Genomic DNA, 115,343 nt, shown 5'->3' with positions numbered 1-115,343 from the left:
AAAGTGGGGGGCAGTTTCAGGTAGTCATTGGTAATGAAGTGCGTGATGTTTATCAGGCAATTCAACAAGTGCTAACTCCTCCTGATAAGATAGAAGCCACAACAGACTCAGCTAATAAGAAAGACAGCCTTTTTAACCATTTCATTGATATAGTTTCCAGTGTTTTCAGCCCATTTTTGGGTATTATGGCGGCAGCGGGTATTTTAAAAGGATTGCTTGCAGTTACTGTTACTCTGAAATGGATGTCTCCCGACAGTGGGACATATCATGTTTGGTATGCTGCCAGTGATTCTCTGTTCTACTTTTTTCCATTGGTGCTCGGTTATACAGCAGGTAAGAAATTCGGTGGTAATCCCTTTATTTCGATGGGTATTGGTGGTGCATTAGTTCATCCCATGATCATCTCTGCCTTTCAAACATCGACGGTAGCTGGTGGTACAACTGAGTATTTCATGGGTATTCCACTCTCCTTCCTGAACTACAGTTCTTCAGTGATCCCGATTATTCTGGCCTCTTGGGCAAGCTGTAAGGTTGAAAAGGTATTAGATGCTCATCTTCCTGCTGCAATCAAGAACTTCATTACCCCCCTTGTTTGCCTTATGTTAATTGTCCCTCTTACATTTCTTGTCATTGGACCAACGGCGACTTGGTTAAGCCAGTTGCTGGCGCAAGGTTACCAAAGTGCTTATGGATTCGCTCCGGTATTGGCAGGGATGATTACGGGAGGAGTATGGCAAATTTGTGTTATTTTTGGTCTGCACTGGGGATTTATTCCTATTTTAATCAATAATTTATCTACTGTTGGCTACGATACGTTAATGCCTTTGATACTCCCCGCAGTGATAGGACAAACAGGAGCGGCCTTTGGTGTGTTTCTGCGTACCCGCGATGCTAAATTGAAAATGTTATCTGGCTCGGCTGTAACCACCGGGATATTTGGTATTACTGAGCCTGCGGTTTATGGTGTGACCCTGCCTTATCGACGCCCATTTATTTTTGGCTGTATTGCTGGAGCGATGGGCAGTTCAGTGGTTGGTTATTACCAAAGTGCTGCCTATTCATTGGGGTTGGTTAATATTCTTACCCTTACTCAGCTTATTCCACCAACGGGTATCAATAATACGGTATGGGGTGCGCTTATTGGTACTGTGCTGGCTTTTGTCATTTCAACTTTATTGACATGGTTGTTCGGGCTTCCTGCCTCAACCAAACTCTCCACAAAAGAAAATAAGGATGAAAGATGCCACTAACATCGTTATTCATCACATGTCCAAAGAGGAGATCCGCATGAAACCGTTTCCAACACATTTTCTATGGGGTGGTGCAGTTGCTGCCAATCAGATTGAAGGGGCTTACTTAACCGATGGAAAAGGACTTTCAACATCCGATGTTCAACCGCAGGGTATTATGGGACCTGTCACTGAGCGAGAGAGTGATAACACACAGTATCTGAAAGATATTGCTATCGATTTTTATCATCGTTATCCCGAAGATATTGCACTGTTTGCTGAAATGGGTTTTACCTGTTTGCGGACGTCCATTGCATGGAGCCGGATTTTTCCTCAAGGTGACGAAACGCAGCCTAACGAAGCAGGGCTGGCATTCTATGACAAGTTATTCGATGAAATGGCGAAATATGGGATTAAGCCATTGATCACGTTGTCCCACTATGAAATGCCGTGGGCACTGGTCAAAAAATACGGTGGGTGGGGCAATCGCAAGCTGATCGATTTTTTTGAGCACTATGCCCGTACCGTTTTCACCCGTTATCGGAAAAAAGTGAAGTTGTGGCTGACGTTCAATGAAATCAATATGTCACTATATGAACCACTAACAGGAGTCGGATTACCTAAAAACAGCACACAATCAGAGATCTATCAGGCCATCCACCACCAATTAGTAGCCAGTGCCCGTGCGGTGAAACTGTGCCATCAGATAATCCCTGATGCCAAAGTTGGCAATATGTTATTGGGTGACCTGATGTATCCATTGACGTGTAAACCGGATGATGTACTGACAACTCTTCGGCAAAATCAGAAATGGCTGTTTTTTGGTGACGTACAGTGTCGTGGTGCTTATCCCGGCTATATGCTGCGCTATTTCCGCGAAAATGGCATTGAGGTAACGATAACTGAACAAGATAAACAGGAAATGCAAGCTACGGTTGATTTCATCTCATTCAGTTATTACATGAGTAGCTGTGCATCAGGGGATGAATCTGAATATCAGAAAAAACAGGGTAATATCCTGAGCACGATCCCGAACCCACATCTATCCAGTTCAGAGTGGGGGTGGCAGATAGATCCGGTCGGTTTGCGTATCTTACTCAATTTATTGTGGGATCGTTATCAGAAGCCACTGTTTATTGTTGAGAATGGTCTGGGAGCCAAAGATACCGTGGAAGCTGATGGCAGTATTCAGGATAATTATCGCATTGATTATCTTAATGACCACCTTGTGCAGGTCAGGGAAGCAATTGAAGATGGGGTGGAAGTTATGGGATATACAAGCTGGGGAGCGATTGATCTGGTCAGTGCCTCAAAGGGCGAAATTTCCAAGCGGTACGGGTACATCTATGTTGATCAGAATGAACAGGGAACAGGAACACTGGAACGACGCCGTAAGAAAAGCTTCTATTGGTACAAGCAGGTTATTGAAACTCGTGGTGGCAGTCTGACCTGAGCTACTGGAACAAACTTTTTTCTCAAAGGTTCTGATTTTATCCAGAACCTTTTTAATGTGTGCTTTCTGACAACGGTGCATTAATCACCGAATGCTGATGGACGGAAATCAGCCACTGAACACAGGAAACCAGGGGTTAACGGCGGGCACTTTTGGGTCTGAAAGCGGCCACAACGGTTTCATCAGTTTCGATGTAAGGGCCATCCAACAGTTGAATACAATAGGGCACACTGGCAAAAATGCCCGGCACTAAGACTTTGCCGTTGTTATCTTTCAACCCTTCCAGCGTTTCTGCAATTGCTTTTGGTTGTCCGGGCAGATTAAGGATTAATGCCTGGTTGCGGATCACACCGACCTGACGAGATAAAATCGCGGTTGGCACAAATTGCAAACTGATTTGACGCATCTGCTCGCCAAATCCGGGCATTTCACGATCAGCAATTGCCAATGTTGCATCTGGTGTCACATCACGACGGGCAGGGCCTGTTCCCCCGGTAGTCAGCACCAGATGGCAGCCTAATTCATCGACTAATTCACACAGGGTCTGCTCAATCAGGATTTGCTCATCGGGGATCAGTCGGGCTTCGATACTGAAAGGAGTGGTTACTGCTTTCCCTAGCCATTCTTCCAATGCAGGCAGACCCTTGTCCTGATAAATACCGCTTGAAGCACGATCAGAAACAGATACGAGGCCAATGCGTAATACATTCATACGAACCTCAATTAACAGTAAAAAAATAAAAACAACAAAAAATAGTGAAAAAGGCGACATTATTATGTCGCCTTTATAGAATAAAAAATAGTGGGTTGTTCAGAATTACAGCAAATCAGCGATCATGCTCTCAAGTTTGCCCTGATCAATAGCGAATTTACGAATACCTTCTGCCAGTTTCTCGGTTGCCATCGCATCCTGATGGTGTTCCCAGTAGAACTCAGCTTCAGTCATTGGGGCTGGACGAGGCTTAATTTCTCCCTCATAGCCCAGTTTGCATTCAACTTCGCCTTTTGTTTCAGAGAGCTCTTTCAGCAATGCAGGAGAAATAGTCAGGCGGTCACAGCCAGCCAGTTCCAGAATTTCGCCGGAATTACGGAAGCTTGCTCCCATAACAACCGTGTTGTAACCATGTTCTTTGTAGTACTGGTAAATTTCAGAAACAGAAATGACGCCCGGATCTTCGTGTGGCGCGAACTCTTTTTTATCGCCATTCGCTTTGTACCAGTCAAGGATACGGCCAACAAATGGAGAGATCAGGTAAACGCCCGCTTCTGCACAGGCCCGCGCTTGTGCAAAAGAGAACAGCAGAGTCAGGTTACAGTTGATACCTTCTTTTTCCAGTTGCTCAGCAGCACGGATACCTTGCCAGGTGGAAGCCAGTTTGATCAGGATGCGGTCATTGCTGATACCCGCTTCGTTGTACAGTTTGATCAGACGTTTTGCTTTCGCAACACTGGCTTCGGTGTCATAAGAGAGGCGGGCATCAACTTCAGTGGAAATGCGGCCAGGTATCAGTTTCAAAATTTCCAGACCGATGTTAACTGCCAATTTATCGCCGGCATCAATAATTTGTTGCTCACGGGAATTGCTCTGACGACGAGCCCATTCAATGGCTTCATCAATCAGTTGACGGTATTCAGGGATCTGTGCAGCATTCAAAATCAGGGAAGGATTAGTTGTTGCATCTTGCGGCTGATACAATTTCATTGCAGCGATATCCCCGGTATCTGCTACTACTGTTGTCAGTTTACGCAGGGAAGTCAGTTTATCGGTCATGGTTAATATCTCATCGTTATACGTAAAATCTTTGGCACAGTTGCCTCGCCATCTTGTGATAATAACATGGTCAAGCACAGCGCGTCAGGTCGGAAAATTCTATCGCTGTTATTCCCCTTTTTCAGGTTAATTTTGCTAAATTGAAGTGGAAAAGCCTCGATTATTGAGAAAACCATTCAGAAACTCGGAACAGAATCATGCTTATTACTATTTCACCAGCCAAAACGCTCGATTATGAAAACCCGCTTGCAACAGAAAAGTATAGTCAACCAGCTTTGCTGGAGGAGTCTAAACAGTTAATTGATGTTTGCTGCACATTAACACCCGCAGAAATCAGTAGTCTGATGGGTATCAGCGATAAACTGGCGGGATTGAATGCAGCCCGTTTTGGTGAGTGGAAACCCGAATTCACACCGGAAAATGCTCGTCAGGCGATCCTTGCTTTCAAAGGGGATGTCTATACCGGTATGCAGGCAGAAACATTCTCAGATGCTGATTTTGATTTTGCTCAAACTCATTTGAGAATTTTATCTGGGTTATATGGGGTCTTGCGTCCTCTCGATCTGATGCAGCCTTATCGTTTGGAAATGGGTATCAAACTGGAGAACCCTCGTGGTAAAGATTTGTATAAATTCTGGGGAGATCGTATTACGGAAAATTTGAATGTTGCACTGGAGCAACAAGGTGATGATGTTTTGATTAATTTGGCTTCTGATGAGTATTTCAAATCGGTAAATACCCAAAAGCTGTCAGCCAACATTATCAAGCCGGTTTTTCTGGATGAAAAAAATGGCAAATATAAAGTTATTAGTTTCTACGCCAAGAAAGCCCGTGGATTAATGAGCCGCTTTATTATTCAAAACCAATTGACCGATCCAGCACGGTTGGTGGAGTTTAACCTGGAAGGATACGCTTTTGATGAATCTCTTTCTAAAAGCAATGAATTGGTGTTTAAACGCCCTGAACAACCATGATAAAGGCCACTCCACAAGTCATTGTGGAGTGACAAATCTATTTATTTCGGGGCTCTTTCCATCAGGAATTCGCGTAAGGTGGCGAAATCAGCAGGCAGGACGTGGGATAATAATGCCATATCGGCACGTTCGGCCAGCTCTTGTGGTAACGGCAATGGCTGGCCGAGGATTGCTTCCACGCTTTCTTTGAATTTGGCGGGATGAGCCGTTCCCAAAAACAGTCCATATTCGCCTTCCTGCAATTGATCCCGTAATACCCGGTAAGCAATGGCTGCGTGAGGTTCGGAAATATAGCCTTTGGCAGCTAATTCCTGGATTGTGCTTTGAATGATATTGTCATCTACAACACCATTGCCCAGTTCACTGAGTGACCAACCCTTACGACGGAAAAGTTCTTCAATACGCGGCCAGTTATTTGGCTGACTGACGTCCATCGCATTGGCGAGAGTGGCAACGGTCTGGTTCGGTTGCCATGTGCCTTCTGCCAGATAACGGGGAACGGTATCGTTAACATTGGTTGCCGCGATAAAACGTTTTACCGGCAATCCCATTGATTTTGCCAGTAAGCCCGCAGTCAGATTGCCAAAGTTGCCGCTAGGCACGGAAATTACCAACTGTTCGCGTTTTTCTGCTGGTATCTGTGCAACGGCTTCAAAGTAATAGCAAATTTGTGCCAGTAGTCGACTGATATTAATTGAGTTCGCAGAGTTGAGGTACAAAGCTTTTTTCAGTTCTTCATCATCAAAAGATTGTTTAACCAGCGCCTGACAAGCATCAAAATCGCCTTGAACAGCGACAGTGTGAATATTGCGACCCAATGTGCAGAACAGTTTTTCCTGTAATGGGCTGATTTTTCCTTCTGGATAGAGGATCACCACCTGTACATTCTCTAAACCATAAAAGGCATGAGCAACAGCCGCTCCGGTATCACCGGAAGTCGCAGTCAAAATAGTGACTGGTTGTTCTCCTGCAATTTGTGCAAGGATCTGAGCCATAAAACGGCCGCCAAAGTCTTTGAAAGCCAGTGTCGGGCCGTGATAAAGCTCCAGTGAAGCGATGTCATCTTCGACAATTGATATGGGAGCAGGAAAAGCGAAAGCATTTTTAACGCGTTTAGCCAGTTGTTCAGCAGGAATTTCATCGCCAATAAATGCAGAGAGAATACGCTGGCTGCGGCTGACAAAATCCAGTTTTAATAATTCATCAACTTCGGCACGACTGAATTCAGGTAAATCCTGCGGGAAGAACAATCCTTGCTGTTTCCCCAATCCTTGTTTAACTGCCTGTGAAAAACTGACCTGCTCGTGATTGTCTTTTAAGTTATATAGTTTCATTGTTACCCTACCTGTCGTGCGCCTGCGAGATCCAGACGGCAAATATGAACAAAACCTTCGTCATTCTGTACGTAATGTTGTTGCAGCCACTGGGCGACCTCTTTCGCTATCGCCATCTCATTGCAAATCGCAAATAATGTCGGGCCAGAGCCAGAGATGCTACATGCCAAAGCACCCAGTTTTTTTACTCCATCACGTGCGTTGGTAAAACCAGGTAAAAGCTGTGTGCGATAAGGTTCGGCAATAACATCTTTCATCAGTTTGGCCGCTAAATCAGATTGTTGGGTATAGCAGGCGTGAATAAATCCTGCAAAATAACGGCCATGGTTAATAATATCGCTGCGGGAATAGCGAGCAGGTAAAATGGCGCGTGCTTCTGATGTCGAAACCTTGATGCCGGGGTAGGCCATCACCCATAACCAATCATCAAATGCGGGGATTGACTGACAAACGCTATCTTCCTGAGCCAGAATTAATTGCAGCCCACCTAAATAACACGGTGCAACATTGTCATAATGTACACCACCGGAAATTCGCCCTTCTAATTCCCCCATCATGTCCAATAATTGGCTACGCTCAAAAGGACGGCCTGCATACTCATTTAATGCCACTAATGCGGCAACTACTGAGCAGGCACTGGAACCTAATCCTGAGCCAATCGGCATGTTTTTTTCCAGTATCATGGCAACAGGCAGTTCTTTACCCAGTCGCTGGCGAAAGAGCTGCCAACATTGGTAGACAATATTATGTTTCGGATTTTCAGGTAGTTTACCGATAAATTTCCCTTCATTACTTAAAGTAAAACTTTCTGCTGCACTGACAGAGACACAATCCCCAAGCAGTGAACCATCAACAGGAGAAACTGCTGCGCCAAGCACATCAAACCCAACCCCAACGTTACCGATAGAGGCAGGTGCATAAACCCTGACCACCATTAAACCCCCAATTTCCATGACAGAGTGCGTAATATATCAGCAAAAACGCCTGCTGCCGTCACATCATTCCCTGCACCGTAGCCACGTAGCACCAGTGGGATTGGTTGATAATAACGGGTATAGAAAGCCAGCGCGTTTTCGCCATTTTTGACTTTATAAAGCGGATCATTGCCATCGACTGCGGCAATTTTCACCATACAACGACCTTGTTCAATGATGCCGACATAGCGCAACACTTTTTCTTGCTTTGCGGCATCTGCAACCCGGCGATTAAATTCCAGATCCAGTTGTGGTAAACGTTGCAGAAAATCGCTGACATCACCACTGGCATTAAATGATGCCGGTAAAACGGGCTCGACATGAATATCTTCCAATTCCAGCTCATAGCCAGATTCACGCGCCAGAATTAATAGTTTACGTGCAACATCCATACCTGATAGATCGTCTCGTGGGTCGGGTTCCGTAAAGCCTTTTTCTTTTGCCAGCAACGTTGCTTGCGAAAGTGTCATACCTTCATCCAGCATACCGAAAATGTAAGACAGAGAACCTGACAGGATACCGTTGAACTGAACTAACTCATCCCCGGCGTTCAGCAAATTCTGTAAGTTTTCGATGACAGGTAATCCTGCGCCTACGTTGGTGTCATACAGGAACTTACGCTTCGACTTTCCAGCAGCCTGACGGATTTTTCGGTAATAGACCATTGAAAGTGTATTGGCTTTTTTATTCGGTGTGACAACGTTGAAGCCATCGCTCAGGAAGCTGACATATTGTTCGGCAATGGATTGATTTGATGTACAGTCCACAATCACCGGGTTCAGGAGATGATACTCTTTTTCAAGCCGGATCAACCGGCTCAGGCTGAAAGGCTCACTGGCTTCTGACAGAGCCTGTTGCCAGTTATCTAAACTGATGCCCTGCATATCTGTTAGCATAGCCCGCGAGTTGGCAATACCACAGACGCGTAGATCAATATGTTTTTGTTTCAGCCATGATTGTTGGCGGCGGATTTGTTCAATCAATGCGCTGCCAACACCGCCCACACCGACAACAAACACTTCAACCACTTGAGCGGTATTAAACAGCATTTGGTGACAGAGACGAACCGCTGTTGTAGCAGCATCATTGTCAATGACTGCGGAAATGGAGCGTTCCGATGAACCTTGAGCAAGAGCGATGATGTTAATATTGGCACGGGTCAATGCCGAGAAGAAACGGGCAGAGATGCCACGTTGTGTGCGCATTCCATCACCAACCACAGAAATGATGGCGAGGTTATCTATCACATCAATGGGATCAAGCACACCGTCTTTCAATTCCAGATAAAATTCTTCTGTCAGTGCTTTTTGTGCTCTGTTCAACTCTTTTTGTGGTACGCAGAAACTGATGCTGTATTCCGATGAAGACTGTGTAATCAGCACAACAGAAATGCCTGAGCGGGACATAACGGCAAATACTCTTGCTGCCATGCCGACCATACCTTTCATGCCGGGGCCTGAAACGTTGATCATTGCCATATGATTCAGGTTAGTGATGCCCTTAATAAGCATACTTTCGTCTTTTTGTCCTTCACCAATGAACGTTCCTGGTGCATCAGGATTAGCGGTATTTTTAATCAGGCAAGGGATCTGGAATTGAGCGATAGGCGCAATAGTGCGGGGATGAAGGACTTTAGCACCAAAATAGGAAAGTTCCATGGCTTCCTGATAGGACAGGCTTTTCAATAGACGGGCATCAGAAACGGACCGTGGGTCACAGGTATAAACACCATCTACGTCAGTCCAGATTTCACAGCAATCCGCACGTAAGCATGCTGCCAGCACTGCGGCCGAATAATCGGAACCATTACGCCCAAGAACAACCCGTTCACCATTATCATTACCCGCAGTGAAGCCTGCCATCAGGATAATATGGTCAGCAGGAATATTCAGGGCTGCAATACGTTTGGTGGATTCGTGGATATCAACAGTGGATTCGAGATAGTGTCCGTGAGCAAGAAGGTTTTTAACCGGATCGATAACAAATACTTTATGTCCGCGAGCTTGTAGTACGGTGGACATAATCGCAATGGATAATTTTTCACCACAGCAAATCAGGGCTGCATTAATGCTGTCCGGGCACTGTTTTAACAGAGAAATACCATGCAGGGATTGCTTTAGATTAGCCAGTTCACGCGCTATAACACCTTTCAGAAGTTCATAATCGAAATTTGGCTGATGCTCTTTTAATCCCGACAACAAATCAGTAAAGATTTGGGTGGTATCGCTCATATTGGAAACAATGTCTTGTCCTGCAACCGTTTTGGTTATCATCGCTACTAAATGGTTTGTAATTTTTGCGGGTGCAGAAAGAACCAGGGCGACTTGCCCAAGGGATAGTTCACTTTCAGCGATATCAGCCACACACAGTACGCGTTGGTAGTTTGCGACTGATGTGCCCCCAAATTTTAGTACTCGCATTGGTATTTCTCTCCTGACTTTCTGTTAAAAAAAGCGTCAAAAAAAAGCCCGTATCTTGTGGGATACGGGCTTTTTACTATTTTATTTGTACGCGTCAGCCCGCACCGTAACTCGTGGTTCCGGTGGTAATCGTAGTGATTGTTTTAGCAGTAACTGTGTTTGCAGTAATTGTATTTTTCGGGCTAACGTTGCGCATGGTTTCCTGTCTGTCTTTTTATTCTGTTCGACCCCTATTGGTTAAAGGAAACTGTGGTGGAAGTCAAATAATTTTTAAAATCATCGTGGAAAAAAGCATCATTTTCTGTGTTGTAATCGTTCAAAATATGATTCGATAATTGAGCCATTATCTGGTTTGAAATATTTTTATCAGCATTTAATTTTATAAAAAACATATTTTGTAATTATTTCGTCTTTATGATAAAACACGCTAATTTTAACATTTAAGTGTTGGGTTGATCTCTCTAAGCATTAGAGGCAACATGGCAAATTATTAACATTAATTTTCCAAATTAATAACAAGATGGTTAATTTTAAATTAACAATTACAAATAATGTTATCGTGCTACAATTGATTTTGATATGTATCAACAAAAGTTGGTTTTTTTAGAGGGCAAATGCATTACTAGCTGTTATATTGCTGTTAATAGACTAATATAGCCCTTGCTGAGATGGGTTTACGGGTATGTACCTTCAGAGAGAAGCAACAAATGCTTTTAGCGTAAAACATATCAACAACATTTTTCAGACATGAGCTGCGTTTTCTGTAATCCAGAGCGAGAGTGGGATTTTTTACTTTTAATAATAACAGCTTATGTTATACAGGTTCTGTTTTTTTAGCGATTTTTAGGTAGCAACCATGCAAACCCCGCACATTTTGATTGTTGAAGACGAAATTGTCACACGCAATACCTTAAAGAGTATTTTTGAAGCTGAAGGGTATGTTGTTTATGAAGCCAATGATGGCTTAGAAATGCACAATATTTTGTCAGATAACGATATCAACTTAGTGATTATGGATATCAATCTGCCAGGCAAAAATGGGCTGCTTCTTGCCCGTGAGTTACGTGAGCAGGCAAATGTTGCCCTGATGTTCTTAACTGGGCGTGATAATGAGGTGGATAAAATACTTGGCCTTGAAATTGGTGCTGATGATTACATCACCAAGCCTTTCAACCCGCGGGAGTTAACTATTCGTGCGCGGAACCTGCTTTCCCGTACTATGAATCTGAGCCATTCAGGTGAAGAACGCCGTCAAGTTGAAAGTTATAAGTTCAATGGTTGGGAATTGGATATCAATAGCCGTTCACTGGTAAACCCAATGGGAGATCACTATAAGCTGCCACGCAGTGAGTTTCGTGCGATGCTCCACTTCTGTGAGAATCCGGGAAAAATTCAGACTCGTGCAGAGCTGTTGAAAAAAATGACCGGGCGTGAACTAAAGCCACATGATCGTACTGTGGACGTCACTATTCGTCGAATTCGTAAACACTTTGAATCGACACCGGATACCCCAGAAATTATTGCCACTATTCATGGTGAAGGCTATCGTTTCTGTGGTGATCTGGAAGACTAATATTTATTCCCGTCATTTATTGTGTTTTTAATTTATTGCATTCATAAAAATCTTTATTTTAAAAATACAATATCAACAAAAAAAGCCCTGAATACTTAAGGGAGTTCAGGGCTTTTTAATCACTATTTTTTTAGGCTGCGGTTTCGTTGGTTGTTCTACTCTTTCCACGGCATAATGGGTACGGCGCTGATGGCATTTTTAGGTGAACCATCAATGACTTTGTCGGAATAGGTTAAGTAGATCAGTGTATTACGTTTTGGATCGTAAAAACGGACAACCTGGAGTTTTTTAAACACCAACGATGTTCTTTTCTGGAAAACGACTTGCCCTTTTTTCGGTGAATTAAGGATCTTATCTGCCGGTTCAATTGGCCCAACCTGCTGACAGGAGATCGCGGCATCAGAAGTATCTTCTGCTAATCCTAAACCGCCTTTAATTCCACCTGTTTTAGCTCTGCTTAAATAGCAAGTTACATTTTTAACATCGGGATCATCAAAAGCTTCTATCACTATTTTGTTATCTGGCCCAAAAAGTTTGAACACGGTATCAACAGATCCGATCTCTTCGGCGTGCAGGATCACCGGAGAACAGAGTAGGGCAACAGCAATCACTATTTTCTTAATTGTTACCATATTTAGTCCACTTTAATTAAATAAACACGGTGAAAATATCTATCATTGACATATAATGCGAATCAATGGCTTTTGCAAAGGCATTTTCAAAGTTAATGTATCTATGAAGAAAAACATGGCATTATAGCTGAATATACATTCAAAACGAGTAAAGAGTGTGTTTTAAATCTGCTTTTACGGATGCTCATACTTTCTCAAAGATATACAAAATATGTTTTCTTCATAGAAAATTTCATGGGGTGTCACTGTTGTTTATCGCCCATCAATATAAAATAGAGGCAAATTATTTTAATAAATTTTCCAACCATTATTGGTAATGGAGCCTAAAGGTAAGCTTGACAAATGATCATATTTGCCATTAGCTTATTCCAAGATTTGTCTTGTTTAATTTCGTATCAGGTTTTATCTGTTGTGATTGTGCCACAATATTCTGCTTTATTATGTCAGGAAGAATGCTTGTCAATTTAGGAATTGCAATGAAAATAGCGGCTATGGGTAGTTACAATAGGTGTTGCTGTCATAACAGGGAAAAGGACTATGTTGTGAAAACGACAGTATGCTTGGTGAATTAAAAAAAATCAGGTAGTTAAAGCCATCTTAGAGTTTGGAAATGATAGGTGCTGATTATCAATCTATATAACATTTTCATTCTGAAAATTTTTTAAACATTTAGTTATCTTAAAATTGTATGGTTTTCTTTTTGTCTTGATGAATTAGGGAGATGTATGGATCAAACCAACATCATTCGAGATCTGCTACATTGGTTGGATAATAATCTGGATCGTCCACTATCCCTTGATAATGTTGCAGCAAAAGCAGGTTATTCCAAGTGGCACTTACAGCGCATGTTTAAAGATGTTACGGGACAGGCTATTGGCTCTTACATTCGTGCCAGACGGTTGTCCAAGGCTGCCGTTGCATTGCGTGTAACCGGTCGCCCCATTTTGGACATTGCTCTGCAATATCGTTTTGATTCTCAACAAACTTTTACCAGAGCTTTCAAAAAACAGTTCAACCGAACACCGGCCTCTTATCGCCGAAGTGAGGAGTGGTGTGCTACCGGGATTTGTCCTCCGATTATGTTGGATAACAAACCGTTACCTGAACATAAGTTTGTGACGTTGGAAGATAAATTACTTGTCGGTACTGAGCATACCTGCTCCTATACATTGGAACAATGGTCGAAAGCCTGTACGGAGATGCGCAATAACTTTTGGGTTTTCTATCTGCAACATGCTGAAATCTTACCTCCTAAATTGTATGGATTGCACCATTCCACTATCAGTACAGATCATGATGATGAGCAGACGGTTTTTTATACCACTGCAATAGAGCCGGAATATGCGACTTTTGACACTAAAGATAGTCAGCCGGTTGTTTTGCCCGGAGGGGAATACATTTCATTCAGTTATTTTGGTAAAGAAGAGCGCCTCGATGAATTTCTCTTTAATATCTATACTGTTTGTTTACCCCAACTGAATATCACTCGCAGGAAGGGATACGATGTCGAGCGATACTATCTTACTAATCTTGAAAGGAAGAAGTTGGAGGATGAGTCTCAAAGCCATGTTGTGGAGTTTGAGTACCTCATCCCAATTCAGCGTTAGCCTTGTAGTTCATCTAATGCGGGCATATTCAGATGTGTGATATCGCCCGCTGTTTCAACGATCCAACCAGAAGCCAGCCATGGGCTATCCTGATAATCCACCCTTGAGATAGAGCAGTTCCTCAACCGCAGGCGACGTTCAGAGTTGGCTGGTAATCCCAAAATAGAGAAAATCAGACTGACTAACGCCATGCCATGACTCACCAGCAAAGGACGACTTCCTGCTGGTAGGTCAAGACAGCTTTCCAGTGCTGCACGCATACGACTGCATACCTCGTTCATTGATTCACCTTTTGGTATCCGTCCGTTTGGTGTTCCATCAACAAGACTTTTGCGCCAGGACTCTTCTTCTTGTGTCAGGGAACTCAGTTCACGGTTTTCCAGAATGCCCATGTTTATTTCCCGCAAGCGTGGCTCTAATATCACCTCACAGTCACAGGCTTTTGCAATAATTTCTGCGGTTTCGCGTGTTCGACCAAGGTCACTAGTGATAACATGTGTAATGTTCTCTGACTGCACTCTTTGTGCTACCAAGAGTGCCTGACGCCGCCCAATTTCAGTCAATGGGCTGTCAGATTGCCCTTGAATACGACGAGCCACGTTCCATTCTGTTTCGCCATGACGAACAAGATATACCTGTAACATAGTTATTTTCCGTTATACTGCATCATGAAATAGTTCAAAGGATTACTTATTTATTATGTATCATGTTATTGCTGCAACAACTAACCCTGCGAAAATAAAAGCGATTAGCCTTGCATTTGATGATGTTTTTGGCCCAGGAACATACCGTATAGAAGATGTCAATGTAGACAGTAGCGTCCCTCAACAGCCAATTGGTAATACCGAAACTCGTACTGGTGCTCGTCATCGGGTTATGGCAGCTCGTCAGGTTCGGCCGGAAGCCGATTTCTGGGTCGGTGTTGAAGCCGGAATCGAAGATGACATGACTTTTGCCTGGATGGTTATCGAGTATAAGCAAATCCGGGGTGAATCGCGTTCTGCCAGTCTGATGCTGCCTGAAAAGGTACTGGAAGGCATTCGTGAGGGACGTGAGCTTGGTCACGAAATGGCTTATCTGACCGGTGTTGATAACATCAAACAAAAAGGTGGGGCCATTGGCTTTTTCACCAATGGCATCCTGACTCGTACTAGTGTTTACCATCAGGCACTGATACTGGCTCTCGTTCCTATCCATCATGAAATTTATAAAGAATTGAACAATCAACCTTAATGGCATAATGACAATAGCATAACTACCGGAGGCCATAATGATATGGCCTCTGTTAGTGATTATTTAACCACCATTACCAAAACAGATATCGTCAGAACAGCTATTATTATAACCGATTTACTTCAATAACTGCGCCTCCAGCCACTCTTTGACGTGGGCTGACGCTGATTTCAAACTATTCGAGCCACGAGTGATTGTTGCAATCCCAACACTAAGTTCGTTTTTGAGTTCGCGTTGACTCATTTGCCCACGCATCAACTCTTGAATAATTCGAACTCTGGTTGATAACGCTGTACGTTCATCGGGTGTCAATAATAACTGTAAAATTTGATGTTGCAAATTTTGTTCAAATGCCGTTTGTAATAACTCGACAAAAGCAAGCCAGTCATCGCCATCTTCCGGGGAAAGTGCCGGATCAATCAAATGATTTTGTGTCATAATCTATAGCCATACTATTTAACTAGTACAAAATCATATCACAATTAGATCTGAAATCAGTAACGTCTTTGCCATTCAGCTTCAGTCAACACATTAGATAATTTCCCCATGAAATTATGATAGAACACATCATAAGCCAGCACATTTTTGACGTAAGAGCGTGTTTCAGAAAAAGGAATACTTTCAATAAAAGCGATAGCATCAATGTTTCCCGCACTATTGGTTAACCAACGTTCGACATTTCTGGGGCCTGCGTTATAGGCAGCACTGGCGAGAATACGGTTATTACCAAAATTCTGATAAATCGATTCCAGATATGCAGTGCCAATTTTGATATTTATGGCCGGGTTCATTAATTGGCTGCGGCTGACATAGCCATCAATTTTTTTGCTCTTTACCGTATGTTCTGCTGTTTTGGGCATCAGTTGCATTAATCCGCTCGCTCCTTTTGAAGACTGGGCTTGTGGGTCCCAGGCGCTTTCCTGTCGCGCAATAGCCATTGCATAACTTTGTGAAATACTTTTATCTGAAGTAAAGTGAGCAAATTCATTTTGCCACGCTAAAGGAAAACGTTCTTCGAGATGATCCCACATCTTGCCGGTGATCGTCGCCTGAACACTCAGCGCAGGCCAATTTTGCTCAAACGCATAACGAGCCAGTTGTTCTTGTTTAGTGCTGTTCTGCGAAGAAACTAAGTTGATCCATTCTGAGCGGGCCAGATCATCCATATTCCAATACATTAATTCACGGACCCGCTTAATCTGCGGTAACTTCGTGATGGAAGCATCAGGTCTTTCTGACTTATTGATCACCAGAGGATAGGGCATATGTAATTTCTGTGCTGCTACCATAGGGTAGAAACCACGATGCTCCATCAATTTACGTAATATGGCGTCTCCTTCCTTTTTCTTACCGGTATTCAGCAGGACAATCGCACGCCAATATTGCCATTCATCTTTTTGCAGGACATTTTTAGGTAACAAGTTTAACCATTCCGCCAGTCCTTTTTCATCGGCATCCCGTAGCGCCAAACGAGTACGACGTTCAATCAGGGCGCTGGAGTGTGAGTCTTGTATTGCATTATCCCGCCATTTTGCTTGCTCTGGTGTAATATCTCCCATTAATTGCCATGCCACGATGTCCTTTAATCTCTGTCTTTCCAGGTTATTCATTTTTTGTGCTCGTGCAATGGCGGTGAGACTGAGTCTGGCCTGCTCAGCATCTTTACGGGCAAAATGAGAAAAGGCATTGATGACCATGGAACGGGTGAAGTCAGTTGGTCTTATTGTTCTGGCAAAGTATTCAACAGATGCGGGGTTACTTTGCAATTTCAGTAAATGAGTTCTTAAGTTGCGATAATTCAAGGGCAAGCGCTTGATAAGATAACTCGCCAGGGTTGCATTATTCTCCTCTACTGCTAATTCGATACGCTGCAATATTAAACTTACGGATAAGTGTCCGGAGCGTTCCCAGACATTCAACAAATTATCGCAATCATCGGGCAATGAGTTGCCACGTAACCAAATTTCCTTAGCGCCTTTCCAGGCAGCTTTCTGGTTTCCTATTGCCCACTTAGCAAAGTAATAATTACAACGTGCTGCTACGGTATTGGGTGCATTGGGACTGAATGCCAGAATGCCATACCAATCTCCGTCATTTGCCAGAGAATTGATGTATCGGGATGACAGAGAATGAGCGGGTGGCAGGGTCGGGTAAGTGGTCATGAAGTGACGAATCTGCTGAGGAGAAACAATTTTCAGGTTATGAACTAATTGACGATACTCCAGATAAGGATACAAAGGGTAATCCTTTAATGTTGGCATCAACCGATCAACTTCTGCCATATTTTTCGCATCCCACGCGAGTTTTATTGCCTGATAGCGCTCCCGCTGAGCATCCAGAGAGTCTGCATGAGCCATGCCAATAACAGAAGCCAGACTAACAGTCATTATAAAATGCTGCCATTTACTTATAGTCACATACTCCTCCAGAAGATTGACCGGTAGTGAACGAGATATAAATTGTTTTAATTATAATAATATTGATGTGATTTATCACAACGATGAGCGTAATTGAACATAATGCTAAACAGGCAGCAACACGATCGGCAAAATTTAAGGTAAAATACCCTATCCAAGCCCCACAAGCGTAAACTAATATTAAATATTTCCTTAATTATCAAAAAGGTACATTACTTTGGCTCAATATGTTTATAGTATGCACCGGGTTGGAAAAATTGTTCCCCCGAAAAGGCATATTCTGAAAAATATTTCCTTAAGTTTTTTCCCTGGAGCAAAAATCGGTGTTCTTGGTCTGAATGGTGCTGGTAAATCGACCTTACTGCGTATCATGGCAGGTATTGATAAAGATATTGAGGGGGAAGCACGTCCACAACCGGGCATCAAAATTGGTTATTTGCCGCAGGAGCCTAAACTCAATCCTGAACATACCGTTCGTGAAGCGGTGGAAGAAGCTGTCAGCGAAGTTAAAAATGCACTGACACGCCTTGATGAAGTTTATGCTGCTTATGCTGATCCAGATGCAGATTTTGACAAACTGGCTAAAGAACAAGGCGAACTGGAAGCGATTATCCAGTCTCATGACGGTCATAATCTGGATAACCAACTTGAACGAGCGGCTAACGCTCTGCGTTTGCCAGCATGGGATGCTAAAATTGAGCACCTGTCCGGGGGAGAACGTCGCCGTGTTGCGATTTGTCGCCTGTTGCTGGAAAAACCAGACATGCTATTGCTTGACGAACCGACCAACCACCTTGATGCTGAATCTGTAGCGTGGCTGGAGCGCTTCCTGCACGATTATGAAGGTACTGTCGTTGCTATTACTCACGACCGTTACTTCCTCGATAATGTTGCGGGCTGGATCTTGGAACTTGACCGTGGCGAAGGTATTCCATGGGAAGGTAACTATTCTTCGTGGCTGGAACAGAAAGATGCTCGTCTGGCACAAGAAGCTTCAACAGAAGCTGCTCGTCGTAAATCTATTGAGAAAGAACTGGAATGGGTTCGTCAGAATCCGAAAGGACGTCAGGCCAAAGGTAAGGCTCGTCTGGCTCGATTTGAAGAACTCAATAACGTTGAATACCAGAAACGTAACGAAACCAGTGAATTGTTTATTCCGCCTGGGCCAAGGATGGGGGACAAGGTACTGGAAGTGAGTAATCTGACTAAATCTTATGGTGATCGAGTTCTGATTGATAACCTGAGTTTCTCTCTGCCAAAAGGGGCGATTGTTGGGATTATCGGCCCGAACGGTGCGGGTAAATCAACTCTGTTCCGTATGTTGTCTGGTCAGGAACAACCGGATTCCGGCTCAATCACTTTGGGTGAGACGGTGAAACTGGCTTCCGTTGATCAGTTCCGCGATAACATGGATGACAAAAAGACAGTATGGGAAGAAGTGTCCGGCGGGCAGGATATTATGCGCATCGGTAGCTTTGAGATCCCAAGCCGTGCTTATGTAGGCCGCTTTAACTTTAAAGGTGTGGATCAAGGCAAGCGCGTTGGCGAATTGTCCGGTGGTGAGCGTGGTCGTCTGCATCTGGCGAAACTTCTGCAAGTAGGCGGTAACATGTTGTTGCTGGACGAACCAACCAATGATCTGGATATCGAAACTCTGCGCGCACTGGAAAATGCGCTGTTGGAATTCCCAGGTTGTGCAATGGTTATTTCCCATGACCGTTGGTTCCTTGACCGTATTGCAACACATATCATTGATTATCAAGATGAAGGTAAGGTAAGTTTCTTTGAAGGAAACTTCAGCGAATACGAGGATTACAAGAAGCGGACACTGGGCGCTGAAGCACTGGAGCCTCATCGTATTAAGTATAAGAAAATCAGTAAATAAGATTTATACTCTAGGATTTCAAGATGCAGCGCGACGGCAAGGGAGTGACAAATTCGTCAGGAACTAAAACTTGAAAGACGACGGGTATATTCAGTGAAGATAAGAAACGGCCTGATATCAGGCCGTTTTCGCTCTTTTAAGGAAACATACAGTTATGACACCATAACTCTTTGCTCTTGGAAGGATTCATAAGTTTTAATGACTTTACCTCTTTCTAGAGTAATCATACTATCAGCGTATTGAATCAGGCGCTTATCTTGAGAGGCGATCACGACTGTGCCTTTCTGCTCATGTGCGATAAATTTAAAGATATCAACAAACATCTTTAATTCTTGATGGTTTAAGTGACGAGTCGGTTCATCTGCAAATAGATACTCAGGTCTTCTTACGAGTGCTTTTGCCATAGCAGCTCGTTGTCTTTCGTTTTCAGAAAGCTCTCCTGGATAGTAACGGCTCTTGTCACTTAATTTCACAATATCTAACGATTTCTGTGCAATTCTTACCGCTTGTTCTTGAGAAAGAGATAACCCGTAAGAGTTGGATAATAACAAGTTATCTAATAGCGTAAGCTCACTGGATAAATTAAAATCCTGAAAAATAAACCCACTATTTTTCGAATGAAATTGACCTAACTCGGAATCACTCATTAGTTTTAGCTTGTTATTATTGATTAATACATCTCCTTGATCTGGTTGTAACATACCCGAAGCAATCGATAGCAATATGCTGTTGGTTGATGTCTTCGGCCCTGTTATCAAAGTAATTTCACCTGGTATAATAGAAAATGTGATGTCTGAAATCATTTCATAATTAACTGTATTATCAGTTAGACCATATGAAATATTGATAACTTCAATCGATTTAAATTGATTTAAGTTCATATTCTCAACACAATTAGGTTAAAAAGTTAAAGCTTTTTCCTTAAATATGTTATCTAAATTTATTGGCGGCTTATTAATATCAATAAGACATTGTACAAGTTTAAATAGTTCACGCATGAAATATCTCGACAATACAAAACTTATGTCAATTATTATTTACAATTATTATATAATAAATGAGATATTTCTTAGTCTTAGAGTTAAATGTTAACGATATCCGCTATGACTGAGAAGAAGATAACATAAATAAAAAGGTATAAATTATTCTGTTTTTATTCCAATTTTATAATAAGGAAAAAAGTCATTTTACTCATGTCAAAAGGCTAATATTTTTTACATCACCTCCATCCTTAATAAAAATCACACGGAAATTATGTGGTTTTTGTTGATAATAAATGAATTTTATATAGATAAATCAATAGGTCCGTTAATTAAATGACTTATTTCTCGACAATTCAAGCCTAAACAGTAAAACCTAAGCATCAAAAAATATTATTATCACAATTTATTTTATTACTGATGAAAAAATAACACAATGAAATATTTAATTATAGAGTGTTTTAGAATAAAACATGAAATAACAAAAATTACTATAGAAAATAAATCATCTTAATTAATCATTATATAGTAACCATTCAGGTTATTAGTATATATGTCCTAATTTTTCAAGTTGCCGCCTGGTTATCTGCGCTTATTTATCTGCTTTATCTGTCATTGCGGCTACTTGAAATCTATTGATATAAAAATGAGTTATGCCATTAACATTTCCTGAACAAGTTCAACACAGCGAAGAAAACGTTGATCATAATCAGGTGAGTTAACACAGACATAATCAATGTTATTTTTTTCCAACAAGCTTTTAAGCAATTGCTGAAACTCTTTACGTTCTTGTTCATTGCCCAGGCTTCTCAGTCCATCCGCTACCCAGGGAGTGTTATTTTCTAAGAGAATGACCAGATCAAATCGATATTCATCAATCATTGCCTGAACAAAGGGATGTTCTTTCCCTTCATAGCGTTTGCAAAATGCCTGTGTTGTGACAAAGTCAGTATCAATAAAGGCGACTTTGTTGGCATATTTTATTGAAAAATCAATGTATTGTGCTTGACCTAAAGCGATTTTATCGTAATCGGAGTATTGCAGAGCCATTTCATCTCCTCCTAAATGAGAAAATACATACTCACGCCCATACTCCCACGCACTTGTCGTGTTAAACATATTCGCCAGTTTGTTTACCAACGTAGATTTCCCACTTGATTCACCACCAAGGATAGCGACAGTACGCACAAAAAACGGCTTCACTTCTGTCGGAATATATTCCCAATAGTGGAAAGGAGCCTGCCGTATCTGACTTCCACTGATATTCATGAATGAACGTTGTGGGTCAATAAGGATAGTTTCAATGCCAAAATGCTCTTTATAGCATGGGACATCCTGTGCTTCGCTGGAATAGATATAGTCAGGATTAATACCTTTTGTGGACATGAATCGTTTTGTACTTTGGCTCCAGGATTCCCAACCGTGTGGATAGGGCTCCATACCTTGCTCATCAAAAGCATGGATGTGGATATTTTTTTGGTATTTAAACGTTTGCAACAGCCATCTCAGACGGTCACTGACCGTAGGCTGTTGAGACATTGAGCTATTGATAAATAGCTCCCGATCCCGTAACTCGTCATAGCAGAGAATGACGTGCAATTCATCGACTTGGCTGGATGCTCGCTGGATCAAATAAATATGCCCGGTATGTAACGGGTAAAATTTACCAAACACGACACCGATAGTTTTCTTTTCCATAGGGTACGCCAATCCTAAATATTGATGAAGAGATGCTAATTTCTGCGCGCTCGGACTTTTTATCTTGCCGTTAATAAGTTGGCTTAAGTAGCCTTTTGTCATACCGCATGCATCCGCGACTTGCTGTAGTGTGTGATTCGCCTCTTTGATCACCTCTTTTAAATAGTCAAACTGTCCCATACATCCTCCTTGTTTAGTATACTAAACAACATAGCATGCTTACTGTGAAAGGTAAAAATAAAATTAGTCATAATTAAATTTTTAGCTAACTCCGGGAATTAGGTAATTAGACGATGATTAAATAAAAATTATATCGTCTGTTTCCTCATATATTCATGATTAGTCATCCAGTTCATCAAGAACAGATAGAGCATCTGTTAATTTTTTGACTCCAAAGACTTTCATTCCCGGTAATGCTTTTTTCGGCATATTAGCATAAGGCACAATTGCCCGTTTAAAACCGTGTTTAGCAGCTTCTGAAATACGCTCCTGACCACTGGGAACAGGGCGAATTTCCCCGGCCAGTCCAACCTCACCGAATACCACTAAATCACGGGACAAAGGGCGATCACGAAAGCTGGAAACCAAAGAGAGCAGTAATGCAAGGTCAGCGCTGGTTTCAGTGACTTTTACCCCACCGACTACATTAACGAAGACATCTTGATCTGCCATTTGCAAACCACCATGTTTGTGCAATATCGCTAATAAAATTGCCAGGCGGTTTTGCTCAAGCCCCACGGCTACCCGACGAGGATTAGACATCATGGAGTGATCAACCAAAGCCTGAATTTCCACCAGTAAAGGACGAGTGCCTTCCCAGACAATCATAACGGAGCTGCCTGAAGTGATCTCATCACCACGACTCAAGAAAATGGCGGAGGGATTATTCACTTCCCGCAATCCCTGTTCGGTCATAGCGAATACTCCTAATTCATTGACCGCACCGAAACGGTTTTTATGACTACGGAGAGTACGGAAACGAGAATCGGCTTCACCATCCAGCATCACCGAACAGTCTATACAGTGCTCTAATACCTTCGGACCAGCCAGAGAACCATCTTTTGTCACATGGCCAACCATGATGATCGCAACACCACGGGTTTTAGCAAATCGGGTTAGATAAGCCGCTGTTTCCCTGACTTGTGCCACACTGCCGGGTGAAGATTGGATATCAGCCATGTGCATAACCTGAATAGAGTCAATAACCATCAGTTTAGGTTGTTCCTGTTCGGCAATCAGACAAACCTGCTCAATGCTTGTTTCCGACAACATGTTCAGTTTATCCGTCGGCAAGCCTAGCCGATGTGCTCTCATTGCCACTTGCTGCAACGATTCTTCACCCGTTACATATAAGGTTTTCATCTGCTCAGATAGTTGACACATGGTTTGCAGTAACAGGGTACTTTTGCCTGCGCCCGGATTACCACCTATCAAAATGGCACTACCGGGTACGACTCCACCGCCGAGTACACGGTCAAACTCTTTAAACCCGGTAGAAAAACGAGGCAATTCTTCCAAACTGATTTCGGAAAGTTTTTGTACTTTACTGACTCCGGCATCTCCTGCATAACCGCTGAAACGATCATTGCGGGAAGAAGATGAAGTTGCGGCCAAACGCACTTCTGTAATGGTATTCCATGCCTGACATGCAGTGCATTGCCCCTGCCAACGGGGATAATCCGCCCCACACTCGTTACAGACAAATGCCCGTTTTGCTGCTTTTGCCACTGTATACTCCCTGATATAACTGCTCTGGGCAGCTAAAAAATGAATTTAACGCTCTTCGTGTTTTAAGCCGCCGCTCAAAATACACAAAACACCCATCAAATCCGCATGGCGAATACCCACTTTAGCGTGTGTATATACTTTGGGTTTCGCATGATAGGCAATACCCAGTCCTGCCTTGCGGATCATTTTCAAATCGTTAGCACCATCCCCGATTGCCACAGTTTGGCTAAGTGGAATATCCAACTCTTTTGCCAGCCGTAGCAACGTGGTCGCTTTATATTTTGCGTCAACAATTGGCCCTTTGATTTTGCCTGTCAACTTGCCATTTTTTATTTCGAGCTGATTGGCAACTGCGGCAAAAAGGCGCAATTGCTGGCGAAGATTATCGGCAAAGAAGGTAAAACCCCCGGATGCAATGGCGACATGCCAGTCCAGAGATTGTAGTTTGCGGACAAGGCTGGTTAAACCCGGCATAAGGGGGAGTGTATCCATAACTTGCTGTAATATAGCGGCATCAGCACCAGCCAGTTGGGCAACTCGCTGATGTAAGCTTTCTGAGAAATCTAATTCTCCCTGCATTGCCCGTTCTGTAATCTCAGCGACTTTGTCACCAACACCGGCCAGTCGTGCGATTTCATCAATACATTCAATCTGAATGGCGGTTGAGTCCATATCCATGACTAACAACCCTGGCGAACGCAAGCGTGGGATTTGTCCCAATGGAACAACATCCAGATGACATTCATCTGCTAAGCGTTTTATGCGTGGAGAAAGACTTCCTGCGATGCGAACAACTTGATAATCATCAATGCGCCATGAGGAAACGACAACGATAGCGGCTCCCAGACGATGCTGGAAATTACTAATGCGTTGTTTATCCAAATTGCGACCATATAGTAACCAACCACTGTCTCCTGCTCGGTAATCCAGTGGCATAACTTCATCCCCACTGAGGGATAACGGTAATCCCGGCCATTTATGGATTTCATCGGGTAAGTAACGATAGGCCAGATTGTTAGACATGAATATTGGCTCCTGTAATTCCATATAATTTTGGCAGGTAAAAAATGCTTTTCAAACTATCCTATCATTACTACATCTGGCAACATTGGAATGTTACGAGTTTGGGGGTGGGATAATTATGAGTAAAGCAAAACTGAAATTTCGACTGCACAAAACGGCAATTATTTTAATATGTATAGCACTGCTGGTATTGCTGATGCAGGGTGTTTCCTATTTTAGCCGTTCACAGCAACAAGCCCATATGGATCAGTTTGAAGATTTAGCGAATACGTTGGCAAAGCAGGTTGCATTCAGTCTGTCTGATTATATGGATAACGGCAGCAAAGATCTTAATAATAAGAAGATCATGGACAATCTGAACTATTTGACCAACAAAAGTCGCATTCTGGATGCCAGTGTTTATCTGGAAAATGGAACACAGGTCGCACGAAGTGGTGAACTTGTCTCTGTTCGTGAGCGGTTATCTTTGGATGGTAAAAAAGCAGGCAGCTATTTTAACCAACAAATTGTTGTTCCCATACCGGGCAAAAATAAACCCAAAGGTTTTCTCCGTTTGACGTTGGATACCCACAGATTAGCAACAGAAGCCAAGCAAGTAGATAACACGACTAATTTGCTCAGGGTTATGCTGCTGTTAGCATTGGCGATTGGGTTTATTCTTGCTCATAACTTGCTACAGCTTGCTCCTAGCCGTTGGCAGCAATCACCTTATTTGCTGACCGCTAATACTAAATCATCGGATGGCGAAGACAGAGTAGATAATTCCACCCGCTAGCCGGGTTGGATACTAAAACAGAAAACAATTCGGGGTGAAGGGCATGGTGCTGTTTTTAGTGATCATCGTAAAAATCCTTATCATCGTAATACAGCTTGAAGCAGATGGAATAGATCAGACAATGTAATAGTGCTGCTGCGATGGAGCCATAAAAAATGATGGCATGATGTGGAAGTGCCGAATGAACAAGAGGAGGATGCCCAAAACGGAAAACATACATATGAAAAGAAATCGCTAATATCGTTAGCATAATTCCGAAAACATTGTAATGGACATGGCTTGATAATAGGAACCGTTTTACTATAAAGAAAAAAGGAATCAACATTAATAGAGAAATTATTATGTAAGTCATTATCATTTACCCTGATACTATTTGAAATTTCACCATGAAAATATTTATGACGATTATTACTATAAATAACGTTTTCGCCGATCAGTTTATTCTTGCAGTTATTTAAAGTAATAAATCAAGAGTAGATCGTAATTTGTATATAGATAGTAAACATGGTTATTATTTATATTTCTTATAAGTTTGATTAGTTTTTTAATTATTAATGTGACAGCGAATTATACAGAGGTGTTTTATATTTCATTCTGTTTTAATAACTAGTCATTAAATTTTAATGGTAAGGCAATACCAATTATCAAAAATAATAATATAACCAAAAACGAATTTACTAATACAGAAAGTGGCTGTTTTGATGGTGTTGAAAAAGGCGTTTCAAAGTCAGGTTTTTTTTCATCTAATAAATATTTTTTATCGTCAATCTTAGAAAGTATTTCTTCAGCGCGTTTACGGTCAGAACGATGTACCAGTAGCTTTACTCCGCCAAATGCGTGGGAATACATATAATTATTCCATACCAGGCCTTCATCGATTATTCTTGCGTGGATACCCTCAGCTAACATTCTGCCAAGGATAATATTAGCCTCTATAGGTGACATAAAATTAGCTAAAAACTGCAAATATCCTCTTTGCGGAGATATGTTCCACATAAGCACCTCTCAATCATCTTTTTTATCAATTAGATACATTATTAATTAAATAACCAATTCTACTGAGTATAGTTAAAGTATAATTTAACATTCGGATACAAACACTAACTTAATACAAATAGATTTCAAACCACAGTTTAAGAAACGAAAATCTATCACAAAAAGTCATGAATAAAAAACTTTTCATTTAAACTGCCTGAACTCTGTAGGGAGCAGAATTCAGGCATGATTTTTCAGTTTATTGTATTGGATTCTCATTAAGATTTTATATGAGTTCTATCCTAAATTGAGCACAGTCAGATTATAAGTATCGGGATTGGGGCCGAGACGTTTACCTATATCCAACCTAGCGATGGTAGCCAGATCTTCTTTCTCTAATTTGAAATCAAAAACGGCAAAATTTTCTTTAATACGGTGAGGTGTTACTGATTTGGGAATAACAATCATGCCAGAATCAAGATGCCAGCGAATAACAATTTGAGCCGGTGTTTTTTCATATTTAACAGCCAGATTTTCAATTATGGGGTGGTCAAAAACACCTTTTCCACCGTGAGACAATGGGCTCCAGGATTCAGTTGTAATATGGTGGGTGGCATTCCATGAATGAAGCTGTCGCTGTTGCATCAGTGGATGCAGTTCGATTTGATTGATTACAGGTGAGACGCCTGTTTCTGATATTAGTTTCTGTAAATGTTCAATGTGAAAATTACATACACCAATACTGCGCACCAGTCCCGACTCTTTCAACTCAATGAATTGCTTCCATGTTTCAACATACTTATCTTGCTGGGGAACGGGCCAGTGAATTAGGAAGAGATCGACGTAATCCAGTTTTAGCCTATCCAGACTTTCTTGTAATGCAATTTGTGCATCCTGATGGCGATCATTCCACAGTTTGGTTGTGATAAAAATCTCTTCACGTGGAATATTGCTTTCTTGTAATGCTTTCCCTACGCCTTTTTCATTGTGATAAATTGCCGCAGTATCAATAGAACGATAGCCTACTTCCAATGCGGTGTGGATAGCGTTAACAACCTGCTCATTACTCGCTTGCCAAACCCCAAGCCCTAATTGTGGCATGAGGTTCCCGTCAACGAGTTTAATTATTGTCTGCTGACCCATTTTTACCTCCTTCAGATTTGGCATATCAGATGGACGCTTCGTAACTTCGCTTACTGGCAGCAAGCGTAATATCCTGGTGTTCACCTAACACAATCAAACCTTGCTGTTTTAGTTTTCTGAGCATACTCGGTATTGGACTGCCATCAAGTTGAAATTCCGAATACGTTCAGCATATTGCAGGAGTTTTTCATGTTTAGCATCCCATTTTTCTTACAGAAACAGTAACAGAGTCCACTCTATTCAAGGTTACTTAATTTTTCTGTCAGAATTCAGATCATTGACAATCATGATACCTGTCGGAGCGGACTCTAATTGTTTTACTTTTAGGATTGATAGGTTAATAACCAGAGAAAACAAAGGGTTTTGAAATAGCGATGAATACCCAATATATTCATTTACGTTTTCTTGATGACGCTTTTTTGTGTCGCCAATACATCAATAGAGATGCGGTAAGACCGCTGATCAAGAGAATGACAGGCAAGATCATCAAAATATTCATGACCAAATCCTGATGCGCTTTGACGAAAGGGATTTGATTCAAGATATAGCCAAAACTCACGATTATGATGACCCATAAAAAGCCACTTAACCAATTAAAAAATTGAAAGCGTTTATTATTCAGTCCAGAAATACCGGCAAAAGTTGGCAGGAGAGTACGGACAAAGGCGAGAAACCGCCCGATGAGCAACGCCGCCAAACCATGTTTGGCAAATAAAATATTGGCACGTTGGCGGTACTGTAGAGGAAGTTGGGCCAACCAGTTCTTGACGATACGGGTATGACCTAACCAACGTCCTTGCAAATAACCTAACCAGCACCCGATACTTGCTGCAATAGTTAATAAAATGATGGTCGGAAAGAACTCCATAACACCTTTAGCGATTAACGCACCAGCAAGAACCAGAAGAGTATCGCCGGGCAAAAATGCGGCGGGTAACAAACCGTTTTCTAACACCAGCGTGACAAAGATAACACCATAAATAATCCAGATGACATCGGGATTGGCGAGTTGGGTAAAATCATGCTGCCAAAGTGCATGCACGATCCCGCTTAACGTTTCCATTATTTATCCTGTAATTTCTGCACGATACCTTTACACAACAGTTTTTGCGCGATTGTTTCTGAACAACATTCTGAACAACAACAATAAAGTATCAAATAAACACATGTGTCCCAGTGTACCGCAAAATTGCTGGGGGGAGTTGATTTGATCTGGCATGAAGAGAATCAATTGAAGATAAGGAAAGAAAACAGTGGCCATCTGTAGTGGGAAGATAGCCATTCAGGGGCACGATCATTATGTATTAAGTTATTTATGTTAACGCCAAGTAACTTATGCTAACGCACGGCAATGCGGGTAAAAGCGGCATCCAAGTCAGCAATCAGATCCTGGGGATTTTCGAGTCCGATATGTACACGTATTAACGTTCTTTCTTTTTTGGGGAAATGATAATGTTCGGGAAAATGATAGCGGCGTAAAGTCGCGAGTGATTCAGGTGATATACCCAAAATTAATGATTCAAATCCTCCCCAGGAAAACGCCATTTTAAAATGTTGGAAATTATCAAGATAATCAGAAAGTTGAGTGGAGCTCAGATTAATATTCAGGAGGAAAGAGAACAGCCCGCTGGAGCCAGTGAAGTCACGTTGAAAATAGTGATGTCCGGGACAAGAAGGTAGAGCGGGGTGATAAACCTCAGCGACTTCAGGCCGTTGGGATAGCCACTTAGCAATTTCGAGGCTGCTTTCTTCATGTTGTTTTAAGCGGACAGCTAGCGTATGTAATCCACGGGTTGCGGAATAAACCGTATCGGGGTCGGCAATTTGTCCCATCAGGTAAGAATTTTCCCGCAATTGATCCCAACAGCGCTTATTGGCGACAGCCGTACCCAACATGCCATCCGAATGGCCGATGATATATTTTGTGGCGGATTGAATAGAAATATCGACGCCAAAATCCAATGCCTTGAAGAGAATACCGGCAGCCCATGTATTATCGATCATAATGACAATTTCAGGATTAACCTGCCGGACAGCCTGCACGATAGCGGGGACATCCTGAACTTCCATCGTGAGGGAGCCGGGGGATTCCAGAAAGATAACCTTGGTATTTGGTTGAATGAGCGTGGCAATCTCTTTTCCGATCATTGGGTCAAAATAATCGGTGGAAATATTCAGCTTTTTCAGAACGTGATTGCAAAACTCTTGCGTCGGTTCATAGGCTGTCCCTGTGACTAAAATATGGTCGCCTGTTTCTACAAATGACAGAATGCTGTTGGTAATAGCGGCTGTACCGGATGGATACAGTGCACACCCCACGCCGCTTTCCAGTTCTGCCATTGCTTCCTGGAAAGCAAAATGCGTCAATGTGCCACGACGCCCATAGAATAGTTCACCGTTAGCACGATGTTTTATGGCGTGTCTCAAATCTTCAACCGTTTTGAAAATGACGGATGAAGTTCGTTGGATAATGGGGTTGACAGCATTAAGCGTGAATTTATGCTTTCTTCCGGCATCAACCAGTCTGGTCTCCAGTTTCTTTTCTTCTGTCATATGATTTCCCCCTCAATTAACGTTGATTACTCAAATATCATTGCAAGTTAAAAGATTTGTCCCGTTTTTTACAAAGAGATTCTTGCAACTTGACGAAAATTCAAGGTGATCGGTGATAGTGAAAAAGAGGATTGTGGTGAAATCGCCTCTTTTCATGACCACTTTTTTATTAAATAGTAATGATAATTACTATCAAATCGCTCAATGTCTGATATCATTTGAAATGGACTTTTCCCCCACGTGATGAAAAGCATGAAATAGGGCTAAACGGAACCTTATCAGGTGGAAAAGCGAGCTATGGCTCAGGATATATTAGGATTAGCAAGATGAGTAAATGCGATTCATTGCTAAGTAACAGAATCTATAAAAAAGAGAGTAAGGCTAACTGATGCGTAATTTGACAGCTTCTATTCTATTGGCACTCGGATTAACAGGTTCAGCGTGGGCTAATACCGCACTAATAACAGCGGCTGCTGCGCCAGAAAATCAGGCTGCCACTCAGGTAGCGGCCCCGGCAACACCAGTATCTGCCACGGCTCCGCAAGCAGGAGAGACGAAGGCAGATCCACAGCAAGGCGAAGCTCAGAAAACGGACACGTCAGCGTCGGCTGAACAGCAAACAGTAACTACCGAAGTGACTGAAATAACAGAAGCAGACGCAGCGCAATCAATTGCTGTGGAAGATTCTGAAAACTTGTCCAGCGGTTTTGCAACGGATCTTTCCGTTTGGGGCATGTATCAGAATGCGGATGTCGTGGTAAAAAGCGTCATGGTAGGTTTGGTGATTGCTTCTATTATTACATGGGCACTTTTCTTCTCCAAAGGAAGCGAATTATTAATGGCTCGTCGTCGGTTACGCAGAGAGCAACTGGCATTAGCTGACGTTGCTAATCTGGATGCAGCCGTGAAAATTGCCGCTGATTTCGGTAAGAATAGTATCAGCCGCCTGTTATTGAACGAAGCACAGTCTGAACGCAACTTATCTGCTGAAAGTACTGACAAAGATGGAACCAAAGAGCGCACCTCATTCCGCATGGAGCGTGCTGTTGCGGCAATCAGCCGTCATCTGGGACGTGGGAACGGTTATCTGGCGACTATCGGCGCGATTTCACCGTTTGTCGGCCTGTTTGGTACAGTCTGGGGGATCATGAACAGCTTCATTGGTATCGCGCATTCACAAACTACTAACCTGGCGGTTGTTGCTCCGGGTATTGCAGAAGCACTCTTGGCGACAGCATTGGGTTTGGTCGCTGCAATTCCGGCGGTAGTTATCTATAACGTTTTTGCCCGCGTAATTTCATCATATCGTGGACAAGTAGGTGATATGGCGGCACAGGCAATTCTGTTGCTTGGGCGTGATCTTGATTTGGCTGACAGAAAAACTGAACAAGCAGAAGCAAGGTAATCAATTATGGCAATACGTCTTAATGAAAATTTGGACGATAACGGTGAATTACACGAGATTAACGTCACGCCATTTATTGATGTGATGTTGGTACTGTTGATCATCTTTATGGTAGCAGCACCACTGGCAACAGTTGATATCAAAGTCGATTTACCTGCATCGTCAGCCAAACCACAACCACGACCGGAAAAACCGGTCTTTCTGACAGTGAAAGCAGATCTCCAGTTATACGTGGGCGATCAATTGGTTGAGCGTGACACGCTGTCTTCGGTACTGGATCAAACAACCCAATCCAATAAGGAAACCACGATTTTCTTCCAGGCGGATAAGACCGTGGATTATGAAACGTTAATGAGCGTGATGGATTCTTTGCGCAAGGCTGGCTATCTGAAAGTGGGTCTGGTCGGAATGGAAGCGGTAGAGGCTAAATAACGTTTTCAGTGGTTAACTTACCTGGATAATAGAAACTGCCCGAATGATTAAATCGGGCAGTTTTTCTATTAGGCTAGACACAAAATAATAATAAAATACCCTACAGGTTTTTCCAGTCAAACGGCAGTAATTCGCCAAGTGGCAAAACCAATTCTTGATTCACTTTAACCTCGGCGTGGATATTTTCTCTATTGATCTGACTGATAAACTCCCGACAGCGGCCACAGGGTGGAATGATAGCTCCATATTTATTAACTGCGATAATTTTAATAATTTGAGTTTCTCCATGTTTTATCATATCTGCAATGGCACCATGTTCTGCACAAAATCCCATTGAACAGGCTGTATCAATATTCATACCGGTATAAATATGCCCGGATTCACACTGAATAACCGCAGCTACATGACCATATTTAATATATTTATTTAATTGTGTCGGGGAAATAAGTTGATGTGCGATATTTTCCATTTCGTCAAAAGAGATCATAAGATATCTCCAATAGGCAACCTATAAGATATAGAACTTACTCTTTAATATTACGAATAAGATCAACAACTGATTGAGCCATTTCCTCTTCATTTTCTCCTTCAACTCGAATAGTGACTTCCATGCCACTTTTTATTCCCATTGACATAATTTTGAACATGCTTTTTAAATTGGCACTTTTATCTCCCCTGATAATTTCTATCGAGCCATTGTAAGTTTTAGCTAAATTACAAAGTTGGGCAGAAGGCCGGGTATGCAGCCCCGAAGGGGCTGTGACTACAACGGAATATTCGATCATAAATTTACCTAAAAGGAAAATCAGGATTCAGTTAATGAACCACCACGTGTCTGAATAACTTTCTGATACCAATAAAACGAATTTTTCTTATAACGGCCGAGGTCTTTTAGATCGTCATCAGTGCGATTAACATAAACAAAGCCATACCGTTTTTTGTAACCATTGCTGGTGGAAAGAAGGTCAATAAAGCTCCACGGATTATAAGAGAGAACCACAACACCCGAATCCATAGCCCGTTTTATAGCCTGAAGATGTTTTTCCAGATAATCAATGCGGTAACTGTCATTAATGGTGCCATCAGATTCCAGTACATCATCAGCACCGAAACCATTTTCCGTGATCATCAATGGCTTCTGATAACGGGTATATAAATCGCGTAACAGATATTCAAGCCCAAGCGGGTCAATCGCCCAATCCCAGTCTGTGGTATCAAGTTGTGGGTTTTTATGGATCTGATAGTAATTGGGTTGGATCTCATAGCCGTCAATTTGTCCTTTGATACCTGTTGGATTAAAACCATCCATTCGTCTCTGAGCATTTGCTGGCGCTGCGGCAGCAGTATGGCTGCAATAATAATTGAGGGCCAGAAAATCAGAATAGCCCTCTCTGATTAATTCCATATCGCCGTCTTCGATATTGGGGGCCAGCCCATAATTTTTCAGGTAATTCAATGCGGATTGGTTATATTGTCCTTTCAGATAGATATCGGTGAAATAGTAATTGCGTAGATCATTGGCATTTTGGGCCGCCAAATTATCTTCCGGTTTGCTGGTCAGCGGGTAAATAGCGGAATATCCCAATGCTGCGCCGACCTGACCATCAGGCACCCATTGATGAACTAACTTACAGGCAATCGCGTGAGCCAGATTCATATGGTGATTTATCTGATACTTAATCTGCTCATTATGAAGATATTGCTCAGGGATAAAACACTTTTTCGTCCAGAATTGTACGATAATACTTTGTTCATTGATGGTCAGCCAATATTTGACTTTCCCGCTATATTCTTTGATGACAAATTCAGCATAATAGGCAAAATCATTCACACTTTGTCTATCGATCCAACCATGATATTTTTCCACCAATGCCATAGGCATATCATAATGATAAAGTGTTGGGATTGGCGTAATACCGTTTTCCAATAGTTCATCGATAAGATTGTGATAAAATTGCACGCCCTTATCATTAGGCTTACCGATCCCGTCAGGGAAAATGCGCGCCCATGCGATGGAGAAACGATAGGCTTTCAAACCTAGCTCTTTCATTAATGCAACATCTTCTTTATAGCGGTGATAATGGTCACTGGTAATATGAGTATCAGCTAATCCAGGGTTATTATTGAGAATATCTTGTTGTGATAATTTCTTGCCATATTCTTCCGCTGCTCCTTCAACCTGATAGGCACTGGTTGCAGCTCCCCAAAGAAAACTTTCAGGAAACAGAGTGTTATTTTTCATCATGCTGTTTTTCTCCTTTATTGTTGTTCGTCGTGTGAAGGTATTTATATAAACTAATAATTTCTTCTCTCAGAATTAACTCACTGCGTATCGCCATCAATGTATCCTGAGCATGAATAAACAATAGACTTAAATTAAAGCTATCTCCCTGAGTCTCTTTCTGAATAACTTCAGTCTGTGTCTGATGGGCAGATAACATCATTTTGCGTGCTTTTTCCATATATAAATGCGCATTGTTAAAATCACCATCACGGGCATATTTTATGGCTTTTTCACTTTTTTCTCTGGCATTACCTGCATCGAGAATTATTTCCATAGAAATAGGAATTAAAATATTTTCCTCACTGTTCATTGTTTATTTTCCTTCTAATGGAGTTGGATATATAACTTATGCTGCATTGGTGCCCTCTTCCTCAATCCGTTTTTTCTCATACACTTTAAAGAAGGGATACCAGGTAATCAGGAATACGGCCATTAGTACGGCGTAACAGATGACAGCCCGCCAGTCTTCCGTAATCATGACACTGGAGAACGGAGCAGGTATTTGACCGACCTGAATCATTTTGGCGGGAATATTCAGCCAGTCTGAACGCATGAATACCCAGACGATAATGGGACTGGTGATTGCGTTAATCCACATGGGAAGCATTAACAGTGGGTTGAGGACAATCGGTGTACCAAATACCAGAGGTTCGTTGATATTGAAGAAAGAAGGTCCTATGCAGATATAGCCCGTGGCTTTAAGCTCCCTGGATTTAGAAAACAGCATTAAAAGATTCAATGCGAGAGTGGCGCCGGTTCCTCCCATTGTAATCAAAGCCGCTGTATACATGGTCTCATAGGTCACAATATTGGTAGGGGACTGCCCTGCTGCCACCAGAGTAATATTGGTGCTGATACCAAGCATAAAGATAGGCATTTGCAGGCCGGTAAATGTCCAGACTGAAATTCCCATCGACATTGCAATAGCAGGGATTAATGCCATGAGTATGAATCCCGGCAATGTTTGTCCGAATGCAGCAATAGGAGAAAAGAGAGAAAGTAGCCGGGAGAAGACATCAACTTCAAAGGTGAAAACCAATAATGTTCCTGCTCCGATGGAAATCAGAATCGGGATAATGGCATGTATCCAACCGACAACAAAATCAGGTAGGGAGCTCTCTTTCAATAAACCCATTTTGGTATATAGATGAAAGAGATAGGAAACAAATAAACCCGTGACAATACCCAATAAAATGCCTGCGGGGCCGAATCGTTCAAAACTGACAATCATGTTGCCGTCAGCAAACTCCGGTTTAATGAACATCATATAGACACAAATGGAAGTCAGCCCGGCAATTAGGGTATAGCGAAAATGATGAAGTTTTTCCATCATCTGATTAGCTATCATAAACGCGGTAATTAAACCGAGCATACCAAAAGAGTATTCGGCGATCCGGCCAAGATTGGGCAAAAAAGGAAGATAAGCACGAAATACATTATAAAAAAATATAAGTGATCCCGCTAAGATAAAAGGAATATTTTTCTGCATGGAGCCAGAAATAGCAGCTACCCACGGTCGCTTAGTAAAATTTTGCATCGCGGGTGCAAATGAATCAGATAACCACGACATAAATGCTTTCATTTTGCATCTCTCTTTATTATTGTCTTTGTCTATTCTGAGTAAGTGAAATCCCTGGTGTTGTAAAGAGTAAAATTAATGATTTAATGTGTTTATGGCTAATTCCAGTAATGCTTCTCCGTCTAATTTTCCATAAATATTTTGGGGTACGACAAGCACAGGAATATTGTAAATATCAGCATGTTTTTGGAACTCATCTTTTTGCGAAGCATAATGAGGGCCAAGAAACAGGATATCGATAACTGAAAAGTATTCTGCTACCTCGCTTTCACTTCTGGCTTCGACGGTAACTGATACACCTTTTTGTCTGGCGGCATTTCTGGTTTTTGTTGCTAACATTCCACTGGAAATGCCTGCTCCACAACACAACATAATAAAAATATTTTTCATATGAATTCCTTATTATTTTGCTGCTAATTGATTTTTGTTTTTTGACATATAAACTACTATCTTGAATTTTGATTTTATATTCAATTATGTGTTTTCACTTTAAGAGGGCAAAATTATATTTTTCTAAATCGATCATCTCAGTAAATTTAAGGTGTTATTTATTCATTTAACAGGGGGTTATAATGCTAAGACCTAAGCAGAAAGAATTATTGGACTATTTACTGAATAAAAATACCCCGACGTTGGCAATAAAATTATCTCAGATCTTAAACGTCTCCATTAGAACGGTGAAAAATTATGTAGCGGAAATTAATGAATCCTATGGCGAGAAAATTATTCTTTCTGGTCGAACAGGATATTCGTTATCACCTGATAAAAATATAAAATTACACCAACAACCCAATGGTCAGCCGAAAACTTACCAGGAAAGGGCCTGTTTTTTGATTAAGTCCATTCTGTTATTTAAGAAAAGTAATAATATTTATGATCTCAGTGCTGATTTGTATGTCAGTGACTCAACGTTAAAATCATTGATATATAAAATGAATAGTTCATTTGAAAAATTTAATGTCAGATTTTTATGCAGGAATAATCATATTGAAATTTTGGGGGCAGAACAAAAAATAAGAGAATTGATTTACTATACTATTATCGAACAAACAGATTATCGTTTCAATGAATTAAAAACATTGGAAACCATATTTGGCACTCAACAGATAGAAATGGTATCCAATCTTATTAAGGGAATATTTTATAAATGGGGCTATTCTGTTTATGATTTCTCTTATACCAATCTTGTTTTGCATTTTCTAATACTGATAAATCGGTTAAAGCATGATAAGTGTTTAGATACTCAGCTAACTTTTTTCGGGAATAATAAATTACACTCTATAACTAATGAGTTATGTGATAATCTGCAACATAAATTTAATGTTTCAATATCAGAAAATGAAAGGAATGCCTGTTATACTTTGTTGAAAGTCAACATCAGTTCTAACCATACTAAAAATAGTGAATCAATTGATTTAGTGGATGCAAGTTTATACCAATTTACAAAAAAAATTACTGAATCTGTACAGGAACACTATCTGATTGATTTTGGAACAGATGATTTTGTCTCATTATTTTCTCTGCATATATCAGGGCTGAAAACACGATTGGAATATAATATTTATACTAAAAACCCTATGCTGGAGGTAATAAAAAAGGAGTGTCGCATAATTTTTGATATCGCTGTTTTTATCTCTTTACAATTAAATGAATTTTTAGGTAAGAAACTAAATGAAGATGAGATTTCTTTTATTGCCCTGCATGTTGGTGCTGAATTTGAACGGCAAAAAAATCATGATAATAAAGTACGGGCAGTGCTTTTATGCCCCGGCTATCGGGGAATTGAGAATAAAATCCATCATCAATTATTGTGTGATTTTGGTAATGAAATAAGTGTGATTAAGAGGATTTCGCAGCCTTTTGAATTGCAGACTCTGGAATTCGAATTATTGATTACAACAATAAATCTTCCTGCCAGCCATAATTATGAAACAGTGTGTATTTCTCCTTTCCAATTACGGAATAAGCGCACACAGTTGATTAGAAAAATTGATATTGCTAATGCAAACCGGAAGAAGAGGACGCTACAACGTAATTTTGATCTATTTTTTGAACAAGGTCTGTTTTGGTTTGAACCTGGCTTTCAGCACAGAGATGCACTTATTGATGATCTTTGTCAGACAATGTTTGCCAAAGGCTATGTTGAATCTGATTTTGCCAGATATGTTTATCAGCGTGAAAGTGCTTCCTCAACGGCTTTTGGCATTCTGGCATTACCTCATTCAGTAAAGATGGATGCGATAAAAACGGGTGTTGCTGTTGTTATCAGTCCAAAAGGGATACGTTGGGGGAAAGATGAACGTGTGCATGTTATTTTTTTAATAGCAATAAACAGAATAGATAAGGTATGTTTTGCAGAGTGTTATGATGCGTTATTAGATATCTTTAGCCATGATAAGATTATTAATCAACTGCATAAAATAACTTGTTTTGAACGCTTTCGGCAGATGTTGATCGGAGCAAATAAATATCAAGTTATAGATGATAATGCTTAAAATTTGATTGTCTATTGTAAATAAAAATAAGGCGATGAGTGATTATCATGAACTCAACGCCTTATGTATTGCTGTGAGAAAAATTCTTATTTCTCAGGTAATCCAGACTTAAGTAAATTTATTATTGCTGTAATTCGGTGGGAAATATCAGTTTCTGGTAAAGGTGGTGTTTGCCCCAGTACCATTTGTCTGAGCGGCTCTGCAATCACCATAGAGATAGCCAACTCACTGAATATTTTATAATTAAATTCTTTTAATAATCCTTGTTTATATTGCTGTTCTAGCCAATTTGCTAAAATAATTTTGTTTTTTTCAATACCGCCTTGTTGATATTTTCCTAAGAAGGTATCCCGATGAGGAAAATCAGACTGTAATAATTTAAATAATCCGACTGCATCTTTAGATAAGGATTTTTCAGCGATCCCCATCAAATAATTCCCTAATGAAATTATAACTTGTTGGTAATTATTGGCATCTTTAGTCAGAGGAAGGACTGTGTTATCTGTCCACTTTAATATAACTTGTTCAATCAAATCTTCTCTATTTTTAACGAAACGGTAGAGTGTCTTTTTGGCGATTTTTGCTTTTTGGGCAATAACATCCATGGTGGCTGTGCTATAGCCCTGATTTAACAGTAGAGAAAGAGTAATATCATGGATTTTCTCACGTATTTCTTGTTCGGGAATTGACGGGCGACCTCGTGGGCGTGGATGATTTTCTGCCATTTTAGCACCTTATAAGTTGTCGATATTTAATGTACCGCATTGGCTTTATTCCATTAAAAGGAAGAAATGTTTACTTGAAATAAATGGAAATTTATCAATTTCCACCAAATACAGAACTTACAGTCACTTGTCAATATTTACAATAAATAATTGTCACATCATCTATGGTAATTAGCAGTGAAAAATGCTGCTTAGAACACTTCTTTTATTTTTCATCAACTCTCTTATTATTTATAACTTACTGTTTTTAATAACTAATAAACATAATTGATGTTATTCAATTATTGAAAATATGCTTACTATGTGATCTGTCTCACAGGGCAGCACTTTTGGTTAAATTTTGTTAGCAAAACGTTAATTTGGATCTTAGTATCGCTATTGTTGGTTACAAAATTAACCATAAAGTAACAAAAGTTGCTAAATGTTAATCCGCCTAACTATTTCTTAGAAATGTATTTCCTGTCGGTGGAAAAGGTAGGTGACAAAAGGTAATAACAACACTAGTGAGGACCATAATAATGATAAAACACAACGTAATAGCAATGGCGATTCCGGTTTTCCTTATCGCTGGGGCTGCAAATGCGGCCGAAGTTTATAATAAGGATGGTAATAAAATTGATTTATATGGAAAAGCTGAAGCTCAACACTATTTTGCTAAGTCAAAGAGCAAAGAAGCGGGTGATAACTCCAGCGGGCGTATCGGTGTGAGAGGAACAACCCAACTTACAGACACAATTTCAGGATTCGGGCGCTGGGAATTTAATCTGGGTGCCAACAGCACTGAAGTTGAAAGCAGCAAATTTGCAAGAACACGTCTGGCTTTTGTCGGCCTTAAACTGGGTCATTATGGCTCTCTTGATTATGGTCGTAACTTCGGCGTGGTATATGATGTCAACACGTTTACAGATATGCTTCCCGTTTTTGGTGGCGACAGCATGGCTGCAACTGATAATTTTATGATGGGGCGTTCGACAGGGTTATTAACTTATCGTAATACTGACTTTTTTGGCCTGGTGAACGGGTGGAATTTTGCCCTGCAATATCAGGCCAAAAATGATGGTGGCACTAAAAATGCCCGCGATGATGTTATGCGGCAGAATGGTGATGGTTTTGGCCTTTCCAGCTCTTACGATTTTGGTAATGGTGTGACTGTTGCAGCTTCTTATGGCAATTCTAATCGTACTCAGGCACAAAAACAGGGCACGGAATCAGCTAAGGTACTGGCGAAAGGCAACAAAGCCGAAGCATGGTTGGTATCAGCTAAGTACGATAGAAATAATGTCTATCTGGCAGCGATGTATGGTCAGGCTCGTAATTTGACCCGATTCGGCAGCGCTGTAGATAATCATGTGATGTTTGCGAATAAAACGGAAAACATTGAGTTAACGGCGCAATATCTGTTTGATTTTGGCTTGCGTCCGTCTATTGGTTATGTCTATTCCAGAGGCAAAGACTTAGGCAACGATTTGGGCGAGAACAATTTATTGAGAACCAAAGGATCTGAAGATCTGGTGAAGTATATCTCTATCGGCGCGTCTTATAATTTTAATAAAAATATGGGTACTTATGCTGAATACAAGATCAACTTGCTGAAAAATAATGACTTTACTAAAACAACTAAGATTAAAACAGATAATGTCATGGGTGTTGGCGTCATATACCGTTTTTAATTGTGTGCAGTAACATTTTTGTAAAGTAACGATTTGTGTAAAGTAATAACAGCCACAACAACGGCCTTAATGGAAATACCATTGAGGCCGTATTCTTTTTATATCTTGTTTATATCAAACCACAGTGTTGTTAGTTGCTTTTTGAAATCTATTAGGTAGATAAGAAATTATCTTTCAGCCTCACCACCTAGCGCATCAATGGTATTCTTTATCAGTGCACTTAATTCACCAGTCATCAGCGTGAAATCCGCATCGAATCGTTGAGCAACATCTTCGCGATCAATATCATCATTTTGTTCACGCAATGTTTCACTGAATTTAATACGTTTGTAAGAGCCATCATCTGACAACATGAATTGAATACGCTCTTCCCAGTCCAGTGCCAGTTTGGTGACATATTTCCCAGACTCAATGTGTGCCGCGATTTCGTCAGACACTAACTCTTGTTTCTTGCAGCGAATAACCCCGCCTTCTTCCAGAATAGCTTTTAATTCAGCTTCATCCATCAGAGCATAACCGGCAGGCAAATTACCCGAACGTACCCACTCAGTTAATGTCAGCTCAATGGGATCTTTGAACGTCAAGGGAACAACAGGCAATGAGCCAAGTGTTTTTCTTAATAACGCCAGATTATCTTCGGCACGTTTAGCACTGGCTGAATCAACAATAATCAGATTGTTAACGGTATCTATCCAGATATAAGTCTGGCTGAAACGGCTAAATGCTCTTGGTAATAAGGTGTGGATCACTTCGTCTTTCAGTGAATCTTTCTCGGTTTTTTTCAGTTTCCGATGTTGTTCTCCTTCCAGACGGGCGATTTTGGTTTGTAGTTCCTGTTTAATGACCGGAGAAGGCAGCATTTTTTCTTCCTTGCGTGCACAAATCAAGATCTGATTACCGGCAGCATGAGTTAATGCTTCACCATGAGCGCCCATTGGTGGAACCCAACCCGTTTTCATCATGTCCTGACTGCCGCATGGGGTGAATGCCAATGGGCTTAATTGTTTTTCCAGTTCATCCGCAGAAAGTGAAATTTCTCGGTTTAAACGGTAAATTATTAAATTTTTGAACCATAACATGCGGTTACCCCATATTTGTGCATTATGACAAATGTCATATGAAACGTTATTTGAAAAGCATAGTTGCGCATGATAACGAATCATGCGGCGAAGCCCTAGAACTTCATCTATTTCCTTTCTGGAATTTCATTCATTATCTAAAACGCCCATTTCCTAAAACAAAGTGACGTTATAGTTCTTGATTGTTAGTGCTGCTCAGGCAATGATCTTACGACAACACGATTCAATAGCCTGAAAAAAATTCGGCTGACGGTAAACCACAGAGAAAAAGGTAAGCTATGCGTATAGGTATTGATCTTGGTGGAACCAAGATTGAAGTGATCGCATTGGGTGATCAGGGTGAAGAACTGTTTCGGAAACGGGTGGATACTCCCCGCAATGACTATCAGCAAACACTGGCCGCCATTGCTGGTTTGATAGCGGATGCGGAACAGGCAACCGGGCAGAAAGGTACAATAGGAATTGGCATTCCGGGAGCGATTTCACCTTTTACCGGAAAAGTGAAAAATGCTAATTCGGTCTGGCTGAACGGTCAGGTTTTGGACAAAGACATTTCCGCTTTTCTGGGGCGTGAAGTACGGGTTGCCAATGATGCAAACTGTCTGGCTGTCTCGGAAGCGACTGATGGTGCAGCAGCAGGTATGCCAATGGTGTTTGCCGTTATTATCGGGACTGGCTGTGGTTCAGGTCTGGCATTTGATGGCAAGGTACATGCAGGTGGTAATGGTCTGGCTGGAGAGTGGGGGCATAACCCATTACCGTGGATGGATGACGAAGATCGGGCATATCAGGAAGAAGTTCGTTGTTTCTGCGGTAAACCAGGCTGTACCGAAATGTTTGTATCGGGAACCGGTTTTATGAAGGATTATTTCCGCTTGAGTGGCGTGCACAAAAAAGGCCATGAAATTATGGAGGCTGTAGCTCAGGGAGATAAAATTGCGGAACTGGCTATTCAGCGTTATGAAAGGCGTCTGGCACGGGCATTAGCACAGGTTGTTAACTTACTTGATCCTGATGTCATTGTGCTTGGCGGCGGTATGAGTAATGTTGATCGTTTTTATCAGACCTTGCCGGATTTAGTGAGTGAGTGGGTCTTTGGTGGCGAGTGTGTAACACCGATTAGAAAAGCGCTGCATGGTGATTCCAGTGGAGTGCGTGGTGCGGCGTGGCTGTGGCCTAATAAATAACGATACCCTCTATTTTTGCCCTTCATTTTTTGAATAAAAATGAAGGGCATATCTATCTGTAACCCGATTTAAGTTGTAACCTGATTTAAGTTAATTTTCTGATTTTGTGAACGAATTCTGTTTCTATGTTACGGGTAATAACAGAAATAAAAGAACAATCAGTACAATAACATTCGTCTGTTTGTTGAAGCGGCATATGATGATGCCCGCAGCGACAATCCAGTTTACAGAGATAAGAAACAAACCATTCTGGAAACTTTATCTATAGAGGGAGATAACATGTTGAAATATGGCTTGAGGATTTCAACGTTGGCGATGTTGGTGGCATTTAATGTCAATGCGGCAACCGTTGATTTACGGGTTATGGAAACATCGGATGTTCACAGTAACCTGATTGATTTCGATTATTTTAAGGATAAACCGACTGAGCAGTTTGGTCTGGTTCGTACTGCGGGTTTAATTAAAGCAGCCAAAGCTGAAGCTACTAACGTAATTCTGGTTGATAATGGTGACCTGATTCAGGGAAACCCAATGGCAGATTACATCGTGGCAAAAGGACTCAAACACGGTGAAGTCCATCCGGCCCACCAACTGATGAACACAATGGATTATACCGTAGGTAACTTCGGTAACCATGAATTTAACTTTGGGCTGGATTATCTGAAACAGGTGATAGCAGGGGCTAAGTTCCCTTACATTAACGCCAATATTATGGATGCCAAGACTGGCAAAAACTACTTCACACCTTATATTATCGTTGATACCCCTGTTAAAGATCGTGAAGACAGAGAGCATATAATTAAGATCGGTTATATCGGTTTTGTTCCACCGCAGATCAGTATTTGGGATAAAACCAATCTGGATGGCAAAATCGTTGTCAACGATATCACTGAGACGGCAAAAAAATTCGTACCTGAAATGAAGAAAGCGGGTGCTGATCTGATTATTGCTATTCCGCATTCCGGCTTCTCTCAAGAGCCTTATAAAGCGATGGCAGAAAACTCTATTTATTATTTGAGTGAAGTTCCCGGTATTAATGCCATTATGTTCGGCCATGCACACGGGGTTTTCCCAAGCGAGGAGTATAAGGGTATTAAAGGTGTTGATGTTGCTAATGGCACAGTCAATGGTATTCCTGCCGTAATGCCGGGCCAGTGGGGAGACCATTTGGGGGTTGTTGATATGGTTATCAACAATAGCAGCGGTGAATGGAAAGTGGAATCTGCTAAAGCTGAAGCGCGTCCTATCTATGATAAAACGCATAAGAAAGCACTGGTTGAAAGTGATAACAAACTGGCCGCGATTATTGAAGAAGCCAATCAGGGAACCCGTGATTTCGTTGGCAAATTCATTGGTAAAGCCTCTGCCAATATGTACAGTTATCTTGCTCTGATCCAGAGTGATCCAACGGTTCAGATCGTTAACGATGCTCAAGTTGATTATACCAAGCGTTTTATTCAGGGTGATCCTGATCTGGCAGATCTGCCCGTTCTGGGGGCTGCTGCACCATTCAAGGTGGGTGGACGTAAAAATGCCCCGGCTGAGTTTGTGGAAGTAGAAAAAGGTGACCTGACATTCCGTAACGCGGCTGATTTGTATCTCTACCCGAACACGTTGGTTGTGGTGAAAGCGAGTGGGGCTGATGTTGTGGAGTGGCTGGAATGTTCAGTCGGCATGTATAACCAGATAGATCCTAACTCCACCAAACCACAAGATTTATTGAACTGGAAGGGTTTCCGAACTTATAACTTTGATACCATCAGTGGTGTCAATTATAAGATAGATCTGACTCAGCCAGCGAAATACGACACAGATTGCCAATTGATCGACAAAGATGCGAACCGTATTAAGGACGTTACTTATCAGGGTAAGCTTATTGATCCAAAAGCAACATTCCTGATAGCCACCAATAACTACCGAGGTTACGGTGGTAAATTTGCAGGAACAGGTGAAGGCCATATTGCATTCGCGTCACCGGATGAAAACCGCTCTATTCTGGCTGCCTACATTTCCAGAATGACCAAAGAGAAAGGTGTGGTATCAACACTGGCGGAAAATAACTGGTCATTCCTGCCAATCAAGACAGGCAAGAAACTGGATGTCCGCTTTGAAACTTCTTCATCAGAAAAGGCCGTGAAGTTTATTAAAGAACAGGCTCAATATCCGGTGAAATACCTGAAAAATGATGATGTTGGGTTTGCCATTTATCAAATTGATCTGACTGATAAAAAATAAATCTTAACTTTATTGATGCCTGTTCGACGGAGCAGGCAACATCAATTATGTAAGAATATTACAAGTAAGAGTAATATTTTTAAGTAGTTAATAATAAAGATGGTAATTATAAATATGACAGTAACTTAATAATAAAAAACAGTTATGGAGAGCACTAATATGCAAAAAATGATGGCAAAGCTAATAAAAAATAAAACATCTAAAGTATTAACCTGCTCGATAGGAATGATACTGGGCAGTGTCAGTTTGGCTCAGGCTGCTGTTATCCCTCCCGGTACAGAGTTGGCAGAGAAACAGGAAATTGTGCGCAATAACGGCTCATTTCCTGCTTCTCTGGATGTGCATAAAGTAGAAAGTAATACTGAGTTAGATATTATCCATGATTTTTTTGATGGTTTGGTTTATACCGATAGAAAAGGGAATATCGAACCGAGATTGGCAGAACGTTGGGAAACGGCTGATAACCAGATATGGATTTTCCATTTAAGAAAAGGGATGAAATGGTCTGACGGTACGCCAATTACTGCCCATGATGTGGTATTCAGTTGGCGGCGTCTACTTGATCCAACTATGGGTTCCCCTTATAGCAGCTATCTTGCAACGGCTCATGTAATAAATGCAAATGATGTATTACTTGGTAAGAAAAAAGTAGAAGAGCTTGGTGTAAAAGCACTGGATGATTTTACATTGGAAGTGAAATTGGATAAGCCTGTTGCTTATTTATTACAGATGCTAACCCACCCGATTCTGGTTCCCATCAGCGAAAAAGTGGTCAAAAAATATGGTGATAAATGGACACAACCAGAGAATTTTGTTGGTAGTGGAGCTTTTAAACTTTCAGCGTGGCGGGTAAATGAAAAAGTCGTTGGTGTCAGGAATCCTCAATATTGGGATGATAAAAATACAGTCATTAATAAAGTGACTTATCTTGCAATCGTATCAGAAAAAGCAGATCTGAACCGTTATCTCGCAGGGGAAGTCGATATAACTAAAACGATTGAATTAGACTCTTTTACATCATTAAAAAAAGAGTTTAGTGATCAAATGCATATTATTCCTATGTTATCTACTTATTATTATGTTTTTAATACTAAGAAACCACCATTTAATGATATCAGAGTCAGACAGGCATTAAGTTTAGCTATTGATAGAGATATTATTGCGAATAAGGTTTTAGGGCAAGGGCAATTGCCTGCATATGATATTATTCCGCCTAATATTGGCGGGTTAAGTTTAACACTACCTGAATATGCTTCCTGGACACAAGAACAACGGATAAAAAAAGCCAGGGAGTTATTAAATGAGGCTGGTTTTAATAAAGATAATCCACTGAAATTTAATCTGCTTTATAATACAAGAGAAACCCACAAAAAAATAGCTATTGCAGTAACTTCAATGTGGAAAAAAAATCTTGGTGTTCAAGCCGCTTTGCAAAATCAAGAATGGAAAGTCATGCTGGACAATATGCATCAAAATAAATTTGATGTAGTCAGATATGCATGGATAGCAGATTATAATAGTCCGATGTCATTTCTGGATACGTTTCTGACAGGAAGTAGTCAAAATATTCCTCTCTATGAAAATAGTGATTTCGATCAACTGGTAATTAAAGCTGGTGAAACTAATGATGTTATGTATTATCAAAAGGCGATAGATATTTTAACCAATGATACTCCTGCTATTCCTGTCTACTATTATGTCAGTAATAAGTTGGTAAAACCTTATGTCGGTGGATTTTATGTTACCCCAATGGATTATATTTCGACGAAAGATCTTTATATAATAAAACATTAGAAAAAATTCAGAGCCTGTACCGACAGGCTCTGATTATATGAATGCAAGCTCTCTTTTGTTATTGCAGTAATAGTTGCAAATTCCTCATTATCTTATGCTGCTGTTTGTTCCTCAAGGGATAAAATTGGCGGCTAAACAAGAAATTGTACGTAATAATTTAGTAGAACCTGCTTCACTGGATACGCATAAAGTTTCCAGTAATGTGGAGTTTGATATTATTCATGATTTTTTCGATGGTTTAGTTTATACCGACAGACAAGGCAATATCGAACTGAGATTAGCTGAAAGTTGGGAAGCCGATGATAATAAAACATGGGTTTTCCATTTAAGAAAAGGCATTAAATGGTCTGATAGTACACCAATTACCGCCCAAGATTTCGTATTCAGTTGGCGGTGTTTGGTTGAGCCTGATATTGGTTCACTTTATGGTAGCGATCTTATTATTAAAGATTCTCCCGTTATTCCCACTTATTATTATGTTAGTGCGAGAATGGTGAAGCCTTATGCAGGCGGTTTTTATGTTAATTCGTTAGGATATATATCCACTAAAGACCTTTATGTTATTGATAATTAAAAGAATAAAAAATTATCCTTGATAGGATTCAAGCTGCATCTGATGAAGTTGTAGCTTTTTTATTTCTATGTGATATATCAATATCAAATAATTATCTAATTAATTTAATTTTGCAATAGATTGATTTTGGTCTGTATATCTTAAGTTAATTAGTTTTTTTAAATTGTTATTTCACGAAATTATTTATTAAATAATAAAATTGGATGTATGTTTTTTAAGCATAAATAAATATTTCTACTCAATAATAAAAATTACATCACAGCAATAGAGGAAAACGATATGTTAAGTAAAATTATTAATAGAAGAATTAGGTTATTAATTTATTCTATGAGTATGGCTTTGAATGGTATTACACTATCTTATGCTGCAGTTATTCCGCCAGGTACACAATTGGATGAAAAACAGGAGGTTATTCGTAATAATGGCGCAGAGCCAGTATCACTTGATGTAGATAAAGTTGAAGATAATGTTTCAATTAATATTATCAATGATTTTTTTGATGGATTAGTTGGTACTAATAAAGATGGTAATATTGAACCCAAATTGGCCGAAAGTTGGGAAACAAAAGATAATCAAAAGTGGATCTTTCATTTAAGAAAAGGTATCAAATGGTCTGATGGGACACCGATCACTGCACATGATGTTGTCTTTAGCTGGCGGCGTTTAATTGATCCTGCAACGGTTTCTCCTTATGGTAGTTATCTTGCTGATACCTCTGTTGTAAATGCCAAAGAGATATTAAAAGGGCAGAAAAAAGTTGAAGAGTTAGGTGTTAAAGCATTGGATGATGCCACTGTTGAGGTGAAGTTAGAGAAGCCCGTTGGTTATTTTTTGCAAGTATTAGCCTTTCCCATTCTGGATCCTATTAATGAGAAAGTGGTGACAAAGTATGGTGATAAGTGGGTACAGCCAGAGCATTTTGTCTCCAGTGGGCCATTCAAATTATCTGAATGGGTTGTAAATGAAAAAATTGTCGGTGTCAGAAATTCTGATTATTGGGATAATAAAGATACGGTAATTAATAAAGTAACGTATTTGCCAATTGAATCAAATAAAGCGGAGTTAAACCGCTATTTAGTGGGGGAAATAGATATCACATTTACCATTCCGTTAGAAGACTTTGCTTCATTAAAGAAAAAAATAGGCGATCAGATCCATATCTCTCCGATCCTCAGTACGTATTATTACCAGTTTAATAATAAAAAGCCTCCATTCAATGATGTCAGAGTCAGACAAGCACTAAATTTAGCTTTGAATCGGGGCATTATTGCCAATAGAATTGTCGCTCAAGGTCAACTGCCTGCTTACACCATACTTCCTCTGGGAATCGGAGGGTTTAAATTTAAACAGCCTGAGTATGCAACTTGGACACAATCTCAGCGTAATAAAAAAGCGCGACAATTATTAAATGAAGCAGGCTTTAATCAGAATAATCCCCTGAAATTTAATCTGACCTATAATACTTCAGAAATACATAAGAAAATTGCTATTGCTGCGGCATCCATGTGGAAAAAGAATCTTGGTGTTATCACCAAGTTGCAAGCTCAGGAATGGAAAGTCATGTTGGATAATGAACATGAGGGTAAGTTTGATGTTGTCAGAGGAGGATGGATTGGAGATTATAATAATCCGATGTCTTTCTTAAATATTTTCTGCACCAATCAAACTAATAATGTTTCATTTTATTCTAATAAAGAATTTGATCATTGGGTGGAAAAAGCAGGTAAAACCAATAGTCAGACATATTTCCAACAAGCTATCGATACCTTTGTAAAAGATGCTCCCATTGCTCCAGTTTATTATGGTGTGACAGCGGTATTAGTAAAACCTTATATCGGAGGGTATTATTCCGATATAAACGGATTTATACCAACGAAAGATCTTTTTGTTGTTAAACATTAATAAGATTTATCTTTCATGATTCCCTAAGCGTGTCACAGTCACAGTTAATTAAAGGAATTACATCAGAAAAATAAAGAGGAAGAGTGCATTATGCAACAAGTCACAATTATTACAGGCGGTTCCCGCGGCATTGGTAAAGCGACAGCGTTGTGTCTGGCAAAGAGAGGGCACCATATTTGTATTGGTTATCGTACTCGTGAAAACAGTGCACATGAAGTTGTGGAGATGATCCGAAACTTGGGGCAGTCGGCAATCTCTGTCCAAGTGGATGTAACAGATGAAAAACAGATCGTGGCCTTGTTCCAAAAGGCAGAAAAGGAACTAGGTTATATATCCGGGCTGGTGAATAATGCCGGTATTTTAAAGCCTCAGGCTACTATTGAGCAGTTAACAGCGGAACGGTTGAATGACATATTTGCTACCAATGTAACAGGATATTTTCTTTGTGCCCGCGAAGCTGTTAAAAGAATGGCCTTTCGTCATGGAGGTAAAGGAGGCGCTATTGTTAACGTTTCATCGGCGGCTGCAAGATTGGGTTCCCCTTATGAATATATTGATTATGCTGCATCAAAAGGTGCTGTTGATACATTGACTATCGGATTATCTCAAGAAGTTGCAGCGCAGGGGATTAGGGTGAACACGGTTCGGCCCGGCTTTGTCTATACAGGAATGCATGCAGATGGAGGTGAGCCGGATAGAATCGAGCGTATTAAAGATTCTCTACCGATGAAAAGAGGAGGGCAGCCAGAAGAAATTGCAGAAGCCATTGCGTGGCTATTGTCTGATGAAGCATCATATGTAACAGGTAATTTCATGGATCTGGCGGGAGGAAAGTAGATTTTTTCGGCGGCTTAAAATTAAATAGTCAACCGGAAAAGAAGGGATAATCTTTCCGGTTGATATCTCCAAGAGATTTTTGACAAAAAACGGTGAACTGTTGCTCAGGCTAACAGTTCTGCTAATTTGGGCTTAAGAATAATTTTTCCAGATGTTATTTCAATATTAATTGGCTGTTCTATCAATTGACTGTCAGTTAGCCAATCACCTGCAATATAGAGTTCACCGTTTTCACGAATATTGTCTATTCCTTGCTCTGGCTTATTTTCAATTTCATTGATCAAGCAGGCAAGATCAGTCTGAGGGGTAAGTAGAGAGATGATTATCCCATCTGAATATTGATGGATATGAAATAATGAATCAGCAATAAATCCAGCCTCATTGAGGGCGCTACCATGCAGAATTAATTCAGGGATATCATTATGGCGAAATAAAACATGAAGACTCATTTGACGTTCCTTGTGTTATTTGAATATGTGGAGATACTTTAGCAGCACTTTATGTTCTGAGAAAATCATGTTGTGAGAAAACGTTAACCCCGTTCGATAAGTTAAAACCCTGCCAATATTATCAGGCAGGGTTTTTAATTACGGTGTGATTTAATCACGGTATAGTAATTAATTCACGATATTGATGGCCTTATATTGAAGTTCGTTACCTGAAAGATCTTAGATTGATCCCAGCCAAGATTAGGCTGCGTTAATACCATACTGAGCGCAAACAGAAGCCAGACCACCAGCATAACCTTGACCAACTGCACGGAATTTCCATTCGCCATTGTGGCGATACAGTTCACCGAACAGCATAGCCGTTTCAATAGAAGCATCTTCTGTCAGATCATAGCGAGCAACTTCAACTTGCGTATCATCATTAACCAGCCGAATGAAAGCCCCTGAAACTTGACCGAAGCTCTGACGGCGTGTTTGCGCATCATGGATAGTGACAACAAAGACAATTTTGTCTACGTCAGCAGGGATCTGGTCCAGTTTGATTTTCAGTGATTCATCATCTCCATCCCCTTCACCAGTACGGTTGTCGCCAGTGTGCATAATAGAGCCATCAGAAGATTTCAGGTTGTTGTAGAAAATGAAATCGGTATCACTGCGTACTTTGCCGTTCGCTGCCAGCAGGAATGCAGAAGCATCAAGGTCAAAATCTTGTCCGTCAGTCGCGCGGGCATCCCAGCCGAGACCGATCAGAACATTTTTCATAGTTGGAGCTTCTTTGCTCAGAGAAACGTTACCACCTTTAGAAAGAGATACACCCATTATTATTTCCTCATTTATTAAATAGTTATTTATTCCCGTCGTCTTTCAAGTTGCAGCTTTGTTGGCTGTACCTTGGAATCCACAGGATATACAGGATTCAGCTTGCTTTTTCTTTCTGGGGAAACAGAAGGCTGGCTATAATACCAGCAGACAGAACCCCTAGCACCACAAACAGACTGGTTGTTGCCGAAATGGAATAACCGTGGTGGAACATATGTTCAGATGCGTTAAGCCCTAATTTAATAGCAATAAAGAACAGCAGGACAATCACGGCTTTTTCCAAGTGCACCAGATACTTTTTCAACGCTTCCAGTACAAAGTAGAGTGTACGCAGGCCTAAGATAGCAAACATCATGGCGCTGTAAACGATTAAAGGCTCGCGGCTGACCGCGATAATCGCAGGTACAGAGTCAAAAGCAAACATGACATCAGACAGTTCAACAACGGCCAGGCACAGCAACAGTGGGGTGGCATAAAATGCTGCCTTGCCAGCACGACCTGTTTTTTCTCGATCCTTTTTTTCTCGATCAATAGCCACATCTGCGTTTTCCGGTTTGGCCAGTTCCGCATTGACTTCTTTCTGGCTGAGTATGAAGGCATGACCACGCAGTTTCGGCCAGATTGGAAAGAAGCGCTTCACCAAACGGTAGGCAAGATGCTGTGAGTAGTCTTCGATTTCATCATCATTGTCACCACTTTTCAGCATCATCACCGCCGTCCAACCGACCACAACAGCAAAGACCATTTCAACCCAGGGCCCTAGCATCAGCAGGCTTGTCCCGATGGCTACAAAAATACCCCGGAAGATAATGGCCCCGATAATGCCCCAGTAAAGAACGCGGTGACGATAACGATCCGGGATCGCAAACCAAGAGAAAATTGCCATGATGACAAACAGGTTATCGACAGAAAGTACTTTTTCCAGCGCATAGCCGGTAATGAACAGACTTGCTACTTCAGCACCGTGATGGACAAACAGGAAGCCCGCGAAAACAAAAGCAATGGCGACCCAGAAAACAGACCAGAGTGCGGCACTGCGTAACGAAATTGGCTTGTCATGACGATGCATAAAGAGGTCGATAAAGAGCGCACCAACCGACAGAAGGATAAATACAGCAACGGTTTCCATCGGAAAACCAATGTGCGTGGATACCATGAAGTAAGCCTCTTAAATTAACTGCGATTACAGTTCAAAATCTGCTGGAGCAAAGCCTAAGGATGTACATATTTCCCTGGCAGCATTTTTTTCATCGTTATCGAAGTCACCATCACTCTTGGCAACGGCAATACCGACGCGTAAAGCAAGTTGTGCCGCTTCCGGCTGCTGTTTCAACGCCATAATGTATTTCATGGCTTCACCTTTGCCGATATCAGCATCAAATTCATAGCTACTGACCAGCTTATTGAAGAATTCGATAATTTCAGTGGTATCGAACACTTTTAGTTCGGGGGAGTTTTTGATAAATCCCACCATTTTTTGTTTTTCTTCAGAGCTGACACCATTGCTTGCCATCGCAACATGTGCGCATACCGCTACAGTACCTTCCATGAATTTTCTGTTTTTGAAACGGCCAACTTGATTGGCCAATTCTTCGCGACCAGCATTGAAAGCTGACTTAATTTTGTTTAAAAAGGACATAAATCCCTCCAATTATGTAATAACCGATTTATATAACAGCGCCTATATCACAGCAGAAGTCTCATTTACTGCCAGATGTCCAGCGAAAACCCCATCCGAAGGCTTTGTCCATTTCTTTGTGCCCACTGAAGTACTGGTTGATGCGTTCTACTCTGATGGCACCATTTTCGTTAACAAGACGGGCAACGGCACACATATTTTTGCGGTTGTGGCCTTCCGTCAGACGCGTTTCGATCGGAGGTTGCCCATTGACATAAATTGTGACAATACCGTCAGTGCTGTTCCAGTTAGGTACACCTTCGTAGATAAAGGCGTAGATCAGAACTTCACTGATGTTTTTCCATTCAAGACCATTGATGTGGAGCCATTCGCCGTCTTTGACATTACCCGTACGATCATCCCCTTGTAGCTGTACGTAGGGATCGTGATGGTAAGAGCCAAAACTCTCTCCTAATGCTTGTATAACTCCACGTGTACCATCACGAAGCCGGACGAATGCACCGAGATCCAGATCCACGCCTTTGTTGGTGTTAAAGATATTCTGGAACATTCCCCGATTAGCAGGAGCAGTGCTCTGATTCCAGTTCAGATTGATGCGTATCTCACCGTAGTTATCACGTTTATTCAGGCTGATAGCGGGTTTTTCTTTGGTAAGAGAAACCTTGCTCAGATTAACGCTGTTAGGAGCCGGCGTTGGTGTTGATATTGGCGCCTCATCAATAATATCAACACCAAAATGCTCAGCTAAGGGCTTGAGACCGCCATTAAATCCTTGAGCAATAAAGCGGAATTTCCACTCGCTGTTGCGGCGATAAAGTTCACCCAGAATCAAGGCGGCTTCTGAACGACCCTGAACTTCAACATGTCCCTGTAAGATCACGCTTCCGTTTAGTTCTACCTGAATAGAGAGATTGTGCAGGTTGGAGATAGTTTGATTGCCGTCGCAAGTCGCAGTAAATGCCACTTTCTGAACCTCTTGCCGCAGAGCGGGCAAGTTAACAGAAAACGCAGTATCGGTATTGCCACCGGACAGGCGAATGGTGTTATCGTCATTATTGGGCTGACCATAAAACACCATGTCCGGGTCCCCCTGAACTTTCCCGTTAGCATACAGACGGAAAGCGGAGACATCGACTGATGATCCGGAAAGTACCCTTATGGTCAGTGCCTGGTTGGAGACGGAGGCATTTCCTCCCGGAGTCAGGTTCATTAGCGCACCACCGTTTCAACGATTTGTGGAGACATATTTTCAATGGTACGCCCACGGCAAGCAACACCATGTGCGGTAAAATCCCACTGACCACTGTTACGGCACAGAGAAGAGATAATAATGCCAGTATGAGCGCCTTGTTCGTTTAACTGATAGCGCGCCAGCTCTTTGCCGTTTTGATCAACAACGCGGCAGAAAGCGTTCTCAACATCATTAAAGGTTTGGCCTCGAAAGCTATTAACGGTAAAGGCAAGATATTCAACATCGGCAGGCAGTTTGATCAAATCGACGCTGATGACTTCATCATCTCCGTCACCTTCACCAGTCAGGTTATCGCCGCTATGTTTTACAGAACCACATTCTGAATTCAGTTGACCAAACCAGACAACATCAAGGGTATTACCGAATTTATCAAGCAGGATGCAGCTTGCATCCAGATCGATTTCATTATTGTCTCCGCCGAATAAGCGTGACAAGAAACTTTTTTTTGGGGCTACAGGATCCCATCCCAGACCAAAATCAATTTTAGCCAGTGAAGTGCTCTGTTTACTGAGAGAGACTGACTGATTTTTACTTAATGAAACCATTAATAACACCTCTTATTTATCGGTGAATTGTTTTTATCGTGAATTGTTTTTTATCGTAAATCGTTATCGATGAATTGCGATAATTTCACTTATGGAAAAAATCATAATATGACCAGATATATGGTTAAAATCCTGTCATATTATGATCCCCACAAATTGCACATCTCTATTAAATGCATGATAGAGAGCAACCTGGCTTCGCTTTTTATGATTTCTTGTCCATGATAAAAAGTCAAACAAAATTTGATCATAAAAAATCATATTATGATTGACATAAGCAGAATCTCAGTTCTAGACTGCGATGCATATTTCACCGAATTTAGACTGGAAAACGAATGTATCCATTGTGACCAACGGCAATTTAGCAATAGGCATTTTTTGAGTAACAAGATTTAGTTTATGAAAGGGAAATTTATTTTATGAAAGCATCACAACTGTCACCGCATCACTTTTTGCAATGGCTGAAATTTTTTTAAAAGGCTTCTTTAGTATGACAGTATGTAATCATCTTCAGCGTTACCTATCTCAGGTTGATAACAGCCAGTTCTATAAGAAACAGTTAAATAGCGGAACTTTGACTGTTATGGCTGAACGTGGTGTAACGTCTTTGGAAACATTGTTTGATATTGCTGAACGCCGTAATCCTAAAAGAGCATTCTTATTTGTCAGCAAAGTATTGGGCCGCCATATTCCCGTCAGCCCATCTATTATGCGAGCTGTTTATCGGCAATTGTCAGAACAGTTTCCGATTAATTTGTCTGGCCCTGTGCTCTATATCGGTATGGCAGAAACGGCGGTCGGATTGGCCGCCGGCGTTTTTCAGGAGACGCGGCAAAACGTGGCCTCTTCGGTGTTTCTGACATCAACGCGCCATCCGGTAGAAGGTGAACTGTTGTGTGAATTTAAAGAGGATCATAGCCATGCAACAGATCATCTGATTTACTGGCCGAAAGAAAATCATCTGCGTCAACGGGTAAGCAGTGCCCGTACCCTTGTTCTGATCGATGATGAAGCGACTACCGGTAATACCTTTCTTAATCTGTTCGAGGCCTTGTGTCATGCCGGGCTGGATCAAATAGAACATATCATCACAGTGACACTGACGGACTGGAGTGGTCAAAGCATCATAAGACGCTGTCCGCTCCCTGTCTCTACTGTTTCTTTGATTGAAGGAAATTGGCAGTGGGAGGCAGATAGTTCTGCCCCTGTTCCTGTCATGCCTCAAGTCAATATCACAGCACGGGGAAAGACCGATATTATCGGTATTCAAAACTGGGGACGTCTGGGATTGGCTGATATTCAGTATGATCTTGGTACTGATATTCAGGCCAAAGCCGGTGAGAGGGTGCTGGTACTGGGTTCCAGCGAGTTTGTCTGGCAACCATTTTTGCTGGCGGAACGGCTTGAACAGGAAGGTGCATCTGTGAAGTTTGGCTCGACAACCCGTTCTCCTATCTCTTGTGGGCATGCAATTCAGTCTGTTATGGCATTTACGGATAATTACGGATTAGGAATTCCAAATTTCCTCTATAACGTTGCACACCAACAGTTCGATCGTATACTGCTTTGCCTTGAAACACCGAAAACCTCGGTTGATCCAGCGTTAATCGCGCAATTATCTCTTGTCGCTCCTTGTGTAGAAATTATAACTTATGATTAAGCCAGTTTTTAATACAACTATCGGAACTATAAATAAATGAATGGCTTTGCTCCTTTTTCTGGTTCTTATGCTGCTGATGATATCCAATTTTTGCTGGAACCCGTTCAGATTGAAATGACCCCGGTTGAGGTTAAAGAGCAGTTAATTCAATCTGGTGCTCGTCATTATTCTGATATGTTGAGTCAGGAACCAGAGCCAACCTCTTATCATTTAGATTTGTTCGATAAAGCGTTGCAACTGGGAGCTGCCAGACTGGCAACGGAAGTTGTCATGCTTGCCAATTCTCTGATATTACGCTTTGGTGATACACCGATTGTGCTGGCGAGTTTGGTCAGGGCGGGAGTGCCTTTAGGCGTCATGCTGCATCAAACTTTGCGGAAGATGGGAAAACGCTCTTATCACTATGGGATCAGTATCATACGGGACCGTGGTATTGACAACGTAGCACTGTCATTTATAGAACAGCAGCATGGCACGGAAGGGTTGGTGTTTGTAGATGGCTGGACAGGCAAAGGCGCAATCATGGCTGAATTATCCCGCTCGCTGGCAGGACGAGCTGGCTATTCGGCGATTCCCCGTTTGGTGGTGCTGGCTGATCCGTGTGGATGTTCATGGCTGGCAGCTTGCGATGATGATTGGTTAATTCCTTTCGGCATCATGGGAGCTCCTGTATCTGGGCTGATATCGCGTTCAATTTGGCGTGAAGAAGGGTTGCACGGTTGTGTGAAATGTGCTCATCTGAGTGAGTTTGAATGCAGCAAGTTGTTAGTTGATACTGTCGCGGAATACCGTGATCGCTTAGATTTGACGACCGTACCAGCAGCGGATTGGCAACCGCAGGAAAAAATGGCGTTGCTGCAATTGAGTAAGACCGTAATTTCAACGCTTGCTGACATCTATAAGATCGATAATATTAACCGTATCAAACCTGGAATTGCAGAAGCAACCCGCGCGGTCTTGCGGCGTATACCGGAACAGGTACTTGTCCGATCACTGGCTGATCCTGATATCGCTTTGCTGGTTTATTTAGCGCAGCAGAAAAATGTTGCTATTACAGAGGTGGGCGATTTAATAGGCCAATATCGCGCGGTAACGATTATAAAAAAAGTAGCATGAAAAGTAGCATGAAAAAGGTAGTCTGATGAAATCGATCCCTTCCGCAAATCAGCTTGGTGCAACGTTGTATATGCCAGCGACCCGCCAGAATATTACTGAGATTGTGCTGCACAATAAAGTTGTAGGGCTGCGCTCTCTGGTGATCTGTCTGGAGGATTCAGTCACTGAACAGGAAATCCCCCATGCTATCGAAAATCTCGTGTTTGTATTACAGGCACTGGCAGAGTCAAAGAATGCTGTTGCCGATATTAAACATCATCATCCTCTGATTTTTATCCGTCCACGCAATGAATCAATGGGACGATATTTGGTCGATACTGTTAATCTTAGTGCTGTCGCTGGCTTGGTTTTGCCTAAATTTACGCAGGTGTCATTATCTGAATGGTGGGAGATTGTCGCCGCAACTCATCTTGGGATCATGCCGACATTGGAAACTGAAGATGTTTTTGATGTGCAACAAATGAATCAACTCGCCGATAAGCTTAAATCCCACCCTTGTTATGAGCGTATTATTGCTTTACGTATTGGTGGTAACGATCTGATGAACCTGATTTCTATGCGGCGCTCGCGTGACCTTACCTTATATGATGGCCCGATGGGGTATGTGATCAAAATGCTGGTAGCTGTTTTTGGCTCGCGGGGTTTTCATTTAACTGCGCCGGTTTGTGAGCATATTGATAATCTGGAGTTGCTTGAGAAAGAGCTGGCACTGGATATAGCTCATGGACTTGTTGGGAAAACGGCTATTCATCCGGGGCAAATAGAACATATTCATCGGGCCTTGATGGTGAATACTCGTGATTACGATGATGCTTTACAGATCCTCAATTCAAATCAGGCGGTATTCAAATTTCAGGGGGCAATGTGTGAACCTGCTACGCACTGGCGTTGGGCGGTGAATATTCTGGAACGGGCGAAATATAACGGCCTCTGTTCGGGAGCTGGTGGAGAAAACTATGGAACTTTTAACCTGTTTTAATATTGATTTACCAGAACGAAAAGCTATGCTGGATGTTGTGTTTATAGTTGATATTAGGAATTAGTATTCCTGACCCGGTAATTGAAAACGATGTTACTTAGCCCCAAACAACTTAGAAATTTCAAATTAACTTTGCTACTTTCGCATGAAAAGCCTGTCAGTAAGGTGAAGGTGATCGAGGCACTCAGTTGTTCTGAACCGACACTGACTCGCACCTTAAGAGAATTGAGGGATCATTATTGTGCTGACATCCGGTTTAGCAAAATGGGAAACACTTACCAATTAGTTGATAAGGGGATGTTAACCAGGAAAGAAGTCCGCAGAATTGAAGAACTGCTTACTCAGCATAACAACTTTAAATCTAAGGAAGCGACCAGCCATGTATACCTTGATAAGGAGAAAAAAAGATCGATTTCACTGTCGTTGAGGATGTCTGTTATCAGAAAAATAGATGGGCTGTCCAACAGGCTCGGTGCGACCAGAAGTGAAACAGTTGAAATGGTTGTAGACAGATTTATTGAGGAGTTACAGAAAGAAACAGCCCGTAACAATTCATCACGAAAAAAAGGAGTTTCCCGTAATGCCAGCAAATGATATCAGGCTGGCATCAGGGGAGAGACATGTTGGATAGAATTCTTTGTTAATGATGGTGGCGTGTAAGTTTATCCAGATATCCCATCACAAATGCTGATATAACAAAAGTGAGGTGGATAATGACATACCACATCAATTTATTGTCTGGAACATTGCGGGCATCCATAAAGACACGCAGTAAATGAATTGATGAAATGGCAACAATAGAAGCCGCAACCTTATTTTTGAGTGACGTCGCGTCCATTTTTCCCAACCAATTCAACTTTTCCTTGTTTTCCTCAATATCCAGTGTGGAAACAAAGTTTTCGTAGCCGGAAAACATGACCATTACCAACAACCCACCAACCAGTGCCATGTCAATCAGAGAAAGTAGGGTCAGGATAAGTTCTGATTCAGCAACCGAAAAGATATGTGGCAGGATGTAAATGATTTCCTGAAAGAATTTTATAGCCAGAGCAAACAGGGCCAGTGATAAACCAAAATAAACGGGTGCAAGTAGCCAGCGAGAGGCATACATAGCGTTTTCTATAAATCGTTCCATGGTGTTTTGAATATGTTGTAAAAGGAGCCGTATTATAGATCAAGATTGTGTGAGCTATGAAATACATCTCATTGTTTGTTTCTCTTCTCCTATATTGGGAATTATCTCTGCCAGTAGTGGGAGATCCCCTTTCTCCTTTAGGAAAAATTTCCCCACCATAAATGTTATTCGTTGGTACACCCTATTAAATAAAGTTATATAAATGAATATTAATTGTTAATTAATTGTGCAATTCTGCGTGTGTCATTATTTGATTCATGTGGGATTTATTGGCAGAGAAAAATATCGCAGCGTTATTTGCGTCAATCCCTTTGAGTTCGTTACAGAGTTTTTTTGCGGTATGGCAATGATATTTTGGCAAATCAACAATGGACAGTGATTGAAATGAATAAGCAAAATACAGATCTATTTAAGAATACCCCATCCGAAATTAATCTATTCAAAACTAATTTATTCAAAACGAAACCATGTGTACTTTACTATGCCGTTGCTTGTTGTCTTGCGGCTGGCAGCGTCGGAGCATATGCGGAAAATTATATTGAAACTGGTAAGTTGGGCGATCCTGCCAGTTGGCACTCAGGTGAATTCCTTGCAGAGTGGGGGCTTGGTGCTATTCACGCAGATGAAGCATATGCAAAAGGCTATACCGGTAAAGGGATCAAACTAGGAATATTTGATCAGGCTGTTTACGCTAAGCATCCTGAGTTTGTAGGAAAAGATAAGGTGATCAATCTTTACACCTTCGGAATACGTGAGTATACCGATCCCTATATTGCGGTGAAGAAAGGTGATCCCTTCTCTTACGATGGTACGCCGAGCCAACAACGGGGGGGCAAATTGGGAAATCACGGTACTCATGTTGCTGGTATTGCTGCCGGTAGCCGTGATGGCGGGAAAATGCATGGTGTGGCCTATGATGCCCAAATCATTAGTGCTGAAAATGGCGATCCCGGCCCTGAGGATGGCATTATTTTAGGTAATGACGGTGGTGTATATCAGGCTGGATGGGATGCACTGATAGCAAGTGGAGCCCGTATTATCAATAACAGTTGGGGCATTGGTATTGATAAAAAGCTTGAAGATGCAGGGAGGGATCCCAAAGGGCCACATTTCCATCTGGAACATGCCCAGAAACAGTTCGATCAAATCAAACCAATATTGGGAACAAAACCGGGTGGTGCGTATCAGGGCGCAATTGATGCCGGGCGTAATGGCATTGTGACCATTTTTGCTGCGGGTAACAGCGGCAACTATAATGAACCGGATGCTATAGCGGGTTTGGCCTGGTTTGTCCCAGATATAGCACCAAACTGGTTGACGGTTGCCAGTGTGCAAAAGGATGCGAATAGCAGCAATAAAATTCCCTATAGTATCAGTGGATTTTCATCCCGCTGTGGTTATACCGCCAGTTTGTGTGTCAGTGCACCTGGTAGTTACATATATAGCTCAGTGATAAATGGCACAAGTGTGGATACGCTAAAAACCGATTATGAAAAATTCAGTGGCACTTCAATGGCAGCCCCTCACGCTGCTGGTGGTATTGCTATTCTGATGGAGCGTTTCCCGTATATGAGTGGTGCTCAGGTTTCTTCTGTGCTTCGTACTACTGCTACTGATATGGGCAAACCAGGCATTGATGAGATTTACGGTTGGGGAATGATTAACCTCGGTAAAGCGATAAATGGCCCTGGCATGTTTTATACGGCAGAGGATATTCCAACGACTTTTCGTATTCCTGATCCAGAGGGTGTTATTTATGGGGATGGACAGTTTATCGCTGATATTCCCGGCGTTGGTGCTGTTCTCGACAAAGGCAAACCGACCGAACGTGTTTGTGAAGGCAGACAGTGTGAATTTGATATCTGGAGTAATGATATCAGTGGCCACGGTGGGTTAACCAAACAGGGTAATGGTGCGTTATTTCTCACTGGCAAGAATACTTATTCTGGCCCGACAGTCGTTAAACAGGGATTATTGGGGATCAGCGATTTGCTGGCTTCCTCTGTTCTGGTAAAAGATAACGGTGTATTCAGTGGTTATGGCACCCTCGGTTCCCTTGTGGTTCAGCGTGGAGGAACGGTCAGTCCGGGTTATTCTATTGGTAAACTCAATGTTTCTCGTGAAGTTACCTTTGAGTCTGGCTCCCGTTATTCTGTTGAAATCACATCTGCTGGACGCAATGACAGCATCCATGCAGGGGGTAAGGTACAAATCAACGGCGGTAAGGTAGAAATCGCTCTCCTGAACAGTAATAACCTCCTTTCTCGCGATAATCTTGCTGAAGATAAAGCGTATAACCTGACAGGTCGGCAGTATCATATTCTCAGTACAGAAAAAGATATCAGCGGGCGTTTTGATAAAGTTGATTCTAACTACCTCTTTTTGAACACTAACTTGTCATATCAACCCAGTCAAGTGACGCTCAATATAGCCCGTAATAATACCGCTTTTGCCGATGTAGCACTGACGCAGAATGAACGCTCTGTGGCTGGTGCTGTTGATTCCCTCGGTGCGGGTAATCCGGTTTACGAGAGTATTTTGCCTTCTACTTCTGCCGATCAGGTTCGTCCTGCTTTCAAACAACTTGATGGACAGATCCATGCGGACATAACTTCTGCATTGGTTAATGAAAGCCGTTACTTGCGTGATACCCTGAATGCCCGATTGAGGCAGGCTGAAGGTCGTTCGTTATCATCCGGTATTTATGCGGAGAATAATAACGTAGATAGTAATCATGCAGATGGTAATCATGGAGAGAATAAGGGAGCGTGGGTTCGTTTGCTTGGGGCATGGAGTCATGGCTCCGGTACACTTAATGCTACTGGCTATCAGTCTTCCACTTACGGGGTACTACTCGGAGCTGACGGTTCGATTGATAATTATAGTCATTTTGGTATCGCCACTGGTTATACCCGTACCTCTCTTGACGGTGGCTACCATACCAGTGCCGACAGTAATAATTATCACATCGCTCTTTATGGTGATCGTCGCTTTGGTGATCTGGCGCTGCGTACCGGAGGTGGATACACCTGGCATCGCATTGATACCAATCGTCCTGTCAACTATGGCTATCAGTACGATCGCGGGGAAGCAAAATATGGTGGTCGGACGGCACAGTTATTCGTTGAAGCTGCGTACAATCTGCCTGTAGCTCCGGTAAGTCTGGAACCGTTTATAAATCTTTCTTATGTTGGTTTCCGTAATAATGGTATTAACGAAAATGGTGGCCCCGTAGCGCTTCAGGCTGATAAACAACATACAGAAGCAACGCTTTCCACACTTGGATTACGTGCTAACCATGATTGGCAGACCAAGTGGGGAGCGACTGTTGCCCTGCATGGTGAGTTAGGTTGGCAACACCAGTATGGTGAACGTGAACGCGCGGTGAGTTCAGCGTTTCGTGGAAGTAACAAAATTTTCGTTACCCACAGTGTTCCGGTTTCGCGTGATGGCCTTGTCTTGAAGGCAAATGCTGAAATGACAGCAGGCAAGAATGTGTCATTTACGCTTGGTTATAGTGGATTGTTATCTTCCGCACATCAGGACAATAGTGTTAATGCTGGTTTTGTCTGGCGGTTCTGACGATAGGTGTATAACTAATATCTAGAACAATTATCAATATTGCACCGTAAAATCCGTCTCTGGACGGATTTTACGGCAGGCAAATTCCCTTATGATCTTGTTATATCAACTTTTGTTATGGCAATGAACACTAAATTCCGGCGATAACTTACTGACGCCTAATCCATTCATTTTTTCTACTTTGATTTGCACAGGGATACGCTCTTTCATCGCTTCAACATGGCTGATAACACCGATGGTTTTTCCTGTTGCATTCAGGTGATCGAGAGCATCCAGAGCGATATCAAGGGTTTCTGAGTCCAGAGTACCAAAGCCTTCATCAAGGAACAGGGATTCTATCTGAGTTTTGTTGCTGACCAGATCAGACAGAGCCAATGCCAGCGCCAGACTAACGAGGAAACTCTCACCACCTGAGAGGGTTTTGGTATCTCGAATTGCATCGGCTTGCCAGGTATCGACAATCTGTAATTCTAATCCACCATCATCTTTGCTTTGTCGTTTTCGCTGTAGATAGTAGCGGCCGTGTAATTTTTCTAACCGAATATTTGCCAGATAGACTAAATGATCCAATGTTAACCCTTGAGCAAAACGCCGGAACTTGGCACCATCAGCGGAGCCGAGTAAGTTATTGAGATAGCTCCAGTCATCGTAGTTTTGTTGTGAAAGGGCAATTTGTGTCAGTAGTTCCTGTTGCTGATGCCGACGATTAGCATCGCTGTTGAGTCGGTTTTTTACTGCGCCTTGTAGCTGATTATTTTGTTTCAGTTCATCGGTGATATTAGCCAAGAGTTCGGTTACTTGTGACGGTTCGTATTGTTTCAGCAGTAACGGTGATTTTTCTCTATGCCGTTGTAATATAACTTCTGATTCGTAGTATCGTGTTTTAGCTTGCAGGCTCTGTTTGGTCAGTTGTTCTTGTAATTGTTGCAGAACTTCTCGCTGTTCAGGCATCAGCAAAGCTTGCTCAAAAGCAGCTTGATTAGAAAAACCTTGTTGTTGCAACCCTTGTTGGAAAGCGTTGGATGTTAATTTACACTCGGTTTCGGCAGTGTGATAGTTTCGTTCAATTTCACTGGCTGCGCCCGTTAATTGATTCATTTTGTCCTGTAACTGCTGCAAAGCTGTCGTCGCTTGTTTATAGGCGGTATCCAATTTATTTGTCTTTTGCTGTAATTCCTGACGGATGGCACTGATGGATTGTTCGCCAAATAATTGATAACGCTCTTGTTGTGTTTTTTGCAATAACAGTTTTTGCTGTTGTTGCTGTTCACTCAATGTTTGCAGTTTATCGATCAGCTTATCTTTTTGCTTTTTCAGTTCATCAAGTTTACTTTGCAGGGCTGCCTGTTCCCGTTGTAATTGTTGCCACTTTTCTCGCGAAGCGTGATAGTTTTTTAATTCGTTATCACGTAGCTGTAACCAGTTCTCAGCCTCCGGCGGTTCCGGTAGTACAAATGGCGTATCATGTAATTCGGAGGTTAGCTGTTCTGTTATGGTTGTGCATTCTGCTTCTGTCTGGCGCAGCTCTGCTGTATTTTCAGTTAATTGTCTCTGATAAGTATCTTGTTTGACCCTTTCCAGAGCGATTTCTTGTTCGTACGATTTTGACTGTTCACGATGATTCGATAGCGATTTTTCCGCAGTCTGATACTGTTTTTCAGCTTGTAATAGTGTTTCGTACTGTTTCTGGTGTTGTAGGTAAGCCGCTTTCCGTTGATCAATAAAATGACCTATATCCCCTGTTTCTGCTGATAATTCATCTACTGTAAATTCAGAGGATTGTAGCTGTTGGTAATGGTGTTGCCACTGTTTAATCATCTCTGCCAGTTGAGAGGTGAGGTGTGTAATGGATTGCTGTAATTGCTCACTTCGCTCTTGTTGAAGCTGCTGTTTTTGCTGTAAAGCAGAGCGTTCTCCTTGTAACTGTTCTGTTTTCTGGCTCAGGACTTTTAAGCGCTCTTCTGATTTTGGCAGGGCGATATTTTGGTATTCGGTGATCAAAGGGTGATGCGTTGCCCCACAAAGCGGACAGGCTTCACCTTCCTTCAATTGGTTGCGTTCTTGTTCCAGGCTGATGATCCGCTGTTCCAGACGGATACGTTCAGCTAAATCCTGATGATGTTGCTGCGTTTCTGTTAATTGCAGTTCAAGAGCGGTTATCTGAGTGGGTAAAGGTTCCAATAATATCTGAGTTTGTGCAAGTTGTGCCTGATTATCTGAAATCGTTGCCTGTAATTGCTGGATCTGGGGCTGCAAAATCTCCAGTTGGTTTTGTGAACTGAGTTGTGACTGGTAATCTGATAACTGTTTTTGTAACTGTTCCAATGGGTGAATGGCCTGCAAGCTACTCAGTTCTTTTTCGGCAAGGATCAGTTCATCCTGTAATGGCTGGTTTTGTGCAGCTTGTTGTACCAGCGCCGTATTTAAGGCATTCAGATGCTCATTTGTACAGGTTAGCTCAGTGGTAATTTGCTGGTTTTTTTGTCTGAGCCTGGTTATATGGCTTTGTTTTTCTTTCTGGCGAGAAAAGAGCTGTTTCCATTCAGGCAGTTTACTTTCTATCTTACGGAAATAAGAGTGTTCTTCGTAGTATGTTTCCAGCGTTTTTTGTTCTTTATTCAGTGTGGTGTACTGAGTTTTCGTCACTTGATATTGAGACAATATTTCTGTCAGTTCACGATGATATGCAGTAACTTCTTTTTCTTGAGTGAGCAAATCTTTCGATTGAATTTCAATCTTATGATCGAGTGGCACAATGTGCTCAGCAATCAGTTTTTCCTGCCGCATATGGTGCTGTATATGCTCTTTTTGGGTATTTTCCAGCTCAACCTGCTTTCGTTGGGCTGGTTGTAATAAAGAACATTGTTGTTCAATCTCATGTGCTATTTTTTTGTGTTGCTCATCAAGCCGTTGCTTTTCATTACAAGCCCGATTTTGAGCATCCCACAATGAGCGAAGTTTTTCGGCAGGCTCACTGACAGCCAGTTGTTGTAATTGGGGGTAGGCATCTTGAATAGCTTGCTCTGCCTGCTGAAAAAGTAATTTGTTATTAGTTAATGTTTGCTCTAATTCATTTTGTCGTACGAGCCAATGTTCGGTTGTCTGTAAGTCTTTAATTTGTTGGTTGAGCTGAATTTCTGCTGCGATAAGCTGTTGTTGCTGATTTTGGGATTCTTCGATCTGTGCCAGAGTTAATAATTCAATTGAAGAAGCCTTTGCTTGTTGGATACTTAATTCAGATTGGGCGTCTTTGTAGCGTTGATAAATTTCCTGCGACAGGATGCCATAAATTTCTGTACCGGTTAGTTCTTCCAGTAGATCGGCACGGTCTTTATCATCTGCATTTAGGAATGCGGCAAAATCACCTTGTGACAGGAGGATAGATTTAGTAAAACGTTTGAAATCAAGACCAGTTATTTCAGCAATTTTCTCTTTTTTATCCGGTATCTTGTCAGCTAAAATCTTGCCTGTTTTTTTGTCTGCTAATTCTCCTTTCGGGTGCTGGAGTTTGCCGTCAGCTTGATTGCGGGCACGACGCTGGCTCCAGAAGGCACGATAAGCAACCCCTTTAACTTCGAACTCAACTTCTGACAAGCATTCGGCTGTATGGCGGGTCATTAATTCATTCTGATTGGCTGAAATGGTCTTGAGCCGTGGGGTTTCGTGATATAAGGCGAGGCAGATAGCATCCAACAAGGTCGTTTTTCCTGCACCTGTCGGGCCGGTAATAGCAAATAATCCGTTACTGGCAAAAGGCTCTGCTGTGAAATCGATTTTCCATTCACCCTGTAGGGAATTAATATTTTTTAGCCGTAAGCTAAGAATTTTCATGCTATTGCATCCTACTCTTTTTTCTGAGCCATTGTTTTTGAACTATAGTTTTTGAACTATAGTTTCTGAGTCGTTATTACTGGGTATGTTGCTGAGCAATATCGTCCAGTGTTTGCCTGAAAAGGGTAGTCAGGCGTTGTTTCTGCGTTTGATCGTCAATTTCGGCTAATGCCAGTCGTCTTTCGAAAACTTCGTATACACTCAATTCGGTAAGTGTCTCTTTGTTTTTTTCCGACAATAAGATTTGTCGTGTGGTTTTACTACGCCGTAAAAGGATAATTTCGACTGGCAGATCGACAACCATAGACTGAATGCGTTTCTGAATGTCATGCAGGTAATCTTGAGTTGCAACTTCAATATCCAGCCAAATAGGACGTTCTCCCTGATAGTCACTGAAAGTTTGTAATTGTTCCTCGATTTGCTGCAAATTCCCCCGGATTAATTGCATGGGCTGATAAGCAGGAATGGGTAACAGGGTGACACCATTAAACTTGTCCTCCTTAAATTCAACCAAACAGACACTTTTCTCTTGCCCGACTTCATCGAAACTTAAGGGGATGGGTGAGCCACTGTAACGAATATATTCAGCCTGATTGATAAGTTGTGGACGATGAATATGCCCCAGAGCAATATAGTCAGCAGGAGGAAACGCTTGAGCGGGGAAGGCATCCAGTGTGCCAATATAAATATCTCGGACAGAATCCGAGGTAGAAGCCCCTACAGTGGTCAGATGCCCGGTTGCGATAATCGGCAGAGGGCGACCAAGTTGTTCCCGTAATAGGCAAGCCTGTTGATAGAGCTGATGATAGTGTTCCGTAATAGCATCTTGTAGTACCTGCTGTTTCTGGATGGCTGATTGCCCCGCTTGGCTTATCATGATATCCCGTGGGCGCAGATAAGGAATGGCACAGAGAATGGCTCCAGGTTGACCACTTTTGTTATTCAGTAACTTAATTTGTTGTTGGATATCAGTTTCTGCACAAGCAATGACGGTAGTATTCAGGTAAGAAAATAAGGTCTTTGATTCATTGAGTGTGGCGACGGAATCATGATTTCCACCAAGAATAACGAGCTGACAGCCAGTAGATTGTAAGTCCACGACAAACCTGTTGTATAACTCACGGGCGTAACTGGGTGGAGAGCCCGTATCAAAAACATCTCCGGCGATAATCAAGGCATCAACCTGATATTCATTTATTTGCCCAATAAGCCACTGTAAGAAGTGTTGATGCTCTGCGGCACGATTTTTGGTAAAGAAATATTGCCCAAGATGCCAGTCTGACGTATGAATGATTCGCATATTTTTTACTCTGTTTTTCTTACCTTGCTTTTCTTGTTTTGTTTTTTTTTGCTGTTTCAGCTTTCCGCTTTTCCGTCCGGCTATTAATTATAATGAGTACTCAAGGGATGTCGTGTGTAATTATGATTTCATTCGCAGGTTTTCGAGCAGCTTCGCAACCACAATGAAATATGGCAGCGATGTCATAAATTCCCTGTAATGTTGATTACAGTTTTATGATGAAGACGGCAGGATTTCATAAAACTGTAATAAAATTGACTCACAATGAATTACTGTGAGTTTTGCTGACGTCAATAATATTGGCAGGATTAACCATGGTTAGACGTATTTTGGTTGTTGAAGATGAAACCCCGATTCGTGAAATGGTGTGTTTTGTGCTGGAGCAGAACGGGTATGAACCTGTTGAAGCAGAAGATTATGATACAGCTATCGGGCGTTTGTCGGAGCCTTACCCTGATTTAGTATTATTGGACTGGATGCTGCCTGGTGGCTCAGGAATACAAGTTATTAAACAAATGAAGCGCAGCAGTAATACCAAAGATATTCCTGTCGTCATGGTGACTGCGAGGGGAGAAGAAGAAGATCGGGTTCGTGGGCTTGATGTTGGCGCAGACGATTACATCACTAAGCCATTTTCTCCAAAAGAATTGATTGCTCGTGTTAAAGCTGTATTGCGTCGTATATCTCCCATGGCAGCGGAAGACATTATCAATATGAATGGGTTGATGTTGGATTCCGTATCCCATCGAGTTTCCAGTCAGGGGCAGGATGTGGATATGGGGCCAACAGAATTCAAACTGCTCCACTTTTTCATGACACATCCTGAACGTGTTTATAGCCGTGAACAGTTACTCAACTATGTATGGGGAACGAATGTTTATGTGGAAGATCGTACTGTTGATGTGCATATCCGTCGATTACGTAAGGCGCTTGAAACCGATGGACACGATAAAATGGTACAGACTGTTCGTGGTACAGGTTATCGTTTCTCCACCCGTTATTAATCTGTCTGGTTTTTATCGCTTGGATTTTTGTGGATAGATTTTGTGTGGATAGTCTTTATGTCGAAGTCCTTATGTGGATAGGTCTTATGTGGGCAGATTTGTTGAATACCACTTAGTGAACAAAACCAGATGAGCAAAATCAGGTAAAAAGTTAAGTAAAACAAATAATTATGATAAGCATTTAATTTCATGCCGGAGAGAATCACGTGCTGGAGCGGTTATCCTGGAAGCAGTTAGTACTGGGTCTGTTTGTTTTTTGTCTGCCTGCGATCATTTTATCTTTCTTTATTGGTCAGTTGGCGTGGTTGCTGGTGGTTGCATTATTGCTGGCTCTGGTATGGCATGGTTACAACTTGCTGAAATTATCAGACTGGCTTTGGCTGGATCGCAGTATGTTGCCTCCTTCAGGTCGTGGTGGTTGGGAACCCATATTTTATGGCATTTATCAGTTGCAGCAACGTAACCGTAAGCGTCGTCGGGAGTTGGCATTACTGATAAAACGGTTCCGTAGTGGGGCGGAATCATTACCGGATGCGCTGGTGATGATGACAGTGGAAGGTAATATTTTCTGGTGTAATCGCTTAGCTCAACATTTATTAGGATTCCGCTGGCCTGAGGATAATGGGCAGCCTATTTTTAATTTGCTTCGCTATCCTGATTTCAGTCGTTATATGACTGCGGGCGATTTTACTTACCCTCTTTCTATCGAATTAAATAATAGTCATTTGGTGGAATTCCAGTTAATGCCATATGCAGAAGGGCTACTATTGATGATCGCCCGTGATATTACACAAAAGCGGCGATTGGAAAATTTCCGACGCGATTTTTTTGCCAATGCCAGTCATGAGTTGAGAACACCATTAACAGTACTGCAAGGTTATCTGGAAATGATGCAGGATCAGGAGCTGAGTAGAGAAACAAACCAGAAAGCGATCGGGATAATGCAGGAGCAGATCCGAAGAATGGATGGTCTGGTTACACAACTATTGCATCTCTCCAGAATTGAAATCGGATCGCAGGTGGATATGCATGATATTGTTGATGTGCCTGCTATGTTGGCTTTATTGCAGCAAGAAATGCTGACACTGGCAGATAAACGGTATGATATTGCGTTTGATATCGATGAAAAACTACGGGTTTTCGGGAATGAAGAACAACTGAGAAGTGCAATGTCGAACCTTGTTTACAATGCGATTAACCACACAGTGGAAGGTACTCGCATTGTAGTTAGTTGGTCTAGATTCTCTCAGGGAGCACTGTTCAAAGTCGAAGATAATGGTCAAGGGATCAGCCAAGAACATTTACCGCGCCTGACTGAGCGTTTTTATCGGGTTAATCGTGCTCGTTCACGACAAACAGGTGGAAGTGGGTTGGGGTTGGCGATCGTGAAACATGCTTTGCTTCATTACAATACACATCTCGATATTTCAAGCACTGTAGGCAAGGGTTCCACATTTAGTTTCTTGTTGCCTCAGCCGCTTGTTGTCTCTGATATAGGTAAACTGATTAAAAAATCAAAAGGTTAATGTAATTAATGGTAATAACACGGGCAAAAAAATGATTTATTAATCAAAGTGAATAAAAAAAGTGCAAATCATATAGTGTGTATTCAATGATAGATGATAATAATCACTAGTTTTAAAAATTAGTTTGAGATATTACTCTGCTTTTTGGTTTGTTACTTGCCTTTTAGCGCTATAAAAGTTTTACTTGGAGGCAGTTGTTGGCGATTCTAGCTGTTCTTACCACTACCATTCTGTGTCTTGCGAGTATCAGGAAATATGATACTTATCACTGACTGTTAAACCAGGATCCTGTTTCGCCAGTGAAAATTCAAGTATTTGTAATAGTAACTATTGCATATGCAATTCTTTCAGTAACAATAAGTTAACAATCATTATGACATACCGTTTATCATCTAAGGATATTTGGGCATTAGGCTTTATGACTTTTGCTCTGTTCGTTGGTGCGGGAAATATCATTTTTCCACCTATGGTTGGCTTGCAGGCGGGTGAGCATGTTTGGGTCGCTGCCGCTGGTTTTTTGCTTACTGCTGTAGGTCTACCTGTCATTACCGTTATTGCTTTGGCGAAAGTAGGTGGCGGGATTGAAGCACTGAGTTCCCCTATCGGTAGGACTGCGGGTTTAATACTGGCGACTGTCTGTTATCTGGCTGTTGGCCCGCTGTTTGCAACACCGAGAACTGCGACAGTTTCTTTTGAAGTAGGTATTGCTCCGTTGGTAGGCTCCGGAGAACTTCCGCTTTTCATTTACAGCATAATCTATTTCTTACTGGTGGTTTTGGTCTCACTTTATCCGGGCAAATTACTGGATAGCGTTGGACATGTGTTGGCACCAATCAAAATACTGGCATTGGTAATTCTGGGCGTTGCCGCTGTGTTATGGCCAGCGGGCCATTCTATTCCTGCTATTGAGACTTATCAGGAAATTCCGTTTTCAAATGGTTTTGTGAATGGGTATTTAACCATGGATACCCTTGGCGCAATGGTATTTGGCATTGTTATTGTTAATGCTGCGCGTTCCAGAGGGGTGGAATCTTCTTCATTGTTGACCCGCTATACTATGTGGGCTGGTTTGATTGCAGGGCTTTGTCTGGCTCTGGTTTACCTCTCTTTGTTCAAATTGGGGGAAGGCAGCGGCATACTAGTACCAAAAGCTGACAATGGTGCGACTATCCTGCATGCTTATGTTCAGAGTGTTTTTGGTAACTATGGAAGCTTTTTTCTTGCGGTATTGATCTTCATAGCCTGTATGGTAACTGCAATAGGCTTAACCTGCGCTTGTGCTGAGTTCTTCAGCCGTTATCTGCCGCTCTCTTATCGCACATTGGTTCTAAGCCTGGGGTTGTTCTCCATGCTGGTTTCCAATTTGGGTTTGAGCCATCTGATTACATTTTCAATTCCGGTGCTCACAGCAATTTATCCGCCTTGTATCGCACTGATATTATTAAGTTTTACTATTCGTTGGTGGAATAACTTCACCCGTATTCTGGCTCCTGCTATGTTGGTCAGCCTGATGTTTGGGGTTTTGGATGCCATGAAATCATCTGAGTATTTATCACACTTACTGCCTAAATGGGCAACTCATTTGCCATTAGCAAATCAAGGGCTGGCATGGTTAATACCGACGCTGTTGTCAGTGGTAGTATTTGCTATTTATGATCGCATTGCGGGAGAAAGCAAACTTCCAAAGCATGAAATCCAGCAGGGATAAGGCTGATATACAACTCATTAATTCTTCTGTAAGAAAATAATTCGGGCGGCATAAATCAATGCCGCTTTGATACCTGTTGGCTCTGTCTTTCCTATAAAATAATAATAATATCTATCAATAAATATAAAACTAAATTCCACTATATATCTTTTCATAATAGTGAGAATATTGGCATGTGGTGTTTCCTTACCCCACACATCGTGCGAGGTAAGGAATAGTCCTGTCATTTTGAAAAGCTATATAGATTATAACTAATAAATTTTCTGTTGAACTCAATAATTATTAGAAGATGCTTGGTGGGTAAATTTAAGGGTTATTGATGAAAATGAATAAAAAATGCAAATCATATATTATGCATTCAATTATAGATAATAATAATCACTATTTTTAAAAATTAGTTTAGGATATTATTCTGCATTTTGGTTTGCTACTTGTCTTTTGGCGATATAAAAGCTTTACTTATGGTCTGTTATTGGCGATTCTAGTTGTTACTATCATTTTTTATCTTACGGGTATCATTGAATATAAAACGCTCCCCGCATTAAAGTAAGAATTTAGTCTCACCAATGAAAATTTCAGTAATTGCAATAGTTACTTTATTTACATGCGTAACTAAATATATAGCATTTACTATTTCATATTTAACAATAATTTATTATCAATCACTATGGCATATCGTTTATCATCTAAAGATATTTTGGCATTAGGTTTTATGACCTTTGCCTTGTTTGTTGGAGCGGGAAATATTATTTTTCCGCCTATGGTTGGTTTGCAGGCGGGTGAGCATGTTTGGATTGCTGCTGCTGGTTTCTTGATTACTGCGGTAGGCCTACCAGTCATCACCGTTATTGCTCTGGCGAAAGCAGGGGGCGGAATTGAAACGTTGAGTTCTCCTATCGGTAAAATGGCGGGCTTAGTACTGGCGACTGTCTGTTATCTGGCTGTTGGGCCGCTGTTTGCAACACCAAGAACTGCAACGGTTTCTTTTGAAGTGGGTATTGCGCCGCTGACAGGAGACGGTAAGCTTCCGCTTTTTATTTATAGCGTCATCTATTTCCTACTGGTGATCCTCATTGCACTTTATCCGGGGAGATTACTGGATAATATCGGACGTATACTGGCTCCTGTCAAAATGCTGGCGCTGGCTATCCTGGGTATTGCGACATTATTGTGGCCTGCTGGTAGCCCTATCCCTGCCTCTAATACTTATCAGGAAATCCCATTCTCAAATGGTTTTGTGAATGGATATTTAACTATGGATACACTGGGGGCAATGGTATTCGGCATTGTTATCGTTAATGCTGCGCGTTCCAGAGGAGTGGAGTCTTCTATATTGTTGACCCGTTACGCTATGTATGCGGGTTTGATTGCAGGGCTTTGTCTGACTCTGGTTTACCTCTCTTTGTTCAAATTGGGGGAGGCGAGTGGAACGTTAATACCAACAGCTAAAAATGGTGCAGAGATCCTGCATGTTTATGTTCAGAATACTTTTGGAAATTATGGGAGCTTCTTACTGGCGGTATTGATTTTCCTTGCCTGTATAGGAACAGCAGTCGGTTTGACCTGTGCTTGTGCTGAGTTTTTCAGCCGTTATCTGCCGCTCTCTTATCGTTCTCTAGTTCTGAGCCTGGGGTTGTTCTCTATGCTGGTTTCTAATTTGGGTTTGAGCCATCTGATTGCATTTTCAATTCCGGTGCTTACGGCAATTTATCCGCCTTGTATTGCATTGATATTATTGAGTTTTACAAAACGTTGGTGGAATAATTTCACCCGTATTTTGGCTCCCGCTATGCTGGTTAGCCTGGCATTTGGGATCCTGGATGCGGTTAAAGCGTCTGAGTATCTGGTTCACTTATTACCAACATGGGCAGAATATTTGCCATTGGCAGAGCAAGGGCTGGCATGGTTAATGCCGACTCTGTTGTCTGTCATGGTGTTTGCTATTTACGATCGCGCCGTAGGCTCGACAAAAATCCCAAAGCATGAAGTTCAACAGGAGCAGCTTTGACAGTCGATAAATCCATAAATTGGTCTAGCCTAATTGGCTAGATTAATAAAAACAAATATGCTCAAAATGTGTACATCATGAAGTGATGTTATGGGAAAAGTTAACATCTACAATGCGAAAACCAACCTGTCCAAAATTGTTCAGAAAGTTGCTCGCACTGGAGAACCCGTGGTGATCGCCAAAGATGGTCATGCACTGGTTAAAGTCGTCGCATACAGAGAAGAGAAGCCTAAGCAAAAATTAGGTTTCCTGAAAGGCAAAGGTAGTATTCCCGCTAATTTTGACGATATGAACAGCGCAGAACTTATTGATATGTTCGAAGGAAAATATTCTTAATGGAAGTGCTGTTAGATACCAACATCTTGTTGTTTATGGCATATGAACCGGAAAAACTGAAAACTGATATTATTGATCTTCTGGAAGATACTGGCAAAACCCTTTGTTTTAGTGCGGCGTCTATATGGGAGGTAATCATTAAAAGCAAGTTGATAGATTTTGTCAGTGATTACATTACCGTAATCCCTAACAGATAGCCAAAATGAGTACGAATCATTTGGCTATTTAAATTGGTCGCAATCTGATTGAAGTTCATTTGTTATTTTAGGGGCGTTCATTGCCCCTAAAATAATTTATTGTTTAGCTGTTCTTATTTATACCCGTCGTCTTTCAAGTTACATCTTTGTTGGCTGCATCTTGAAATCCATAAGATATAGTTGCTAATCATTAGTAGCCAATAGCTGCGCCAGCAGGTCGGCGTACATCATTGGCACCATAGATATATCCTTCGCGAACTTTGCCTGAGACGAAGGAATCATTGCCTGATGAATTGGCTGGAGAAACACCAGCAGCACCCGGTAAACCTATCATGATTAATTCAGTTGCGCCCCATGGAGTCTGCTCTACCATTTTGTACCCCATTTTTTTCAGTAAATTTAAGGTGTCTTTCGAAAGGCCACGTTGTTCATAATAGACTTCATCTGGCAGCCATTGATGATGAATGCGCGGACTGTTAACTGCTTCTTGCGGGGGCATACCAAACTCAATGATATTCAAAGCAGCCTGTAAGGTGATAGAGATAATCCTTGAACCACCCGGAGAGCCCAGGACCAGAAAAATTTTATTATCTTTAGTCACGAGTGTCGGACTCATGGATGATAGTGGGCGCTTACCAGGGGCGATGGAGTTGGTTGCTCCTTGAACTAATCCATACATATTCTTTTCCCCAACCTTAGTGGTAAAGTCATCCATTTCATCGTTCAGGAAAAAGCCAGTACCAGGGGCGATGACAACAGCACCAAAGCGCCCATTAATGGTATAGGTTGTTGATACTGCGTTACCATCTTTATCTACGACAGAATAGTGGGTTGTTTCTGGTTTTTCGTGTGGGCCAATACCCGGTTGAACCTGTTTTGACGGAGTTGCTTTGTTTGGCTGTATCTCTTTTCTGATAGATTCTGCATAGCTTTTACTTAATAGACGATCAAGCGGATTTTTGATAAACGCAGGATCACCAAGGTAAGTATTTCTGTCTATGTAGGCGTGGCGCATGGCTTCCGTCAATGTATGGATATAGGCGGCAGAGTTGAATCCCATGGATTTGAGATCGTAACCTTCGACAATGTTCAGTATTTCGCACAGTGTGACGCCACCGGAGCTGGGAGGAGGGGAAGAGATAAATTTATATCCGCGATAGCTACAGGTGACTGGTGTGGTTTCGGTGATAGTGTAATTGGCAAAATCAGTCGCTGTAATGATCCCTCCAGATTTCTTTGAGGTTTCCTCAATGATTTGTGGAATTTTACCGTGATAAAAGGCATCTGGCCCTTGTTTGGCAATCATCTCCAGCGTGTTGGCTAAATCAGTTTGAACCAGTCTGTCTCCTGGCTGGAAAGGCGTTCCATCTTTGCGCAGGAAGATGCGGGCAGTTTCTGGATCTTGAGCAAAGCGTTTGACAGTGGTGTCCATAATATCCGTATCACCACGGGTCAGGATATAACCTTCACGTGCCAGCTTGATTGCCGGTGCCATGACTTGCTCCCGGGTTAACGTACCGTATTTTTGCAGTGCGGTATCCAGTCCCATAACTGTGCCGGGCACACCGATGGCTTTATAACCATATAAGCTGGCACCTTTAATAACATTACCTTCTTTATCCAGATACATATTGGCACTGGCAGCCGCTGGTGCTGTTTCACGAAAATTAATGAAAGTATCTGTACCATCTGCCAGATGGATGGTCATAAAACCCCCTCCACCGATATTCCCGCAGCAGGGATTGACCACAGCTTCTGCATAGCCCACAGCAACCGCAGCATCAATAGCATTGCCCCCCATTTTGAGGATATCAATACCAACTTGTGATGCCAGATGTTGTGCACTGACTACCATGCCTTGTTTGGCTTCAACAGCAAGTTCGGTAGCAGCATAAAGAGTAGAGGATACGAATAACGAGATAGCGATGAGCGGGATTTTCCATGTCTTGAGCATTTTTGCTCCTTATCTTCGGGTTGTTGAATAAAAGCCCTAGAAAATTATAAGGTTTTTGTTAATTATTTGTGATGTTACCTTATAGAAAACCTGGGATTTTGGGAAGGTGAATTTTTGGGCGTCTGTCAAAAAAACCAGCCGATAGTACGGCTGGTTTGAAGGCTCCGTTAACAATGTGAAGCTATTAACGGATTGAATACTGACGGAGATTACAGTTTGTCAGCATTTTTGGTCAGGTACTTAGCTACGCCTTCTGGGGAAGCGCCCATACCTTCTTGACCTTTGGCCCACTGTGCAGGACAAACTTCGCCGTGTTCTTCGTGGAATTGCAGTGCATCAACCATACGCAGCATTTCGTCAATGTTTCGGCCCAGTGGCAGATCGTTAACAACCTGATGACGAACAACCCCATTTTTATCGATCAGGAAAGAGCCACGTAAAGCAACCCCCGCTTCTGGGTGCTCAATACCGTATGCTTTCATGATGTCACGTTTGATGTCAGCAACCATTGGGTATTTGACTTCGCCGATACCGCCTTCGTTGATTGGGGTCTTGCGCCATGCGTTGTGAACGAATTCAGAGTCGAAAGAAACACCGATAACTTCAAAACCGCGTTTTTGGAATTCTTCATAACGGTGATCGAAAGCAATCAGCTCTGATGGACAAACGAAAGTGAAGTCCATTGGCCAGAAGAAGATAACGGCTGGACGACCATTCAGATGTTTTTTCAGGTTGAAGTTATCAACGATCTCACCGTTACCGAGAACCGCAGCAGCTGTAAAGTCAGGGGCTTGGCGGGTTACTAAAACCATAATTGACTCCTGTGATTTTAAAAAATTCTACCCTTAGGTATTTGTGGAAACGGGCTACAGCATAAGGAATTAGGTTATAGCAATAAAGGATAAAATACCAATTGATATAATAGGTTCTACCTATTAATAATCTATTTTTAATTCCTTTTCGCCTACAATAAGATAAAGCTATTTGGTAAAAGTGCAAGGTTCCGGAGAAATTTTCTGTTCCAGTAAGCGCTTTTCTGCGGCTAAGACCATCATTTGAGGGTAAAACTGCCAAAATAGTGCCTCAAAATCAGAGTAATGATTTTCAACATCTTGGTACGATCCCGCCAGTGCTGATAATTTCGGTCGTCTCCTTGCCATACTTTGCAGGACATTAGCAATACATGTCAGATCAGCGTAACGGATCAACAAATTTTGTGACCAGAGATATTGGTTCAATTCCTGAAATTTTTCAGGAGTGGAACCGAGATGGGGCTTTATTTGGTGGTGGGCAAGGTGAACAAATTCCGGTAAAGAGTAATTTTTTTCAAGTTTATTCCAGTGTCGGGATAAAAAATGATCCCAGGTGATATCAAGAGTTATAGGTGCTACACGCCGATATTCACTACGGAATAACGTTCGGGCTTCAATGACCAAAGGATGATTATCTGTCAGGCTGTCTATTCTGCGGTGCAGACGAATACCCGATACAATATCGGCGCTGAATAAGCCTTCTGGGGAACCACGGACAAAATCTGCCATTAAATTACCCAGTAAAGAGCTTTCGGATAATGCTGCCAAATGCAGGTGTGCGAGAAAATTCATGGGGAAGAGTATAGCGTAAATAGTGAAACTAATATGCTTCTTTCTTGCACCATTGTCTGTGCAGCACTAGACTAGTCCGTCTGTTTTTTTGAATGATACAGATAAAATGCGTGTCGCTGATTTTACATTTGAACTGCCAGAAGAGCTAATTGCTCATTATCCCCAATCACAGCGCAGTGGCTGCCGCTTGCTCTCCCTTAACGGGGAAACAGGTGAGCTGACACACGGCATTTTTACTGATGTGCTGGATAAATTGGACGCGGGAGATTTGTTAGTTTTCAATAATACCCGAGTTATTCCTGCTCGCTTGTTTGGTCGTAAGGCAACAGGTGGCAAATTGGAAGTTTTAGTAGAAAGGATGTTGGATAACAAGCGAGTACTTGCTCACGTTCGTGCATCTAAAGCACCAAAAGAAGGTGCAGAGTTGATCCTTGGTGAGGATAAAGCACTTGGTGAGAATGCCTTTGGGGCAAATAACGGCATTAAAGCGACAATGTTGGCACGCCACGATGCGTTATTTGAAATTCGTTTTGATGACGAACGGGATGTACTGACCATTTTAGATGAAATCGGTCATATGCCGTTACCGCCTTACATTGCTCGCCCTGATGAAGAGGCCGATCGGGAATTATATCAAACGGTATACAATGAACGTCCGGGCGCGGTTGCTGCACCAACCGCCGGGTTGCACTTTGATGAGCCACTTTTGACTGCCTTGCGTGAAAAAGGCATAGAAATGGCTTTTGTCACCCTGCATGTGGGGGCAGGAACTTTTCAACCTGTACGTGTAGAGGCAATCGAAGATCATGTTATGCACGCCGAATATGCAGAAGTACCGCAGAACGTTGTTGATGCTGTACTGGCGTGCAAAGCGCGTGGCAATAAAGTGGTGGCAGTGGGAACAACGTCAGTTCGTTCGTTGGAAAGTGCAGCCCGTGTTTATCGGGATGGTCTTATTGCTCCATTTTTCGATGATACCCAAATCTTTATCTACCCAGGATTTGAATATCAGGTTGTTGATGCACTGATTACTAATTTCCATTTACCGGAATCTACATTAATTATGCTGGTTTCTGCATTTGCGGGTTATAAAAATACCATGGATGCCTACAAAGCAGCGGTAGCTGAGAAATATCGTTTCTTTAGTTATGGTGATGCGATGTTTATTAATCGTAATTCTCTGGCTGCAAAAGAGCGATGGCCTCAAAAGAAATAAACTATGGCTTCAAAAAAATAGTAGCAAAAGAAAAAATTTCGTCACTCCAGCTCCGCTGGTTTGAATAATTTTTAAATATCACATCAGACTGTTTTTCTGATGTCTGGAGGTTAAGTGAAATTTGAGTTACAAAAGATGGATGGGCACGCCCGCCGTGGCCGCCTGATTTTTGATCGGGGCGTAGTGGAAACACCAGCGTTTATGCCTGTGGGAACTTACGGCACAGTCAAAGGCATGACACCGGAAGAGGTTAAAGAGACGGGAGCTCAAATCCTGTTGGGAAATACTTTCCATTTATGGTTACGTCCTGGCCAGGAAATCATGAAGCTGCATGGCGATCTGCATGATTTTATGCAGTGGCAAGGCCCGATCCTGACTGATTCTGGCGGTTTTCAGGTTTTCAGTCTTGGGGCAATGCGTAAAATCAAGGAAGAAGGCGTGCATTTCCGCAATCCTATCAATGGAACGCCCGTTTTCCTCAGCCCGGAAAAATCGATGGAAATTCAATATGATCTGGGTTCCGATATCGTCATGATTTTTGATGAATGTACACCATACCCTGCGGATTGGGATTATGCCAAACGCTCTATGGAAATGTCATTGCGCTGGGCAGCACGCAGTCGCCAGCGTTTTGATGAGCTAGGCAATAAAAATGCGTTGTTTGGTATCATTCAGGGCAGTGTTTATGAAGACTTGCGTGATGTTTCTATCAAAGGGTTGGTGGAAATTGGCTTTGACGGTTACGCGGTGGGTGGTTTAGCTGTGGGTGAGCCAAAAGAAGACATGCATCGCATTTTAGAACATGTTTGCCCGCAAATTCCACAAGATAAGCCACGCTATTTGATGGGAGTTGGTAAACCAGAAGATTTGGTTGAAGGTGTTCGTCGCGGTATTGATATGTTTGACTGCGTTATGCCAACTCGTAATGCCCGAAATGGTCATCTTTTTGTGACAGAAGGTGTGATCAAGATCCGCAATGCGAAACATAAAGAAGATACATCTCCATTAGATGAACATTGTGATTGCTATACTTGCCGAAATTATAGCCGTGCGTATCTGCATCATCTTGATCGCTGTAACGAAATTCTTGGTGCAAGGCTGAATACAATACATAATCTAAGGTATTATCAACGCTTGATGGCCGGGATCCGTAAAGCCATTGAAGAGGGCAAACTGGAACAGTTTGTTGAAGAGTTTTATCAGCGGATCGGTAAACCCGTTCCACCGTTAAATGTATAATTTGGCGTGACTAACCAGCCTCAATGTGTGTAGCATATTGGGCTGGTTTTTGATCGAGCCATTATCGATTTTCGATGGCAAATTTTTCGAGAACCATTTTTTCGCAAACCATTTTTCGGAAACCACTTTTTGAAACTTGTTTTTGGAAACTATTTTTTAAAATACATGCTTCGCAAATGATGTTTTCGATAACAATGAGGGATATTTGATGAGTTTTTTTATTTCTGAAGCTGCGGCAGCTGCTGGTGCGCCAGCGCAAGCTCAGGGAAACCCATATTCTCTGATTATCATGCTGGTTGTTTTCGGTTTGATTTTCTATTTCATGATTCTGCGTCCGCAACAAAAACGCACCAAAGAACATAAAAAACTGATGGATTCCATCTCCAAAGGAGATGAAGTACTGACTTCTGGTGGTTTGGTTGGTCGTGTCTCTAAGGTGTCTGAAACTGGCTACATCGTAATTGCCCTGAATGACACCACAGAAATAACTGTCAAACGTGATTTCGTCGCTGCCATTTTGCCGAAAGGTACAATGAAGGCTATTTAATTTTCCGATTTTCCCGAAGGGAACTGCCGTGTTGAACCGTTATCCTTTGTGGAAGTATCTGATGCTGATCGCTGCGATCCTCATCGGTCTGCTTTACGCACTTCCCAACCTTTATGGTGAGGATCCGGCTGTGCAAATCACTGGTGCGCGAGGTATCGCCGCCAGTGAAAAAACGCTGGACCAGGTCCGTAATGTTTTAGATAAAGAACAGATCAAGAGCAAATCCATTGCACTGGAAAATGGGGCAATTCTTGCTCGTTTCAATAGCCAGGATATTCAGCTCCGTGCTCGTGAAGCTTTAGTTTCTGCATTGGGTGAACAGTATGTTGTGGCATTAAATCTTGCGCCTGCGACCCCAATCTGGCTAAACACAATTGGCGCTGAGCCGATGAAGTTAGGCTTAGACCTGCGCGGAGGGGTCCACTTCCTGATGGAAGTGGATATGGACACTGCCATGAGTAAACTTCAGGAACAGAATATTGATAGTCTGCGTTCTGAACTGCGCGACCAAGGCATTGCTTATTCCACTATCCGCAAGGCGGAGAATTACGGTGTAGAAATTCGTTTCCGTGATAATGATGCCCGCTCTAAAGCAGAAAGCTATCTTGTACCCCGCCATCGCGACCTGGTGTTTTCGACAGGCGCTAACAGTACCTTGAAAGCGGTCATGAGTGATGAACGTTTGCGTGAAGCTCGTTCCTATGCTGTACAGCAGAACATCACTATCCTGCGTAACCGTGTTAACCAACTGGGTGTTGCTGAACCTTTGGTACAACGTCAAGGTGCTGACCGTATTGTCGTTGAATTACCGGGCATTCAGGATACTGCCCGTGCGAAGGAAATTCTTGGGGCAACTGCAACGCTGGAATTCCGTTTGGTAAATACCAACGTTGACCAAAGCGCTGTTGCATCAGGCCGTATTCCGGGTGATTCAGAACTGAAATATACCCGTGATGGTAGTCCTGCTGTGCTGTACAAGCGTGTTATCTTGACCGGTGATCATATTACTGATTCAACATCGGGGACTGATGAGAACGGGTATCCTCAGGTTAATATCTCACTGGACAGTGCCGGTGGTACTGCGATGTCTAACTTCACCAAAGATAACCTACAGAAGCCTATGGCAACGCTGTTTGTGGAGTACAAAGACAGCGGTAAGAAAGACGCTAATGGCCGGGCAATTCTGGCTAAGCACGAAGAAGTTATCAACATCGCAACTATTCAGTCCCGTTTGGGTAATAATTTCCGTATTACCGGGATTAATAACCCGAATGAAGCGCGCCAATTGGCATTATTGCTGCGTGCAGGTGCTCTGATTGCGCCAATCCAGATTGTGGAAGAGCGCACAATTGGGCCAACTCTTGGTATGCAGAATATTGAGCAAGGGCTTGAAGCTTGTTTGTGGGGATTGATTTCTTCTGTACTGTTCATGGTGATTTACTATCGTAAATTTGGCTTGATAGCGAGTAGTGCGCTGTTGGCAAACTTGGTCTTGATCGTCGGGATTATGTCCTTGTTACCGGGGGCGACACTGACGATGCCGGGTATTGCAGGTATCGTATTGACTTTGGCTGTTGCGGTGGATGCGAACGTTTTGATAAACGAACGAATCAAAGAAGAATTGCGTAACGGGCGGAGCATACAGCAAGCTATCCATGAAGGTTATAAGGGGGCATTTTCCAGTATCATTGATGCCAACCTGACGACGCTGATTACCGCCATTATCTTGTATGCAGTAGGAACGGGTTCTATCAAAGGGTTTGCGATCACAACCAGCATCGGTGTAGCGACGTCAATGTTCACTGCCATTATAGGAACACGCGCAATCGTGAACCTATTATATGGTGGTAAGCGTATCAATAAGCTATCAATTTAAGGAGCACGTTGTGGCACAGGATTACTCTGTTGAACAATTAAACTATGGGCGTAAAGTCATCGACTTTATGCGCTGGGACAACGTTGCCTTTACTGTTTCATTTCTGCTGTTGGTTGCTTCTATCGTAATGATAGCAACTCGCGGGTTTAACTGGGGGCTTGATTTTACCGGAGGTACGGTAATTGAGATTAACCTGAGTAAACCGGCTGATCTGGATAAAATGCGTGAGAGCCTGACGAAAAATGGTTTTGCAGATCCACTTCTGCAAAACTTTGGCAGCAGCCGTGACGTCATGGTTCGTATGCCGCCAGTGACGGGTAATGCCGGTCAGGAGCTAGGCAATAAAATTATCTCGGTCATCAACGCAGAGATTGATAAAGATGCGGTTGTTAAGCGAGTTGAATTTGTTGGCCCAAGTGTAGGAAGCGAGTTAGCGCAAACCGGGGCAATGGCGCTATTGGTGGCACTGATCTGTATCCTGATTTATGTTGGATTTCGCTTCGAATGGCGTCTGGCGTTAGGGGCTGTTATTGCGCTTGCTCATGACGTTATCATTACATTAGGTATATTGTCGTTATTCCACATTGAAATTGACCTGACTATCGTGGCATCGTTGATGTCCGTTATCGGTTATTCATTGAACGATAGTATTGTTGTCTCGGATCGTATTCGTGAGAACTTCCGTAAGATACGTCGTGGTACGTCATATGAAATCGTAAACGTTTCTCTGACTCAGACTCTGAGCCGTACGATTATGACTTCAGCAACAACATTACTGGTGGTGCTGATGCTTTATATCTTCGGTGGCGAAATGCTGAAAGGCTTTTCACTGGCGATGTTAATCGGAGTTTCCATCGGTACAGCATCTTCTATCTATGTTGCATCTGCACTGGCACTGAAACTCGGTATGAAGCGCGAACATATTGTTGTGCAGAAAGTGGAGAAAGAAGGGGCAGATCAACCTTCCATTCTTCCTTAATCATTTTTTCTGTGATGACATAGTTTGTCTTGTTCAAACACCCTGTGAGTACTTACTGACAGGGTGTTTTTCATTATCACTTCAAGGTAAACTGTCTATCTGTTCGGTTAACTGTCAGGAAACAATATGCATTGCCCATTTTGCGCAGCCGTTGATACTAAAGTTATTGATTCCCGTTTGGTAGGAGATGGCTCACAAGTGCGCCGCCGCCGTCAGTGTCTCGAATGTCATGAACGATTCACCACGTTTGAAATTGCAGAACTGGTAATGCCAAGAGTTATAAAAAGTGATGATATGCGGGAGCCTTTCGACGAAGAAAAATTGCGTCGTGGCATGCAGAAGGCACTGGAAAAGCGCCCTGTCAGCTCTGATGATGTGGAAATGGCGATTAGCCACATTAAGTCACAGGTCCGGGCTACGGGAGAGCGTGAAATTCCGTCTAAAATGATCGGCAATTTTGTGATGGATGCGCTGAAAAAACTCGATAAAGTGGCTTATATCCGTTTCGCATCTGTTTACCGTAGTTTTGAAGACATTCGGGAATTTGGTGAAGAGATCGCCAGACTACAAGATTAAAGGCCATCACTATGACTCTTGATGAAACTTATATGTCCCGGGCGCTGGAACTGGCGTATCAGGGGCGTTTTACGACATCCCCGAACCCGAACGTGGGTTGTGTCATTGTCAAAGATGACCAAATAATAGGGGAAGGTTTTCATTTACGTGCGGGTGAACCTCACGCAGAAGTTCATGCTCTTCACATGGCTGGTGACAAGGCAAAAGGTGCAACGGCCTATGTTACCCTTGAGCCATGCAGCCACCATGGTAAAACTCCTCCTTGTGCTGATGCTTTGATTGCCGCAGGTATAAGTCGTGTTGTGGTGGCTATGCAGGATCCTAATCCACAAGTTGCAGGACGTGGTTTATATAAATTGCAGCAGGCAGGTATTGCGGTTGAACATGGTTTAATGATGGAACAGGCCGAAATACTGAATAAAGGATTTCTCAAGCGTATGCGCACCGGATTTCCTTATCTGCAATTAAAACTGGGAGCCTCATTGGATGGGCGTACTGCATTGGCATCGGGTGAAAGTAAGTGGATTACTTCATCGGAAGCACGGCAGGATGTACAGAAATTGCGGGCACAGTGCAGTGCTATCCTGAGTTCCAGCGCGACGGTGTTAGCAGATGATCCTTCACTGACGGTTCGCTGGAATGAACTGGATGCAGAAACTCAGTCTGTTTATCCTCAAGAACTTTTGCGTCAACCGATCCGTATTATTGTGGATAGTCAAAACCGTGTGATGCCACACCATCAAGTTGTTCAGCCATCAGGGCAATGTTGGTTAGTGCACACTGACTCGGCAGATTCTGATAAAGATGAACAGTGCTGGCCTGAAGATATTGAGCGAGTTGTTGAAAGGATAATGTTGCCGGCACACGGCGCTGGTGTTGATTTAGTTCTGCTGATGATGCAGCTTGGTAAACGTCAGATAAATTCGGTCTGGGCTGAATGTGGGCCAACGCTGGCAGGTGCTTTGTTGTCTTTGGGCTTGGTGGATGAGCTGATCCTCTATATCGCTCCCAAAGTATTGGGGAGCAGCGCCCGTGGGTTGTTTGCTATCCCTGAACTACAAAAATTATCGGATGCGCCAGAATTTACGTTGCTGGATGTACAACAGGTTGGGCCTGATGTGCGTCTTCGTTTACGACCGTGCTAAGTGCTCTGATTTAACTTTGAACATAAATCAAGACGCAGAGAAAAAGAATATGATAAGATCCGCGCCCCTGCGGATGTTAATAAGATATAAGGAAGGCTATGAACATAATCAAAGGTGTTGTTGCAGCTCCTGAAGCACGCATTGCGATTGCGATTGCCCGCTTTAACAACTTCATTAATGACAGCCTGCTGGAAGGGGCCGTGGATGCGCTGGAACGCATCGGTCAGGTTTCTTCAGACAATATCACCGTAGTATGGGTTCCGGGAGCTTATGAGCTGCCGTTGACAGTTAAGGCACTGGCTGAATCCGAAAAGTATGATGCGGTTATTGCTTTGGGTACTGTTATCCGTGGCGGTACGGCTCACTTCGAATATGTTGCCGGTGAGTGTAGCTCTGGCTTGTCCAGTGTGGCAATGTCCAGCGACATTCCTGTCACGTTTGGTGTTCTGACAACCGAAAATATTGAACAGGCGATTGAACGTGCGGGTACTAAAGCGGGCAATAAAGGAGCAGAAGCTGCCTTGACTGCATTGGAAATGATTAATGTAATTAAAGCCATCAAGGCTTAAGTTTTTTAGTTTTAATTAAGGGGAATTTTGTGAAACCTGCTGCTCGTCGTCGTGCTCGTGAGTGTGCTGTTCAGGCAATTTATTCATGGCAATTATCCAAAAACAGCATCGCTGATGTTGAATTGCAGTTTCTGTCAGAGCAGGATGTAACCGGTGTTGATGTCACCTATTTCCGTGAATTATTGTCCGGGGTCGCGGTGAATGCTGCAAAATTGGATGCCTTGATGGCTCCGTATCTTTCCCGCCAGCTTGAAGAGTTAGGTCAGGTGGAAAAAGCCATCTTGCGCGTTGCGATGTTTGAACTAAGCTTTCGTGATGATGTTCCCTACAAAGTGGCTATTAATGAAGGTATCGAATTGGCAAAAACATTTGGTGCCGAAGATAGTCATAAATTCGTGAATGGGGTATTGGACAAAGCTGGCCCGGTAGCACGTAAAAAAAAGTGATTGCTTGCCAATAGCCCCTATTATAACTCGATGATTTTAAACATAAGGCCGGTTTCCCCGGCCTTATGTACACATCGTCAGTCACTTTTTGGAATTCTATTATGGCATGTGGTGAATTTGACCTCATTGCACGTTATTTCAATCGCCATGTTATCCGCCGACGTGATGTGAATCTAGGGATTGGTGATGATTGTGCGCTGATGACCGTTGCAGAAAAGCAAGAGCTGGCAGTGACAACAGATACGTTGGTTTCTGGTATTCATTTTCTTCCTGATATTGCACCGGAAGATCTGGCGTATAAGGCTCTGGCTGTCAATATCAGCGATTTGGCTGCGGTAGGAGCAGATCCTGCCTGGGCATCGTTGGCGCTGACTTTGCCGGCTATCAATGAGGATTGGTTAAAGCGGTTTAGTGATAGTCTGTTTGAACAACTGAACTATTACGGAATGCAGTTAATTGGTGGAGATACGACCAAAGGTCCGATGAGTTTGACTCTGACTGTACATGGTCTGGTTCCGGCTGGCAGAGCATTACGTCGTACCGGTGCCAAAAACGGTGATTGGATTTATGTGACCGGAACTTTGGGTGATAGTGCAGCGGGGCTTGCCTTATTGCAGGATCGCCTGACAATCGAAGAGACAGCCGTCCAAAACTGGCTTCTCAAGCGTCATCTCCGTCCACAGCCTCGGGTCTTGCAGGGGCAGGCATTGCGTGATTTAGCCTCTTCTGCTATCGATTTATCCGATGGCTTGATTTCCGATCTGAACCATATTCTGACTGCCAGCCAATGTGGTGCGCGTATTAATCTGGATGCACTGCCTTATTCTGAGGCGATGCAGAAATATGTCCCGCCAGAGCAGGCATTAAGTTTGGCATTAAGTGGTGGTGAAGATTACGAGTTGTGCTTTACTGTGCCTGAACTGAACCGTGGTGCATTAAATATGGCTTTGGCACATACAGGAGCCAGTTTCTGCTGTATCGGGCAGATCAGACCAGAATCAGAAGGTATTCGCTATTTTAACAATAATGAAGAGATCAAACTGGATCTGAAAGGATTCGACCATTTTAAAACCGAGAAAAAGCCGGTAGAAGATTGCCAGACATCAGAGCGTGAAGAGAATGATCAAACGGAGGGAACTCATGGATGATGCAAAACGCCGTTTGAGGATGAGCAATCCGTGGCACTTGCTGGCTACCGGATTCGGCAGTGGTTTATCGCCGGTTATTCCGGGCACTATGGGCTCAGTCGCTGCTATCCCATTTTGGTTATTGTTAGTACAGTTACCTCAATGGGGGATCTGGCTGGCTATTCTGTTCGGCACAATTATTGGCTGTGTTATTTGTCAGAAAGCAGCCGATGCTATGCAGGTTGAAGATCCGGGGTGTGTGGTCTGGGATGAATTCATCGGAATGTGGATCACATTAATGGCGATCCCTGTCCTCAACTGGCAATGGGTTTTAGTGGCTTTTGTGATATTCCGCATTTTCGATATGTGGAAACCGTGGCCGATTCGCTGGTTTGACCGTTACGTCAAAGGTGGGGTTGGTATTATGCTGGATGATATTATCGCAGCGATTTTTGCCGTGATTGTTATCTGGTTGCTGAATTTTTATCAACTATGACCTTTCTGAACCTTCCATTTTTAGTGTAGTGATAACTAATTGATTAGCCACTGTGTGCAGTGGCTAATTTACTTCTAACATTTGTCTTATTCTTTAGTTGAAGGATGTTAGGAATTATCAATTCTGTTAAATATAATTTGTTGTTATTTTATTTCTTAGAAATTATTTCTTAAATCTTTTTATGTTCTTAATTTTCATTCGAATCAGGTTATCAAAAAATAAACTATCTTATAAAATAACAATAATAAAAGACAAATAACTCGTTGACTTCAAAAATCATAGGCGTATTATTTTTTTCAGTTGAATCCAAACCACAACAACCTTATTAAATTTTGTTATATTTATTTTCATCGAAAATGGTTTGATAATGAAATAATCATATTTTTAATCTAGTTTATATCCGTTGCAAAAAATATATAATCATTCGTATAGGAGTTGATTATTTATGAAATGGTATGTTACGGAAGCATCAGAAATACATGATACAATTCCCTACGGAAAGGAAATCAATATTGGTGCTGGATTTGGTCCAACAGGAATTCCTCATATAGGAACACTTTGTGAAATAATTCGTACCAATTTAGTAAAAAAAGAACTCAACAAATTGGGTAGAAAAGTTAATTTTTATCTTATTTCAGACGATTTTGACCCGTTCAGAAAAATACCAACTAATGTACCTAGTTCAGAAAAGTTAAAAAGTTATTTAGGTCTGCCAGTAAATAAAGTTCCAGACCCATTCGGCGTATACTCTTCATTCTCAGAGATGGCGGAAAAACGATTATTGGAATTTGTCAAAGAGTATGATATAGATTGCAATATAATAAATAATTCTCTGGCTTATAGTAATGGAGACTATAACGATACAATTAAAGTATTTCTGAGAAATTTTTCAATTATCAATCAGATATGCAAAGGGTCTACAGGTTATTTAAGGCAGAGAACATATAACATCATAATGCCTATTTCTGAAAAAACAGGGAAAGTACTTGAGCATATTGTCATAACAAATGTAAATCCAGATGATGGAGAGATAACCTATTATATACCTTCAGAAGAAATAGTGAATAAACCTGGGTATGAATATGGTGTAGAACTTCGAGAGCTTTATCAGGATGAAATATTAGATCAAGAGCAAACAATTTCAATATTAAATGGCAAATCTAAACTCCAATGGAAAGCTGACTGGAGCATGCGTTTGCTGCATAGAAATATTCATTTTGAAATGCATGGAGAAGACCTGACTGGTTCAGCAGTTGTTGCTCGTCAGATTTTTAGTGCATTACATAAACCTACTCCACGTTTTTACAAATATGGACTTTTTCTTGACTCTTCTGGGGAAAAAATATCTAAATCAAAAGGTAATGGCTTCTCTCTGAGTGATGTCAGAAATCTCCTTACACAAGACGCCATTCAAATTTATTTATCAAAAGATCCTAAAAAAGCCACTAGATTTTATATAGAACAGTTTCCTGGATTGAATGATCAAGTAAATATTTTGAGCAAAAATAAAAAACGCTTATCTTTTTTAAAGATATCCAGGATATTAAAAGCATCAAAGCCAACCAGCCTTGCATCAGCAAGAAAATTTCTTGATTTATATAAAAGAGATGGGGAAATTATATCGGAAAATGAACTAACAATTAGCTATAATTATTACTTAAAAACCAATAAAAATGATAACAGAGGGTTAACAACAAACAAAGAGAAGCAGTATTTTTCTGTTATCACAGAGTCGATAAAATCAGGAAAATACTTTTGTAAGGAAGATATAATAAAACTTATATTTGATACCTACGAAAATCATTTCCCAGAAAAGGATAAACCACAAATATGGAATTTACTTTATAGGGGATTATTTGGTGATATCTGTGGCCCAAGAATAAAGACATGGATAGCAGTAAATGATATAAAAGAAATAATTGAATGTTTTGATAATCCACAAAAAATAAAAAAAGAAAATGAAACAAAAGAAAGTGGTGCGATAAAAACAGAATCATCTATTGTAAGAAATTTGTATAAGGATGAAAAACCACATATGACAAAATTATTCGGTGAAATTAATTTTCATCAAATTAGGGAAAAATGTAATGTTTTATCTCATGAGTTGAAAAAACAGACAAGCTCCCTAATTGACGCTTTTTCTGAATACCAATGTAAAATCGTCACTGAAGATGAGATTTATCGCGCAGTAGATCTTTTAGAAAATATTGAAAAAAATGAAAAATTTTTTCAAAAGAAAGTCTACGGCATTACATCATTTCTTCCTCTGAACCAACCAATTTATGCTTCTGTGTGTTTTGGTTTTATACCTTCTCTTATGGCTGAAAATATTTGTATTCGTCCACCTACAGCGATGCATCCCCATTATAAAAAATTTGAAAAGGTTATTGATCTATCGAAAATATCTGAATCATTTTCAGTTTCCTATGAAGATAAAGAGTTATTTTTAAGTAAAAGAGTAAAAATAACCGATGCTGTTATTTTTACCGGTACACCAGAGAATGCAATTAAAGTTCGCAAACATTTTAGAAAAAACACATTGTTTATCTTAAATGGGGCAGGACATAATCCTCTTATTGTATCAAAGGATGCGGATATAGATTTAGCTATCGAAAGTGCCAAACGAGTTGTGCTCTATAATCAAGGGCAAGATTGTGCCGGTCCCAATTCTATATTGGTACACAATGATATATATAATGTGTTTAAGGATAAATTAATTTTTAGTTTGAAAGGAATTGAAGATAAAGTAGGTCCTTATTCTGATTATGAAAATATAGTAGGCCCTAACAGTGATATTGATCACAGTATAAAGATTGCATCAATATTTAAAATGAACAGAAGTTATTGTACCTATGGTGGAGAAATAAATCCTATAAACGGTATGATAAAACCGACTGTATTTGAAAAACCTCTCGTTTTAGGCGGTAATTACAAAGAGTTTTTTGCTCCTGTTTTCTTTTTGCAAAGATATCAGCTAGATCAAGAATTAATAGATTATTTTTCTCATCCAAGTTACTCTGCTAATGCTATGTACATTTCTTTATTTGGTACAAGCGATTATATTAACTATGAATTAAGCAAAAAGTTACACTTACCGGATAGTATTCTCCATAATACTGATTTACATTTGGAGGAACATGGTTATCTTCCATATGGTGGACAAGGACCCGCTGCATCATGCCTTTGGTATGATGGTAATAGAATTAATGGAAGTACATTGCCGCAAAGGGATATATATCAGTATTTGGTTGAACCGTACAACAGGTAAAAAAGTAAAAATGACTGCCAGCATTAATAAATCATATATGGTATCTATTATATTGGGAGCATCTCTCGTAGGATTAGCAATGGGATATACATTGCCAATGGTCAGTTTAAAGCTGGCAGGACAAAATCACGCTTCAACGACTTTGGGTATAGTGTCAGCATTACCTGCGGTGGGAATGCTGATTTCTTCTATGATTATTCCAATATTGACTCGTTTATTTAAATTAAATAATTTATTGATTTTTGTTTTATTATTACTTGCCGTTTCTACTTTATTTTCCACTTACATAAACCAAGTATATTATCTTGCTATTCCCCGATTCTTGATGGGGTTTGCTTGTGGCATCATTGTGGTGGTCGGAGAATCCTGGATCAGCGATAATGCTAGTGATAACTATAAAGGAACATTGATGGGATTATACACTTCAGTATTTACCGGATGTCAATTACTGGGGCCATTATTGATTTCTATCGTTGGTATTATCTCACTTATTCCTGCAACATTACTGAGCTTATTCTCCATTGTTTGTATTGTAATTATTTTAATAAATCCTTCAGCATCCTTATCACAACAGACAGAAAAAAATCAAGAAATAAAATATTCTGCCTTGCCATTAATTATGTCTGCGCCCTGTCTTATGATTGGTGTTTTTTGTTTTTCGTTTTTTGATGCAGCGACATTATCCATGTTTCCACTATATGGTTTTTCATTGGGAATTCAAGAAAAAGTCACCATTACCCTGATAACAGTAATTTTTCTTGGTGATGCAATTTTTCAAGTTCCTATAGGGTGGCTTGCAGATAAAACTAATCATCAAAGGATGCATATTATTTGTGGAGTGGTTTTTATTCTTACCTTATTAGCATTACCATTTACTGTAAATTCTATATTTTTATGGCTTGATATTATCATCATGGGAGCATTCGGTGGCGGGATTTATACCTTATCATTAGTGAGAGCAGGGAAAAAATATTCAGGCCAGACACTAATTACTATAAATTCTCTATTTGGCATTATTTGGAGCATTGGCAGTCTTATGGGACCTTTAATGACGGGTATTTCAATGGATATATTTAACGAAAAAGGGTTTATTATTGTCCTTGTTCTGGTCGGATTAATGTTTATATCTTCACACTTGATCCCTAAAAAGTCTGTATAGCTTATAAGCCTCAAGGTGCAGCCAATCAAAGCTGCAGCTTGAAATAGAGGGCATACAACGTAGTGGCAAACTTAATGAGTTGTACCACCTGCCACAACAATATCCGATTTATTTTTCCAGGCTATCTCAATAGCTATTTTCAATGCGATAGTCATTGTTTCCAGAGACATACTTGGCATCTCTGTATGCTCTGCTGCTTGTTGCGGTAAATAAGGAACATGGATAAATCCTCCACGAACAGCAGGGTATTTATGTGACAGATAATGTAATAAGCCATACATCACATGGTTACAGACAAAAGTACCGGCTGTTTGAGAGACAGAAGCTGGAATACCTGCTGCCTTCAGTTTATTGACCATTGCTTTGATAGGGAGGCTGGAGAAATAAGCCGCAGGGCCTCCGGTAATAACCGGGGTATCAATTGGCTGTTTACCTGCATTATCAGCAATTCTGGCATCGTTGATATTGATTGCAACCCGCTCTACGCTGATATTTGGCCTGCCTCCTGCCAGCCCAACGGAAATCACCATTTCCGGCTGATGTTTATCAATGGCGGCGTAAAGCTGTTCCAGTGAAGTATCAAAAATACAGGAGAGTTGTTGAGTTTCAATATTTGCATCGGCAACTTGGTTGCCTTGCAGTGGTTTTATTGCTTCCCATGAAGGATTGATGATTTCGTTCCCAAAAGGCTCAAAACCAGTGATTAAAATTGTTTTCATAGCTGTTTCCTGTCGTTATTTTATAAATATGTATTTATAACTAATGTGTTTATCACTGATTTTTTTATATGAACATCAGAAAATAGAGTAAAAATACATTGGTAATCAGCAAGATACATCCCGTAGGAATTTGCGCCTTAATAACGGCATTTCGATCAGGTAACTCCAATAGCGCGGCAGGGACGAGATTAAAATTTGCTGCCATTGGTGTCATCAACGTACCACAATAACCGGAAAACATCCCGATTGCTGCCATCACTGCCGGATTGCCTCCATGTTGCAAAATCAGAATAGGAATACCAATCCCCGCTGTCACAATGGGAAAAGCAGCAAAAGCATTTCCCATGATCATGGTCAGTAACGCCATGCAAAATACATAAGCCATTGCAGCGATAAATCGGTTATCGACAGCCAGATAACTCTCCGTCAGATGGGAAATAATCGTGCCCACTCCTGCGGCAGTAAACAGTAATCCGAGAGTTGCCAAAATTTGCGGTAAAATGAACACACAGCCGATAGAGTCCAACAATCGGCGAGTTTCTTGCATAGGCTGCATGATTTTTTCGTGGGTGATATATATGGCGATGACCAATGCGATCAGGCAGCCAAGGCTAATAGAAAACAGTGTAATCAACGTTGTATGATTACCTTCGCCGAAAATTGCTTGTTCTAATCCTGGGACATGATTGAACAGCAGAACGCTAATCATAGTGATAACGGGAATAAGCAGAGCGGGTAAAAATAAGCGATTGCCAAGACGATCTGCACTTTCCTGCCGCTGTTTTGGTGTAGACTGGTGGTAATTACCTAAATGTACTCCCCCAAATCCAGCTAGCAAAGCCATTACAACCACCAGAATTCCTACTCCGATATGAACAGTTCTTGTCGCATGAGTTTCGTCGCTGATCCAGATCTCTAACAGACGGTAGCTCCAGTCTCCCAATAGAAAAATAAAGCCATAAAGTCCCCAAAACAGACCAGTAGTCAAGCGACGGGGATTGGCTTTATCGCGCCAGGACATCACAGTAATAATAAGTAAGATAATACCCGCTAAATAATAGAGATACTGTAATTGAAGCATTATCTTGCCTCCTTACTGGCCTGCTTTATCGGGTTTAAAGGTGCATGATTCAGGGAAGCAATTTCTTTGGCCAGCCGATTATCAAGGCGATATAGCCTAGTTGAATGGATTAAAAAAGCACAAATAGCGGTCGGAATGCCCCACATGGCGATATGCAGAGGTTCAGTCTGGATGCCTGCAGAGTTCAGCATAAAATTGTGCATAAAGATAATGGCACCGAATGCGACAAAGATATCTTCACCGAAAAATAATCCCGTATTATCCGTTGCAGCGGACATAGCACGGATCCGGTAACGGACATGGTCAGGCAAATCACCGTATTGATTCTCGGCAGCTCCTTCTGCCATAGGTGCCAACAGTGGACGAACCATTTGTGGATGCCCGCCCAGACTGGTTAATCCCAGAGCAGCAGAGGTTTCACGTATAAATAAATAGATGATCAATAGACGTCCTGTGGTGGCGCTCTTGATATGGGCAATTGTACGTTGGGCTTGTTCTTTTAACCCATGTCTTTCCAGCAGGCCAATGATAACTAAGGGCAGTAAAATAGTCAGAGATAGATTCAGTGTATTAAGAAACCCAGAGCCGAGTTTTTCCAGAATATCGAGGATTGGCATCCCGGCGGCTAACCCAGTAACCAGCCCTGCAATTGTTACAATCAAGACAGGGTTAAGCCTCAGAATAAAACCGACTATGATGACTGCGATCCCGATTAAGGGCCAGAAATTGACAGTGTACTGCATCGTTTACTTCCCCTTTGGATAAATGAAGTGTTGTTCTATTGTTGGTTTAAATCGCATAAATTGTTGTCTTATCGTTTTAAATTGTTGAACAATAAATAGGTTGCGATCAAAGAATGATCAATGCAAATTTGCATCAGATTGCAAAAATGGAATGCAGATCACTTGTTGGTTGAAAAATAGTTTATTTAATGGCGCTATTTTGCTAGCTGGCAAGAGGTAAAGCGTCTGGTTGGCAGAAAAGATCCTAAATAGCAGAAGAAATATATTCTTTATAAAAATATTTGGGGGGGAATAACGGTAATCCTCGCTAAGATTAATATCCGTGACATTACACGGACATTCTGTTGTGAGTATTGCCATTATTTGAAATTCAAATGAAAATACGGCTTTCAGGTTGTAAAAACCTTTCAGGTACATAGAGATCGAAGTTATTTAATCGACAGTATTCTTCCAATTGTTGAGCGGAGCTAACACCAACTTTTCTATATATTTGTGCTGTATAGTTTTCAACAGTACGATAGGAGATATTTAATATTCTACCAATTTGTTTACTAGTATATTTATGCAAAGAGAGAAAAATGACATCCCATTCCCGTTGAGTAAATAAATGAGTAGGTGGCTGAAACATGATAGAAGCAGGGAGCTTCCCGTGGTATAAGCGGGTTAATGAATAATCTTGGGCTTTCCATAAGTGGTATATAATTCCTATACAGTCACCATTTTCATGATAAATAGGTGATTTTTCACAGAAGTAAGACGATAATGTTTTCGTTTCTCCCCAAATATGGGTTTCGAGTGAAACATATGATTTTTCTTCAGCCATTACTTTCTGGTCATGGTGAATGTATGCTTCTGCAAATTCAGCACCATCCCAGGGAAGTTCGTCATCATAAAGCCCTTCAAAATCAAATGAATCAGAAAATCCTTTAATCGCATTCAATGCTTTGTTACCATAAATAAAACATGAGTTTTTGTCTTTTATTCCCCAGGGATCGTTACTTGCTGCTAGTGTATTAATTATTTGCGGTGAAATGATGGACTTCTTACCCATATCAATATTCCTTTTTTATGCTTGAATAATATGCTCAACTTAATCCTATGCTACCAATAGTGATGTGTCTTTCAGGAATATAGTGTTCAAGATTCTGTTCTTTAAAAAATTCTTTCAGATTTACATGTCTTGAAAGATTAAATTTTTGATAAATGGACAGTATGTAATTAATAACATCTTCCGTTGTTATGTTTAATTCTTTGCCGATTCTATTTTCATCCAGAGAACGTAAAAGTAGAAATAGAATCTCCCATTCAGTTTGTGTCAGTATATTATTGGGAGGCACGAATTCTAATGTTTTTGGTGTGATTTTATCGTAATAATAAGAAGCAGAAAAGTTGTGGATTTTGTATAAATGAAAAGTGATACCAATACAATTACCTTTGTCATCATAAAGTGGATATTTATCACAAAGATACGATTGTTTAATTTTGTCTTTTCCGAATAAATGAGTTTCCATTGTAGTTACGCGTTGCATCGTTTGCATAACCTTTTTATCCTGATAATGGAATTCCTTTTCATATTCTGCAATGGATGAAGGTAATTCGCTTACATTAAGCCCTGTAATGTTAAAATCTTTAGGTAGATTGAGTAGTTGATAAAAGGCAGAATTGGCGTAGATAAAATTTGATTGGAGGTCTTTAGCTCCCCAGGGATCAATGCTTTTTTCCCACATATGAATTAATTGCGGAGTGATATTATTTTGTTTTTTCATATTTTATAGGCTAACTATTTAATAGTTATAGCAGTATGTTAATTGATTTTTTGATGATGGCTTTAATGGTTTAACTGCATGATATAGAACAATAATTAGCTAGTCAAAACCTATACATTTATTAATTTTGTTATAGGGTTTTCAATATAAAAAACACCGTTTCATATTGAAATTATTATATTAATTTAAAATTTAACGTGAATATAATTTTATTAACCTAATGAAATGGTAATAGAATAAAATTTATATGGTTTATTTTCCTTAAGGTAAAATATCATCATTAAAGTATTTCATACGCTTCCAACGTTTCCGAAAATGATTAAACTTTTTAAGTATTCTGTTGGATGTAAAAGGATCAATATGGGCGTTTATTGTTCTATTTTTGCTGACAGAACTAATGCGTGAACATTTGATAACTATATGTAATATTCCCAATTTGAGAATATTTTATTGTTATCAAAGGAGATTAATGTCCTGGTATAGATATCTTAGTATCTTATACCAGCACTAACGCCAGGGAAATTCTTTAAAAAATATAAAAATGAATCTAAATAAGATATAAAAATAGTATTGTAATTAATCAATATGAGGGGGATAGGACTATATTTACCACTTTAGTTTTATACAAAAATCACTGAAACTAATAACCTGAAACTTTTCACAAGAAAAGTTTCAGGTATATTCATAGGATTAAAACAGAGCATTAACACTTTGTTTTTTATTTTACAGGAGCTAATTCAGACAAACCTGCCATTGCTTTTTCTAGGTACTGGCGGGGGCAACCTAGGTTAATTCGGATAAATCCTTTTCCTTTATCACCAAAATTACATCCCATTGAAACAGCGACTTGGGCTTTTTGTATTAATATTTGTTGCAACGTATTATCATCTAAGTCTAAATCTCGACAATCCAGCCAGGCCAGATATGTACCTTCTGCTTTGATCATTCGGCACCAAGGGGCAGAAGATGCTAACGCCTGTTCTAACCAAATACGATTTTCAGCCAGATAATCCAATAGGTTATCAAGCCATATCTCGCCATATTGGTAAGCAGCAGTAGCCGCAGCCATAGATAGTGAATTGAATACATCTAACCCATGAGCATGCAACCGATCATTAAAGGCTTGCCGAAGTGCCGGATTTGGAATGAGAAAGTTTGAAATACGCAGTGATGAGAGTCCAAACGTTTTACTTGATGAAGTGGCAACAATAACATGCTCATGCCATTCACTATCCAGATGCAATACTGAGGTGAATTTCCCCCAAGGTAGCGTTAAATCCGCCCAGATTTCATCGGAAAGCACTGTTGTACCGTACTTTTTACAAAGTATTAATAGTTGGAGTAATTCGTTACGATCCCAACAGCGACCAGTAGGATTATGGGGATTACATAACAATAACAGCGGTGGTCTGTGTTGTTCCAAGATATGTTTTAGGTGACCGTAGTCAATTTTATACCCTTCTGGGGTTTCAATAAGTGGGTTTTCAATAACCTTTCTGCCGTTCATAGTCGTAATTTTGGCAAACGAAGAATAGTAAGGCCCCTGTATAACAACTCCCTCTCCTGGTTTACTCAACATTTGTATCAATAAAGCTAACCCAGGTATGACACCTTCTATAGAGGTAAACCAATCCCTGTGTAAGGTGAGTTTATGGCGTTTTGCAAACCAGTCTATTGCTGCCTGATAGTAAAGATCGTCGCGTTCACTATAACCGAAAATACCATGATCGATTCGGGATGATAGGGCTTGCTGGACTTCTTTTGGACACTGAAAATCGTAGTCTGATACCCACATTGGCAGAAGGTCATTTGTGTTTAATTGCAGATAACGATCTAAAAAATCCCACTTAATAGAACCTGTATTGTGGCGATCGATTATCTGGTTGAAATCATATGATTTCACGTTGTGTTTCCTTTTTCTTCAGAGAATTTTCGGAGGGGATTTTTGCAATACCGAAACCAGTAAAGCCATAAATGAGGGCAAAAAAGATGGCGGCATAGCACTGGATTGCCCAAGGTAGTAACTCCAGCGTACTGACTCCCAGTGTTGTAGCCATGTAAATGCCGGCAGAAGTCCAGGGAAGCAGAGGTTCGATAACCGTACAGCCATCTTCTATGGTGCGTGATAGATTTTTGTTGTCTAGTCCCATCCGGTGATAAGCATCTTTGAATAGTTCGGCCGGGATGAGAAGAGCCAGTTTTCCATCACAAGTTGCGCCTGTCACCATAATCGTTGTGGCCAACGTTGCGGCAATGAGTTGGCCGGTTGTATGAACAGCTTTCAGAAGCTGGTTGATGATAATGGTTAGTGCGCTAGTGAGTGTTAAGGCTCCGGCAAACGCGAATGCACAAAGTATAAGCAGTATAGTCCCCATCATTGAGGACATACCTCCGCGATTAAGTAAGCGGGGAATATCACTAACGATACCAGTGATATTATGTCCTTGCTCGGAGAACATTGAGAGGTTGAAACCATCAATTATCGCGTTAAGTCCTTGTTTAAGCGTGAATCCTTGAAGAGCTATACCGATCGTAATCGCTAATGCACAGGCAGCCAACATGGTTGGTATCACCGGGCGTTTTGTTATAGCTCCCCATAAAACTAATACCGGTGGCAAAATCAGCAATAAATTGAAATTATACAGACTTTCAAGAGATTGTATGATTTCTGTGATTTTTTCTGGGGGAACTGTACTCCCTGTTAAATCTGTATAGCCGACGATAAAGTAAACAATAGCAGCTAAAACAAAGCCAGGAATAGTGGTATATGTTAAATGTTGAATATGACTGTAAAGATCTGTTTCGGCCACGATTGCAGCGAAATTGGTTGAGTCAGATAACGGCGAGATTTTATCACCGAAATACGCTCCTGAAACAATCGCGCCTGCTGCTGCGGCTAAAGATACGTCAAGGCCAGCCGCTACTCCCATTAGAGCAACTCCAACTGTTCCGGCTGCGCCCCATGAAGTACCGGTACAAACTGAAATCAAGCTTGTGATAAAGAAGGCAGCAATCAGTATGTATTGAGGGCTAATCAGTTTTAGTCCCCAATATACCATGTAAGGTATAGTTCCACTGAACATCCAGGTGCCAATTAGACCTCCGACACAAATCAGTATCATTATTACTGGCATAGCTTTGGCTAGCTTTGCCACAATAGAATCAATAATGTCATCCCAGCGATAGCCTTGCCAATATGCCAGGGCCGCTGCTATTACGGCGGAGATAAGTAATAAGGATTCGATACGCAGATTAAGTTGACCATAGCCAATGATTAGCAGTAAGAGCATTGATGCAATTGGTAGGATAGCGAGTCCCAGATTAATTTTTTTCTTGTCATCCATTTGAAAATTCCAATTTTATGTAGGGTGTTGAAATAAAATCTATTTTATTAAAAGAACAGAATCTCTGATGATGAGTTCTGCGGAAAACATATTCATTTGTGGAGTCGGTTCTTTTTTGGCGCTGAGTTGTAATGCCAGATTAGTAGCCCGTTGAGCCATTTGTTCAATTGGGTTGCGTATGGTAGTTAAGGGAGGATAGAGATATCGGGCTGTAACTATATCATCAAAGCCAATGATCGATAGCTGTTCTGGTAAGCGAATTCCCCGCCGATGTAGGGAGCGCATCATTCCGGCAGCCATCACATCATTGAATGTTACTGCTGCGGTAAAGTTGATACCGCTGTCTAAGAGTTTTTCTGCTGCTTGTTCTCCGCCTTTTTCGTTAAATGGAACACTGATAACCCAACCGCCGGGTACAGTGATACCCGCATTAGCCATTGCAGAATAATATCCTTCCAAACGGAGTCTTCTATCATCAATTGGTAAATCTGCTGTTATATAAGCAATTTTTCGATGACCATTTTGGAGAAGGTAGTTGATAGCCGTCTGAGAAGCGCTGATATTATCTAACCAGATACATCGGTTAGCGATGGCTGGAAGATATCGATTAATAACCACTAATCCTGGAGTGTGAGCTGCATAACGTAATATATCGGCTTCGTTCATTCTACTGACATAGGCTACTATTGCTTCACACCCTTGATTGATTAAAAAATCCAATGCAGATTTTTCGAGTTCAGCTTGATGCCCGCCACTACAAACCATAAGTTTGGCTTCTTTTTTTCGAGCGATTCTTTCAACTCCGCGAGATAAAAGAGAAAAAAACGGATCAGCTAAATTACCTGTCAGTAATCCCAACATATTGCCGCACCTTTGTGCCAATGCAAGTGCTGCGGAATTACGGTGGTAATTTAATTCTCGCATGGCTTTTTCTACACGCTCACGTGTACCTGGTTCAACATAAACTGTATTATTAATAACACGACTGACAGTGGCTACAGATACTCCAGCTTTATGAGCGACATCTTTCATAGTGGCCATTGCTTTTCCCTGGCAGTTATATAAGCTAAATATAGGGTGGGATCATATCCCAATTTATTCAGATGATCATGAAATGTTTTGTGGGCTTTATTTTAGGCGAATAACATATATTGGGCTCTGGCAAATAGTTTAATGATAGAATGAGAGTTTTATCTCTTCGGTTATTTAAATCACTTTTTAAAGTGTGTCATACTCTGTGCATATAGTTATCTATGCTCCTGAGAATTTTCTCTCTTGCCGTCGCGCTGCATTTTGAAATCCATTGGATATAGAAAAGTATAATCTATAGATTTAAGATATTTGGGAGGGATGTATAAATCATAATTGTTTCTTTCGCAAAGAGTTTTTAATTCAATCATTGAATTTATTGAAAATTTTTCATAGATATTTTTAAAATATCTTTCTAATGTACGACATGATATTTTTAATTCATTAGCAATTTTTCTATTACTGATACCTCGGCAGAACAGAAATACTATTATCCATTCTTTTTCTGTTAATATATTGTTAGGAGGGCTGAGGTTAATGGACGCCGTAATATCATTTTTGATATAGTGATGTACTGAAAAATGATCTATTTCTTTAATGTGACAAATGATTCCGATGCATTTATTTTCTTCACTCATTAATGGGTATTTTTCGCAAAAATAGGGTCTTAGTTGTTTTGATTCGTATTGGAAATAAGAGCTAATAGATGATACTCGTTGCATGGATGTTAAGACTTGACGATCATGTTCTTCAAAGAGGTGAACAAGATGATTAAATGGTGTAGGTAATTCTTTTTCAGTATACCCTGTAACATCAAAATCGTCTGACAAATTATTTAATTTAATAAACATCTTGTTTGCATATATAAGATGGAGTTTCTTATCTTTTACAGACCATGATTCATGACTTTTATCCCACATATTTGTTAACTGAGGCGTGATTTGACTCATTATATAACCTTAATATTTATTAGATATTTTTTCTATGATTTTAGTTGGTTGATCTTCAACTGAAAATATTCTTATCCATACAAGGGTAACTAATTCATTTCAGATGGAATGTGAGAAGTGCTTATTATTCATGTAACAGGTTTCATGAAGTGTGAAAATGTGACTGTTGTCATGATTTTTACCTTGCGGGGTAAACTTCCAATCACAACTATATTTGCTAGGTTAGCATGGCTTAATGAGAAAAACCGCCACAAACAGCGCCTACTCAAAAACGGAGGTGTTTATGACGGTCTGAGAAAAATTCAATTGAATCAGACTTTAATGAACTGTTTATTATCCAACACCTTGGAGACTTCTTTATTGAGTATATTCAACAGAAGAATCGAACGGGTTTCTCCATCCGGTTCATTATAAATGGCCTGAATACCTTCAAAAATACCTTCAGTTATCAGTACCGTATCACCAGTAACAGGGGTTTCTGGTGCAGTAAACTCCTGTTCAGTTGCGCTCATTAACTCATCAATTAACTGTTGTGGAACAACAGCTGGGTAAGTGCTGAAGCGGATAAAATGATTGACCCCACGTGTTGAATTGACGGTAGTGGTATGAATAACCTCCGGATCAAAATTCACAAAAAGGTAGTTCGGAAAGAGGGGTTCGGTTACGGTTGCCCTTTTACCCCGAACGATTTTTTCAATTTTGGCTGTGGGTGTCAGGCAAATAACATCCTGTCGCTCCAGGTTTTCTATCGCCCGAGAGATTTGCCCGCGTTTACAGTAAAGAAGATACCAGTTTCCCATAATATTCCGACTCCATTACACAATGTACTTAGCATAACAAAACCGATATACCAGGATCATCTATAAAGTGAAGCATAACAAAACTGATATACAAGGATCACCTATAAAGTGAAAATGCGTTTAGGGGAGAAAACATGGTCTTATAGCCAGTAGGTGTTTGTTACCAGTAAAAGTTCATGTTTTATAGCATTTAACTGTACATTGACCAATTTTATGTATGTTTATGAATTTATTTTGTTTTTATAGATGAAATCAACAAAGGATTTACTATTAAAATCAATTGAATTATATCAATAGGTATATTGAAGAAATCCATGCTAAAAGAATAGCACTATTTTTTAGTGATAGTTTTAGTGACAGAAATGGAAGGTTTAAAATCTTTCAGCGTAATGTAGAGTTTTTTGAACAATTTGATAAACAGGTGGAGTCTGAGTAATGTTTCATTGTATCTCAGCAACCTAACCCACAAGATTACAATAAACTCATTGATTTTTAGTAGGTTATGGGTTTACCTTGTAACCTTTATGGGAAGGCTTATAATGTCTTTCCCTCCTTGCAAATCGGTACAATTAAATAAGATGAAATACCGCGATCTAAGAGACTTTCTTTCCCTGCTGGAGCAATCTGGTGAATTAAAACGAATTCGTATGGAAGTTGATCCTTATCTGGAAATGACAGAGATCGCAGATCGTACTCTTCGTGCCGGTGGTCCTGCTTTGTTGTTTGAAAATCCAAAAGGATATTCAATGCCGGTCTTATGTAATCTGTTTGGTACTCCTAAACGGGTTGCAATGGGAATGGGACAGGATGATGTTAAGGCACTGCACGATGTTGGCAAATTACTGGCTTTTCTTAAAGAGCCTGAGCCACCGAAAGGTTTTCGTGACCTGGTAGAGAAGCTGCCAAAATTCAAACAAGTTTTGAATATGCCAACTAAGCGCCTTAGTTCTGCGCCTTGTCAGGAACAGGTTTGGGAGGGGGATGAAGTTGATTTGACCCGTATTCCTGTGATGCACTGCTGGCCCGAAGATGCCGCTCCTCTAATAACATGGGGGTTAACTGTCACCAAAGGGCCAAATAAAGAGCGTCAGAATCTGGGCATCTATCGTCAGCAGGTTTTGGGGAAAAATAAACTTATCATGCGGTGGTTATCACACCGTGGTGGTGCGCTTGATTTTCAGGAATGGTGTCAGGCACATCCAGGCGAACGATTCCCTGTTGCTGTTGCACTGGGAGCTGATCCTGCCACAATCTTGGGAGCTGTCACTCCTATTCCTGATACGTTGTCTGAATATGCTTTTGCCGGGCTGTTACGTGGACATAAAACAGAAGTAGTGAAATGTTTATCCAATGATTTGGAAGTGCCTGCTAGTGCTGAAATTATCCTTGAAGGATATATCGAGCCGGGCGAATTGGCGCCAGAAGGGCCATATGGCGACCACACTGGTTATTATAATGAAGTAGATATGTTCCCAGTGTTGACCGTCACACATATTACTCAGCGCTGTGATGCCATCTATCACTCCACTTATACAGGGCGTCCACCAGATGAACCTGCTGTATTGGGGGTAGCATTGAATGAAGTGCTGGTTCCAATTCTACAAAAGCAATTTCCTGAAATTGTCGATTTTTATCTACCACCGGAAGGGTGTTCTTATCGGCTTGCTATCGTGACGATGAAAAAACAATATGCAGGGCATGCCAAGCGAGTCATGATGGGGGTTTGGTCATACCTGCGACAATTTATGTACACAAAATTTGTTATTGTCTGCGATGATGATATTAATGCGCGAGATTGGAATGATGTCATCTGGGCAATAACGACGCGAATGGACCCACAACGGGATACTGTCCTAATGGAAAATACACCAATCGACTATCTCGATTTTGCATCACCGGTTTCTGGGCTTGGCTCAAAAATGGGATTGGATGCAACGAATAAATGGCCGGGAGAGACACAAAGGGAGTGGGGGCGTCCGATAGTCATGAGTGATGAAATCCGGGCCCGTGTCGATGAGATTTGGGATCAATTAGATATTTTGAAGCGATAAGAGGGAACGCATGACAACACTAAGCTGTAAAGTAACATCGGTTGACTCCATTACAGATACAGTTTATCGGGTTCGTTTATTACCTGATTCGCCTTTTTCTTTTCGTGCAGGGCAATACCTTATGGTGGTTATGGATGAGCGGGATAAACGGCCTTTCTCCATGGCATCACCGCCATCAGAAAAACAGACGATTGAATTGCATATAGGTGCTTCTGAATTAAATCTGTATGCAATGGCGGTGATGGACAGGATCCTGGATCAGAAAGTTATTGATATTGATATTCCACACGGGAAAGCATGGTTTCGTGAAGATAGTAAAAACCCGATGCTATTAGTTGCAGGAGGAACAGGGTTTTCCTATACCCGTTCTATCTTACTGGCCGCATTAGAAAAAGATCCTAACCGCGAAATTGCAATTTACTGGGGTGGCCGCGAATTGCAGCATCTCTACGATTTAGAAGAATTGCAGGCACTGAGTGAATGTTATCCTAATTTAACGGTTGTTCCTGTCGTTGAACAAGTTGATGAGAATTGGCATGGGAGGACGGGGACTGTACTCAGTGCTGTTCTGGAAGATTTTGGCAGTTTGGCGCCGTATGATATCTATATAGCAGGCCGTTTTGAGATGGCTAAAATTGCCCGTGAACGGTTTTGTAGTGAACGTGATGCTTGCATCGATCGCATGTATGGTGATGCATTCGAGTTTATCTGAGCCAATCGACATACTTCTCATCACTTTTCAGATGTTTTGTTGGACGAGTATTCACTCCCCCAGTTACATAGTTAACTATGCCTCTGGGGAATCATCTGATTACTATCCTGATACACAATTTGAATCTATTAAATAAAATATAAGAAATAAAATATAAGAAATAAAAAAACCCGCCCCTGACAGGCGGGAAACTACGGCAACAACTTATTAGAGTGATGCAATAGAGAAGACAGACAAGGGGAAAATACGCATAAATAATCGTCAGATAACTCCAATAACTCAACAACTAGATTCTTTCAACAATCGTGGCAATGCCTTGGCCCAACCCTATACACATTGTTGCCAACCCGAATTGGACATCTTTATGCTCCATTAAGTTCAGCAAGGTTGTAGTGATACGAGCACCAGAGCAACCCAGTGGGTGGCCGAGAGCAATAGCACCACCATTCAGGTTGATTTTGTCGTCCATGCTATCCAGCAATTTCAGACCTTTCATACAAGCCAGAGATTGAGCTGCAAATGCTTCGTTTAACTCAATCATGCCAATATCTGAAAGGTTCAAGCCTGCTTTTTTCAGCGCCATTTGTGTCGCAGGTACAGGACCATAACCCATGATAGAAGGATCACAACCAACAACTGCCATTGAACGGATACGAGCACGGGGTATTAACCCTAATTCACGAGCTTTACTTTCACTCATGATTAACATCGCAGATGCACCATCTGAAAGCGCGGAAGAGTTACCTGCGGTCACACTGCCTGTGACGGGATCAAAGACAGGACGCAGTGCAGACAAGTCTTTCAGGTTGGTATCGGGGCGGATCACTTCATCAAAATCGATGAGTTTCAGATTACCATCAGCGTCATGTCCTTGGATTGGTGCGATTTCACTAGCAAAGGCTTTTGACTCTGTCGCTTGTGCAGCGCGCTGGTGTGAACGCATGGCAAATTCATCCTGCATTTCGCGGCTGATACCGTGCATTTTCGCCAGCATTTCAGCGGTCAAACCCATCACACCGGCCGCTTTTGCTACATTACGACTTAATTTAGGATGGAAATCAACACCATGAGTCATCGGTACATGTCCCATGTGCTCAACACCACCAATCAGTGCAATGTTGGCATCACCCGTCATGATCATGCGGGCACCATCGTGTAATGATTGCATTGAAGAGCCGCACAAACGGTTTACTGTAACAGCAGGAACTGAGTGAGGGATCCCGGCCAGTAAGGCGGAGTTACGGGCAATATTGAAGCCTTGTTCCAGTGTTTGTTGTACACAGCCCCAAGAAATATCGTCGATATGTTCAGGTTGTACTGACGGATTACGCTTGAGTATCGATTTCATCAAATGTGCAGAGAGATCTTCGGCACGGATCTGACGGAATACTCCACCTTTTGAGCGCCCCATAGGGGTACGGATACCATCAATAATGACTACGTTTTCCATGTTTTCAGACCTCACGCTGTTTCACCGGGATTAACAGCAAGTTTTGCTGCGGCAGGATAGTAACTTTCATTGCTCTCAGCTTTCGCTTTCAGGCCGGCTGGAACTTGATAAAGTGCGCCTAAATGGGCATAACTTTCAGCCAATTTCACATAAGCTGCGGTTCCCATCGTATCCAAATAACGGAAAATACCACCGTGGAATGGAGGGAAGCCTAAACCATAAACCAGTGCCATATCTGCCTCCGCAGGGCTGGCAATAACACCTTCTTCCAGACAGCGAACCACTTCGTTAATCATTGGGATCATGGTACGAGCAATGATCTCTTCGCCAGAGAAAGTCTGTTTAGGTTGACTAACGTCTGCCAATAATTGATCTGTGGCTTCGTCTTGTTCTTTTTTCGGTTTGCCTTTTTTGTCTTGGGTGTATTTATAGAAACCAACACCATTTTTCTGACCATAACGTTGATTTTCAAACAATACATCAATGGCATCCCGGTAATCGCGGCTCATACGGTCAGGGAAACCTTGTGCCATAACACTCTGGGCGTGGTGAGCAGTATCAATCCCAACAACATCAATGAGGTAAGCAGGGCCCATCGGCCAGCCAAATTCTTTTTCCATGATTTTGTCGATTTGACGGAAGTCACCGCCATCGCGCAATAACATGCCGAAGCCAGCCAGATAAGGGAACAAGACACGATTTACGAAAAATCCTGGGCAGTCATTGACAACGATTGGCGTTTTACCCATTTTGCTGGCGTAAGCGACAACAGTCGAAATCGTTTTGTCAGATGTTTTTTCTCCGCGAATGATCTCAACCAATGGCATACGGTGAACCGGGTTGAAGAAGTGCATACCACAGAAGTTTTCTGGTCGTTTCAGTGACTTTGCCAGTTCAGTGATTGGAATTGTGGAGGTATTAGATGCCAGAATGCAGTTATCATTAATATGGGATTCTGTTTCTGCCAGAACTGCGGCTTTAATTTTCGGATTTTCAACGACAGCTTCAACAACAACTTGCGCCTGCTCAATGCCGGCATAATTCAGGGTTGGTTGAATGGATGACAGCATTTTAGCCATCTTCATCGCATCCAGACGTCCGCGTTCGAATTGCTTATTTAACAGCTTAGCCGCTTCATTAATACCTAAATCCAGCGCTTTCTGATTAATATCTTTCATCAGCACTGGAACACCCTTACGTGCTGATTGGTAAGCAATGCCGCCTCCCATAATGCCTGCACCCAGAACGGCTGCGCGCTGAGGAGTGGATACTTCCTTCAGATGTTTTTTTGCCAGACCTTTTACATATTGGTCATTCAGGAAAATGCCGACTAAAGCGCGAGCAACGGAAGTGTGTGCTAATGCAACAAAACTTTCGCTTTCCAGTTTCAATGCTTCATCACGGCCTAATGTGGCCGCTTTCTCAATGGTTTTCACGGCGGTAATTGGAGCAGGGTAATGAGGGCCTGCGACTTTCATTACCATACCTTTTGCCACAGTGAAGCTCATCGTGCGTTCAATTTCGTTGAGGTTCAGTGGTGACAGCTTAGGCTGGCGGGCCGCTTTCCAGTCCAAGTCACCTTTGATGGCTTGTGCCAAAATAGAAACAGCAGCATCAGTCAGTTTTTCAGCAGGGACAACCGCATCAACTAAACCGTTTTTCAGTGCTTCTTCTGCGCTGATATCTTTGCCTGCGGTAATAATCTCAAGGGCATTGTCAGTACCAATTAAGCGTGGCATACGGACGGAGCCACCGAAGCCTGGCATAATGCCTAATTTAGTTTCTGGCAAACCAATTCGAAGGTCGGGTGACGCAATACGGAAATCAGTAGAAAGTACTAGCTCACAACCACCGCCAAGCGCATACCCATTGATTGCGGAGACTGTAGGAACAGGGAGATCTTCAATTCGGTTGAAAATATTGTTAGCGAGATTCAACAGTTCATGAAGTTTTTCTGCGGGTGCGCTGAATAAGGATAAAAATTCTGTGATATCTGCACCAACAATGAAGGCTTGTTTTTCAGAACGTATTAACAACCCTTTTAATTCAGTTTGTTGCTCAAGGGTAGCAACGGCTTTATCTAGTGATGCAACAGTTTTTGTATCTAATTTATTAATTGCAGATGGCGCATTGAAGATCAGTTCTGCAATGCCATCTTTCAGCCAGTTTACTTGAATAGTTTCACTTAGGTAGAGCATGTCATTCTCCTCAATGAGTGCATACCATCTGGTATGACCAGATGCAGTTGATTGTGATTAGTGTGTTAATTGAATGCAAATCAATGATTAATTTTTTGTAGGGTAGATCACAGGTAAGATTTATGATGTATCGTGATATTTTTTATTATTGCATTGAAAAATATAAATATTATCAGTTAATTTCTATGAAATCGATTTTCTGCTATGGCACTAAAAAAAAGGAATTGTGATAAAATTTAAATTCCAGCCAGATAACCTAAAGGCTAATAAAATGGAAAAGTTGGCATCTCTGTACCAAGAACATATTAAAATATTGCAAAAACGTGTCAGAGAAATATTGGCACGTAGTCAGCTAGACGCCCTGCTTATTCACTCTGGTGAGTTATTACGAGTGTTTTTTGATGATAGCCATTATCCTTTCAAGGCAAATGCGTATTTCAAAGCATGGGTTCCTGTAACCAATGTACCGAATTGCTGGTTATGGATCGATGGTATTAATAAACCCAAGCTATGGTTTTACTCCCCAGTGGATTATTGGCACAGTGTGGAACCGTTGCCTCATGGTTATTGGACTGAAGAAGTAGAAATGTTTCATTTGGCTAAGGCTGATGATATCAAAGTTGCACTGAATGGGTTACCAAAACAATATACAGCATATATCGGTGAGCAAGTTGATCGTGCAAAATCTCTGGGACTCCTCAATCATAATATTAACCCTAAAGTAGTTTTAGATTATTTAAGTTACCATCGTTCATATAAAACCGATTATGAACTGGCTTGTATGCGTGAAGCGCAGAAAACGGCTGTCAATGGTCACATGGCCGCACATGACGCATTTCTGTCGGGTGTCAGTGAATTCGAAATCAATATGTTCTATTTAATAGCAACAGGCCACCGTGATACTGATGTTCCTTATGATAATATTATTGCTTTGAATGAAAATGCGGCAGTTTTGCATTACACAAAGTTACAACAAACCGCGCCTTCTGAAATTCGCAGTTTTTTGATTGATGCTGGGGCGGAATATAATGGCTATGCTGCGGATATCACCCGAACTTATGCAGTAAAACCCAACAGCGAGTTCGCCGCTCTGATTAAAGGATTGAATGATGAGCAGCAGGCAATTATAGCCACGATCAAAGCTGGTAGTCGATATACCGATTACCATGTCAATATGCATCATCGCATAGCCAGGTTGCTGAAAAAACACGATATCATTACTGGAATTAGTGAAGACGTCATGGTTGAGAAAGGGCTAACAACGCCATTTTTCCCACATGGACTTGGTCATCAACTTGGCTTACAGGTGCATGATGCTGCCGGGTTTATGCAAGATGATAGCGGAACCCATCTGGCTGCGCCGGAAATGTATTCCTACCTGCGTTGTACACGTATTTTAGAGCCAGGAATGGTTTTGACCATTGAGCCGGGTCTTTATTTCATTGAAACTTTATTGACGCCTTGGCGTGAAAGTGAATACAGCAAACATTTCGATTGGAAAAAAATCGATATGCTTAAGCCTTATGGCGGTATTCGAATAGAGGATAATATCATTATTCACGATGGAAGAATCGAAAACATGACCAGAGATTTACAGTTGTCGTAATGAAGCCTTATTTAATTCCTGCGGCTTCAGTCAGTTTTACTGAAGAAATAAAGAAAAGTCGTTTTATTACCCTGTTGGAACATACCAGTGGGGTAGATGAAGCGAAAGCATTTATCCAAGGTATCAAAGAACAATACCCTGATGCCCGGCATCATTGTTGGGCTTTTGTCGCAGGTGCGCCTGATGACTCTCAGCAATTGGGGTTTTCAGATGATGGAGAGCCTACCGGAACTGCGGGTAAACCTATGATTGCACAATTAATCGGGAGTGGTTTAGGAGAGATCACCGCAGTATCAGTTCGTTATTTTGGTGGTATCAAACTTGGTACAGGTGGATTAGTGAAAGCCTATGGTAATGGTGTTCAGCAGGCACTTAATCTATTGGAAAGAAAGTATAAAGTGCCGCAAAAACTGTATCAGTTACAGTGTGAATATGCACAAATTTCCATGGTGGAACAACTGTTACAGCAATTTTCAGGGCAAGTGCTCGCTAGTGAGTATACTGAAAATGTTACATTGCAAATATCATTACCTGCTACTCTTGCAGAAGAAATAGGTAATAGATTACGTGATTTAAGTCGCGGTACGCTTTTTTTAACGTCAAAAAAATAACTGTTTTGTCATACAGGATTTCGAAGGAACCTGCTGAATGCATTTTCGCACCATAACTCGTATTGTCGGGCTACTTGTTATTATTTTCTCTGTCACAATGATTATTCCGGGGGTGGTGGCATTAATTTACCGAGATGGTGCAGGCAGAGCTTTCAGTCAGACATTCATCTTTGCGCTCTTTATTGGTTTAATACTATGGATACCCAATCGGGAACAAAAACATGAATTGAAACCTAAAGAGGGTTTCCTGATTGTTGTACTGTTCTGGACAGTATTGGGCAGTGTCGGAGCATTACCTTTTATTTTCTCTGAAAAACCTAACCTTTCGATTACAGATGCCTTTTTTGAATCCTTTTCTGGCCTGACAACAACAGGGGCGACGACGCTTGTTGGTCTTGATTCCCTTCCTAAAGCAATTCTCTTTTATCGGCAAATGTTGCAATGGTTGGGGGGAATGGGAATTATTGTATTGGCTGTTGCGATCCTGCCTTTGTTGGGCGTCGGTGGAATGCAGCTTTATCGGGCTGAAATGCCGGGACCATTAAAAGACAATAAAATGCGTCCTCGTATTGCGGAAACAGCTAAAACTCTTTGGCTGATTTATGTTTTATTGACCATTGCCTGTGCGATTGCACTATGGGCAGCGGGAATGTCGATTTTTGATGCGATTTCTCATAGCTTTTCTACCATCGCAATTGGTGGATTTTCAACACATGATGCCAGCGTGGGTTTTTTCAATAGCTCGACAATTAATACTATTATTGCGATCTTTCTACTGATTTCCGGTTGTAACTTTGGCTTACATTTTGCTGTGCTTTCCGGGCGAAGTTTGACAGTCTACTGGCGTGACCCTGAATTTCGCATGTTTATCAGTATCCAGTTGGCATTAGTCGTACTGTGTACACTGGTTTTATGGCAGCATTCTGTTTATGAATCCAAATTAAATGCACTTAATCATGCTTTCTTTCAGGTTGTTTCAATGGCAACGACGGCAGGGTTTACAACAGACAGTTTTGCCAAGTGGCCTCTGTTTCTACCGTTCCTACTATTATGCTCTGCATTTATTGGTGGATGTGCCGGCTCAACCGGTGGGGGTTTGAAAGTCATCCGTATTTTGCTCTTATTTCTACAAGGCTCCCGCGAACTGAAACGTCTGGTGCATCCGAACGCGGTATATACTATTAAATTGGGACGCCGGGCATTGCCGGAAAAAATTATTGAGGCAGTCTGGGGGTTTTTCTCCGCTTACGCATTGGTTTTCATTATTAGTATGTTGCTACTGATAGCAACGGGTATTGATGAATTCTCTGCCTTTTCGGCTATAGCCGCAACATTGAATAACCTGGGGCCAGGGTTGGGAACTGTAGCGGATAACTTCACTACGATGAATCCGACAGCCAAGTGGATATTGGTCGTTACGATGTTGTTTGGACGTCTGGAGGTTTTCACTTTATTAGTCCTATTCACACCGACTTTCTGGCGCGACTAATTATGAGATGATTCGTTATTTAAAAGGACGTATCTATGAACTACTTACTGCTCTATTCCACACAGGATGGACAGACTAAGAAAATTATTACCCGTATCGCGGAAAATATTCGTCGTGCGGGTATAGGATGTGATTTAAGAGATCTTGCTACAGTTAAGCACATGAATTTGGATCCTTACCATAAAGTGATGGTAGGAGCCTCAATACGTTATGGTCACTTTAATTCTGCGTTGTATAAGTTTGTCACGAGCCATCAAAAGCAATTGGATCAATTGCCGACAGCATTCTTTAGTGTCAATTTAACCGCGAGAAAACCAGAAAAAAGTACACCGGAAACGAATACCTATTTACGCAAGTTCTTGACAAAAAGCACGTGGAAGCCAGATTTGTGTGATGTTTTTGCAGGAGCTTTGCTTTATCCCCGTTATCGTTGGTTTGATCGCCTCATGGTTCAATTCATTATGCGCATGACGGGAGGAGAAACGGATACAACTAAAGAGGTTGAATACACTGATTGGGCTAAAGTAGATCATTTTTCAGAGATATTTTTACAGTTAGCATGTCAAAAAGCGCCTTAAAAGCAATCCATTCGCTGATTTTTACGTCGTTTTGAGGAAAAAAAATGCGAACAGAAAAAAAGTGCAAAAAAACTATTGTCAGCGCCGGAAAACTCCCTATAATGCGCATCCGTTGTCACGACAAACACACAAACCAGTCGGGATGACAAGCGTGAAAAGCTGAGAAAATAAAGGCTTGACACGCTGAGAGGAAAGCGTAAGATACGCAGCCTCGCAACCCGGAACGAACGTTCGGTTGCCCTGCTCTTTAACAAGTTAATCAGACAATCTGTGTGGGCACTCGCAGGACATTATCGACAAGGCCGAAAGGCCAGAAAGATTAAAGTCTTGAAGAGTGACTGAAACAGTTAATTT

General features: G+C 41.4%; 96 protein-coding genes, 1 pseudogene and 1 other annotated feature (1 of these 98 running past the window's edge). Of the genes and pseudogenes, 47 read left to right on the top strand and 50 right to left on the bottom strand.

Annotated features, from left to right (window positions below; all coding sequences use genetic code 11):
* Window positions 1-1,250, top strand: the 3' portion of a protein-coding gene (locus Xind_RS06870) for a PTS transporter subunit EIIC (RefSeq protein WP_187649721.1). It extends 166 nt beyond the left edge of the window; the window shows 1,250 of its 1,416 coding nt (coding positions 167-1,416); the start codon falls outside the window, past its left edge; its stop codon occupies window positions 1,248-1,250.
* Between the two features lie 37 nt (window positions 1,251-1,287).
* Window positions 1,288-2,682: a glycoside hydrolase family 1 protein gene (locus Xind_RS06865; protein ID WP_187649753.1), complete on the top strand. Its 1,395-nt coding sequence runs from the start codon at window positions 1,288-1,290 to the stop codon at window positions 2,680-2,682.
* 136 nt (window positions 2,683-2,818) lie between these two features.
* Here Xind_RS06865 and mog read toward each other — a convergent pair whose 3' ends face one another.
* Both mog and tal read right to left on the bottom strand, forming a co-directional pair.
* Window positions 2,819-3,394: a molybdopterin adenylyltransferase gene (gene mog, locus Xind_RS06860; protein ID WP_047679128.1), complete on the bottom strand. Its 576-nt coding sequence runs from the start codon at window positions 3,392-3,394 to the stop codon at window positions 2,819-2,821.
* Window positions 3,395-3,499: 105 nt separating this feature from the next.
* Window positions 3,500-4,453 carry a transaldolase gene (gene tal / locus Xind_RS06855; protein WP_047679130.1) on the bottom strand — a complete coding sequence of 318 codons (954 nt, stop codon included), beginning with the start codon at window positions 4,451-4,453 and terminating at the stop codon, window positions 3,500-3,502.
* Between the two features lie 197 nt (window positions 4,454-4,650).
* On the opposite strand from tal, the gene yaaA reads away from it, so the two are divergent.
* Window positions 4,651-5,427: a peroxide stress protein YaaA gene (yaaA, locus tag Xind_RS06850; protein WP_187649720.1), complete on the top strand. Its 777-nt coding sequence runs from the start codon at window positions 4,651-4,653 to the stop codon at window positions 5,425-5,427.
* A gap of 41 nt (window positions 5,428-5,468) precedes the next feature.
* On the opposite strand, the gene thrC is transcribed toward yaaA, so the two are convergent.
* From thrC to thrA, 3 genes are read right to left on the bottom strand one after another with little or no spacing between them, the layout of a single operon-like run.
* Window positions 5,469-6,761, bottom strand: a complete 1,293-nt coding sequence (thrC, locus tag Xind_RS06845; RefSeq protein WP_187649719.1) for a threonine synthase — start codon at window positions 6,759-6,761, stop codon at window positions 5,469-5,471.
* Between the two features lie 2 nt (window positions 6,762-6,763).
* A complete protein-coding gene (thrB, locus tag Xind_RS06840; RefSeq protein WP_445286328.1) occupies window positions 6,764-7,693 on the bottom strand; it encodes a homoserine kinase in 930 nt (309 codons plus the stop codon).
* A 2-nt stretch (window positions 7,694-7,695) separates the two neighbouring features.
* Complete coding sequence (thrA, locus tag Xind_RS06835) at window positions 7,696-10,155, bottom strand: bifunctional aspartate kinase/homoserine dehydrogenase I (RefSeq protein ID WP_187649718.1); 2,460 nt, start codon at window positions 10,153-10,155, stop codon at window positions 7,696-7,698.
* A gap of 37 nt (window positions 10,156-10,192) precedes the next feature.
* Window positions 10,193-10,309, bottom strand: a sequence feature (Thr leader region).
* Window positions 10,310-11,011: 702 nt separating this feature from the next.
* Between thrA and arcA the strand changes: the two genes are divergently transcribed.
* On the top strand, window positions 11,012-11,728 hold the full coding sequence (gene arcA / locus Xind_RS06830) for a two-component system response regulator ArcA (RefSeq protein ID WP_047679140.1): 717 nt from the start codon (window positions 11,012-11,014) through the stop codon (window positions 11,726-11,728).
* Window positions 11,729-11,883: 155 nt separating this feature from the next.
* Here arcA and creA read toward each other — a convergent pair whose 3' ends face one another.
* Complete coding sequence (gene creA / locus Xind_RS06825) at window positions 11,884-12,360, bottom strand: protein CreA (RefSeq protein ID WP_047679142.1); 477 nt, start codon at window positions 12,358-12,360, stop codon at window positions 11,884-11,886.
* A gap of 725 nt (window positions 12,361-13,085) precedes the next feature.
* On the opposite strand from creA, the gene robA reads away from it, so the two are divergent.
* A complete protein-coding gene (gene robA / locus Xind_RS06820; protein WP_047679144.1) occupies window positions 13,086-13,967 on the top strand; it encodes an MDR efflux pump AcrAB transcriptional activator RobA in 882 nt (293 codons plus the stop codon).
* Here the strand turns inward: robA and gpmB are convergent.
* Complete coding sequence (gene gpmB / locus Xind_RS06815; protein WP_047679146.1) at window positions 13,964-14,611, bottom strand: 2,3-diphosphoglycerate-dependent phosphoglycerate mutase GpmB; 648 nt, start codon at window positions 14,609-14,611, stop codon at window positions 13,964-13,966. The two genes, robA and gpmB, sit on opposite strands and share 4 nt — an antisense overlap.
* 55 nt (window positions 14,612-14,666) lie before the next feature.
* Between gpmB and yjjX the strand changes: the two genes are divergently transcribed.
* On the top strand, window positions 14,667-15,200 hold the full coding sequence (gene yjjX / locus Xind_RS06810; RefSeq protein ID WP_038184016.1) for an inosine/xanthosine triphosphatase: 534 nt from the start codon (window positions 14,667-14,669) through the stop codon (window positions 15,198-15,200).
* A gap of 117 nt (window positions 15,201-15,317) precedes the next feature.
* On the opposite strand, the gene trpR is transcribed toward yjjX, so the two are convergent.
* Window positions 15,318-15,638: a trp operon repressor gene (trpR, locus tag Xind_RS06805; RefSeq protein WP_047679149.1), complete on the bottom strand. Its 321-nt coding sequence runs from the start codon at window positions 15,636-15,638 to the stop codon at window positions 15,318-15,320.
* Between the two features lie 56 nt (window positions 15,639-15,694).
* On the bottom strand, window positions 15,695-17,611 hold the full coding sequence (gene sltY, locus Xind_RS06800; RefSeq protein ID WP_047679173.1) for a murein transglycosylase: 1,917 nt from the start codon (window positions 17,609-17,611) through the stop codon (window positions 15,695-15,697).
* Window positions 17,612-17,834: 223 nt separating this feature from the next.
* Here sltY and ettA point away from each other — a divergent pair, with 223 nt between their 5' ends.
* Window positions 17,835-19,502, top strand: coding sequence for an energy-dependent translational throttle protein EttA (gene ettA, locus Xind_RS06795; RefSeq protein WP_047679151.1), 1,668 nt, complete (start codon window positions 17,835-17,837; stop codon window positions 19,500-19,502).
* A gap of 152 nt (window positions 19,503-19,654) precedes the next feature.
* On the opposite strand, the gene Xind_RS06790 is transcribed toward ettA, so the two are convergent.
* The 4 genes from Xind_RS06790 to serB form a co-directional block, all read right to left on the bottom strand.
* Entirely contained in the window at window positions 19,655-20,383 is a 729-nt protein-coding gene (locus Xind_RS06790; protein ID WP_047679153.1) for an ATP-binding cassette domain-containing protein, read from the bottom strand.
* A 750-nt stretch (window positions 20,384-21,133) separates the two neighbouring features.
* On the bottom strand, window positions 21,134-22,360 hold the full coding sequence (gene nadR / locus Xind_RS06785; protein ID WP_047679155.1) for a multifunctional transcriptional regulator/nicotinamide-nucleotide adenylyltransferase/ribosylnicotinamide kinase NadR: 1,227 nt from the start codon (window positions 22,358-22,360) through the stop codon (window positions 21,134-21,136).
* A 159-nt stretch (window positions 22,361-22,519) separates the two neighbouring features.
* Window positions 22,520-23,908: a DNA repair protein RadA gene (radA, locus tag Xind_RS06780; protein ID WP_047678240.1), complete on the bottom strand. Its 1,389-nt coding sequence runs from the start codon at window positions 23,906-23,908 to the stop codon at window positions 22,520-22,522.
* A 45-nt stretch (window positions 23,909-23,953) separates the two neighbouring features.
* Window positions 23,954-24,931 (bottom strand): phosphoserine phosphatase, encoded by a 978-nt coding sequence (gene serB, locus Xind_RS06775; RefSeq protein ID WP_047678246.1) that lies wholly within the window; start codon window positions 24,929-24,931, stop codon window positions 23,954-23,956.
* A 118-nt stretch (window positions 24,932-25,049) separates the two neighbouring features.
* Here serB and Xind_RS06770 point away from each other — a divergent pair, with 118 nt between their 5' ends.
* On the top strand, window positions 25,050-25,706 hold the full coding sequence (locus Xind_RS06770; protein WP_187649717.1) for a YtjB family periplasmic protein: 657 nt from the start codon (window positions 25,050-25,052) through the stop codon (window positions 25,704-25,706).
* A gap of 55 nt (window positions 25,707-25,761) precedes the next feature.
* Here the strand turns inward: Xind_RS06770 and Xind_RS06765 are convergent, their stop codons facing one another.
* From Xind_RS06765 to metC, 5 genes are all read right to left on the bottom strand, one after another.
* Window positions 25,762-25,956 carry a hypothetical protein gene (locus tag Xind_RS06765; protein ID WP_246432474.1) on the bottom strand — a complete coding sequence of 65 codons (195 nt, stop codon included), beginning with the start codon at window positions 25,954-25,956 and terminating at the stop codon, window positions 25,762-25,764.
* Window positions 25,957-26,312: 356 nt separating this feature from the next.
* Window positions 26,313-26,702 (bottom strand): putative signal transducing protein, encoded by a 390-nt coding sequence (locus tag Xind_RS06760; RefSeq protein ID WP_047678257.1) that lies wholly within the window; start codon window positions 26,700-26,702, stop codon window positions 26,313-26,315.
* A 276-nt stretch (window positions 26,703-26,978) separates the two neighbouring features.
* Window positions 26,979-27,824, bottom strand: a complete 846-nt coding sequence (gene dkgA, locus Xind_RS06755) for a 2,5-didehydrogluconate reductase DkgA (protein ID WP_047678263.1) — start codon at window positions 27,822-27,824, stop codon at window positions 26,979-26,981.
* 391 nt (window positions 27,825-28,215) lie between these two features.
* The gene (locus Xind_RS06750; RefSeq protein WP_047678266.1) at window positions 28,216-28,887 is read right to left on the bottom strand and encodes a DedA family protein; all 672 of its coding nucleotides are present in this window, start codon (window positions 28,885-28,887) and stop codon (window positions 28,216-28,218) included.
* A 275-nt stretch (window positions 28,888-29,162) separates the two neighbouring features.
* On the bottom strand, window positions 29,163-30,377 hold the full coding sequence (gene metC, locus Xind_RS06745) for a cystathionine beta-lyase (RefSeq protein WP_187649715.1): 1,215 nt from the start codon (window positions 30,375-30,377) through the stop codon (window positions 29,163-29,165).
* Between the two features lie 388 nt (window positions 30,378-30,765).
* On the opposite strand from metC, the gene exbB reads away from it, so the two are divergent.
* Both exbB and exbD read left to right on the top strand, forming a co-directional pair.
* Window positions 30,766-31,782 (top strand): tonB-system energizer ExbB, encoded by a 1,017-nt coding sequence (exbB, locus tag Xind_RS06740; protein WP_187649714.1) that lies wholly within the window; start codon window positions 30,766-30,768, stop codon window positions 31,780-31,782.
* Between the two features lie 6 nt (window positions 31,783-31,788).
* On the top strand, window positions 31,789-32,214 hold the full coding sequence (gene exbD / locus Xind_RS06735; protein WP_047678274.1) for a TonB system transport protein ExbD: 426 nt from the start codon (window positions 31,789-31,791) through the stop codon (window positions 32,212-32,214).
* A gap of 100 nt (window positions 32,215-32,314) precedes the next feature.
* On the opposite strand, the gene Xind_RS06730 is transcribed toward exbD, so the two are convergent.
* The 6 genes from Xind_RS06730 to Xind_RS06705 form a co-directional block, all read right to left on the bottom strand.
* Window positions 32,315-32,701: a cytidine deaminase family protein gene (locus tag Xind_RS06730; RefSeq protein ID WP_246432473.1), complete on the bottom strand. Its 387-nt coding sequence runs from the start codon at window positions 32,699-32,701 to the stop codon at window positions 32,315-32,317.
* 37 nt (window positions 32,702-32,738) lie between these two features.
* Window positions 32,739-32,999 carry an HPr family phosphocarrier protein gene (locus Xind_RS06725; protein WP_047678280.1) on the bottom strand — a complete coding sequence of 87 codons (261 nt, stop codon included), beginning with the start codon at window positions 32,997-32,999 and terminating at the stop codon, window positions 32,739-32,741.
* 20 nt (window positions 33,000-33,019) lie between these two features.
* Window positions 33,020-34,459, bottom strand: a complete 1,440-nt coding sequence (locus tag Xind_RS06720) for a glycoside hydrolase family 1 protein (protein ID WP_222941748.1) — start codon at window positions 34,457-34,459, stop codon at window positions 33,020-33,022.
* Complete coding sequence (locus tag Xind_RS06715) at window positions 34,446-34,808, bottom strand: PTS sugar transporter subunit IIA (RefSeq protein WP_047678285.1); 363 nt, start codon at window positions 34,806-34,808, stop codon at window positions 34,446-34,448. Before Xind_RS06715 ends, Xind_RS06720 begins: the two co-directional genes overlap by 14 nt.
* A gap of 36 nt (window positions 34,809-34,844) precedes the next feature.
* A complete protein-coding gene (locus tag Xind_RS06710; RefSeq protein WP_047678287.1) occupies window positions 34,845-36,080 on the bottom strand; it encodes a PTS transporter subunit EIIC in 1,236 nt (411 codons plus the stop codon).
* Between the two features lie 72 nt (window positions 36,081-36,152).
* The gene (locus Xind_RS06705; protein WP_047678289.1) at window positions 36,153-36,467 is read right to left on the bottom strand and encodes a PTS sugar transporter subunit IIB; all 315 of its coding nucleotides are present in this window, start codon (window positions 36,465-36,467) and stop codon (window positions 36,153-36,155) included.
* A 182-nt stretch (window positions 36,468-36,649) separates the two neighbouring features.
* On the opposite strand from Xind_RS06705, the gene Xind_RS06700 reads away from it, so the two are divergent.
* Entirely contained in the window at window positions 36,650-38,572 is a 1,923-nt protein-coding gene (locus Xind_RS06700) for a BglG family transcription antiterminator (RefSeq protein ID WP_047678291.1), read from the top strand.
* Between the two features lie 86 nt (window positions 38,573-38,658).
* Here the strand turns inward: Xind_RS06700 and Xind_RS06695 are convergent, their stop codons facing one another.
* A complete protein-coding gene (locus Xind_RS06695; protein ID WP_187649713.1) occupies window positions 38,659-39,297 on the bottom strand; it encodes a TetR/AcrR family transcriptional regulator in 639 nt (212 codons plus the stop codon).
* Window positions 39,298-39,815: 518 nt separating this feature from the next.
* Here Xind_RS06695 and Xind_RS06690 point away from each other — a divergent pair.
* Complete coding sequence (locus tag Xind_RS06690) at window positions 39,816-40,967, top strand: porin (RefSeq protein WP_047678295.1); 1,152 nt, start codon at window positions 39,816-39,818, stop codon at window positions 40,965-40,967.
* Window positions 40,968-41,134: 167 nt separating this feature from the next.
* On the opposite strand, the gene rdgC is transcribed toward Xind_RS06690, so the two are convergent.
* On the bottom strand, window positions 41,135-42,046 hold the full coding sequence (rdgC, locus tag Xind_RS06685) for a recombination-associated protein RdgC (RefSeq protein WP_047678297.1): 912 nt from the start codon (window positions 42,044-42,046) through the stop codon (window positions 41,135-41,137).
* A gap of 278 nt (window positions 42,047-42,324) precedes the next feature.
* Between rdgC and mak the strand changes: the two genes are divergently transcribed.
* The 6 genes and pseudogenes from mak to Xind_RS06655 all read left to right on the top strand — a co-directional run bounded on the left by mak (window position 42,325) and on the right by Xind_RS06655 (window position 50,575).
* Complete coding sequence (gene mak / locus Xind_RS06680) at window positions 42,325-43,233, top strand: fructokinase (protein ID WP_187649712.1); 909 nt, start codon at window positions 42,325-42,327, stop codon at window positions 43,231-43,233.
* A 279-nt stretch (window positions 43,234-43,512) separates the two neighbouring features.
* A complete protein-coding gene (locus tag Xind_RS06675) occupies window positions 43,513-45,468 on the top strand; it encodes a bifunctional 2',3'-cyclic-nucleotide 2'-phosphodiesterase/3'-nucleotidase (RefSeq protein ID WP_187649711.1) in 1,956 nt (651 codons plus the stop codon).
* Between the two features lie 144 nt (window positions 45,469-45,612).
* A complete protein-coding gene (locus tag Xind_RS06670; RefSeq protein ID WP_420856063.1) occupies window positions 45,613-47,262 on the top strand; it encodes an ABC transporter substrate-binding protein in 1,650 nt (549 codons plus the stop codon).
* A 60-nt stretch (window positions 47,263-47,322) separates the two neighbouring features.
* A pseudogene (locus Xind_RS06665) lies at window positions 47,323-47,701 on the top strand (ABC transporter substrate-binding protein); the annotation flags it as partial.
* A gap of 414 nt (window positions 47,702-48,115) precedes the next feature.
* On the top strand, window positions 48,116-49,738 hold the full coding sequence (locus tag Xind_RS06660; RefSeq protein WP_187649710.1) for an ABC transporter substrate-binding protein: 1,623 nt from the start codon (window positions 48,116-48,118) through the stop codon (window positions 49,736-49,738).
* A 90-nt stretch (window positions 49,739-49,828) separates the two neighbouring features.
* Entirely contained in the window at window positions 49,829-50,575 is a 747-nt protein-coding gene (locus tag Xind_RS06655; protein ID WP_047678306.1) for an SDR family oxidoreductase, read from the top strand.
* Window positions 50,576-50,679: 104 nt separating this feature from the next.
* On the opposite strand, the gene Xind_RS06650 is transcribed toward Xind_RS06655, so the two are convergent.
* The 6 genes from Xind_RS06650 to Xind_RS06625 form a co-directional block, all read right to left on the bottom strand.
* Window positions 50,680-51,024 carry a SymE family type I addiction module toxin gene (locus Xind_RS06650; RefSeq protein WP_187649709.1) on the bottom strand — a complete coding sequence of 115 codons (345 nt, stop codon included), beginning with the start codon at window positions 51,022-51,024 and terminating at the stop codon, window positions 50,680-50,682.
* Window positions 51,025-51,264: 240 nt separating this feature from the next.
* Window positions 51,265-51,843, bottom strand: a complete 579-nt coding sequence (locus Xind_RS06645; RefSeq protein ID WP_047678311.1) for a TerD family protein — start codon at window positions 51,841-51,843, stop codon at window positions 51,265-51,267.
* Window positions 51,844-51,940: 97 nt separating this feature from the next.
* A complete protein-coding gene (locus Xind_RS06640) occupies window positions 51,941-52,999 on the bottom strand; it encodes a TerC/Alx family metal homeostasis membrane protein (RefSeq protein WP_047678314.1) in 1,059 nt (352 codons plus the stop codon).
* Between the two features lie 27 nt (window positions 53,000-53,026).
* Window positions 53,027-53,482, bottom strand: a complete 456-nt coding sequence (locus tag Xind_RS06635) for a tellurite resistance TerB family protein (protein WP_047678316.1) — start codon at window positions 53,480-53,482, stop codon at window positions 53,027-53,029.
* 61 nt (window positions 53,483-53,543) lie between these two features.
* Window positions 53,544-54,692, bottom strand: a complete 1,149-nt coding sequence (locus Xind_RS06630) for a TerD family protein (protein ID WP_047678318.1) — start codon at window positions 54,690-54,692, stop codon at window positions 53,544-53,546.
* The gene (locus tag Xind_RS06625; protein WP_047678321.1) at window positions 54,692-55,279 is read right to left on the bottom strand and encodes a TerD family protein; all 588 of its coding nucleotides are present in this window, start codon (window positions 55,277-55,279) and stop codon (window positions 54,692-54,694) included. The genes Xind_RS06630 and Xind_RS06625 overlap by 1 nt, the downstream gene beginning before the upstream one ends.
* A 490-nt stretch (window positions 55,280-55,769) precedes the next feature.
* Between Xind_RS06625 and Xind_RS06620 the strand changes: the two genes are divergently transcribed.
* The 4 genes from Xind_RS06620 to Xind_RS06605 all read left to right on the top strand — a co-directional run bounded on the left by Xind_RS06620 (window position 55,770) and on the right by Xind_RS06605 (window position 59,628).
* On the top strand, window positions 55,770-56,939 hold the full coding sequence (locus Xind_RS06620; RefSeq protein WP_047678324.1) for a phosphoribosyltransferase domain-containing protein: 1,170 nt from the start codon (window positions 55,770-55,772) through the stop codon (window positions 56,937-56,939).
* 36 nt (window positions 56,940-56,975) lie between these two features.
* On the top strand, window positions 56,976-58,055 hold the full coding sequence (locus Xind_RS06615; protein WP_187649708.1) for a cysteine protease StiP family protein: 1,080 nt from the start codon (window positions 56,976-56,978) through the stop codon (window positions 58,053-58,055).
* Between the two features lie 25 nt (window positions 58,056-58,080).
* Entirely contained in the window at window positions 58,081-59,034 is a 954-nt protein-coding gene (locus Xind_RS06610) for an HpcH/HpaI aldolase/citrate lyase family protein (RefSeq protein ID WP_047678330.1), read from the top strand.
* Window positions 59,035-59,124: 90 nt separating this feature from the next.
* Complete coding sequence (locus tag Xind_RS06605; RefSeq protein ID WP_047678333.1) at window positions 59,125-59,628, top strand: hypothetical protein; 504 nt, start codon at window positions 59,125-59,127, stop codon at window positions 59,626-59,628.
* 46 nt (window positions 59,629-59,674) lie between these two features.
* Here the strand turns inward: Xind_RS06605 and Xind_RS06600 are convergent, their stop codons facing one another.
* Window positions 59,675-60,169 carry a TIGR00645 family protein gene (locus tag Xind_RS06600; protein WP_187649707.1) on the bottom strand — a complete coding sequence of 165 codons (495 nt, stop codon included), beginning with the start codon at window positions 60,167-60,169 and terminating at the stop codon, window positions 59,675-59,677.
* Between the two features lie 384 nt (window positions 60,170-60,553).
* Here Xind_RS06600 and Xind_RS06595 point away from each other — a divergent pair, with 384 nt between their 5' ends.
* On the top strand, window positions 60,554-63,751 hold the full coding sequence (locus Xind_RS06595) for an autotransporter domain-containing protein (protein WP_187649706.1): 3,198 nt from the start codon (window positions 60,554-60,556) through the stop codon (window positions 63,749-63,751).
* A 105-nt stretch (window positions 63,752-63,856) separates the two neighbouring features.
* Here Xind_RS06595 and Xind_RS06590 read toward each other — a convergent pair whose 3' ends face one another.
* Together Xind_RS06590 and sbcD are read right to left on the bottom strand one after the other, a co-directional pair.
* Window positions 63,857-67,582, bottom strand: a complete 3,726-nt coding sequence (locus Xind_RS06590) for an AAA family ATPase (RefSeq protein WP_187649705.1) — start codon at window positions 67,580-67,582, stop codon at window positions 63,857-63,859.
* Between the two features lie 76 nt (window positions 67,583-67,658).
* Window positions 67,659-68,882, bottom strand: coding sequence for an exonuclease subunit SbcD (gene sbcD / locus Xind_RS06585; protein ID WP_047678344.1), 1,224 nt, complete (start codon window positions 68,880-68,882; stop codon window positions 67,659-67,661).
* 314 nt (window positions 68,883-69,196) lie between these two features.
* Between sbcD and phoB the strand changes: the two genes are divergently transcribed.
* The 5 genes from phoB (at window position 69,197) to Xind_RS06560 (ending at window position 75,464) form a co-directional block, all read left to right on the top strand.
* Complete coding sequence (gene phoB, locus Xind_RS06580; protein WP_187649704.1) at window positions 69,197-69,886, top strand: phosphate regulon transcriptional regulator PhoB; 690 nt, start codon at window positions 69,197-69,199, stop codon at window positions 69,884-69,886.
* 206 nt (window positions 69,887-70,092) lie between these two features.
* Complete coding sequence (gene phoR, locus Xind_RS06575) at window positions 70,093-71,412, top strand: phosphate regulon sensor histidine kinase PhoR (protein WP_187649703.1); 1,320 nt, start codon at window positions 70,093-70,095, stop codon at window positions 71,410-71,412.
* A 373-nt stretch (window positions 71,413-71,785) separates the two neighbouring features.
* Entirely contained in the window at window positions 71,786-73,120 is a 1,335-nt protein-coding gene (brnQ, locus tag Xind_RS06570; protein WP_187649702.1) for a branched-chain amino acid transport system II carrier protein, read from the top strand.
* 667 nt (window positions 73,121-73,787) lie between these two features.
* Entirely contained in the window at window positions 73,788-75,128 is a 1,341-nt protein-coding gene (gene brnQ, locus Xind_RS06565; protein ID WP_047678359.1) for a branched-chain amino acid transport system II carrier protein, read from the top strand.
* Window positions 75,129-75,218: 90 nt separating this feature from the next.
* The gene (locus Xind_RS06560; protein WP_187649701.1) at window positions 75,219-75,464 is read left to right on the top strand and encodes a type II toxin-antitoxin system Phd/YefM family antitoxin; all 246 of its coding nucleotides are present in this window, start codon (window positions 75,219-75,221) and stop codon (window positions 75,462-75,464) included.
* A 387-nt stretch (window positions 75,465-75,851) separates the two neighbouring features.
* On the opposite strand, the gene ggt is transcribed toward Xind_RS06560, so the two are convergent.
* From ggt to Xind_RS06545, 3 genes are all read right to left on the bottom strand, one after another.
* Window positions 75,852-77,615 carry a gamma-glutamyltransferase gene (ggt, locus tag Xind_RS06555; protein WP_187649700.1) on the bottom strand — a complete coding sequence of 588 codons (1,764 nt, stop codon included), beginning with the start codon at window positions 77,613-77,615 and terminating at the stop codon, window positions 75,852-75,854.
* A gap of 209 nt (window positions 77,616-77,824) precedes the next feature.
* The gene (locus Xind_RS06550; RefSeq protein WP_047678367.1) at window positions 77,825-78,427 is read right to left on the bottom strand and encodes a peroxiredoxin C; all 603 of its coding nucleotides are present in this window, start codon (window positions 78,425-78,427) and stop codon (window positions 77,825-77,827) included.
* 168 nt (window positions 78,428-78,595) lie between these two features.
* Window positions 78,596-79,219, bottom strand: coding sequence for an acyl carrier protein phosphodiesterase (locus Xind_RS06545; RefSeq protein WP_187649699.1), 624 nt, complete (start codon window positions 79,217-79,219; stop codon window positions 78,596-78,598).
* A 106-nt stretch (window positions 79,220-79,325) separates the two neighbouring features.
* On the opposite strand from Xind_RS06545, the gene queA reads away from it, so the two are divergent.
* The 13 genes from queA (at window position 79,326) to Xind_RS06480 (ending at window position 93,862) form a co-directional block, all read left to right on the top strand.
* Window positions 79,326-80,435, top strand: coding sequence for a tRNA preQ1(34) S-adenosylmethionine ribosyltransferase-isomerase QueA (queA, locus tag Xind_RS06540; protein WP_047678370.1), 1,110 nt, complete (start codon window positions 79,326-79,328; stop codon window positions 80,433-80,435).
* A gap of 114 nt (window positions 80,436-80,549) precedes the next feature.
* Window positions 80,550-81,674 (top strand): tRNA guanosine(34) transglycosylase Tgt, encoded by a 1,125-nt coding sequence (tgt, locus tag Xind_RS06535; RefSeq protein ID WP_047678373.1) that lies wholly within the window; start codon window positions 80,550-80,552, stop codon window positions 81,672-81,674.
* 208 nt (window positions 81,675-81,882) lie between these two features.
* Entirely contained in the window at window positions 81,883-82,221 is a 339-nt protein-coding gene (yajC, locus tag Xind_RS06530) for a preprotein translocase subunit YajC (protein WP_047678376.1), read from the top strand.
* A gap of 28 nt (window positions 82,222-82,249) precedes the next feature.
* A complete protein-coding gene (gene secD / locus Xind_RS06525; RefSeq protein ID WP_072032472.1) occupies window positions 82,250-84,097 on the top strand; it encodes a protein translocase subunit SecD in 1,848 nt (615 codons plus the stop codon).
* A gap of 10 nt (window positions 84,098-84,107) precedes the next feature.
* Complete coding sequence (gene secF, locus Xind_RS06520; protein ID WP_047678379.1) at window positions 84,108-85,076, top strand: protein translocase subunit SecF; 969 nt, start codon at window positions 84,108-84,110, stop codon at window positions 85,074-85,076.
* A 126-nt stretch (window positions 85,077-85,202) separates the two neighbouring features.
* Entirely contained in the window at window positions 85,203-85,652 is a 450-nt protein-coding gene (nrdR, locus tag Xind_RS06515; RefSeq protein WP_038262912.1) for a transcriptional regulator NrdR, read from the top strand.
* Between the two features lie 11 nt (window positions 85,653-85,663).
* Window positions 85,664-86,797, top strand: coding sequence for a bifunctional diaminohydroxyphosphoribosylaminopyrimidine deaminase/5-amino-6-(5-phosphoribosylamino)uracil reductase RibD (gene ribD, locus Xind_RS06510; RefSeq protein ID WP_047678385.1), 1,134 nt, complete (start codon window positions 85,664-85,666; stop codon window positions 86,795-86,797).
* A gap of 98 nt (window positions 86,798-86,895) precedes the next feature.
* Window positions 86,896-87,366 (top strand): 6,7-dimethyl-8-ribityllumazine synthase, encoded by a 471-nt coding sequence (gene ribH / locus Xind_RS06505; RefSeq protein ID WP_047678388.1) that lies wholly within the window; start codon window positions 86,896-86,898, stop codon window positions 87,364-87,366.
* A 29-nt stretch (window positions 87,367-87,395) separates the two neighbouring features.
* Window positions 87,396-87,812, top strand: a complete 417-nt coding sequence (gene nusB / locus Xind_RS06500; protein WP_047678391.1) for a transcription antitermination factor NusB — start codon at window positions 87,396-87,398, stop codon at window positions 87,810-87,812.
* A gap of 101 nt (window positions 87,813-87,913) precedes the next feature.
* The gene (gene thiL, locus Xind_RS06495) at window positions 87,914-88,960 is read left to right on the top strand and encodes a thiamine-phosphate kinase (RefSeq protein ID WP_187649698.1); all 1,047 of its coding nucleotides are present in this window, start codon (window positions 87,914-87,916) and stop codon (window positions 88,958-88,960) included.
* Entirely contained in the window at window positions 88,953-89,435 is a 483-nt protein-coding gene (gene pgpA / locus Xind_RS06490) for a phosphatidylglycerophosphatase A (RefSeq protein WP_187649697.1), read from the top strand. The genes thiL and pgpA overlap by 8 nt, the downstream gene beginning before the upstream one ends.
* A 445-nt stretch (window positions 89,436-89,880) precedes the next feature.
* Complete coding sequence (locus Xind_RS06485) at window positions 89,881-92,703, top strand: aldehyde dehydrogenase family protein (protein ID WP_187649696.1); 2,823 nt, start codon at window positions 89,881-89,883, stop codon at window positions 92,701-92,703.
* Window positions 92,642-93,862 carry an MFS transporter gene (locus tag Xind_RS06480; protein WP_052189347.1) on the top strand — a complete coding sequence of 407 codons (1,221 nt, stop codon included), beginning with the start codon at window positions 92,642-92,644 and terminating at the stop codon, window positions 93,860-93,862. The genes Xind_RS06485 and Xind_RS06480 overlap by 62 nt, the downstream gene beginning before the upstream one ends.
* Before the next feature lie 71 nt (window positions 93,863-93,933).
* On the opposite strand, the gene pcp is transcribed toward Xind_RS06480, so the two are convergent.
* From pcp to rfaH, 10 genes are all read right to left on the bottom strand, one after another.
* Window positions 93,934-94,581, bottom strand: coding sequence for a pyroglutamyl-peptidase I (pcp, locus tag Xind_RS06475; RefSeq protein WP_187649695.1), 648 nt, complete (start codon window positions 94,579-94,581; stop codon window positions 93,934-93,936).
* A gap of 64 nt (window positions 94,582-94,645) precedes the next feature.
* Window positions 94,646-95,665 (bottom strand): DUF979 domain-containing protein, encoded by a 1,020-nt coding sequence (locus Xind_RS06470; RefSeq protein ID WP_187649749.1) that lies wholly within the window; start codon window positions 95,663-95,665, stop codon window positions 94,646-94,648.
* Window positions 95,662-96,405, bottom strand: a complete 744-nt coding sequence (locus Xind_RS06465) for a DUF969 domain-containing protein (protein ID WP_047678404.1) — start codon at window positions 96,403-96,405, stop codon at window positions 95,662-95,664. Before Xind_RS06465 ends, Xind_RS06470 begins: the two co-directional genes overlap by 4 nt.
* Before the next feature lie 370 nt (window positions 96,406-96,775).
* Window positions 96,776-97,456, bottom strand: a complete 681-nt coding sequence (locus Xind_RS06460) for a helix-turn-helix transcriptional regulator (RefSeq protein WP_047678406.1) — start codon at window positions 97,454-97,456, stop codon at window positions 96,776-96,778.
* Between the two features lie 34 nt (window positions 97,457-97,490).
* Window positions 97,491-98,171 (bottom strand): PAS domain-containing protein, encoded by a 681-nt coding sequence (locus tag Xind_RS06455; protein ID WP_187649694.1) that lies wholly within the window; start codon window positions 98,169-98,171, stop codon window positions 97,491-97,493.
* A gap of 718 nt (window positions 98,172-98,889) precedes the next feature.
* The gene (locus tag Xind_RS06450; RefSeq protein ID WP_187649693.1) at window positions 98,890-100,074 is read right to left on the bottom strand and encodes a PatB family C-S lyase; all 1,185 of its coding nucleotides are present in this window, start codon (window positions 100,072-100,074) and stop codon (window positions 98,890-98,892) included.
* A complete protein-coding gene (nhaC, locus tag Xind_RS06445; RefSeq protein WP_047682575.1) occupies window positions 100,061-101,515 on the bottom strand; it encodes a Na+/H+ antiporter NhaC in 1,455 nt (484 codons plus the stop codon). Before nhaC ends, Xind_RS06450 begins: the two co-directional genes overlap by 14 nt.
* A gap of 39 nt (window positions 101,516-101,554) precedes the next feature.
* Window positions 101,555-102,556 carry a LacI family DNA-binding transcriptional regulator gene (locus Xind_RS06440; RefSeq protein ID WP_047682573.1) on the bottom strand — a complete coding sequence of 334 codons (1,002 nt, stop codon included), beginning with the start codon at window positions 102,554-102,556 and terminating at the stop codon, window positions 101,555-101,557.
* Window positions 102,557-102,762: 206 nt separating this feature from the next.
* The gene (locus Xind_RS06435) at window positions 102,763-103,494 is read right to left on the bottom strand and encodes a helix-turn-helix transcriptional regulator (RefSeq protein ID WP_187649692.1); all 732 of its coding nucleotides are present in this window, start codon (window positions 103,492-103,494) and stop codon (window positions 102,763-102,765) included.
* A 311-nt stretch (window positions 103,495-103,805) separates the two neighbouring features.
* On the bottom strand, window positions 103,806-104,294 hold the full coding sequence (gene rfaH / locus Xind_RS06430) for a transcription/translation regulatory transformer protein RfaH (RefSeq protein WP_047685025.1): 489 nt from the start codon (window positions 104,292-104,294) through the stop codon (window positions 103,806-103,808).
* A gap of 578 nt (window positions 104,295-104,872) precedes the next feature.
* Between rfaH and ubiD the strand changes: the two genes are divergently transcribed.
* Window positions 104,873-106,345, top strand: a complete 1,473-nt coding sequence (gene ubiD / locus Xind_RS06425; RefSeq protein WP_187649748.1) for a 4-hydroxy-3-polyprenylbenzoate decarboxylase — start codon at window positions 104,873-104,875, stop codon at window positions 106,343-106,345.
* A gap of 10 nt (window positions 106,346-106,355) precedes the next feature.
* Entirely contained in the window at window positions 106,356-107,057 is a 702-nt protein-coding gene (gene fre, locus Xind_RS06420) for an NAD(P)H-flavin reductase (RefSeq protein ID WP_047685028.1), read from the top strand.
* Window positions 107,058-107,343: 286 nt separating this feature from the next.
* Here fre and fadA read toward each other — a convergent pair whose 3' ends face one another.
* Together fadA and fadB are read right to left on the bottom strand one after the other, a co-directional pair.
* Window positions 107,344-108,507 carry an acetyl-CoA C-acyltransferase FadA gene (gene fadA / locus Xind_RS06415; protein ID WP_187649691.1) on the bottom strand — a complete coding sequence of 388 codons (1,164 nt, stop codon included), beginning with the start codon at window positions 108,505-108,507 and terminating at the stop codon, window positions 107,344-107,346.
* A gap of 11 nt (window positions 108,508-108,518) precedes the next feature.
* Window positions 108,519-110,705 (bottom strand): fatty acid oxidation complex subunit alpha FadB, encoded by a 2,187-nt coding sequence (fadB, locus tag Xind_RS06410; RefSeq protein ID WP_187649690.1) that lies wholly within the window; start codon window positions 110,703-110,705, stop codon window positions 108,519-108,521.
* A gap of 271 nt (window positions 110,706-110,976) precedes the next feature.
* Between fadB and pepQ the strand changes: the two genes are divergently transcribed.
* The 4 genes from pepQ to hemG are packed head-to-tail and all read left to right on the top strand — an operon-like array spanning window position 110,977 to window position 114,989.
* Window positions 110,977-112,311, top strand: coding sequence for a Xaa-Pro dipeptidase (gene pepQ, locus Xind_RS06405; protein ID WP_187649689.1), 1,335 nt, complete (start codon window positions 110,977-110,979; stop codon window positions 112,309-112,311).
* Complete coding sequence (locus Xind_RS06400; protein WP_187649688.1) at window positions 112,311-112,922, top strand: IMPACT family protein; 612 nt, start codon at window positions 112,311-112,313, stop codon at window positions 112,920-112,922. Before pepQ ends, Xind_RS06400 begins: the two co-directional genes overlap by 1 nt.
* Before the next feature lie 37 nt (window positions 112,923-112,959).
* Complete coding sequence (trkH, locus tag Xind_RS06395) at window positions 112,960-114,411, top strand: Trk system potassium transporter TrkH (protein WP_187649687.1); 1,452 nt, start codon at window positions 112,960-112,962, stop codon at window positions 114,409-114,411.
* 35 nt (window positions 114,412-114,446) lie between these two features.
* On the top strand, window positions 114,447-114,989 hold the full coding sequence (hemG, locus tag Xind_RS06390; protein WP_047685041.1) for a menaquinone-dependent protoporphyrinogen IX dehydrogenase: 543 nt from the start codon (window positions 114,447-114,449) through the stop codon (window positions 114,987-114,989).
* The last annotated feature ends 354 nt before the right edge of the window (window positions 114,990-115,343 follow it).

The organism is Xenorhabdus indica, assembly GCF_014467235.1.
In the GTDB taxonomy this organism is placed as follows: Bacteria; Pseudomonadota; Gammaproteobacteria; order Enterobacterales; family Enterobacteriaceae; genus Xenorhabdus; species Xenorhabdus indica.
Note: the sequence above shows the minus strand (reverse complement) of the source record. Positions and strands in the feature narration are given on the sequence as shown.

Bases quoted from the DNA above. Each gene is read 5' to 3' on its own strand.
- Xind_RS06480 (WP_052189347.1), top strand. From the start codon at position 92,642: ATGGAAGTACATTGCCGCAAAGGGATATATATCAGTATTTGGTTGAAC.
- Xind_RS06675 (WP_187649711.1), top strand. From the start codon at position 43,513: ATGTTGAAATATGGCTTGAGGATTTCAACGTTGGCGATGTTGGTGGCA.
- Xind_RS06545 (WP_187649699.1), bottom strand. From the start codon at position 79,219: ATGAATTTTCTCGCACACCTGCATTTGGCAGCATTATCCGAAAGCTCT.
- serB (WP_047678246.1), bottom strand. From the start codon at position 24,931: ATGTCTAACAATCTGGCCTATCGTTACTTACCCGATGAAATCCATAAA.
- Xind_RS06640 (WP_047678314.1), bottom strand. From the start codon at position 52,999: ATGGTATCCACGCACATTGGTTTTCCGATGGAAACCGTTGCTGTATTT.
- yjjX (WP_038184016.1), top strand. From the start codon at position 14,667: ATGTATCATGTTATTGCTGCAACAACTAACCCTGCGAAAATAAAAGCG.
- trpR (WP_047679149.1), bottom strand. From the start codon at position 15,638: ATGACACAAAATCATTTGATTGATCCGGCACTTTCCCCGGAAGATGGC.
- Xind_RS06750 (WP_047678266.1), bottom strand. From the start codon at position 28,887: ATGGAAACGTTAAGCGGGATCGTGCATGCACTTTGGCAGCATGATTTT.
- nadR (WP_047679155.1), bottom strand. From the start codon at position 22,360: ATGGGACAGTTTGACTATTTAAAAGAGGTGATCAAAGAGGCGAATCAC.
- yaaA (WP_187649720.1), top strand. From the start codon at position 4,651: ATGCTTATTACTATTTCACCAGCCAAAACGCTCGATTATGAAAACCCG.
- brnQ (WP_047678359.1), top strand. From the start codon at position 73,788: ATGGCATATCGTTTATCATCTAAAGATATTTTGGCATTAGGTTTTATG.
- Xind_RS06770 (WP_187649717.1), top strand. From the start codon at position 25,050: ATGAGTAAAGCAAAACTGAAATTTCGACTGCACAAAACGGCAATTATT.
- metC (WP_187649715.1), bottom strand. From the start codon at position 30,377: ATGACAGAAGAAAAGAAACTGGAGACCAGACTGGTTGATGCCGGAAGA.
- nrdR (WP_038262912.1), top strand. From the start codon at position 85,203: ATGCATTGCCCATTTTGCGCAGCCGTTGATACTAAAGTTATTGATTCC.
- thrC (WP_187649719.1), bottom strand. From the start codon at position 6,761: ATGAAACTATATAACTTAAAAGACAATCACGAGCAGGTCAGTTTTTCA.
- mak (WP_187649712.1), top strand. From the start codon at position 42,325: ATGCGTATAGGTATTGATCTTGGTGGAACCAAGATTGAAGTGATCGCA.
- Xind_RS06590 (WP_187649705.1), bottom strand. From the start codon at position 67,582: ATGAAAATTCTTAGCTTACGGCTAAAAAATATTAATTCCCTACAGGGT.
- Xind_RS06730 (WP_246432473.1), bottom strand. From the start codon at position 32,701: ATGATCTCTTTTGACGAAATGGAAAATATCGCACATCAACTTATTTCC.
- fadB (WP_187649690.1), bottom strand. From the start codon at position 110,705: ATGCTCTACCTAAGTGAAACTATTCAAGTAAACTGGCTGAAAGATGGC.
- Xind_RS06400 (WP_187649688.1), top strand. From the start codon at position 112,311: ATGAAGCCTTATTTAATTCCTGCGGCTTCAGTCAGTTTTACTGAAGAA.
- brnQ (WP_187649702.1), top strand. From the start codon at position 71,786: ATGACATACCGTTTATCATCTAAGGATATTTGGGCATTAGGCTTTATG.
- Xind_RS06440 (WP_047682573.1), bottom strand. From the start codon at position 102,556: ATGGCCACTATGAAAGATGTCGCTCATAAAGCTGGAGTATCTGTAGCC.
- thrA (WP_187649718.1), bottom strand. From the start codon at position 10,155: ATGCGAGTACTAAAATTTGGGGGCACATCAGTCGCAAACTACCAACGC.
- nhaC (WP_047682575.1), bottom strand. From the start codon at position 101,515: ATGGATGACAAGAAAAAAATTAATCTGGGACTCGCTATCCTACCAATT.
- Xind_RS06465 (WP_047678404.1), bottom strand. From the start codon at position 96,405: ATGCAGTACACTGTCAATTTCTGGCCCTTAATCGGGATCGCAGTCATC.
- thiL (WP_187649698.1), top strand. From the start codon at position 87,914: ATGGCATGTGGTGAATTTGACCTCATTGCACGTTATTTCAATCGCCAT.
- Xind_RS06610 (WP_047678330.1), top strand. From the start codon at position 58,081: ATGAAATCGATCCCTTCCGCAAATCAGCTTGGTGCAACGTTGTATATG.
- sbcD (WP_047678344.1), bottom strand. From the start codon at position 68,882: ATGCGAATCATTCATACGTCAGACTGGCATCTTGGGCAATATTTCTTT.
- pepQ (WP_187649689.1), top strand. From the start codon at position 110,977: ATGGAAAAGTTGGCATCTCTGTACCAAGAACATATTAAAATATTGCAA.
- Xind_RS06635 (WP_047678316.1), bottom strand. From the start codon at position 53,482: ATGTCCTTTTTAAACAAAATTAAGTCAGCTTTCAATGCTGGTCGCGAA.
- ribD (WP_047678385.1), top strand. From the start codon at position 85,664: ATGACTCTTGATGAAACTTATATGTCCCGGGCGCTGGAACTGGCGTAT.
- Xind_RS06760 (WP_047678257.1), bottom strand. From the start codon at position 26,702: ATGTGGAACATATCTCCGCAAAGAGGATATTTGCAGTTTTTAGCTAAT.
- Xind_RS06790 (WP_047679153.1), bottom strand. From the start codon at position 20,383: ATGAACTTAAATCAATTTAAATCGATTGAAGTTATCAATATTTCATAT.
- Xind_RS06765 (WP_246432474.1), bottom strand. From the start codon at position 25,956: ATGCTAACGATATTAGCGATTTCTTTTCATATGTATGTTTTCCGTTTT.
- Xind_RS06650 (WP_187649709.1), bottom strand. From the start codon at position 51,024: ATGAGTCTTCATGTTTTATTTCGCCATAATGATATCCCTGAATTAATT.
- Xind_RS06710 (WP_047678287.1), bottom strand. From the start codon at position 36,080: ATGAAAGCATTTATGTCGTGGTTATCTGATTCATTTGCACCCGCGATG.
- Xind_RS06715 (WP_047678285.1), bottom strand. From the start codon at position 34,808: ATGAACAGTGAGGAAAATATTTTAATTCCTATTTCTATGGAAATAATT.
- pcp (WP_187649695.1), bottom strand. From the start codon at position 94,581: ATGAAAACAATTTTAATCACTGGTTTTGAGCCTTTTGGGAACGAAATC.
- Xind_RS06645 (WP_047678311.1), bottom strand. From the start codon at position 51,843: ATGGGTGTATCTCTTTCTAAAGGTGGTAACGTTTCTCTGAGCAAAGAA.
- exbB (WP_187649714.1), top strand. From the start codon at position 30,766: ATGCGTAATTTGACAGCTTCTATTCTATTGGCACTCGGATTAACAGGT.
- yajC (WP_047678376.1), top strand. From the start codon at position 81,883: ATGAGTTTTTTTATTTCTGAAGCTGCGGCAGCTGCTGGTGCGCCAGCG.
- robA (WP_047679144.1), top strand. From the start codon at position 13,086: ATGGATCAAACCAACATCATTCGAGATCTGCTACATTGGTTGGATAAT.
- hemG (WP_047685041.1), top strand. From the start codon at position 114,447: ATGAACTACTTACTGCTCTATTCCACACAGGATGGACAGACTAAGAAA.
- trkH (WP_187649687.1), top strand. From the start codon at position 112,960: ATGCATTTTCGCACCATAACTCGTATTGTCGGGCTACTTGTTATTATT.
- Xind_RS06455 (WP_187649694.1), bottom strand. From the start codon at position 98,171: ATGAAAAAACAAAATAATATCACTCCGCAATTAATTCATATGTGGGAA.
- Xind_RS06550 (WP_047678367.1), bottom strand. From the start codon at position 78,427: ATGGTTTTAGTAACCCGCCAAGCCCCTGACTTTACAGCTGCTGCGGTT.
- Xind_RS06435 (WP_187649692.1), bottom strand. From the start codon at position 103,494: ATGAGTCAAATCACGCCTCAGTTAACAAATATGTGGGATAAAAGTCAT.
- Xind_RS06695 (WP_187649713.1), bottom strand. From the start codon at position 39,297: ATGGCAGAAAATCATCCACGCCCACGAGGTCGCCCGTCAATTCCCGAA.
- Xind_RS06630 (WP_047678318.1), bottom strand. From the start codon at position 54,692: ATGAACCTGACTCCGGGAGGAAATGCCTCCGTCTCCAACCAGGCACTG.
- Xind_RS06615 (WP_187649708.1), top strand. From the start codon at position 56,976: ATGAATGGCTTTGCTCCTTTTTCTGGTTCTTATGCTGCTGATGATATC.
- arcA (WP_047679140.1), top strand. From the start codon at position 11,012: ATGCAAACCCCGCACATTTTGATTGTTGAAGACGAAATTGTCACACGC.
- Xind_RS06620 (WP_047678324.1), top strand. From the start codon at position 55,770: ATGACAGTATGTAATCATCTTCAGCGTTACCTATCTCAGGTTGATAAC.
- Xind_RS06655 (WP_047678306.1), top strand. From the start codon at position 49,829: ATGCAACAAGTCACAATTATTACAGGCGGTTCCCGCGGCATTGGTAAA.
- Xind_RS06660 (WP_187649710.1), top strand. From the start codon at position 48,116: ATGTTAAGTAAAATTATTAATAGAAGAATTAGGTTATTAATTTATTCT.
- rdgC (WP_047678297.1), bottom strand. From the start codon at position 42,046: ATGTTATGGTTCAAAAATTTAATAATTTACCGTTTAAACCGAGAAATT.
- ggt (WP_187649700.1), bottom strand. From the start codon at position 77,615: ATGCTCAAGACATGGAAAATCCCGCTCATCGCTATCTCGTTATTCGTA.
- Xind_RS06725 (WP_047678280.1), bottom strand. From the start codon at position 32,999: ATGATCGAATATTCCGTTGTAGTCACAGCCCCTTCGGGGCTGCATACC.
- Xind_RS06690 (WP_047678295.1), top strand. From the start codon at position 39,816: ATGATAAAACACAACGTAATAGCAATGGCGATTCCGGTTTTCCTTATC.
- exbD (WP_047678274.1), top strand. From the start codon at position 31,789: ATGGCAATACGTCTTAATGAAAATTTGGACGATAACGGTGAATTACAC.
- Xind_RS06595 (WP_187649706.1), top strand. From the start codon at position 60,554: ATGAATAAGCAAAATACAGATCTATTTAAGAATACCCCATCCGAAATT.
- queA (WP_047678370.1), top strand. From the start codon at position 79,326: ATGCGTGTCGCTGATTTTACATTTGAACTGCCAGAAGAGCTAATTGCT.
- Xind_RS06705 (WP_047678289.1), bottom strand. From the start codon at position 36,467: ATGAAAAATATTTTTATTATGTTGTGTTGTGGAGCAGGCATTTCCAGT.
- Xind_RS06485 (WP_187649696.1), top strand. From the start codon at position 89,881: ATGAAATGGTATGTTACGGAAGCATCAGAAATACATGATACAATTCCC.
- mog (WP_047679128.1), bottom strand. From the start codon at position 3,394: ATGAATGTATTACGCATTGGCCTCGTATCTGTTTCTGATCGTGCTTCA.
- Xind_RS06700 (WP_047678291.1), top strand. From the start codon at position 36,650: ATGCTAAGACCTAAGCAGAAAGAATTATTGGACTATTTACTGAATAAA.
- ubiD (WP_187649748.1), top strand. From the start codon at position 104,873: ATGAAATACCGCGATCTAAGAGACTTTCTTTCCCTGCTGGAGCAATCT.
- Xind_RS06460 (WP_047678406.1), bottom strand. From the start codon at position 97,456: ATGGGTAAGAAGTCCATCATTTCACCGCAAATAATTAATACACTAGCA.
- pgpA (WP_187649697.1), top strand. From the start codon at position 88,953: ATGGATGATGCAAAACGCCGTTTGAGGATGAGCAATCCGTGGCACTTG.
- dkgA (WP_047678263.1), bottom strand. From the start codon at position 27,824: ATGGGTCAGCAGACAATAATTAAACTCGTTGACGGGAACCTCATGCCA.
- phoB (WP_187649704.1), top strand. From the start codon at position 69,197: ATGGTTAGACGTATTTTGGTTGTTGAAGATGAAACCCCGATTCGTGAA.
- Xind_RS06605 (WP_047678333.1), top strand. From the start codon at position 59,125: ATGTTACTTAGCCCCAAACAACTTAGAAATTTCAAATTAACTTTGCTA.
- Xind_RS06560 (WP_187649701.1), top strand. From the start codon at position 75,219: ATGGGAAAAGTTAACATCTACAATGCGAAAACCAACCTGTCCAAAATT.
- Xind_RS06865 (WP_187649753.1), top strand. From the start codon at position 1,288: ATGAAACCGTTTCCAACACATTTTCTATGGGGTGGTGCAGTTGCTGCC.
- rfaH (WP_047685025.1), bottom strand. From the start codon at position 104,294: ATGGGAAACTGGTATCTTCTTTACTGTAAACGCGGGCAAATCTCTCGG.
- tal (WP_047679130.1), bottom strand. From the start codon at position 4,453: ATGACCGATAAACTGACTTCCCTGCGTAAACTGACAACAGTAGTAGCA.
- fre (WP_047685028.1), top strand. From the start codon at position 106,356: ATGACAACACTAAGCTGTAAAGTAACATCGGTTGACTCCATTACAGAT.
- Xind_RS06720 (WP_222941748.1), bottom strand. From the start codon at position 34,459: ATGATGAAAAATAACACTCTGTTTCCTGAAAGTTTTCTTTGGGGAGCT.
- Xind_RS06625 (WP_047678321.1), bottom strand. From the start codon at position 55,279: ATGGTTTCATTAAGTAAAAATCAGTCAGTCTCTCTCAGTAAACAGAGC.
- Xind_RS06600 (WP_187649707.1), bottom strand. From the start codon at position 60,169: ATGGAACGATTTATAGAAAACGCTATGTATGCCTCTCGCTGGCTACTT.
- fadA (WP_187649691.1), bottom strand. From the start codon at position 108,507: ATGGAAAACGTAGTCATTATTGATGGTATCCGTACCCCTATGGGGCGC.
- creA (WP_047679142.1), bottom strand. From the start codon at position 12,360: ATGGTAACAATTAAGAAAATAGTGATTGCTGTTGCCCTACTCTGTTCT.
- ribH (WP_047678388.1), top strand. From the start codon at position 86,896: ATGAACATAATCAAAGGTGTTGTTGCAGCTCCTGAAGCACGCATTGCG.
- Xind_RS06670 (WP_420856063.1), top strand. From the start codon at position 45,613: ATGGAGAGCACTAATATGCAAAAAATGATGGCAAAGCTAATAAAAAAT.
- gpmB (WP_047679146.1), bottom strand. From the start codon at position 14,611: ATGTTACAGGTATATCTTGTTCGTCATGGCGAAACAGAATGGAACGTG.